General features: G+C 41.3%; 113 protein-coding genes, 2 pseudogenes and 1 other annotated feature (2 of these 116 cut by a window edge). Of the genes and pseudogenes, 92 read left to right on the top strand and 23 right to left on the bottom strand.

Annotated features, from left to right (window positions below; genetic code table 11):
• The 3 genes from FQ085_RS09285 to FQ085_RS09275 form a co-directional block, all read left to right on the top strand.
• Nucleotides 1-135, top strand: partial view of an ArsA family ATPase gene (locus FQ085_RS09285; protein ID WP_149456437.1) — the end only. The gene continues 798 nt to the left of window position 1, outside the view; only the last 135 of its 933 coding nucleotides appear in the window; its start codon lies off the left edge, out of view; its stop codon occupies nt 133-135.
• 5 nt (nt 136-140) lie between these two features.
• Nucleotides 141-1124, top strand: a complete 984-nt coding sequence (locus FQ085_RS09280; protein WP_149456436.1) for a zinc-binding dehydrogenase — start codon at nt 141-143, stop codon at nt 1122-1124.
• 68 nt (nt 1125-1192) lie between these two features.
• Nucleotides 1193-1501: a magnetosome magnetite crystal formation protein family gene (locus tag FQ085_RS09275; protein WP_058386523.1), complete on the top strand. Its 309-nt coding sequence runs from the start codon at nt 1193-1195 to the stop codon at nt 1499-1501.
• A gap of 27 nt (nt 1502-1528) precedes the next feature.
• Here FQ085_RS09275 and FQ085_RS09270 read toward each other — a convergent pair.
• Nucleotides 1529-2013 (bottom strand): annotated as a pseudogene (locus tag FQ085_RS09270) (YtoQ family protein).
• A 50-nt stretch (nt 2014-2063) separates the two neighbouring features.
• Nucleotides 2064-2285 (bottom strand): hypothetical protein, encoded by a 222-nt coding sequence (locus FQ085_RS09265; protein WP_058386521.1) that lies wholly within the window; start codon nt 2283-2285, stop codon nt 2064-2066.
• 130 nt (nt 2286-2415) lie between these two features.
• Between FQ085_RS09265 and FQ085_RS09260 the strand changes: the two genes are divergently transcribed.
• The 6 genes from FQ085_RS09260 (at nt 2416) to FQ085_RS09235 (ending at nt 10119) form a co-directional block, all read left to right on the top strand.
• A complete protein-coding gene (locus FQ085_RS09260) occupies nt 2416-3582 on the top strand; it encodes an exonuclease SbcCD subunit D (protein ID WP_149456435.1) in 1167 nt (388 codons plus the stop codon).
• Entirely contained in the window at nt 3579-6671 is a 3093-nt protein-coding gene (locus FQ085_RS09255) for an SbcC/MukB-like Walker B domain-containing protein (protein ID WP_149456434.1), read from the top strand. Before FQ085_RS09260 ends, FQ085_RS09255 begins: the two co-directional genes overlap by 4 nt.
• A gap of 102 nt (nt 6672-6773) precedes the next feature.
• Nucleotides 6774-6980: a hypothetical protein gene (locus tag FQ085_RS09250; protein ID WP_058386518.1), complete on the top strand. Its 207-nt coding sequence runs from the start codon at nt 6774-6776 to the stop codon at nt 6978-6980.
• Nucleotides 6981-7095: 115 nt separating this feature from the next.
• Nucleotides 7096-8364 (top strand): acetyl-CoA hydrolase/transferase family protein, encoded by a 1269-nt coding sequence (locus FQ085_RS09245; RefSeq protein WP_058386517.1) that lies wholly within the window; start codon nt 7096-7098, stop codon nt 8362-8364.
• 116 nt (nt 8365-8480) lie between these two features.
• A complete protein-coding gene (locus FQ085_RS09240) occupies nt 8481-8924 on the top strand; it encodes a MarR family winged helix-turn-helix transcriptional regulator (protein WP_237150188.1) in 444 nt (147 codons plus the stop codon).
• Complete coding sequence (locus FQ085_RS09235) at nt 8917-10119, top strand: MFS transporter (protein ID WP_058386515.1); 1203 nt, start codon at nt 8917-8919, stop codon at nt 10117-10119. Before FQ085_RS09240 ends, FQ085_RS09235 begins: the two co-directional genes overlap by 8 nt.
• A 65-nt stretch (nt 10120-10184) precedes the next feature.
• Here the strand turns inward: FQ085_RS09235 and trhA are convergent, their stop codons facing one another.
• Nucleotides 10185-10832 carry a PAQR family membrane homeostasis protein TrhA gene (gene trhA / locus FQ085_RS09230; protein ID WP_058386514.1) on the bottom strand — a complete coding sequence of 216 codons (648 nt, stop codon included), beginning with the start codon at nt 10830-10832 and terminating at the stop codon, nt 10185-10187.
• 139 nt (nt 10833-10971) lie between these two features.
• Between trhA and FQ085_RS09225 the strand changes: the two genes are divergently transcribed.
• The gene (locus FQ085_RS09225) at nt 10972-11544 is read left to right on the top strand and encodes a DUF1836 domain-containing protein (RefSeq protein ID WP_058386513.1); all 573 of its coding nucleotides are present in this window, start codon (nt 10972-10974) and stop codon (nt 11542-11544) included.
• Nucleotides 11544-12008, top strand: coding sequence for a YaiI/YqxD family protein (locus FQ085_RS09220; protein WP_058386512.1), 465 nt, complete (start codon nt 11544-11546; stop codon nt 12006-12008). Before FQ085_RS09225 ends, FQ085_RS09220 begins: the two co-directional genes overlap by 1 nt.
• A 34-nt stretch (nt 12009-12042) precedes the next feature.
• On the opposite strand, the gene FQ085_RS09215 is transcribed toward FQ085_RS09220, so the two are convergent.
• Nucleotides 12043-13146, bottom strand: a complete 1104-nt coding sequence (locus FQ085_RS09215) for an S-layer homology domain-containing protein (RefSeq protein WP_058386511.1) — start codon at nt 13144-13146, stop codon at nt 12043-12045.
• Between the two features lie 289 nt (nt 13147-13435).
• Here FQ085_RS09215 and FQ085_RS09210 point away from each other — a divergent pair, with 289 nt between their 5' ends.
• From FQ085_RS09210 to FQ085_RS09190, 5 genes are all read left to right on the top strand, one after another.
• Complete coding sequence (locus tag FQ085_RS09210; RefSeq protein ID WP_058386510.1) at nt 13436-13717, top strand: hypothetical protein; 282 nt, start codon at nt 13436-13438, stop codon at nt 13715-13717.
• A 90-nt stretch (nt 13718-13807) separates the two neighbouring features.
• Entirely contained in the window at nt 13808-14899 is a 1092-nt protein-coding gene (locus FQ085_RS09205; protein WP_058386509.1) for an AI-2E family transporter, read from the top strand.
• Nucleotides 14900-15012: 113 nt separating this feature from the next.
• The gene (locus FQ085_RS09200; protein WP_058386508.1) at nt 15013-15798 is read left to right on the top strand and encodes a transporter substrate-binding domain-containing protein; all 786 of its coding nucleotides are present in this window, start codon (nt 15013-15015) and stop codon (nt 15796-15798) included.
• 58 nt (nt 15799-15856) lie between these two features.
• Nucleotides 15857-16501 (top strand): amino acid ABC transporter permease, encoded by a 645-nt coding sequence (locus tag FQ085_RS09195; protein WP_058386507.1) that lies wholly within the window; start codon nt 15857-15859, stop codon nt 16499-16501.
• Entirely contained in the window at nt 16498-17226 is a 729-nt protein-coding gene (locus FQ085_RS09190) for an amino acid ABC transporter ATP-binding protein (protein WP_058386506.1), read from the top strand. Before FQ085_RS09195 ends, FQ085_RS09190 begins: the two co-directional genes overlap by 4 nt.
• 223 nt (nt 17227-17449) lie before the next feature.
• On the opposite strand, the gene FQ085_RS09185 is transcribed toward FQ085_RS09190, so the two are convergent.
• Nucleotides 17450-17890, bottom strand: a complete 441-nt coding sequence (locus FQ085_RS09185) for a peptidylprolyl isomerase (protein WP_058386505.1) — start codon at nt 17888-17890, stop codon at nt 17450-17452.
• Between the two features lie 342 nt (nt 17891-18232).
• On the opposite strand from FQ085_RS09185, the gene FQ085_RS09180 reads away from it, so the two are divergent.
• Nucleotides 18233-19219 carry an NAD(P)/FAD-dependent oxidoreductase gene (locus FQ085_RS09180; protein WP_058386504.1) on the top strand — a complete coding sequence of 329 codons (987 nt, stop codon included), beginning with the start codon at nt 18233-18235 and terminating at the stop codon, nt 19217-19219.
• Nucleotides 19220-19259: 40 nt separating this feature from the next.
• Here the strand turns inward: FQ085_RS09180 and FQ085_RS09175 are convergent, their stop codons facing one another.
• Nucleotides 19260-20759: a BCCT family transporter gene (locus tag FQ085_RS09175; protein WP_058386503.1), complete on the bottom strand. Its 1500-nt coding sequence runs from the start codon at nt 20757-20759 to the stop codon at nt 19260-19262.
• A 240-nt stretch (nt 20760-20999) separates the two neighbouring features.
• Here FQ085_RS09175 and FQ085_RS09170 point away from each other — a divergent pair, with 240 nt between their 5' ends.
• The 9 genes from FQ085_RS09170 to FQ085_RS09135 all read left to right on the top strand — a co-directional run bounded on the left by FQ085_RS09170 (nt 21000) and on the right by FQ085_RS09135 (nt 28474).
• Nucleotides 21000-21794 (top strand): LysM peptidoglycan-binding domain-containing protein, encoded by a 795-nt coding sequence (locus FQ085_RS09170; protein ID WP_058386502.1) that lies wholly within the window; start codon nt 21000-21002, stop codon nt 21792-21794.
• Nucleotides 21795-21955: 161 nt separating this feature from the next.
• Nucleotides 21956-22708, top strand: a complete 753-nt coding sequence (locus FQ085_RS09165) for a gluconate 2-dehydrogenase subunit 3 family protein (RefSeq protein ID WP_058386501.1) — start codon at nt 21956-21958, stop codon at nt 22706-22708.
• 19 nt (nt 22709-22727) lie between these two features.
• Nucleotides 22728-24440 (top strand): GMC family oxidoreductase, encoded by a 1713-nt coding sequence (locus tag FQ085_RS09160; RefSeq protein ID WP_149456433.1) that lies wholly within the window; start codon nt 22728-22730, stop codon nt 24438-24440.
• An 18-nt stretch (nt 24441-24458) separates the two neighbouring features.
• The gene (tatA, locus tag FQ085_RS09155; protein WP_058386499.1) at nt 24459-24683 is read left to right on the top strand and encodes a twin-arginine translocase TatA/TatE family subunit; all 225 of its coding nucleotides are present in this window, start codon (nt 24459-24461) and stop codon (nt 24681-24683) included.
• A gap of 10 nt (nt 24684-24693) precedes the next feature.
• Complete coding sequence (gene tatC / locus FQ085_RS09150) at nt 24694-25548, top strand: twin-arginine translocase subunit TatC (RefSeq protein WP_149456432.1); 855 nt, start codon at nt 24694-24696, stop codon at nt 25546-25548.
• Nucleotides 25549-26169: 621 nt separating this feature from the next.
• Nucleotides 26170-26643 (top strand): GNAT family N-acetyltransferase, encoded by a 474-nt coding sequence (locus FQ085_RS09145; RefSeq protein ID WP_058386496.1) that lies wholly within the window; start codon nt 26170-26172, stop codon nt 26641-26643.
• A gap of 174 nt (nt 26644-26817) precedes the next feature.
• On the top strand, nt 26818-27231 hold the full coding sequence (locus tag FQ085_RS09140; RefSeq protein ID WP_316833999.1) for an NUDIX hydrolase: 414 nt from the start codon (nt 26818-26820) through the stop codon (nt 27229-27231).
• A gap of 76 nt (nt 27232-27307) precedes the next feature.
• On the top strand, nt 27308-27475 hold the full coding sequence (locus FQ085_RS18045; protein WP_169793166.1) for a hypothetical protein: 168 nt from the start codon (nt 27308-27310) through the stop codon (nt 27473-27475).
• Between the two features lie 57 nt (nt 27476-27532).
• Nucleotides 27533-28474: a magnesium transporter CorA family protein gene (locus FQ085_RS09135; RefSeq protein WP_058386495.1), complete on the top strand. Its 942-nt coding sequence runs from the start codon at nt 27533-27535 to the stop codon at nt 28472-28474.
• Nucleotides 28475-28506: 32 nt separating this feature from the next.
• Here the strand turns inward: FQ085_RS09135 and FQ085_RS09130 are convergent, their stop codons facing one another.
• Entirely contained in the window at nt 28507-28818 is a 312-nt protein-coding gene (locus FQ085_RS09130) for a hypothetical protein (protein WP_058386494.1), read from the bottom strand.
• 171 nt (nt 28819-28989) lie between these two features.
• On the opposite strand from FQ085_RS09130, the gene FQ085_RS18040 reads away from it, so the two are divergent.
• Both FQ085_RS18040 and abc-f read left to right on the top strand, forming a co-directional pair.
• A complete protein-coding gene (locus tag FQ085_RS18040; RefSeq protein WP_156423932.1) occupies nt 28990-29127 on the top strand; it encodes a hypothetical protein in 138 nt (45 codons plus the stop codon).
• 92 nt (nt 29128-29219) lie between these two features.
• The gene (abc-f, locus tag FQ085_RS09125; protein WP_058386493.1) at nt 29220-30851 is read left to right on the top strand and encodes a ribosomal protection-like ABC-F family protein; all 1632 of its coding nucleotides are present in this window, start codon (nt 29220-29222) and stop codon (nt 30849-30851) included.
• A 54-nt stretch (nt 30852-30905) separates the two neighbouring features.
• Here the strand turns inward: abc-f and FQ085_RS09120 are convergent, their stop codons facing one another.
• A complete protein-coding gene (locus tag FQ085_RS09120) occupies nt 30906-31235 on the bottom strand; it encodes a winged helix-turn-helix transcriptional regulator (RefSeq protein WP_058386492.1) in 330 nt (109 codons plus the stop codon).
• 133 nt (nt 31236-31368) lie between these two features.
• On the opposite strand from FQ085_RS09120, the gene FQ085_RS09115 reads away from it, so the two are divergent.
• Nucleotides 31369-32217 carry a VOC family protein gene (locus FQ085_RS09115; protein WP_058386491.1) on the top strand — a complete coding sequence of 283 codons (849 nt, stop codon included), beginning with the start codon at nt 31369-31371 and terminating at the stop codon, nt 32215-32217.
• A 380-nt stretch (nt 32218-32597) separates the two neighbouring features.
• On the opposite strand, the gene FQ085_RS09110 is transcribed toward FQ085_RS09115, so the two are convergent.
• Nucleotides 32598-32858 (bottom strand): hypothetical protein, encoded by a 261-nt coding sequence (locus FQ085_RS09110; protein WP_058386490.1) that lies wholly within the window; start codon nt 32856-32858, stop codon nt 32598-32600.
• A 139-nt stretch (nt 32859-32997) separates the two neighbouring features.
• On the opposite strand from FQ085_RS09110, the gene FQ085_RS09105 reads away from it, so the two are divergent.
• From FQ085_RS09105 to FQ085_RS09095, 3 genes are all read left to right on the top strand, one after another.
• Nucleotides 32998-34080: an NAD(P)H-dependent flavin oxidoreductase gene (locus FQ085_RS09105; RefSeq protein WP_149456431.1), complete on the top strand. Its 1083-nt coding sequence runs from the start codon at nt 32998-33000 to the stop codon at nt 34078-34080.
• An 86-nt stretch (nt 34081-34166) separates the two neighbouring features.
• Nucleotides 34167-35000, top strand: a complete 834-nt coding sequence (locus FQ085_RS09100; protein ID WP_058386488.1) for a DUF368 domain-containing protein — start codon at nt 34167-34169, stop codon at nt 34998-35000.
• Between the two features lie 298 nt (nt 35001-35298).
• On the top strand, nt 35299-36426 hold the full coding sequence (locus tag FQ085_RS09095; RefSeq protein ID WP_149456430.1) for a CAP domain-containing protein: 1128 nt from the start codon (nt 35299-35301) through the stop codon (nt 36424-36426).
• 41 nt (nt 36427-36467) lie between these two features.
• On the opposite strand, the gene FQ085_RS09090 is transcribed toward FQ085_RS09095, so the two are convergent.
• Nucleotides 36468-37298: an undecaprenyl-diphosphate phosphatase gene (locus FQ085_RS09090; protein ID WP_149456429.1), complete on the bottom strand. Its 831-nt coding sequence runs from the start codon at nt 37296-37298 to the stop codon at nt 36468-36470.
• A 145-nt stretch (nt 37299-37443) separates the two neighbouring features.
• On the opposite strand from FQ085_RS09090, the gene FQ085_RS09085 reads away from it, so the two are divergent.
• The 7 genes and pseudogenes from FQ085_RS09085 to FQ085_RS18445 all read left to right on the top strand — a co-directional run bounded on the left by FQ085_RS09085 (nt 37444) and on the right by FQ085_RS18445 (nt 44603).
• A complete protein-coding gene (locus tag FQ085_RS09085) occupies nt 37444-38526 on the top strand; it encodes an AI-2E family transporter (protein ID WP_149456428.1) in 1083 nt (360 codons plus the stop codon).
• A 112-nt stretch (nt 38527-38638) separates the two neighbouring features.
• Nucleotides 38639-39082: a MarR family winged helix-turn-helix transcriptional regulator gene (locus FQ085_RS09080; protein ID WP_058386484.1), complete on the top strand. Its 444-nt coding sequence runs from the start codon at nt 38639-38641 to the stop codon at nt 39080-39082.
• 3 nt (nt 39083-39085) lie between these two features.
• Nucleotides 39086-41704, top strand: coding sequence for an MMPL family transporter (locus tag FQ085_RS09075; RefSeq protein ID WP_149456427.1), 2619 nt, complete (start codon nt 39086-39088; stop codon nt 41702-41704).
• 220 nt (nt 41705-41924) lie between these two features.
• Complete coding sequence (locus FQ085_RS09070) at nt 41925-42377, top strand: hypothetical protein (RefSeq protein WP_149456426.1); 453 nt, start codon at nt 41925-41927, stop codon at nt 42375-42377.
• A complete protein-coding gene (locus FQ085_RS09065; protein ID WP_149456425.1) occupies nt 42377-42835 on the top strand; it encodes a GNAT family N-acetyltransferase in 459 nt (152 codons plus the stop codon). The genes FQ085_RS09070 and FQ085_RS09065 overlap by 1 nt, the downstream gene beginning before the upstream one ends.
• Nucleotides 42836-42929: 94 nt before the next feature.
• Nucleotides 42930-43487 (top strand): annotated as a pseudogene (locus FQ085_RS18450) (serine hydrolase); the annotation flags it as partial.
• 135 nt (nt 43488-43622) lie between these two features.
• A complete protein-coding gene (locus FQ085_RS18445; RefSeq protein ID WP_410477396.1) occupies nt 43623-44603 on the top strand; it encodes a serine hydrolase domain-containing protein in 981 nt (326 codons plus the stop codon).
• A 298-nt stretch (nt 44604-44901) separates the two neighbouring features.
• On the opposite strand, the gene FQ085_RS09055 is transcribed toward FQ085_RS18445, so the two are convergent.
• On the bottom strand, nt 44902-45102 hold the full coding sequence (locus tag FQ085_RS09055; protein WP_006830093.1) for a cold-shock protein: 201 nt from the start codon (nt 45100-45102) through the stop codon (nt 44902-44904).
• A 235-nt stretch (nt 45103-45337) separates the two neighbouring features.
• Here FQ085_RS09055 and FQ085_RS09050 point away from each other — a divergent pair, with 235 nt between their 5' ends.
• From FQ085_RS09050 to fumC, 6 genes are all read left to right on the top strand, one after another.
• Nucleotides 45338-45877, top strand: coding sequence for a P-loop NTPase family protein (locus tag FQ085_RS09050; RefSeq protein ID WP_058386480.1), 540 nt, complete (start codon nt 45338-45340; stop codon nt 45875-45877).
• Nucleotides 45878-45976: 99 nt separating this feature from the next.
• Nucleotides 45977-46690 (top strand): hypothetical protein, encoded by a 714-nt coding sequence (locus tag FQ085_RS09045; protein ID WP_058386479.1) that lies wholly within the window; start codon nt 45977-45979, stop codon nt 46688-46690.
• 108 nt (nt 46691-46798) lie between these two features.
• On the top strand, nt 46799-47356 hold the full coding sequence (locus FQ085_RS09040; protein ID WP_149456423.1) for an NfeD family membrane protein: 558 nt from the start codon (nt 46799-46801) through the stop codon (nt 47354-47356).
• Nucleotide 47357: 1 nt separating this feature from the next.
• Nucleotides 47358-48887, top strand: coding sequence for a flotillin lipid rafts scaffold protein FloT (gene floT / locus FQ085_RS09035; RefSeq protein WP_058386477.1), 1530 nt, complete (start codon nt 47358-47360; stop codon nt 48885-48887).
• A gap of 195 nt (nt 48888-49082) precedes the next feature.
• Nucleotides 49083-50582 carry a UDP-N-acetylmuramoyl-L-alanyl-D-glutamate--2,6-diaminopimelate ligase gene (locus FQ085_RS09030; RefSeq protein ID WP_149456422.1) on the top strand — a complete coding sequence of 500 codons (1500 nt, stop codon included), beginning with the start codon at nt 49083-49085 and terminating at the stop codon, nt 50580-50582.
• An 82-nt stretch (nt 50583-50664) separates the two neighbouring features.
• Nucleotides 50665-52047 (top strand): class II fumarate hydratase, encoded by a 1383-nt coding sequence (gene fumC / locus FQ085_RS09025; RefSeq protein ID WP_058386475.1) that lies wholly within the window; start codon nt 50665-50667, stop codon nt 52045-52047.
• A 52-nt stretch (nt 52048-52099) separates the two neighbouring features.
• Here the strand turns inward: fumC and aldA are convergent, their stop codons facing one another.
• Entirely contained in the window at nt 52100-53548 is a 1449-nt protein-coding gene (gene aldA / locus FQ085_RS09020) for an aldehyde dehydrogenase (RefSeq protein ID WP_058386474.1), read from the bottom strand.
• 226 nt (nt 53549-53774) lie between these two features.
• Here aldA and FQ085_RS09015 point away from each other — a divergent pair, with 226 nt between their 5' ends.
• Both FQ085_RS09015 and FQ085_RS09010 read left to right on the top strand, forming a co-directional pair.
• Nucleotides 53775-54437, top strand: coding sequence for a Dph6-related ATP pyrophosphatase (locus FQ085_RS09015; RefSeq protein ID WP_058386473.1), 663 nt, complete (start codon nt 53775-53777; stop codon nt 54435-54437).
• Between the two features lie 6 nt (nt 54438-54443).
• Nucleotides 54444-55439 carry a GNAT family N-acetyltransferase gene (locus tag FQ085_RS09010; protein ID WP_058386472.1) on the top strand — a complete coding sequence of 332 codons (996 nt, stop codon included), beginning with the start codon at nt 54444-54446 and terminating at the stop codon, nt 55437-55439.
• Nucleotides 55440-55554: 115 nt separating this feature from the next.
• Here FQ085_RS09010 and FQ085_RS09005 read toward each other — a convergent pair whose 3' ends face one another.
• Entirely contained in the window at nt 55555-56109 is a 555-nt protein-coding gene (locus FQ085_RS09005) for a M15 family metallopeptidase (protein WP_149456421.1), read from the bottom strand.
• A 103-nt stretch (nt 56110-56212) separates the two neighbouring features.
• On the opposite strand from FQ085_RS09005, the gene FQ085_RS09000 reads away from it, so the two are divergent.
• From FQ085_RS09000 to FQ085_RS08990, 3 genes are read left to right on the top strand one after another with little or no spacing between them, the layout of a single operon-like run.
• Nucleotides 56213-56944, top strand: coding sequence for an NADPH-dependent oxidoreductase (locus tag FQ085_RS09000; protein ID WP_058386470.1), 732 nt, complete (start codon nt 56213-56215; stop codon nt 56942-56944).
• A 42-nt stretch (nt 56945-56986) separates the two neighbouring features.
• Entirely contained in the window at nt 56987-57601 is a 615-nt protein-coding gene (locus FQ085_RS08995; protein WP_058386469.1) for an NAD(P)-dependent oxidoreductase, read from the top strand.
• Between the two features lie 24 nt (nt 57602-57625).
• The gene (locus tag FQ085_RS08990) at nt 57626-58354 is read left to right on the top strand and encodes an alpha/beta hydrolase (RefSeq protein WP_058386468.1); all 729 of its coding nucleotides are present in this window, start codon (nt 57626-57628) and stop codon (nt 58352-58354) included.
• 47 nt (nt 58355-58401) lie between these two features.
• Here the strand turns inward: FQ085_RS08990 and FQ085_RS08985 are convergent, their stop codons facing one another.
• Complete coding sequence (locus FQ085_RS08985; RefSeq protein ID WP_058386467.1) at nt 58402-58656, bottom strand: hypothetical protein; 255 nt, start codon at nt 58654-58656, stop codon at nt 58402-58404.
• The gene (locus FQ085_RS08980; protein WP_058386466.1) at nt 58653-59810 is read right to left on the bottom strand and encodes a class I SAM-dependent methyltransferase; all 1158 of its coding nucleotides are present in this window, start codon (nt 59808-59810) and stop codon (nt 58653-58655) included. The genes FQ085_RS08985 and FQ085_RS08980 overlap by 4 nt, the downstream gene beginning before the upstream one ends.
• Nucleotides 59811-59972: 162 nt before the next feature.
• On the opposite strand from FQ085_RS08980, the gene FQ085_RS08975 reads away from it, so the two are divergent.
• The 4 genes from FQ085_RS08975 to cydC all read left to right on the top strand — a co-directional run bounded on the left by FQ085_RS08975 (nt 59973) and on the right by cydC (nt 65676).
• Nucleotides 59973-61616, top strand: coding sequence for an AMP-binding protein (locus tag FQ085_RS08975; RefSeq protein WP_149456420.1), 1644 nt, complete (start codon nt 59973-59975; stop codon nt 61614-61616).
• A gap of 285 nt (nt 61617-61901) precedes the next feature.
• Complete coding sequence (locus FQ085_RS18035) at nt 61902-62075, top strand: hypothetical protein (RefSeq protein WP_169793165.1); 174 nt, start codon at nt 61902-61904, stop codon at nt 62073-62075.
• 173 nt (nt 62076-62248) lie between these two features.
• Entirely contained in the window at nt 62249-63973 is a 1725-nt protein-coding gene (gene cydD, locus FQ085_RS08970) for a thiol reductant ABC exporter subunit CydD (RefSeq protein ID WP_058386464.1), read from the top strand.
• Entirely contained in the window at nt 63970-65676 is a 1707-nt protein-coding gene (gene cydC, locus FQ085_RS08965) for a thiol reductant ABC exporter subunit CydC (protein ID WP_058386463.1), read from the top strand. Before cydD ends, cydC begins: the two co-directional genes overlap by 4 nt.
• A gap of 619 nt (nt 65677-66295) precedes the next feature.
• On the opposite strand, the gene FQ085_RS08960 is transcribed toward cydC, so the two are convergent.
• Nucleotides 66296-66526 carry a hypothetical protein gene (locus tag FQ085_RS08960; protein WP_058386462.1) on the bottom strand — a complete coding sequence of 77 codons (231 nt, stop codon included), beginning with the start codon at nt 66524-66526 and terminating at the stop codon, nt 66296-66298.
• 207 nt (nt 66527-66733) lie between these two features.
• On the opposite strand from FQ085_RS08960, the gene desA reads away from it, so the two are divergent.
• From desA to FQ085_RS08945, 3 genes are all read left to right on the top strand, one after another.
• The gene (gene desA / locus FQ085_RS08955; protein ID WP_058386461.1) at nt 66734-67753 is read left to right on the top strand and encodes a Delta(5) desaturase DesA; all 1020 of its coding nucleotides are present in this window, start codon (nt 66734-66736) and stop codon (nt 67751-67753) included.
• Between the two features lie 98 nt (nt 67754-67851).
• Nucleotides 67852-68988, top strand: coding sequence for a sensor histidine kinase (locus tag FQ085_RS08950; RefSeq protein ID WP_058386460.1), 1137 nt, complete (start codon nt 67852-67854; stop codon nt 68986-68988).
• Nucleotides 68985-69584, top strand: a complete 600-nt coding sequence (locus FQ085_RS08945) for a response regulator transcription factor (protein ID WP_058386459.1) — start codon at nt 68985-68987, stop codon at nt 69582-69584. The genes FQ085_RS08950 and FQ085_RS08945 overlap by 4 nt, the downstream gene beginning before the upstream one ends.
• A 36-nt stretch (nt 69585-69620) precedes the next feature.
• Here FQ085_RS08945 and FQ085_RS08940 read toward each other — a convergent pair whose 3' ends face one another.
• Nucleotides 69621-69989 carry a DUF2188 domain-containing protein gene (locus tag FQ085_RS08940; protein WP_058386458.1) on the bottom strand — a complete coding sequence of 123 codons (369 nt, stop codon included), beginning with the start codon at nt 69987-69989 and terminating at the stop codon, nt 69621-69623.
• A 112-nt stretch (nt 69990-70101) separates the two neighbouring features.
• Here FQ085_RS08940 and putP point away from each other — a divergent pair, with 112 nt between their 5' ends.
• Nucleotides 70102-71622, top strand: coding sequence for a sodium/proline symporter PutP (putP, locus tag FQ085_RS08935; protein WP_058386457.1), 1521 nt, complete (start codon nt 70102-70104; stop codon nt 71620-71622).
• A 57-nt stretch (nt 71623-71679) separates the two neighbouring features.
• Here the strand turns inward: putP and FQ085_RS08930 are convergent, their stop codons facing one another.
• Complete coding sequence (locus FQ085_RS08930) at nt 71680-73230, bottom strand: BCCT family transporter (RefSeq protein ID WP_149456419.1); 1551 nt, start codon at nt 73228-73230, stop codon at nt 71680-71682.
• A gap of 286 nt (nt 73231-73516) precedes the next feature.
• Here FQ085_RS08930 and FQ085_RS08925 point away from each other — a divergent pair, with 286 nt between their 5' ends.
• Both FQ085_RS08925 and hflX read left to right on the top strand, forming a co-directional pair.
• Nucleotides 73517-74230, top strand: a complete 714-nt coding sequence (locus FQ085_RS08925) for a VOC family protein (RefSeq protein WP_149456418.1) — start codon at nt 73517-73519, stop codon at nt 74228-74230.
• 78 nt (nt 74231-74308) lie between these two features.
• Nucleotides 74309-75580 (top strand): GTPase HflX, encoded by a 1272-nt coding sequence (hflX, locus tag FQ085_RS08920; RefSeq protein WP_058386455.1) that lies wholly within the window; start codon nt 74309-74311, stop codon nt 75578-75580.
• Nucleotides 75581-75632: 52 nt separating this feature from the next.
• Here the strand turns inward: hflX and FQ085_RS08915 are convergent, their stop codons facing one another.
• Nucleotides 75633-77351, bottom strand: coding sequence for an ABC transporter ATP-binding protein (locus FQ085_RS08915; protein WP_058386454.1), 1719 nt, complete (start codon nt 77349-77351; stop codon nt 75633-75635).
• A 193-nt stretch (nt 77352-77544) separates the two neighbouring features.
• Between FQ085_RS08915 and FQ085_RS08910 the strand changes: the two genes are divergently transcribed.
• The 7 genes from FQ085_RS08910 (at nt 77545) to FQ085_RS08880 (ending at nt 84276) form a co-directional block, all read left to right on the top strand.
• Nucleotides 77545-78408 (top strand): DUF6612 family protein, encoded by an 864-nt coding sequence (locus FQ085_RS08910; protein ID WP_149456417.1) that lies wholly within the window; start codon nt 77545-77547, stop codon nt 78406-78408.
• A gap of 282 nt (nt 78409-78690) precedes the next feature.
• Nucleotides 78691-79641: an ABC transporter permease gene (locus FQ085_RS08905; protein WP_058386452.1), complete on the top strand. Its 951-nt coding sequence runs from the start codon at nt 78691-78693 to the stop codon at nt 79639-79641.
• Nucleotides 79634-80584 carry an iron chelate uptake ABC transporter family permease subunit gene (locus FQ085_RS08900; protein ID WP_058386451.1) on the top strand — a complete coding sequence of 317 codons (951 nt, stop codon included), beginning with the start codon at nt 79634-79636 and terminating at the stop codon, nt 80582-80584. Before FQ085_RS08905 ends, FQ085_RS08900 begins: the two co-directional genes overlap by 8 nt.
• On the top strand, nt 80581-81342 hold the full coding sequence (locus tag FQ085_RS08895) for an iron ABC transporter ATP-binding protein (protein ID WP_149456416.1): 762 nt from the start codon (nt 80581-80583) through the stop codon (nt 81340-81342). Before FQ085_RS08900 ends, FQ085_RS08895 begins: the two co-directional genes overlap by 4 nt.
• A gap of 21 nt (nt 81343-81363) precedes the next feature.
• On the top strand, nt 81364-82320 hold the full coding sequence (locus FQ085_RS08890; RefSeq protein WP_149456415.1) for a siderophore ABC transporter substrate-binding protein: 957 nt from the start codon (nt 81364-81366) through the stop codon (nt 82318-82320).
• Nucleotides 82321-82539: 219 nt separating this feature from the next.
• On the top strand, nt 82540-83604 hold the full coding sequence (locus FQ085_RS08885) for an ABC transporter permease (protein ID WP_058386448.1): 1065 nt from the start codon (nt 82540-82542) through the stop codon (nt 83602-83604).
• A gap of 3 nt (nt 83605-83607) precedes the next feature.
• The gene (locus FQ085_RS08880) at nt 83608-84276 is read left to right on the top strand and encodes an ABC transporter ATP-binding protein (RefSeq protein ID WP_058386447.1); all 669 of its coding nucleotides are present in this window, start codon (nt 83608-83610) and stop codon (nt 84274-84276) included.
• A gap of 134 nt (nt 84277-84410) precedes the next feature.
• Here the strand turns inward: FQ085_RS08880 and FQ085_RS08875 are convergent, their stop codons facing one another.
• On the bottom strand, nt 84411-85700 hold the full coding sequence (locus tag FQ085_RS08875) for an ammonium transporter (protein WP_058386446.1): 1290 nt from the start codon (nt 85698-85700) through the stop codon (nt 84411-84413).
• Between the two features lie 12 nt (nt 85701-85712).
• The gene (locus FQ085_RS08870; RefSeq protein WP_058386445.1) at nt 85713-86054 is read right to left on the bottom strand and encodes a P-II family nitrogen regulator; all 342 of its coding nucleotides are present in this window, start codon (nt 86052-86054) and stop codon (nt 85713-85715) included.
• A gap of 121 nt (nt 86055-86175) precedes the next feature.
• On the opposite strand from FQ085_RS08870, the gene FQ085_RS08865 reads away from it, so the two are divergent.
• The 19 genes from FQ085_RS08865 to FQ085_RS08775 all read left to right on the top strand — a co-directional run bounded on the left by FQ085_RS08865 (nt 86176) and on the right by FQ085_RS08775 (nt 106843).
• On the top strand, nt 86176-86820 hold the full coding sequence (locus FQ085_RS08865; protein ID WP_058386444.1) for a uracil-DNA glycosylase: 645 nt from the start codon (nt 86176-86178) through the stop codon (nt 86818-86820).
• A gap of 94 nt (nt 86821-86914) precedes the next feature.
• Complete coding sequence (zupT, locus tag FQ085_RS08860; protein ID WP_058386443.1) at nt 86915-87724, top strand: zinc transporter ZupT; 810 nt, start codon at nt 86915-86917, stop codon at nt 87722-87724.
• Nucleotides 87725-87779: 55 nt separating this feature from the next.
• The gene (locus tag FQ085_RS08855) at nt 87780-88727 is read left to right on the top strand and encodes a DUF4003 family protein (RefSeq protein WP_058386442.1); all 948 of its coding nucleotides are present in this window, start codon (nt 87780-87782) and stop codon (nt 88725-88727) included.
• 150 nt (nt 88728-88877) lie between these two features.
• Nucleotides 88878-90095 carry an MFS transporter gene (locus FQ085_RS08850; protein ID WP_149456414.1) on the top strand — a complete coding sequence of 406 codons (1218 nt, stop codon included), beginning with the start codon at nt 88878-88880 and terminating at the stop codon, nt 90093-90095.
• Nucleotides 90096-90234: 139 nt separating this feature from the next.
• On the top strand, nt 90235-91080 hold the full coding sequence (locus tag FQ085_RS08845) for a GNAT family N-acetyltransferase (protein ID WP_058386440.1): 846 nt from the start codon (nt 90235-90237) through the stop codon (nt 91078-91080).
• Between the two features lie 87 nt (nt 91081-91167).
• Complete coding sequence (locus tag FQ085_RS08840; protein ID WP_058386439.1) at nt 91168-92136, top strand: ABC transporter ATP-binding protein; 969 nt, start codon at nt 91168-91170, stop codon at nt 92134-92136.
• A complete protein-coding gene (locus FQ085_RS08835; RefSeq protein WP_058386438.1) occupies nt 92133-92771 on the top strand; it encodes an ABC transporter permease in 639 nt (212 codons plus the stop codon). The genes FQ085_RS08840 and FQ085_RS08835 overlap by 4 nt, the downstream gene beginning before the upstream one ends.
• A gap of 11 nt (nt 92772-92782) precedes the next feature.
• Nucleotides 92783-93685, top strand: coding sequence for a glycine betaine ABC transporter substrate-binding protein (locus tag FQ085_RS08830; protein WP_058386437.1), 903 nt, complete (start codon nt 92783-92785; stop codon nt 93683-93685).
• A gap of 211 nt (nt 93686-93896) precedes the next feature.
• Complete coding sequence (locus FQ085_RS08825; protein ID WP_058386436.1) at nt 93897-95045, top strand: thiolase family protein; 1149 nt, start codon at nt 93897-93899, stop codon at nt 95043-95045.
• A 27-nt stretch (nt 95046-95072) separates the two neighbouring features.
• A complete protein-coding gene (locus FQ085_RS08820; RefSeq protein ID WP_058386435.1) occupies nt 95073-95843 on the top strand; it encodes a 3-hydroxyacyl-CoA dehydrogenase in 771 nt (256 codons plus the stop codon).
• A gap of 14 nt (nt 95844-95857) precedes the next feature.
• Nucleotides 95858-97006, top strand: coding sequence for an acyl-CoA dehydrogenase family protein (locus FQ085_RS08815; protein ID WP_058386434.1), 1149 nt, complete (start codon nt 95858-95860; stop codon nt 97004-97006).
• 93 nt (nt 97007-97099) lie between these two features.
• Entirely contained in the window at nt 97100-98716 is a 1617-nt protein-coding gene (locus FQ085_RS08810) for a long-chain fatty acid--CoA ligase (protein ID WP_149456413.1), read from the top strand.
• Between the two features lie 477 nt (nt 98717-99193).
• Nucleotides 99194-99430: a binding site (T-box leader), on the top strand.
• 61 nt (nt 99431-99491) lie between these two features.
• On the top strand, nt 99492-100484 hold the full coding sequence (gene trpD / locus FQ085_RS08805; RefSeq protein WP_149456412.1) for an anthranilate phosphoribosyltransferase: 993 nt from the start codon (nt 99492-99494) through the stop codon (nt 100482-100484).
• Nucleotides 100481-101254, top strand: coding sequence for an indole-3-glycerol phosphate synthase TrpC (trpC, locus tag FQ085_RS08800; RefSeq protein ID WP_149456411.1), 774 nt, complete (start codon nt 100481-100483; stop codon nt 101252-101254). The genes trpD and trpC overlap by 4 nt, the downstream gene beginning before the upstream one ends.
• Nucleotides 101251-103047 (top strand): tryptophan synthase subunit beta, encoded by a 1797-nt coding sequence (trpB, locus tag FQ085_RS08795; protein ID WP_082707508.1) that lies wholly within the window; start codon nt 101251-101253, stop codon nt 103045-103047. The genes trpC and trpB overlap by 4 nt, the downstream gene beginning before the upstream one ends.
• Nucleotides 103044-103814 carry a tryptophan synthase subunit alpha gene (gene trpA / locus FQ085_RS08790; RefSeq protein ID WP_058386430.1) on the top strand — a complete coding sequence of 257 codons (771 nt, stop codon included), beginning with the start codon at nt 103044-103046 and terminating at the stop codon, nt 103812-103814. The genes trpB and trpA overlap by 4 nt, the downstream gene beginning before the upstream one ends.
• A 20-nt stretch (nt 103815-103834) precedes the next feature.
• On the top strand, nt 103835-104425 hold the full coding sequence (locus tag FQ085_RS08785) for a DNA-3-methyladenine glycosylase (RefSeq protein ID WP_149456410.1): 591 nt from the start codon (nt 103835-103837) through the stop codon (nt 104423-104425).
• 68 nt (nt 104426-104493) lie between these two features.
• Nucleotides 104494-105015 (top strand): type 1 glutamine amidotransferase domain-containing protein, encoded by a 522-nt coding sequence (locus tag FQ085_RS08780; protein WP_071153515.1) that lies wholly within the window; start codon nt 104494-104496, stop codon nt 105013-105015.
• A gap of 532 nt (nt 105016-105547) precedes the next feature.
• Nucleotides 105548-106843 carry an arsenic transporter gene (locus FQ085_RS08775; protein WP_071153516.1) on the top strand — a complete coding sequence of 432 codons (1296 nt, stop codon included), beginning with the start codon at nt 105548-105550 and terminating at the stop codon, nt 106841-106843.
• A 43-nt stretch (nt 106844-106886) separates the two neighbouring features.
• On the opposite strand, the gene FQ085_RS08770 is transcribed toward FQ085_RS08775, so the two are convergent.
• Nucleotides 106887-107693 (bottom strand): GNAT family N-acetyltransferase, encoded by an 807-nt coding sequence (locus tag FQ085_RS08770; protein ID WP_262499779.1) that lies wholly within the window; start codon nt 107691-107693, stop codon nt 106887-106889.
• Nucleotides 107694-107901: 208 nt separating this feature from the next.
• Between FQ085_RS08770 and FQ085_RS08765 the strand changes: the two genes are divergently transcribed.
• The 4 genes from FQ085_RS08765 (at nt 107902) to FQ085_RS08750 (ending at nt 112410) form a co-directional block, all read left to right on the top strand.
• Entirely contained in the window at nt 107902-108828 is a 927-nt protein-coding gene (locus tag FQ085_RS08765; RefSeq protein WP_071153517.1) for a manganese-dependent inorganic pyrophosphatase, read from the top strand.
• 335 nt (nt 108829-109163) lie between these two features.
• Nucleotides 109164-109871 (top strand): DsbA family oxidoreductase, encoded by a 708-nt coding sequence (locus tag FQ085_RS08760; RefSeq protein WP_058386425.1) that lies wholly within the window; start codon nt 109164-109166, stop codon nt 109869-109871.
• Nucleotides 109872-109982: 111 nt separating this feature from the next.
• Nucleotides 109983-110621, top strand: coding sequence for an FMN-dependent NADH-azoreductase (locus tag FQ085_RS08755; protein ID WP_058386424.1), 639 nt, complete (start codon nt 109983-109985; stop codon nt 110619-110621).
• Nucleotides 110622-110862: 241 nt separating this feature from the next.
• Complete coding sequence (locus FQ085_RS08750; RefSeq protein WP_149456409.1) at nt 110863-112410, top strand: FAD-dependent oxidoreductase; 1548 nt, start codon at nt 110863-110865, stop codon at nt 112408-112410.
• A 323-nt stretch (nt 112411-112733) separates the two neighbouring features.
• Here the strand turns inward: FQ085_RS08750 and FQ085_RS08745 are convergent, their stop codons facing one another.
• A complete protein-coding gene (locus FQ085_RS08745) occupies nt 112734-113255 on the bottom strand; it encodes a YceI family protein (protein ID WP_149456408.1) in 522 nt (173 codons plus the stop codon).
• Between the two features lie 201 nt (nt 113256-113456).
• On the opposite strand from FQ085_RS08745, the gene murB reads away from it, so the two are divergent.
• Nucleotides 113457-114374 (top strand): UDP-N-acetylmuramate dehydrogenase, encoded by a 918-nt coding sequence (gene murB, locus FQ085_RS08740; protein WP_058386421.1) that lies wholly within the window; start codon nt 113457-113459, stop codon nt 114372-114374.
• Between the two features lie 163 nt (nt 114375-114537).
• On the top strand, nt 114538-115343 hold the 5' end (the start) of the coding sequence (locus tag FQ085_RS08735; RefSeq protein ID WP_149456407.1) for a penicillin acylase family protein. The gene runs 1561 nt beyond the window's last position; only the first 806 of its 2367 coding nucleotides appear in the window; its start codon is at nt 114538-114540; the stop codon falls past the right edge of the window.

The following is a 115343-nucleotide window of genomic DNA, read 5'->3' as shown; positions in this document are numbered from 1 at the left end:
CACGAGAAAAAGTATTTACAGCAGATCGAAGAAACTTTTCCAAAACAAAAATTGGTGCAAGTGCCGCTTTTTTCACAAGATATTATTAGTAAGACACAGTTGGAGTTGTTTAGTGAGTATTTTCAGAAAGGATGAACAAAATGAAAGCATTTGTAATGGAATCTGGAGAATGGAAACTAAAAGATATGCCAGAACCGCTAGCGAAGTCAGAAGAAGTAGTCGTATCGCTAAAAGCAGCAGGCATCAATCGGAGAGACTTGGGCTTAATCAAGCGTTATGGTGACAATCCTGAGGCAATGATCGTCGGCTCTGATGGGGCAGGTATAGTAGAGTCAGTGGGCGAAGATGTCATCGACTTTGCTGCTGGAGACGAGGTCATCATTAATCCTGCACTGCGCTGGTATACCAATAGCGAAGGCCCACCCGTAGAGTTTGATATTTTAGGGATGCCTGATCACGGAACATTTGCAGAGAAAATTACTGTGTCAGCCGAACAGCTAGAGAAAAAACCTCATTACTTAAGCTGGGAAGAAGCAGGAAGTTTAGCTTTGCCGGCATTGACGGGCTACCGTGCGTTATTTACAAAAGGGCAAGTGAAAAAAGGCGAGACCTTATTTATTCCAGGTGCTGGGAGTGGCGTTGCAACGTTTTTAGTTCAATTCGCTAAAAATATTGGAGCTAGAGTAATCGTGACTTCCCGCAGTGAAGAAAAGCGTCAGCACGCCCAGAAAATTGGTGCCGATCGAACTATTGCGACTGACAGCGATTGGGTAGAAGAAATGGCAGATGAAACAATTGATTTGGTCATAGACAGCGTAGGAGGGGCTACTTTTAATCGGTCACTCGACATTTTGAAAAAAGGTGGACGCATTGTTATTTTCGGAGCCACTACAGAAGATACGGTCGATTTTAATCTTCGTCAGTTTTTTTATGGACAATATCAATTGTTTGGCTCGACGATGGGAAGTCGTGAAGAATTACGTGATATGCTCGATCATATGGAATCTTACAATATGCGACCAGTCGTTGATAAAACTTATTCGTTAGACCAAGCGCAAGAAGCATTTGATTATTTAGCGTCTGGCAATCAGTTTGGCAAAGTTGTTTTGAAAATAAGCGAATAAATAACGAAACTTTTTGATCAGTCAATCGTATACAAAGGATAAGAAAGATTTGACTGGAGGTTTACGCAATGGAGAACACAGGATTAAAAATACTTGTCCATGCTAGTGCGTTTTTTGCACCATTTCTCGTTCCTGTAATTGTTTTTCTCATTTCACAAGACAAAGAAGTGAAGAAGTTGTCCATTCAGGCACTGCTATTTCAACTCGTTTTAGGTGTACTGATTTCCATCTCGATTTTTTTGATTGTTTTCTTGATCGGCATTCCAATGCTAATTGTCTTTGGACTGATGGGCATCATCATTCCAATCATGGGAATTCTCAAAGCGCTCAACAACGAGTATTTCGACTACCCGATAGTCGGAAGTTGGTATCGATAAAAAAAGTCCCCTTTGAGGGGACTTTTTTTATTCAAGAATATACGTTAACGCCTTAATTGCCTGGTCACAGGTTTCAACCGTGGCATGTGCTTTTCGTGACAACTCTTTTAATGGATGGTGTAATTTTTCTGGACGAATGAGAATGACTGGCTTGCCCGAAGCAAGTGCTGTACTGGCATCCATTGCTGTATTCCATTGTTTGTACTGTTCACCGAAAAGTGCAATGACCAAATCGGCTTTGTGCATCAAGACACTCGTGCGCAAGTTATTAAAGCTAGAAGCAGCGTGGTCTTTGGCGACAGCGTTAGGCTGTTCGCCAAGAATAGCCTCGCCAAGAATAGCCTCGCCAAGAATAGCCTCGCCAAGAATAGCCTCGCCAATATTATCCGAACGTTCATGAAGTTCCATTGGACCTACAAAATCAATTGGCAAATCCAACGTAGCTGCCTTTTTTTGATTTCCTCGCGCCAAGCGCTATGAATTTCTCCAGCAAGATAAACAGTTATTCTCATCATGTCACCCTCCAAAAGATATTTCTTTCAGTGTATCATACTGGCAGAAATTATATAATTTGGCGTTCTCTATGGATAACAGGCATCACTGAAAGCACATTATCTATTTTGAAAGTGCGTTTTTTGTAGCGAAGAAAGCAATAGGCTTGAAACGAGTCGCCACTAATTTTTAAAATTTTGATACGGCGTTTGCTAATGGTGCCATCATTTGCCATGTACATCATATCGATCAGCTGCTGATAGTTAAAAGCTTTCAAAATTTGTGCTTTCATGAGTAACCCTCCTTATAATAAGAACGTTTGTTCTTATTATAAAACATCGGCACAGTTAAAACAAGTAGGTAGTATCGTGTATAATAGAACGAACATATATTCTTTTGTGAAACGAGAAAGGGGTAATTTGATGAAGTTTTTTCACACTGCCGATTGGCATTTAGGAAAGTTAGTGCAAGGAATTTACATGACAGAAGAACAGCAGTTTGTGCTGGAGCAATTCATAGATGCTATAAAAAAAGAGCAACCAGACGCTATTATTATTGCGGGAGATCTTTATGATCGTGCGGTTCCGCCAACTGATGCTGTTAATTTACTAGATGAACTACTGGCGGAAATTGTGTTGGAACTAAAGACACCGGTTTTGGCAGTAGGCGGCAACCATGACAGTCCAGGAAGATTGAATTTTGGTAGCCGATTGATGAAGATGAACGAAATTCATCTCGCTGGCCATGTCCACAAAAATCATCAAGCCACTGTCTTGAACGACCAGTTTGGAGAAGTTCATTTTCATTTAGTGCCTTATGCAGATCCCTCTATGGTCCGCTACGAGTTTGAAGATGACACCATCCGTACGCATAATGACGCGATGAAGGCTATTACAGAAAATATTAAAGCTACATACGATTCGCAAGCTCGGCATGTGTTTGTGGGGCATGCATTTGTGACGCCTCATGGTGAACAAGAAGAAAACACCAGTGACTCTGAACGGCCGCTATCAATTGGCGGGGCGGAGCATGTAGATGCAAGCCATTTTGAAGGATTCCATTACACAGCGCTTGGTCATCTTCATAAAGCACATTATGTGCTGAATGACACCATTCGTTATTCAGGATCCCCTTTAAAATATTCGATTTCAGAAGAGCATCATAAAAAAGGTTTCCATGTTGTTGAACTGGATGGACAAGGCGAAGTGTCAGTAGCTAAGCGGTTATTTAATCCAAGACGTGATATGCGTACGGTTGAAGGCACTATTGATGAAATTTTGCACCATGAAATGAGCGAGGATTTTGTTTTCGTGACTTTATTGGACGAAGCGCCTGTATTATTTCCGATGGAAAAAGTACGTTCCGTGTATCCGAATGCTATGCATGTGGAACGAAAGAATTTTTCTGGGAGTCTGTTACAAAGTGATACAGAATCGCGCCGAAAGATGGATTCATTGTCTTTGTTCCATAATTTTTACGAGGAAGTAAAAGGCGAAAAAGCGAAAGCTGAAACGATTGATATTTTTAAAGAGGTATTGCAAGAGTTTCTGCATGAAGAACCTGCCAAAATAGAAGAGGTGAAGTCATGAGACCTTTAAAGCTAAAAATGACGGCATTCGGTCCTTATAAAAATACAGAAGAAATTGATTTTGCTGATTTGCAGGGCAATCAGCTATTCGTCATTTCAGGTAGCACAGGTTCAGGCAAGACGACCATTTTTGATGGCATTTGTTTTGCTTTATACGGTTCTGCTAGTGGTTCGGACCGCAGCGAGTCACGCATATTAAGAAGTGATTTTGCAGATGACACGACCCACACTTGTATTGAAATGGAATTTGAAATACACGGCAAAATCTATCGTATTTTGCGTCAAATGGGTCACGTGAAAAAAGGCAATAAAAGCGCAACGGGCGAACGTTATGAATTCTTTGAACGCATTGACGGAGTTGAAAAGCCTTGTGTTGAGCGGCAAATTGTTTCGGAAATAAATCGACGTGTTGAGGAAATTATTGGACTGACACAAAATCAATTTAGTCAAATTGTTATGTTGCCACAAGGTGAATTTCGTAAATTACTAACTTCTGAAACAGATAATAAAGAAGAGATTTTACGTAAAATATTCAAGACAGAGCCATATAAATTGATCAGTGAACGGCTCAAACAAAAAAAAGATGCCGCTGTTAAAGTTTTCGAACGGGAGCAACATGACTTGAATATCCATCTCCAACGCATCACGTCGTCATTGCCAAAACGAGATTCTGAACTGTTCGACGTATTAAATCGAGAACACAAGAATGTTCATCAAGTGTTGTCAGGACTGGAGAAAGAAACTAGCTTTTATAAAGAAAAAATCAATGCGGATGAACAGCATTATCAAAGTGTCTATAAACAGCATGGTGACAAAATGAATGCTTACCACGAGGCAAAAATGTGGAATGATCGCTTTGAAGAACTGAATACGAAAAAAGTACAGCTTGAGCGGCTGCAACAGCAGCAAGCAGAATATACAGAAAAAGAAGCAACTTTACAATCGGCCGAACGTGCCAGTTATATTGCAGGCATTGAAAACTTGTTTCATGAATTAAGTGCTGATGAAACGAAGAAAAAAGTAGAGTTAGTAGATTCAATCAGCCAGCAAGAACAGGCACAACAAACAAAGCTTTCTGCTGAAAAGCAGTTTATTGCACAACAAGAACTTCAAGGTGAACGGGACAAGCTACGTGAGCAAATTAGTGATTTGGAAAAACTATGGCCGGCCATTCAAGAGCTAGAAAAGAAAAAAGGAAACCTAGTCAGCCTTGAGAAAGAATTACAGCAGTCAGAACTCCATTTAAAGCACGCTGAAAAAGAGTTCACTGTTCAGAAAAACGAAAAGCAAGACTTAGATGAAAAAATTACTAAATTAGAAGTTTCTCTGGAAACAGCTGATGAAACGCAGCAACAGCTAATGGCAGTCACGGAGAAGGCTAAGTTAACGGCTGAGTTCATTTTACTGAAACAGCAAAAAAAGCAGCAGCAAGTTGTTCAAGAAGCGAAAAAGACAGACTTTGAACAAGTAGAGCTTTCTTACCGCCAACTAGAATCGCGATGGTTTACCAATCAAGCGCATATTTTAGCTGCTCAATTGCATGACGGAGAGGCTTGTCCTGTTTGTGGAAGTTTAGACCATCCGGGTATGGACTTGAAAACAGAAGAACAACCTGTATCCAAAGAACAAGTGGAGAGGGCAAAATTCGATTTTGACTTAGTGGATACGGAATACCGCAATGGATCAGCAAAATTGTTTACTTTGCAAGAGCAACTGGAAAATAAACAGATAGAACTCACAAACGTAAATCTGAATGCCCAGCAGGCTGAAGAGCAGTCGCGTCAGCTAGAACAAACAAAGCGTCAGTTAACAGAGCAAATGACAGAGCAGCAGGCCGCCAAACTAGATGTGCGGAAGTGGAAAGAACAACTGGCTAATTGTTCCCGTAAAATAGAAGAACTGGAGCGGAATAACCGTGGATTGGTTGAAGAGGTGCAGAAAAAGCAATCTTCTTATTTTGCAGCTAAAGCTGTTTTTGAAAACGAACTGGCTGCGGTTCCAGAAAATTTACGAGAGCTCTCTGTTTTGAAACAGCAGTTGCAGCAAGTTTCTTCACGCAAGCAGCAGTTGGAACAAAGCTGGACTAGCGCTCAAGAGCAGTTCCAAAAGTCGAAAGAAAAGCTAGCTAGTACGTTGGTCTCCGTCAACCACGCTAAAGACGTAGCAGAAGAAATAGCGCAAAAAAGAGAGAAAGCGCAACAACAGTTTACGGAAGCTTTAACGAAATCATCCTTTGATTCGGAAGCAGCGTATCAGCAGGCAAAAATATCAGACACCGCATTTACAACATTGAAAAAAGAGATTCTTGAATTCAATCAAACCCGTCATACTTTATCGCAACAAGTGAACGAGCTTAACGAAAAGCTTGCGACTCAGAGTTTCAAAGATTTGAGTCAAGCGCAGGAAGAGTTGGTTGAACTGAAAGATGCGTACGAGCAAGCACTTGCAGAACGCAATCGATCACGCGATTTCGAAAAAATTGGGTCAGAGTTAATCGAGCGTATTCATGGGGTGATTGAAAGTGCACTTGTAGCCGAACAGAATTTGAATCGAATTGCTGATTTGCATGACATGATTCGCGGACAGAACGGCTTAAAGATTTCATTTGAACGTTATTTGCAAATCGAATATTTGGAGCAAATTATCTTGTCGGCCAACGAACGGCTGAAAAATTTATCCAATGGTCAATTTCATTTGATTCGCAGTGACCGTCAAGAATCCCGTGGCAAACAAAGTGGATTGGGTCTAGACGTTTACGATGCTTACACGGGACAGACGCGTGATGTGAAAACCATGTCGGGTGGGGAAAAATTCAACGCCTCATTATGTTTAGCACTCGGAATGGCGGACGTCATTCAAAGTTTCCAAGGCAATGTCTCAATTGACACAATGTTTATCGACGAAGGCTTTGGTTCACTCGATGAAGAATCGCTTAATAAATCAATTGAAACCTTGATTGACTTGCAAAAATCAGGACGAATGATTGGTGTTATCTCACATGTTCAAGAACTGAAAGCTGCGATTCCGGCTATACTGGAAGTCAAAAAATCAAAAGAAGGGCATAGCCGCACAAAATTTCTTATCAAATAAGATCGGTTACGAAGGATTCGAGCGTTTAGTACACTCCAAAAAAGTGAATGCTAGAGATAAGAGCGTAATGTGTAAAATAGTGAAACCAAAGGGGTTTACAATATGAAAAACTTTAGTTTTAAAGCGCGAATGGTTTATTTTGGAGCAATTACTTTAATCAGTCTGGCTTTCTTTGCATTGCAGTTATTTGCTGTGGTGCAAGGGTCTGATGGAATAGGGTCCATTACTCTGGTGATTTTGTGGGCATTAATGGCATTATTTGGCTTGGCTGGCATCGGTTTTGCCTTGAAAAACCGTCAGAAAAACTGACGGTTTTTTATGTGTGCAGCAAGTACACTGGTATAGAAATTTTGAAGAAAAATAGAGCCGTGATGACGTATAGTAAAGCTAGAGCGTTATGAGGGGAAGTACAGGGGGTTGCGTAATGGGAAAAAAATTAATGCCACAAGAAGTTATCGATTTAATCGATTCCAAAGCAGATTTGATCGTTCCAATTGCTAATGGAGAGCCAATTCGCTTACTAGATATATTAGAGGAAAATGCAGAGCAATTGGATGGGGTAAGAATCCATCAAATGTTGGCATTGCGTTCACGTTCGTACATCCAAGGTGACATCGAGCAATTGCGGCATGTTTCGTATTTTTTGAGTGGTGCTACACGAAAAGTCTACCAGCAGGCAAAAATGGAACTTGTTCCAAACAACTTCCATGAAGTGCCGCGTTTGCTTCGGAAAACCACTAAAATGTCGATGATTTTAACAGTTGCTTCACCAATGGATGAACACGGCTATTTTACATTAGGAACTCAGGCCGATTACATTGCTGAGTTTATTGGTAAAGTGCCGTTTATCTTAGAAGTGAACGATCAAATGCCGCGTACATTTGGTCGCAACCAAATTCACGTCAGCCAAATCGCAGGCTATGTAGAGCATCATGCAGCTCTTTCAGAAGAAAAAGTGATGGAAGTAAGCGATAAAGATTTGTTGATTGCATCTTCCATCATTCAAGATATTCAAGATGGGGATACTTTGCAAATCGGAATCGGGTCTGTTCCTAATGCTGTTATTAGTATGCTAAAAGATCATCGACACTTGGGAATTCACACAGAAATGCTACCAGATGGTGTAGCAAAGCTGGTAGCTGCGGGTGCGGTAGATGGAACACGGAAATTTACGAATTCAGGAAAAATTGTAGCTACTTTTGCTTTTGGTTCTAAAAATTTATATGATTTTATCGATAATAATCCAGCAGTTGAATTTTTGCCGGTAAGTGTTGTTAATGATCCTAGAGAAATTGCTAAAGAAAAAAATATTGTATCGATAAACTCGACAACAGAAGTGGATTTGTTCGGTCAGTGTGCGTCTGAAACGGTAGGCGGCAAGTATTACTCGTCAAGTGGTGGCCAAGTAGATTTTGCTCGCGGCGTTCGATTTGCTGAAAATGGTAAGGGGTATATTTGCATGCCATCGACTGCGAAAGACGATACATTATCACGTATTAAGCTACAACTTGCTCCCGGATCGGTTGTCACTACGGGAAAAAATGATGTAGATCATATTGTTACAGAGTATGGGGTAGCTCGTCTGCATGGTGTTTCCATCTCAGAGCGGGCAAGGCGCTTAGCGGCAATTGCTCATCCTAAGTTTCGAGAAGAATTATTGTTCGACGCGAAAAAACATGGATTTTTAATTTAATAGAAGCAAAAAGCCGTTTTCTTTTGAAGACGGCTTTTTTGTTCGTTTAGCGAAATGCTTTTTCTTTACTAATATATAGAAAGAGCATATACTTACCTAAGTAAGTAGTTTAGGGGATGAAAATGATGAGAAAATTACTGTTCCATGAAATTCATCAAAAAGCTCGTTTATCGGTTAAAGAAGTAAATGATACGTTGAGAGAATTTGAATTATATAGCTCGCAGTGGTCTATCTTGTTTTGCCTTAAACAGTTTGGTTCAATGACGCAAAAAGAAATTTGGCAATACTTAAATGTTGAAGCACCGACTGTTACGAGGACGATTGTACGTTTAGAAGAAAGTGGATGGATATTGAGGAGAGAAGGCAAAGACAAGCGCGAGCGAATTGTTCAACTTTCACCTTTTGCTGAACAAAAGATGTCAGAAATAGCAGAACGAATCGGGCAAACCGAGAAAACTTTAGTTTCGGGTCTTTCCGATAAAGAACAAGACCAGCTAATTCTTCTGTTGAAAAAAATAGGAACGAATAATTCTGGTGAAAAGGATGTAAACAATGAGTGAAAAACGACCAATTTGGACGAGAAGCTTTATTAACATTTCTGTAAGCACATTTTTTATATTTGTCGTTTTTTATGCACTACTCACCTATACACCGCTGTATGTATTAAATGATTTAGGGGGTACAGCAACAGACGGAGGACTAGCAGTAACTGTATTCTTACTATCTGCAATTGTCATGCGCTTTTTTGCGGGCATGATTTTAGAGAAATTCGGAAAAAAACGAATCTTGATGATTTCGCTTTTCTTTTTTGCTGTGAGTACGGTGCTGTATATATTTGTTGGTAGCTTTACTGTGCTTTTGTGGCTCCGCTTTTTTCATGGCATTTGGTTTAGCTTACTGACCACTGTAGCAGGGGCAATCGCTGCAGACATTATTCCGCCAGAGCGGCGTGGTGAAGGGTTAGGTTATTACGGTATCGCTATGAATCTTGCTGTTGTGGTTGGTCCTTTTATTGCGTTGACTTTACAGCAATATGCATCAGCACAAACAGTTTTCACCACGTTAGCAGTAATTATGGTTATCGGGTTCTTTTGTGCAGTAGTCGTTAAAGTGGATGAAACACCGTTCGCAAAACAAGAAAAATCTAAGCTATCGATAGATGATTTTTTAGAGAAAAAAACGGTACCCATTGCGACAGTTGGATTTTTAATTTCGTTTGCGTATGCGAGCATCATCACATTTATTTCGATTTATGCTGAATCACTTGGACTTCTCAAAGCTGCCAGTTTTTTCTTTGTTGTTTACGCAATTTCAATGTTAATTGTTCGTCCGATTTCCGGGCGGCTATTCGACACCAGTGGACCAAAAGTTGTCATTATCCCATCTATCATCATCTTCGGAATAGGACTCATTTCACTAAGTTTTACGGAGAGTTCTTGGATGTTGTTACTATCAGGGGCGCTCATCGGTCTTGGATACGGAACCTTGCTTCCAAGTTTCCAAAGTTTAGCCATCCAAGCTGCAGATAAACACCGTAGCGGATATGCAACAGGAACGTTCTTTGCTTTTTATGATAGCGGAATCGCAGTTGGATCTGTACTGCTCGGATTAATCGCAGGAATTGCAGGGTATTCAAATCTCTACTTAATGCTCGGTCTTTTTGTAATCGTCGTTGTTTTTTACTATATGTGGATTGAATCGAAACAACAAAAGCAGAAAACTAAAAAATCAGCTGTCTATAATACTTTAAAATAAAACAGATGGAGAAAAAGAGTCTTTTTTTCTCCATCTGTTTTTAGGTTGGTTTTAGTTGTTGCATTTTACAATACGTAAAAATAAACAGACAAGAAATGACAAAGGCTGCCGAAGAGAATAAAAAGATGGAAAATCTCGTGAAAACCTAAGTATTTAGACGATAGAAAATTGGGTTTTATTGCGTAAATAACACCACCGACTGTATAAGAAACACCACCGGCAACAAGCAAAAGCAATCCGGTTAAAGAAAGGCTGTCTGCCAAGGGAACGACAGCGAAAATGATGATCCAGCCCATGGCGATGTAAATCGCCGTGGAGAGCCATCTCGGAGAATGAAACCAAACCATTTTAAAGAAAATTCCGCTGAGCCCTAAAATAGTGACAAGTGAAAATAAGGTCCAGCCAAGTGTTCCGCCAAGAGCGATTAAACAAAAGGGTGCGTAGGAACCTGCAATTAAAGCAAAAATCATCGAGTGATCGAGTTTTCGCAAAAACGCAATAATATAAGGCTGTGATAGAGCTGAATGATAAATGGTAGAAGCTGTATACAACAAAATTAAGCTAATGCCGAAAATAGAAACAGCTACTACGTGCAAAACAGGTTCATTGGCATAAGCAGTTTTAATAACCATTGCCAAAAGTGCAACTAATGATAAAATAGCTCCTGCTAAATGGGATAAGGCGTTAAACGGTTCTCGGATATATACGGACATATGGAATAGCTCCTCGCTCTATGTAGTTATTGAAACTACTTATAACGATACTCGCATTATTAGGGGGAGTCAAGTTTGGAGAAACTCTAATAATAAGGTAAGATATCCAATATAAATACCTGTAGGGAGCGTGCGATGTATGAGAAAAACGACTGATGTCATCGGAGAGATGGTTTTCCATAATCAGATTTTGCCAGAAGATATCCCAAAGATTGACCTGTATATCGATCAGGTCATTCAATTGTTTGAATCGAGTTTTGTTGATTCTAAGCGCCGTTCCGATGAGAAAATCTTAACCAAAACGATGATTAACAATTATGCTAAAGGAAAATTATTTTATCCGGTTCACAACAAAAAATACAGCCGCGATCACATTATGTTGATTAGCTTGATTTATCAAATGAAAAGCGCTTTGTCGATCAATGACGTTAAGCAAGTGTTAACTGGAATTAATGAAAAGGCAGAACAAAAAGAATTAGATTTAGAGGCATTTTATCGCAGTTATTTAGCCCTTCAGCAAAGCAACACAGAGGTTTTTGCGGATGCCTTAAAACACCAAACACAAGAAGCTGCCGATCAAGTTGTAGAAGTTAAAGACTCCGAAGAATTGGAGCGCGTACTGCTAATTGCGTCACTCGTACACACCAGCAATCTTTACCGAAGAGCGGCTGAAAAACTGGTAGACGAGATGGTGGAAAGGGTGGAAAAATAATGGTCAACATTCTTATTGATGCAGACGGATGTCCGGTTGTTGGGCAGACCATCGATTTGGCTAAAAAATTTCGCTTGCCTGTTGTTTTGATTTGCGACACTTCCCATGAAATGCATCGAGAAGGAGCAGAGACAATTACCGTGTCAAAAGGAGCGGATGCTGTGGACTTTGTTCTCGTAAATCGTGTTAAAAAAGGGGATATTGTCGTCACTCAAGATTATGGACTTGCGGCAATGGTACTTGCCAAACGCGGAATTCCAATCGATCAAAATGGCCGTGTTTATTCAGATGAAAATATTGAACAGCTGCTCCACGGCCGTCATGTCGCCAAAAAAATTCGACAAAGTGGAGGCAGAATGAAAGGACCGAAAAAACGTCAGCCTGAAGATAATGAGAAATTTCAAGTGGCCCTAATCAAACTGCTAGAACAAGTCAGCGAAAATGAAAAAATGCTCGGGACATAAAGTCGCCGAGCATTTTTTTGCTTATTAGGTGCAATTAGATTGTCCAGCGATCGTTGACAATCGCTATTAACTGCCAATCACCACTACTGTTCTTTTCAAATACCATATTCAGGCTTTGCCAATCCATTTGTCCATACCGGTCTGTACCTGGGTAATAGTATTCGACAATCGTTGCTTGAGGATACAGCTGATGAATAAACTCGTGTGTAGTTGGTTGGATGGTCTGCCCATATCGCTCTTTAGCGGTGTAGGTCGCATTCATCAAGTACGCACTGTAATACTTAGCTGGTGTCAACTTGATTTCAAATCCGCTACCATCTTGATAACCCCATAGATAATTAGTGGAGTTTTTCATAAAGTTAGGTAACTGGGATTTGGTAAAAGTGACGCCACCACTATCGATGCAGCCACCGCTGTAAGGACAGAAAGTTAATCCGTCTGTTGAACTCACATAAGTTGCCACGTCACTAAATTTTTTGGCTTTCAGATCTGCCAAAATGTCGTTAGCTGTCATAAGCAATTCCTGTTTTTCAGGAATAAAAGACGGCTCGATCGCGCGTGCCAGAAATGCAGAAAATTGAGCGCGCGTTACTGGAACATCGGGGCGGAACGTATTATTCGAATAGCCACGTGCAACACCTTGGTGGGCAAGTCTTGATACGGCATCAAATGCAAAATGATTTGCACTCATGTCTTTAAACGTATTAGCCGGAGCTTCTGGGAAATAGAAGGCTCTGTCAAGCATTGCAACCGTTTGGGCACGAGTGACGGTCCAGTTTGGGCGGAAATAATTGTTCGGGAAACCGAAAACGATTCCCTCTTCAACGGCCGAAGCGATATAACCTGAGAACCGATTATTGGCAGATACATCTCTAAAGCCGGTCGAGCGGGAAGTGTCGTCTAAATTTAAGGCACGTCCAATCATCGCGACAGCGTGGGCCCGTGTAACAGGATCGTTTGGTCGGAAGGTGCCATCACGGTAACCGTTGATGATTCCTTCTTCGTACAAGTAAGCAATTTCAAAAGCGAACGGGTGGCTGGCATACACATCGTCAAACAAAACAATCGCTTTGGCGGGAGACAAAAACGAACTGAACATCAGGATGACAGCAGCAATTAAAGACAACAAAGTCTTCATATTGATCCCTCCCTATTTGATCTTATTTTACCACATCATAAAGATAAAAGTAACAAATAATTGTTATATAAAATAATAAATTAAGATTAATTTAACCAGCTACGCTTATGTAACTAAAGTGCTTGTGTTCAAAGATAAATACAAAAAACGAGGCGGTAGTTCTAGGCGGAATTCCGTTGTGAGAGAAAATTTACAGCGAGCTAAGTTCTGTTTAGTTAGTTTAGAAAGCAGATAACGGGTATATAAAAGGAAGTGAGAAAATATATGTATTTTTATGGGGGAATTATGGATGAAGAAATCGACAATAAACACACTTATTGGCAGCGCACTTGCAGCAGCCTCTGGAATTTTTGTCTACCGCGCATACCAAGAAAGAAATGCCGTGCGTGTAGAACCGGATATAGATATGTACAATAGTTCAGAAATTGACGAACGCGAAAGTGTAGATGCTCTAGATGACTCCGCTGAGAAGGGCTTGTCTCAGTTAGATTCAGCTTACCGGGATGAATGGCAAGCCAATGCATTTCCACAAACTCATAAAGAAATGCGAGAGCTTGAAGAAGACAACTAAAAAGATGACCACGAGCGAAAGCAAAAGTTCTTTTTGCTTTCGCTTTTCTGTGTCGGAAATTCTTTGGATAAAAGAGAGGTGGGGAAAATTTTGTGGATTAAAAAACCGTTTTTTGAATACACAACGGCAATCTTGCTCGTTGCCATTACTTTGTTCTTTTTAGGAAAGATCGATTATATTTTTGAGCCATTGCAAATCATCGTCGCAACTATTTTTGCTCCTATTTTAATCGGTGGACTTCTTTATTACCTACTGCGTCCATTTGTGAAGGGACTGATGCGTTATGTATCTAAAATTATAGGAATTGGAATCGTCTTTGCAATCATTATTTTAACTTTATCTACCTTGCTTTATTTCTTCGGTCCTGTCATCACCAATCAAGTCGAAAGTTTGGCGAACTTAGCGCCTTCAAAAGTTGAAGAAGTAACCGAGGAATCGAATGATTTACTGGCTGATTTTAAATTAGGTGGAGTTACAGGCCCGGAGATAAAAGCGGGAGCTTTGAACTTTTTGGAAAACCTTTCAGAAAGCTTATTAAATAATGTCATGACTATTTTAACGACAGTCATGAATGTTGCGATTGTGCTAATCGTTGTCCCTTTTGTTCTGTTCTTTCTATTAAAAGATGACGAAAAGTTTATTCCGCATTTGACAAAGTATTTGCCTGAGGAACATAAGCCGGAAGGCGAAAAACTATTGAAGGATGTTGATCGGACCCTTTCTGCATTTATTGTCGGTCAAGCGATTGTTGCTGCGGTTGTTGGGACTTTCATGTATATCGGCTATTTAATTATTGGATTGGATTATGCCCTTAGTTTAGCAATTTTTGCGATGTTCTTAATTATCGTTCCGTTTTTAGGTCCGCTGATTGGGATTATTCCTGCCCTGTTTGTCGCTTTAATGAGTGGCGATATATGGATGGCGGTAAAGGTGATTTTGGTTTTACTAGTCGTACAGCAGCTCGAAGGGAATTTGGTGACACCCAATATTATGAGCAACCGATTAAACATTCATCCGTTGACAATTATCTTGTTGCTAATGATTGCCGGCGCTTTGTATGGATTTATTGGCATTTTGATTGCTATTCCGACATATGCAGTAGTGAAAACGCTCGTTCATAACTTCCGACTATTTAACCGTTTGTGGAAAAAAAGGAAAGTTGTGAACAAAGAGGTCATTTAGTCCCTTTATTTTTGCTAAATGTTAGTTATTTTCTATCAAAGGTTCTGAAATTAAGAAAATTGTGATATATTAATGTTCAGAAGGATTGAAAATTGAAAAAAGGGGGATTTAAAATGAAGAAATGGAGTCTTTTAGTACTATTGCTAGCAATGATGTTCGTCATTGCTGCCTGTGGATCGGATGAAGCTGAAGAAGATGCGACAAGTGATGACGGGAGCAGTAAAGCAGAAAAATACACAGTAGGAATCGACACAACTTATCCGCCATTCGAATTTGAAGTGGACGGAGAATATACAGGAATCGATATCGATTTGATTACAGCAATTGCTGAAAACCAAGGTTTTGAAATTGAATTCAGCCCTATGGACTTTGGTGGGATTATTCCTGCATTGCAAGCAGATCAATTGGACGTGGCGATTGCTGGTATGAGTATTACAGATGAGCGTAAAGCAGTAGTCGATTTTTCGGACCCTTACTTTGATGCAGGATTGTCTCTTGTTGTCGCAGAAGGTAATAATGAAATTACATCGTTAGACGATTTAGAAGGCAAAACAGTTGCTGTTAAGAGTGGAACAACTGGTGCTCAGTTTGCTCGCGATAACGAAGCAAAATATGGCTACACAGTAGCACAGTTCGAAGATAGCCCATCTATGTTCCAAGAAGTTTCAAACGGCAATGCAGCAGTATTGCTAGAAGATTACCCAGTTATTGCTTATGCAATTGCTGAAAGTGGACTTGCTTTAGAAACAGTAGGAGATCGTTTAACTGGAGATCAGTACGGAATTGCTGTATTAAAAGGGGAAAATGCAGAAGTTCTTGAGCAAATCAATGCAGGTCTTCAAGAGTTGCGTGATAGCGGTAAATACGATGAAATTTTAGCGAAGTATATTGCAGAATAAAAAATAAATGTAGCGCGCATAAGCGCGCTGCATTTTTTTATTCAAAGGAGATGTGAAAATGGATACGATTGTTAATGCCTTTCCGTATTTAATGGAAGGTCTGAAAGTAACGTTATATATATTTGCGATTGCCATTGTCCTTGGATTTTTAATCGGTTTAATTGTTGCGTTGTTTAGACTGGCGCCGTTGAAAATTTTGAATTGGATTGCGAAAATTTTTGTTGATGCGATTCGCGGAACACCATTTATTGTCCAGTTATTCTTTATCTATTTCGGTTTGAACTCTTTAGCTTTTATTTCTTTGGATAATACGACTGCTGGTATTGTAACGGTAGCGATTAATGCAGGTGCTTACTTCTCAGAAATCATTCGTGCAGGTATTCAGTCGATTGATAAAGGACAGACAGAAGCTGCGCGGTCACTTGGATTGAATTCAACGCAAAATATGCGCTATATCATTTTGCCTCAAGCTTTCAGACGAATGCTGCCAACGATCACGAACCAAGCGATTATTTCATTGAAAGATACGTCTTTGCTATCGGTCATTGGGGTGGCAGATTTGACGCAAGAAGGACGTATTCAGGCCAGCGCCACATTTGATGCGTTTAATGTGTACTTAATCCTAGGAATTATATACTTCGTCATCATATACTTGCTCTCCATGCTGGCGAGCTATGTAGAAAGGAAGTTTGTTTTACGATGACTATGATACGAGTAGAAAACTTAAAAAAATCATTCGGCAAGCTGGAAGTTATAAAAGATATGAGTACAGTTGTAGAAGAAAAAGAAGTTATTTGTGTCATTGGTCCTTCTGGTTCGGGAAAAAGCACCTTTCTTCGCTGCTTAAACCGACTAGAGGAAATTACAGGTGGTCATGTTTATATCGAAGAAACGGATATTACAGATCCGAAAGTAGATATCAATAAAATTCGTCAAGACGTCGGAATGGTGTTTCAGCAATTTAATCTGTTTCCTCACAAATCGGTTTTGGAAAACGTCATTCTAGCACCGATGAAAGTAAAAAAAGGGGACAGAAAATCCGCTGAGAAAAAGGCCTATGAATTGTTAGACAAAGTTGGACTTCGTGAAAAAGCGAAGGCGTATCCAGGCGAACTTTCCGGCGGTCAAAAGCAGCGTGTGGCAATTGCTCGCGCACTGGCAATGGATCCGAAAATCATGTTGTTTGATGAACCAACTTCAGCACTCGACCCGGAGATGGTAGGCGATGTGCTAGATGTTATGAAGCAACTAGCGCGCGAAGGGATGACCATGGTCGTTGTGACACATGAAATGGGGTTCGCCGCTGAAATGGGTGACCGCGTGTTGTTTATTGACGGAGGTTATATTGTTGAAGAAAACGTACCGAAAGAATTGTTCGGCAATCCACAACATGAGCGGACAAAAGCGTTTTTGAGTAAAGTATTGTAGAGAAATGCGCCTCTGGGCGTATTTTTTTATGGATTTTAGCGTTTGGACAGTATTTGGTGCGAATTGGACAGTATTTGCTCAAATCGGACAGTATTTCATTCCATTCCGACAGTATTTACAACAAACTCGACAGTATTTGAAAAATATGGAATAAAACAATGTGAAATGCCCAAACAAAAACCGGTCTGGATTGGAATCCAGACCGGTTTGCGTTCAATCGCTTTTATTCTTCGTCAAAAACGTGAACTTTTGTCATTTTGTCGCCATTACTCATTGCTTTAGCCGTTTCAAGTCCTGAAGTCACTTGGCCGAAAACAGTGTGAACGCCGTCAAGATGCGGTTGTGGTGCGTGAACGATAAAGAATTGGCTTGAACCTGTGTCTTTACCAGCATGTGCCATTGAAAGGCTTCCTGCTTGGTGCTTACGTGGGTTGCCTTGAGTTTCACATTTGATTGTTTTGCCGCTGCCGCCAGCACCAGTACCAGTTGGGTCGCCGCCTTGGCTTACAAAGCCAGGAATTACGCGGTGGAATGTTACGTCATTGTAGAAACCTGAGTTTGCAAGGTCCTCAAAGTTTTTAACCGTGTTGGGTGCTTCGTTCGGGAAAAGTTCGAATTCGATGATTTCGCCGTTTTCCATGTGGATGTGTCCTTTTTTCGCCATGTGTAAACATCTCCTTTATAATTGGTTCATTTCCCAGTATATCGATTTTTTGGGTGGCTGTATAATCATTTGCCACATTATAAGGCTTTTAATGAACCGCCTTCTATGACAAGCAAATCCCAATGCTGTTGCTTTACCTAAACCTTTCATAACGACAACTACTTTTTGTTAAGTCCTAAGTCCGTTGCATTCATCCTTTTATCTGTATCTACCCTCCAGTTTATGGGTGGAATACAGAGTATTCAAACTTTTCTTTTTTTAATTTCCGTCATAAGTCCAATGGCGTGAAATGGGGGTAAATATGATAGGATATAGGTATTGAGTAGATTAGGAGTGTTATAAATGGAAGAACGCGAAGTTTTTGATATAACGATTATCGGCGGCGGGCCAACGGGCTTGTTTGCTTCCTTTTACGGCGGTATGCGCAAAATGAAAGTGAAAATCATCGACAGTTTGCCACAGCTTGGTGGTCAGCTGACTGAACTATATCCGGATAAATTCATTTACGATATTGGTGGATTTCCCAAAATATTAGCAAAAGATTTAGTGGATAATTTAGTTCAACAAGCAAAATACGGAGATCCTGAAATTTGTTTAGAGGAATCGGTAACAGCTGCTGAACGTCATGGTGATCATTTTGTGATTCAAACAGACAAAGGTCTCCATTACACAAAAGTAATTTTATTGACTGCTGGCGTTGGAGCATTCCAACCTCGCAAACTTGCAGTTGAAGGATGCGAAGCGTTCGAAGGGAAATCGCTGCATTACGGCGTAAAAGATTTAACGGTCTTCAGCGATAAAAAAGTAGTGGTTCTAGGCGGAGGCGATTCAGCAGTCGACTGGTCGATGATGCTTGAAAACGTCGCATCGCATGTAACGCTAAGCCACCGCAGAGAGAAAATGACTGCACACGAAGCAAACATTGATGTCTTAATGGCATCAAAAGTAGAGGTGAAAAAGCCATTTGGTGTCAAAGAGTTGGTCGGTGAAAATGGCCAGGTCCGTGAGCTTATACTGATTGATAAAGAGGGCAACGAAGAACGCCTTGAAGTCGATCATGTAATTTGTAACTACGGTAATATCACTTCTCTAGGTGCCATTAAAGAATGGGGTCTTGAGATGGATAAAAACTCCGTCATCGTTAATTCTAAGATGGAAACAAGTATTCCGGGTATTTATGCGGCAGGTGACATCGCCACGTACGATGGCAAAGTGAAATTAATCGCGGTAGGTTTCGGCGAAGCACCGACAGCCATCAACAACGCTAAGTCTTATTTGGATCCAAAATCGAAAGTTCAACCATTGCATAGTACGAGCGTTTTCAAATAAAAGAGAAAAGATCCGGTACCTTTTAAAGGTGCCGGATCTTTTATTGCCTTTTTTTGTTTTTTACGAGGGGGTCATATGAAGCAGCCTTTAAAAATGAAATGCCCATTAAAATAATAACGACTGAAAAAGGCAATGCCGCAATGATTAATGCGTTTTGAAGACCTTGTGTGCCGCCGGTATAAATAACGATTGCGGCAACTGCTGATTGAATTAAGCCCCACGTAATCTTCACCAAGTTTGGCGGATTCAACATGCCACCGGTCGTTTGCATGCCGAGAACAAATGTAGCTGAATCGGCAGAAGTGATAAAAAAGATGGCGATAACAACCAATGTAATAATGGATAGTAAAGTTCCAAGTGGATAATAGTGCAATACACCAAAAGTGGCTGTTTCTAAACTATACTCAGAAATTTTGGCAATATTGTTTTGTTCTAAATTCAATGCAGAAACGCCAAATACTGCGAAAAAGATGAAACAAACGAGTGAAGGTACTAGTAAAACACCTAGCATAAACTCCTTAACTGTGCGCCCACGCGAAATACGAGCGATAAAAATACCGACAAACGGTGCCCATGAAATCCACCAAGCCCAGTAAAATACGGTCCAGGCATTAACCCAAGTACGACGTTCCTCATTAACTGGCTCGAGATTAAAGCTCATGGAAAAGAAGTTTGTTAAATAACCGCCAATAGCATCAGAGAACGAATTGAAGATATAAAGTGTAGGTCCAACAATCAATAACAGAAGAAGCAGAACAAACGCCAAAATCATATTAATATTGCTCAAATATTTAATGCCACGCCCAATACCGGACCAAGCAGAAGCGATGAAAAGAACCGTAGCCACCGCAAGAATCAACACTTGGAATGTAAATGTATTGGGGGTACCAAAAAGAAACGAAATTCCTTCATTGATTTGAGCAGATCCGAATCCAAGTGTTGAAGCTACACCGATAACAGTTGCAAAGACGGCCAACACATCAATCATTTTACCAAGTGGTCCAGCCATTAGTTTTTCACCGAACAAAGGAATTAACGTCGCGCTGATCAACCCAGGTGCATCGTTATGGAATTTGAAATAAGCCAAAACCAATGCGACGATTCCGTAAATTGCCCATGCATGCAGACCCCAATGAAAAAATGAGAATTGCATTGCTTCTTGGATTGCTTCGTTAGATCCGAGCTCAGATTTTGGAGCGCTAATGAAGGCGTGCGAAATTGGCTCGGCTGTAGTCCAGAAAACTAACCCCATACCCATTCCTGCACTAAACAACATTGAAAACCAAGAAACGAGAGAGAATTCAGGTTTGTCTTCAGGTTTCCCCAACTTTAACGTTGAAAACTTAGAAAAAATTAAATAAATACAAAAAGCTAAAATTAGAAAAACCGTCAGAAGGTAGTACCAGCCGAATGTATTTGAAATCGCAACAGTCCATTCCCCTGTTTGTGACTTGAAACTGTCAGGTGAAGACAACCCCCAAACAACCAATCCTAAACAAATTAATAATGAAGTCCAAAAAACAACCGTAACATTTTTCAAGTAGCTCTCTCCTTTAAGTTTCGTTAAATAACTTTTTAAGTTTCCCTAATTTCAATGGAATAAACGCTGTAGAATTTTTTTGTTAATAAGTCTAAGAAATCCCTTAGTTTTATTACAGTTTGTAATAAAGTCTGGATCTGTGTCATGAAATTGTGATATTCTATCTGTCGTTCTGTCATGTTCTTGACATGTCGAGGTGTTATGATCATTCCTGTTAGTGAAAAGGAGGAATTTCAATTTATGAAAAAACATATCGTTACACTAACTGCTATTGCAGTGTTAAGTGTGGGAGCAGCTACTACAGCTAGCGCTTCATCGTCATATACAGTTCAATCAGGGGATACACTCTGGGGAATTTCACAAGATAAGAACGTATCGGTAGAAAGCTTAAAGGGATGGAATAATCTATCTTCAGATTTGATCTTGCCAAGTCAAGAACTTGAAATTGATGGGCAGGCAGCAACACCAAAAACAGATAGCTCGACATATACAGTAAAATCAGGCGATACATTATTCGAAATCGCGAGTGCACACGGAATTTCATTAGATAGCTTAACGAGCTGGAATGGTATTTCAGGCTATATGATTTACCCAGGTGATACGTTGACAGTTAAAGGCGGGACTGCCGTAGCTGAAAAAGCACCTGCTAAAACAGCATCTGCACCAGCAAAGTCTACTGCACCAGCACCAACGCCAGCAAGTGCACCTGCTGAAAAAGCACCAACACAAGCTTCAACGCAAGCTGGTAAAACAATGACAGTTTCTGCAACAGCTTATACAGCTTATTGCGCAGGATGCTCAGGTACGACTGCAACAGGAATTGATCTTCGTGCAAATCCAAACCAAAAAGTAATCGCAGTAGATCCTTCAGTTATTCCACTGGGCTCTAAAGTATGGGTAGAAGGATATGGAGAAGCGATCGCTGGAGATACTGGTGGCGCAATCAAAGGCAATAAAATTGATGTCTTTATCCCAACGCAAGGCGAAGCCCTAAACTGGGGACGTAAAAACATTACTATTAAAGTATTAAACTAAACATTACTATGCTACAAAGCCGAGGTGTCCACTCCCTTGGCTTCTTTTTTTGGTCTTTTTTATGTAAAAAAATTGATTTTTACTAGTCTGGTTGCAAAAAACGGTATTAAAGGAGTATAGTAATTGTATTCAGAATATTAAAATAAAAGGAGGTTTGTGAAATGGCGGAAAAAGATAAGAATTTTTCACGGCGAGATTTTCTAAAAACTTCAGGTATTGCAACAGGTGCTTTAATTGGCGGAGGGATTATTGGTGGATTAATTGGCGCGAATACAAACAAGCAAGATAATGCGACAGATTCTTCTAGCAGTTCAGGTGGAACGAAAGAAGCTTCTAGTAGCATTAGAGGGTTAACGTTTTTTAAAAGTATGGCAGATTTTGAAGTTTTGTCTCAAGCTACGGAGCGAATTTTTCCTGAAGATGATTTAGGACCGGGTGCAATTGGTTTAGCTGTGCCTTATTTTATTGATAATCAACTAGCAGGTAGCTACGGTGAAAATTCGAAAGAATACATGCAGGCGCCATTTGCGCAAGGGGAGCCTACACAAGGTTATCAAAGTCGATTAAAGCGAAATGAGATGTTTATGCAAGGCATTCAATTAATGCAAGAAGAAGCCGACAGTCGGTTTAAAACTAAATTTGTTGATTTAGAAGGCGAACAAATGGATGAAATTTTAACAGCTTTCCAAGAAAATGAAATTAAAATGAGGGGTGTTGAATCTCAGTTCTTTTTCCGGTTATTGAGACAAGCAACTTTAGAGGGAGCTTATGCTGATCCGATTTATGGTGGAAATGCCAATATGGATGGCTGGCAAATGAAAGGCTTTCCGGGACATCAGCTTGCTTATATTAAAGACATCGAAAGTGAAGATTTTGTAGAAATCAAACCGAAATCTCTTGGCATGAATCATTAACTGAAAAGGGGGAATCGATATGGTGACAACTTTAGAAGGCGTTGATGTAGTAACCGTAGGAGTCGGGTGGACAGGTGGTATTATTGCTGCTGAATGTTCAAAAGAAGGATTGAAAGTGGTGGGACTAGAACGTGGTCGTGAGCGTGGCACTGCGGATTTTAGTATGGTCCACGATGAATACCGTTACGCTGTCCGCTATGAGTTGATGCAGGATCTGTCGAAGGAGACACTGACGTTTCGAAATAATCGTAAGCAACGCGCATTGCCAATGCGCCAATTAGGATCATTTTTACTCGGTGAAGGATTAGGCGGGGCAGGAACGCATTGGAATGGTCAAACCTGGCGTTTTCTTCCGTATGATTTTGAAATAAAAACCATGACAGATAAAAAATACGGCGCGAATAAACTATCGGCTGATTACACCATTCAAGATTGGGGAATCACTTATGATGAGTTAGAGCCTTATTTTGACCGTTTTGAAAAAACAATTGGTCTTTCAGGAGAAGATAAAAACCCGTTTTGGGGCAAGCGATCAAGTGACTTTCCAACGCCACCCATGAAAAAAACACCCATTTTGCAACGTTTTGAAAAAGCGGCAACTAATTTAGGTTATTCACCGTTTATGATGCCTTCTGCTAACTTATCAGAAGCTTACGAAAATCCAGATGGGCAGAAAATCAACGCTTGTCAATATTGTGGATTTTGTGAGCGCTTTGGCTGTGAGTACGGGGCTAAAACTTCACCGGAGATAACCGTCGTGCCAACAGCTAAAGAAACGGGTAATTATGATGTCAGATTCAATTCAAACGTTGTCGAAGTGATGAAAGAAGGAGACAAGGTAACGGGCGTAAGATACTACGACACGGTCACGTTCGAAGAATTTATACAGCCTGCAAATGTTGTTGTTCTGACCAGTTACGTCATGAATAATGCCAAATTGTTAATGGTTTCAAACATCGGTCAGCAATACGATCCGGAAACAGGTCAAGGATCTTTAGGTAAAAATTATGCATATCAAATTCTTCCGGGTGCTACAGGATTTTTTGACGAACAAATGAATACATTTATGGGCGCAGGAGCTCTTGGCATGACGATAGATGATTTTAATGGCGACACCTTTGACCATGGAGATCTTGATTTTATTCACGGTGCGAGCTTGTCTTCAACTCAAACTGGATCTCGGCCAATTCTATCTAACCCGACACCTCCAGGAACCCCGTCGTGGGGCGCAGAATTTAAAAAAGCATCAATAGAGAACTTTACAAGAACCTTAAGTGTTGGTGGCCAAGGAGCTTCGATGCCACACAAAGAGAACTTCTTAGGACTTGATGATACGTATAAGGATATTTACGGCGTTCCATTATTGCAACTGACATATAACTTTACAGACCAAGACCGTGCACTTCACAGCTATATTACGGAAAAAGCAGCTGGAATTGTGAAAGAAATGGGTGCGAAAACAGTTGCTGCAAGTGGAGAGATTACAGATTATGACATCGTGCCGTATCAGACTACTCATAATACGGGTGGAACGATAATGGGCGCAGATCCTGCTACGAGTGTAGTCAATAACTTCTTGCAACACTGGGATGCAGAAAATTTATTTGTTATAGGAGCTGGGAATTTTGCTCATAATGGCGGCTACAATCCAACAGGAACTGTCGGAGCACTGGCTTACCGTTGTGCAGAAGGTATTATTCGTTATAGCCGCGAAGGCGGATCACTTGTCTAATAAAGGAGGAAGAACAACATGGGAGGATTAGCTTCAATTGGCGTGCCGGGCTTAATCATTATTTTAGTCATTGTTTTAATTATATTTGGACCAAAAAAATTGCCCGAAATCGGTGGAGCAGTCGGGAAAACATTTTCTGAATTCAAGCGTTCAACAAAAGGCTTAATGGATGACGATGACGAAGAAACCGTCAAAAAAGAAAAGGTCGAGGATAAAGACTTAAAAAAATCTGAGAAACTATGAAGGTGGTTAGATGGATCCGTATGGAGACAAAAAATTAACAAGTCCACTGCATAAAAAAGCAGAACAGTTAGAAAACCCTGCGGAGGAGACTTCGGAAAAGGTGACGGAATCTCCTGTTCAAAAGCCAGAAGAGCCCACGGAAGAACCGGAAATGCGAGTGGAGAATTTAGTTGACCATCTAGGAGAATTGAGAAAGCAACTTATTAAAAGTGTGATTGTTTTCTTGTTCTTCCTACTAGTTGTTTTCTCAACGTTAAATTTTTGGTTTCCTTATATTGTTAAGGGAAATAATTTGGTTATTTTAGGGCCTTTGGAAGTTATTAAATTTTACACGTCAATATCCGCAACATTAGCTTTAGGATTGTCTTTACCATTTCTAATTCATTTTATCTGGCAATTTGTTAAACCAGGACTTGAAGAAAAAGAGGCTCGTTTTCTAGGTCTTTACTCTCCAGTCATGTTTTTACTGTTTGTTTTGGGACTGGCATTTGGTTACTTTATCGTCAATCCGCTCAGTTTTCAATTTTTGATTGGTTTAGGGATGGCGAATTTCGATGTCATGATTTCAGCAAATGAATACATTCACTTTTTGATTATGACAACCGTTCCGTTAGGTTTACTGTTTGAGATGCCGATTATCGCTTTATTTTTATCATCCATTGGCATATTAACTTCCGTTTCAATGAAAAAGGTCCGAAAATGGTCTTATCTAGTATTGGCCATTGTTTCAGCTTTGATCACTCCACCGGATTTTTTGAGTCAGTTGCTAGTGTTGATTCCAATGGCAGGTCTTTATGAAGCGAGTATTTTCATCATCAAGAAAACAGAAGATAAAAAAGCGATACGAGAAGAAACCGTTCAATAAAAAGAGAACTGTCCCATAAGTTCCTAAAAACAGACGGAGAAAAAGCCTTTCTTTTCTTCGTCTTTTTTTGTAGTGAGCGCCCTGAAGGCAGTTGGTAAATGCCAGCTACTTTCAGGAGATTGTGGGTCCATGCCATAATCTTGACCTCCGCGTGTACTTTATCGAGGTCCCGGAGGAGGAATCGCCGGAACAACCGATTGCCTTTGATAGGACTGAACACACTTTCTCGGTCAATTTTGCGTTATCTGTTCAAAGAGGACGTCCATCAATACTTTTCCGTGCTGTCCTTTGGGGAAGTCATCTTCGAATTTCACATAAAATGGGCCTTTCTGTAAGGCGGGGATAGGAATTTTCATTTTACAGAAATGGACGGTTTTTGTCTCCTGATTTAGGTTTAAAATAGCTGATGGGAATGGACATTTGCCCTTTCTCATAAATGTACAAAGAGGCTGCCCCTTAAAAGTCACTTTTCATGGCTTTTGGGACAGTCCTTATTTTCGTTGAATGAAAATTCTGATATTTAATGGCAATTAAACTATATCTGCTATACACTGAAAGAGCAGGGAATCGTCAGAGAATTCGGAAGTGGAAAGTGAATATCCATAATGAGGAGGATGCGACATGACAGTAGAAATCAAAGAAATCCAAGACTTAAAAGCAATGGATGTCTCAAAACTAGTGGAAGAAAGTGAAGCAGAAGGCTATCGTTTTCTAAGAAGACTTGTCGATCAGTACGAAGATGGGAGCAATACATTCAATAAAACCGCCGAAGTGTTATATGGAGTATGGGATCACCAGGATCATTTGGTAGCTATCGGTGGATTAAACCGTGATCCTTATTCCAGTAAAGAAAGTGTAGGGAGACTGCGGAGGTTCTATATTTCTACGAATGCTCGCAGACAAGGGATTGGCACAAAACTATTACAGAAAATTATTGAAGATGCAAAAGGACATTTCCATGAGCTTGTTGTTCGGACAGATTCTTCTGCTGCAGATGCCTTTTACAGAGCAAATGGATTTTCTGGAGATTTGGGATTACCAGAGGCAACTCATGGAATCGTATTAGAGCAGGAACATCGAAAAAAGGCAGAGTAATATACCCAACAAAACGGCTTACTAGAGTAAGTCGTTTTGTTTTGTCTAAAATTATTTGCATAAGCTCGTCTAGCGCGCTGAAATATGTGGTACGGTAAAAACAACTGGCAGCATAGTACTTCTTTTAGAGGACAAGAAACTGCTCAAATCGAAATAGACTTTAGGAGAGATTACATGAAAATGTCAAATTGGAAAGGCGCAGCAGGTGTCTGTGTCAACGAAAAAAACGAAGTATTATTAGTATTACAAGGCATACCTGGTGAGGAAAAGAAATGGACGGTACCAGCAGGCGGTATTGAAGGCAAGGAAACGGCAGAACAATGCTGCATGCGTGAATTCTTTGAAGAAACCGGATTGACGGTTCAAATTATAGAGAAATTGGATGCTAGAACTGGTGAATACGAGGACTCGGCCGTATCGTTTGAAGTTACTTATTTTAAAGTGAAAGTAACGGGTGGCGAAATCGTACTTCACGCTGAAGATGAGTGGATTACAGATGTAGCTTGGAAATCTATAGCTGAACTACGAGAATTAGAGCTGGCTTATCCGGATGACGCAGCGCTGATCGAATCTTTAGCAGTGCATTGATCAATTGATTTTCTTGGATTATAAAAAATCAAAACGGGTAATTATGGTATAACAACAATCCAAGGAGGTGTTTTGGGTGAAGAACGACCAGGGAAAAAAAGAAGGCGAAAGACTGATTCCAGAAGTTGAGCCACTTCGAAATATGCCGCCTGAAAAGGAAATGGACCCGATGCCAAACAGAGATTTGGAATACGAAGAAAACTCAAATGAAAAATACAGAGATCATACACCGCAAAAAGAGTAAGCAAGCCATGTACTGGCTTGCTTTTTGCATCGTATTGAATAGGAAGGGGACATAGCAATGCCGCAATATACGTTTAAACATGCAATTTGGCATGAGGAAGACGGCGTTGAAGATTATAATTTCCGTAAATTTCTTCCTAAAAATAAAAAAATGCACAATTGGATCGACCAGTCGAAAAAGACGGCTGTTAATATACTTCATACTCACACGGTGGATCGTGGCCAAGAAGCACTATGGGGATCATTGATTTACCGACAAAGCGCAAAATCCAAGGATTCACGTGAAGTTTTTCACTTTTACTTATCAGAAGAGGTCTTCGTCACGAATAAAATTGATTTTGAACAAGATGCTGATTTGGAGAAAGATGAAATTTTGCGTCAAATGGAAAACGCCACTTCTACTATAGAAATAATGAATATTATTCTTGGAGAAATGGTTGCTTCCATCTTACATAAAATAGATAGTTTTGAGGAACGTTTGCATGATTTACTATGGGCAATCAAAGAAGAAAATAATAAGAAAACCTTAGGAGAAATTGAGAATATTCGGCATGAAATTTTATTGTGGAAACATTTAATTATGGGATTTCAAGAAATTAAAATGGCGATTAAAGAAACTTTCGGTAAAAAAGTTGCAGAAGAAGTCGAATACCAACGCACGGCTGATCGGATTGATCGCTGTGTTATGCTCGTTAACGCGTATGAAGATGAAGTGAATAACATGGTTGATATCGAAAATGTAGTAGCTAATTACCGAGGCAATGAAATTATGAAAACGTTAACGGTGCTAACTACTTTATTCACGCCGGTTATGGCATGGGGAGCTCTTTGGGGAATGAATTTTGAGAACATGCCGGAGTTAAAATGGCAGATAGGCTATATCATGTCGATAGTTGTGATTATTGGTACTACCTTTGTCCTTTATCTTTATCTAAAGCGAAAAGGGTGGATGGGAGATATTCTACAGTCTATTGGTCGAACTACATCCGGGAAAAAATAAAACCACAGCGAGGCAATAGCCCCGCTGTGGTTTTATTTTGCTTTATCTCTTTCTAGCTCTTGCAGCAACTCCGTATAAACGTAAAGGTCTTGGTTTCCATGTTTTTCTACGTAATCTGTAACCAATTCTACTAAGTCCCTTCGCTGACGTTCTACAGCAACAAGCTTTTCCTTCATGGATTGTCGTTTCCACAGTTCCGCATCTTGGACATCTTCCATCTTCTCGAGCATGTCAATTTCTGCAAGTAAAACCAAAGCTTCCGTTTTTTTGTCTTCGTACTTTTTTAAAGCTTTTTCTACTTTTCGGGTGTCATTATCAAAAGTTAATCTGGAATACATAGACATATTCTGACCACCTTTCTGAGAAACCGCTGTTAATTATCATTACCCCGTTTCTTAAGAGTTATCCCTACTTCTTTCAATGAATTCAGTTGAAGGAAGAATATTCTGACGAATTGTTGACGAATTGGATATGAAATTGTATGATGATAACAATACATTAAGGAGGTGGGTAAGATGAATCAAACTGGTAAGCGCATGACAGAATGTCAAGAATATCTCTACATTCTTCATGGCGTTACTTTCACTGGAGTAGCTGGACGGGAGAAATCTGTCTTTTTTCAGCCAACAAAATCGAGTGAATACTACCAGTAAGAGATATCTGCCTACAATCGGATTTTGACAAAGGCATGCCTCTTGGCGTGCCTTTTTGTGTGCATGTCTCTTCATTAGGAAGGAAGAGCATAATGATTATTAGCCAGTTTCAACAAGTAATGTGCCATTTTGCAACGCAAAAAATATTCAATCATATAAAAGGAGAAGTCTCAGAAGGTCAACGCATTGGACTTGTCGGAAGAAACGGAGAAGGAAAGTCAACGTTATTAAATGTACTCGCGGGAACCTTACAGCCAACTGAAGGAGTCGTGACGTGGAAAAAAGGCAGTAAGATCGGTCTGTTAGAACAATCCCCTGATGAGCAGCCAGAGCAAACGGTAGAACAATTATTAAAAGCTGTGTTTTTAGCGTTAAATGCTTTGCAGGAGCAGTTAACGAAGATGGAAAAGCAGATGGAAACTGTCGATCCCGATGAAGTGGAGCGTATTCTTCTTCGTTACGGAGCGATGCAAGATGATTTTATTCAACGCGGTGGTTACGACATCGACATGAGAATCGACCAAGTGTTAAACGGGTTAAAGATTAAGTCGTTAAAATTTGCACAATGGGGACAGTTAAGCGGCGGAGAAAAAACGAAAGTGGGGTTGGCAAAGTTACTTTTGCAAAAACCAGATTTGCTCTTGCTCGACGAGCCGACAAATCATTTAGATTTAGACGCGATTGAATGGCTCGGTTCATTTATTAGCCATTATAAAGGAACGATTGTCCTTGTATCTCACGACCGCTATTTTTTGGATGAAACGGTTACGCACATTTGGGAATTGGAACAAGGTGAGTTGATTCAATACACAGGAAATTATTCGAACTATGTAAAAGAACGGGAAGCTCGCTTATTAGTAGAGTTTCAGCAATATCAAGACCAGCAAAAGAAAATTCAAAAGATGAAAGAGGCAATCAAACGATTGAAAGAATGGGCCAATCGAGCAAATCCGCCTAATGCAGGTATGCATCGGCAAGCGAAAAGCATGGAAAAAGCGTTACACCGAATTGAAGTTCTCGACCGTCCTCTGTTATCGAAAAAACAGATGGCATTAAATTTGAAAATAGACGGACGTAGTGGCAAGGATGTTGTGCATCTGGATGGAGTGTGGAAAGAATTTGGAGAGCGTATGCTGTTTCAAGACATTGCAATGCATATCCGTTACGGAGAACGAGTAGCGATTGTTGGCTCAAATGGGACAGGAAAAACGACATTGCTAAACATGATGGTTGGGAAAGAGTCAGCTGATGCCGGAGATGTAAAGTTAGGAAGTAACCTATCAATCGGCTATTTATCTCAACACACATTAGAGATGGATAATGATAGAACCGTTATAGAAGAATTTCGTGAAGCAATTGCTGTTTCGGAATACGATGCACGTCCAATGCTCGCTCAATTTTTGTTTTTTGGCAATATGGTATTTCAACCGGTGCGACAGCTTAGCGGTGGAGAGCGAATGAGGTTGCGACTCGCACAGCTGATGCATCAACATCATAATCTACTAATTTTAGACGAACCGACAAATCATTTAGATCTAGAAGCAAAAGAAGTGATGGAAGAGTCGTTGAGTGATTTTTCAGGAACGATTATTGCAGTTTCACATGATCGTTATTTTTTAGATAAGCTATTTCCTGTTACTTACTGGCTCAAAAATGAAACAATTGAACGATTTGAGGGAGGCTATTCGACTACGAGAGAAAAAGTAGCAAGTTCTATCGAATAAAAAGAAGAGCTTATCCGATTTTCGGATAAGCTCTTTTGCTAATGATCCACAAAATTATTCGTTGCTTTTTTCAGTAGGATCTATCCATACTTGCGACCAATTTTGAATTTCATCCATAACGGGTTGTAACGACCGTCCTTTTTCGGTTAAAGCATATTCAATCCGTACAGGCGTCTCAGGATAAACTGTGCGTGTAATTAAGCCTTGTGCTTCCAAGCTTTTCAGTCGTTCAGATAACAGCCGTCCACTGATACCAATGATCTCGGTTAATTCGCTAAAACGTTGGGATCCAGAAAGTAGTTGGTAAATAATCAGCCCAGTCCAGCGTTGACTGAGCAGGGAAATAGCTGTCTCGAAACGAGGGCAGATGATGGAAGTATCCATGCTCATCACTCCTTTTCTAACATAGTAGCATAAATGCCAACTATTTTAAAAGAATTTAATTACTTGACGTAATTAAGTATTTAAAATATAGTTAGTTACATAAAGTAACTAATTGAAAAGAGAGGTAAAAGCAATGAATTTTCATAACAAGCCTGTTACACATGTAGGTGAAATCGGATTGAAAGTAGTCGATATAAAGAAAATGAAAGAGTTTTACACAGAGGTAATTGGATTTGAAGTGATTTCCGAAGAACCGCATTTAGTAGCACTGGGTGCTGGCGGTAATGTATTGGTTAGACTTGAAGTAATTGAAGGGATTACATCGAAACAAGGTCGTTACACTGGGCTGTATCATCTAGCTATTTTATTGCCGACTCGACAAGCACTAGGGAAAATTCTTGTGCACCTTCATCAACAAGGAATTGAATTAGGTTCGTCTGATCATTTAGTTAGTGAAGCGTTATATATATCAGACCCAGAAGGCAATGGCATCGAAATTTATAGAGACCGTACACCAGATCATTGGAATTGGAGTAATGAGGAAGTATCGATGGCGGTAGAACCAATTGATGCACAAGGTTTAATTGAGGAAGCTCAGAAATCTCCTATGCTTTGGTGTGGACTACCCGCTGAAACGGTTATGGGTCATATTCATTTACATGTTTCGAATTTAACAGAAGCTAAAAACTTCTATACAGAAGGATTAGGGCTTGAAGTCGTTTCGAGGTTAGGACGGCAAGCGTTATTTGTCGCAGATCAAAAATACCATCATCATATTGGGTTGAATATCTGGAATGGTGAAGGAATTCCAGCGTTACCTGAGAAAGAAGCCGGGTTGAATTACTATACATTAATAATGGAGAAGGAAAATCGTGATAAAGCAATCGAAAACTTATGCTCACGAGGAACAGAAATAATCAAACGGGATGAGTATTGGGAAGTTAAAGATCCATCAGGAAATAGTATTCGTTTAGTTGTTTGATTGCAGTAAAAAGGACTGTCCCATAAATCTCTAAAATAAGACAGGCGGAGAAAAAGAGTTCCTTTTTCTCCGCCTGCTTTTTGAATTGCCGTCGAGAATATAGAAAGTAGTTATGGGTGTCAGCTACTTTCAGAAGCTTGTGGGCCAATGCCACAAGCTTAAACTCGGTTTGTACTTTTTCGAGGTCACACAGGTGAAATTTACCGAACGATCAATTGCCCTCAATAAACGAACACGCTTTCCCCGTCAGTTTTGCGTTTGCCTGAAACTTGTATCATCAATTTATTTTCGCTTTAAGCTTTGCTGTCATGCTGTCACATGCAAAAGGGACTGCGCGTAAAAAATCATTGTTCATGATCTTTTGCGGCAGCCCCTTTTTACTAATCCTGAGAAACCATGATGCAACTATTGTCTAATGAGGTATAGGCTGTAGTAGTAAATGCTGCTTGCACAGGAATTTTTGATGTTAGTTGATTTTCTTCAGGTATCTCAGGAACACGATTCTCACGTGTTTCGGTATATGCGTACATACTTTCTTGGCTGATCGCTTTTTCTAAAGGATTGCCGTAAAAAGTTAAGAGAATTAATCCACATGCTCCAACAATTAAAGTGATGCCTAAAAATGAAAGGAATCCCTTCATAGTAAATCCCGCCTTTTGTGTTTGCTTACTATACCAAACGTTGCATCTCGTAAAAAAGTTCCTTGTTGCTGTATATTGCTGTTTACGAGATACTGAGAGCATTAGCAACATGCAATCAAATGAGAGGCGGGGACTATCTGTGATTTTATTGAAAACAGAAATTTGTCAATTGCTTAAAATCGATTACCCTCTTATTCAAGCCGGTATGGCGGGGGGAACGACAACTGTTGAACTTGTTGTTGGAGTTAGTAATGCAGGGGGACTCGGCACTTTAGGGGCTGCGTATATGGCCCCGAACGCAATGCGACAAGCTATCAAAGAAATTCAATCGAAAACTGACAAGTCGTTTGGTGTTAATATTTTTGCAGCCCCAGTAAAAGATGATTTTAGCCGGTTAGCAGAAGTGCAAAAAGTATTAAATCCTTTCTTTTCAGAACTAGCTATTGGCAACCTCCAGTCAACTTATTCGTCACCTAATTGGAGCGAAGAACAGTTTGCTATTTGTATTGAAGAAGGAGTACCCATTATCAGCACAGCTTTTGGTTGTTTATCTGCTGAACAGATGGCGGTGGCTAAAGCGCGAAGGGTCAAAATTATAGTGATGGTTACGACCGTAGAAGAAGCAAAACAGGCAGAGAGTTGTGGAGCAGACATTGTCGTAGCGCAAGGAAGTGAAGCGGGAGGTCACCGCGGTACGTTTTCTCTTGCTACTCATCCGTCAGGTGCACAGGTGGGTACGCTGTCTTTAGTTCCACAGGTTGCAGATGCGGTTGGAATTCCAGTCATTGCAGCAGGAGGTATTGTGGATGGACGTGGCCTTATCGCTTCACTAGTTCTCGGGGCTCAAGGAGTTCAAATCGGTACTCGTTTCGTTAGCGCTAAAGAATCTGGAGCACATCCAGCACATAAAAAAGCGATAGTTGAAAGTGACGAGGAAAGCACAATTATAACTAAAAGCTTTTCTGGGCGACCCGCACGCGCGATTAAAAATCGCTTTATACGAGAATTTGAACAAAGCGGTATAGAGCCATTGCCATTTCCTTCTCAAAACACATTCACAAAAGATATTCGTTCAGCGGCTGCAAAATCTAACAATCCAGAATTTATGTCATTATGGGCAGGACAATCTACTAGAGGCCTGCATAAGGAAATGGCCACCGTGGACATTGTTAGAGCTATTATAGAAGAAGCAGAAACAATTTTAAACGAATCAGGTTTGTAGAGTGAACTGGTCAAAGTGATACTCGAGTTTCCAATTCACCCATGCTATACTAATAAAAGTTATTTGAAGACGAGGAGATTAGACGAATGGAATGGAAGAATATATACCGCGGCATCTTAATGGGCATCAGTGATTTGATCCCAGGAGTCAGCGGAGGCACAATTGCGTTTATTTTAGGGATTTATGACCGATTACTAGAGTCAATCAGTGGATTTTTCAGCCGTGATTGGAAAAAATATTTAGGTTTTTTAGTGCCTCTTGGCATAGGAATTGTCATTACACTGCTAGTATTCAGTCGTGTTATTGAGTATGTATTAGAGCATTATTACGAAGCGACTCAGTTTTTCTTTATGGGGCTGATCATCGGCGTTATCCCGTATATCATGAAGCAAGCAGAAGTCAAAAAGAACTTTACTGCTAGACATTTGATTGTGTTGGGTGTAATCGGAACTGCCTTGGCAGTTACAGCTTTTATCCCGACAGAAGAAAATCTGGCACCTATTACGTCGCTGACTTTACCTGTTTTCTTTTTACTGTTTTTCTCAGGTTGGTTGGCGAGTATGGCTATGCTATTGCCAGGTATCAGTGGTTCGTTCATTCTGTTGCTACTTGGTGTCTATTCGACAGCTATCAATGCGCTCTCCACTTTGAATATTCCAATCGCTTTGGCTATTGGAGCCGGTGTGATTGTTGGCTTTATTGTCAGCAGTAAAGCCATTCAGTACTTGTTAGCGCATTTTACTTATGTGACTTACGCAGCAATTATTGGCCTGATCTTAGGTTCTTTGTTTGTTGTGTTTCCTGGGTTTTCGAGCGACTTGACTACATTAATCGCTAGCTTGGTGACGTTCGTGCTTGGACTGTCCTTTACGTTACTATTTAGTTCACCTAAAAAAACGGCAATAACAGAAGAAGTATAAGTATGTAAGAAGGTGTCATCACTTGTGATGGCACCTTCAGGCTGTCGAGAAACCTCGGCAGTTTTTTTTTTTTTTTCCAGCCGCGCGTTTTCTTATTTGTAGTCAATCCTTTTTCTGTTTTTTCAAAGAAATGAGCAGGGGGAAGGAACATAAGGGTGGCTGCTTTCCGTGCCCGCGGAAAGCGTCCGTCTTATGCCCGTCGAATCTACATGGGCGCTTGCGCTTTTCGGTGTCTAAAGGCTTTTTGCTTTGTTGCTAATAGGTTTGCCAGTAAAATGAAGAGTAAGAGGTGATGCATATGCGGAAACTGTTTTGGTTGATTGTTGTGTTGCTGGCGGTTTTTTTTGCACGCCCGATTTGGGAAGAACCTGTTGGGGAATATGTCGATTTGAGTTTTTTAGATTCTGTCGATCGTACAGTTGAAAATATTGTTGAACATCCAGAAGTATCACAGGCTTTTGAAGAAGCCAAAAATTTCACATCCCGCATGGGTACCGAGTTGCAGTCACTAATTGTTTCGAGTTCGGTTGAATTGCCGGAGGCTGTAGCAAAGCCTGAACTTGTTGAGACGGATTCTTTGATTGCTGTTCATAATGTCACACTTGGTATGGACAAAAAAGAAGCTCAAGAAAAGGTCGGGTTGCCGCTTCGCTTAATGCGCAATGAATACGGAACGGATTGGCACAGCTACCATCAGGATTATCAAAATTATGTGTTATTGTCTTATGACCAAAATGACAAAGTGAATGGCATGTTTACCAACCAAGATTTATTTTCCTCAAAGGAAGGCATTACGATGTCTTCTACTAAATCGGATGTCCGTTCTTTACTTGGCACGCCATTAAAAAGTCTTCAAAAAGGAAATGTTCAATATATACTGGATACCCGGGAAGAATACGATGTTTTTAAAACCGACAATACGTACACGACAATTTTTTACGATATCCATGAAGAAGATACCGTAACTGCTGTACAAGTCGTTCATGAGGAACTTGAGAAAAAACGTCCCGAAATTTATGCAGAGCCTAATGAAAAATTAAAAGAGGGCTATGAATACTTACTTTTTGAATTAACCAATTCAGCTCGTATTCAACGAAACTTACCGCTGCTGACATGGGATGAGCAGACAATGATAACGGCTCGGAAGCATAGCGATGATATGGCAGAAAACCAATATTTTAGCCACACAAATCTGGCAGGTCAATCGCCTTTTGATCGAATGAATGAAGACGGGATTGAGTTTTTTGTGGCCGGTGAAAATTTGGCATATGGTCAATACAGCGGTGTTTTTGCACATGAAGGATTAATGAATTCCATAGGTCACCGTGAAAACATTCTTAAACCGGAGTTTAGGTATTTAGGAGTAGGAACGGCATTTAACTCAGAAAATCAGCCTTATTATACAGCAAATTTTTTCGATCGATAAAGTAAAGGCAGGCTGTCAATGTTGACAGCCTGCCTGTTCTGTTAATTTAATAAAAACCAAGCGAAAACAACTAGTGGGCCGACGATAAAACAATAAATAGCAAAATACTTTAATTGACCTTTTGCCATAATGTTCATGAACCACTTTAGTGAAAAATACGAAGCAACTAGAGAACCCAGAAAAGCCATGATGTAAGGAATGGCCATAGCAGCTAAGTTGTCGTCTTTCATGATATCGGTAATGCTTAAAACAGCACCACCTAAACTAATCGGGATAAACAATAAGAAAGAAAAACGCAAAGCTGTTTCTTGATTGATGCCACGGGCCATCGCCGCGACAATTGTGGCGCCACTGCGGCTAATTCCCGGAATCAGTGCTACTGCTTGCGCGCCGCCAATAATAACTGCGTCTTTCATCGTCATATTGCCATCTTTTCGCTGACCACGCATATTGCGAATCCACCAAAGGCCAAAGCCCGTAACAACTAAGGTCAAGCCAACTGTCACGATGGTTGAAAGTTTGTCATCAATCGCATCTTGAAATAACAGGCCGATGATTGCAGCAGGGATGGTCGCGACCACCAAGTAAACAATAAACATGAAATCCCTTTTGGTGTCGGTATTTTTTACCGTAAAGTATTTTAAACCGTTAACAACGAGACGTTGAACGTCCTCACGGTAAATAATCAAGACGGCAATAAGTGATGCGCTATTGACTAGCAAAGCGAAAGTTGACACACTTCCTTCAATTTGAACATCTAAAAAATACTGTGCAATTAGTAAGTGTCCACTTGAGGAGATGGGAATCGGTTCCGTAAGACCTTGGAAAAGGCCGAGAAGCAGAAATTTGAGTGTAAGCCATAGTTGATCCATTGAAATAATTCCTCCATTGATTCGTGTGTTTATTTTATCTGTTGGTGGTGTTTTTAGAGCAACAATTTCAAAACAACATAAAAAATATAATACCATATTTTCATGGTAAACTGGGTATACTATTGAAAGAAAGGGAGTGGAATGCTTGACGAACAAGCTTTGGTTTCAAGTAGGTGTAGGAATTATCTTGACTTTAGTCATTATTCGATTATTTATTGAAGTACAAGGGATCTTCGAACCTTTATTCATTATAGCAGGGACGATTTTTGTGCCGTTATTGTTGGGAGGCGTCTTATTTTATCTGACAAGACCGGTTTTGCATTTTCTGATAAAGCGAAAATTTCCGAAATGGGCTGCAGTTCTTACCGTTCTGTTGTCGATTGTTTTAGTCTTTTATTTGTTTTATATCATGATTGGTCCAATTGTTACAGGTCAAATCAATGCACTGGTAGACAATGCACCTGAAATTATACAGAGCGTTGAAGAATCCAGCCAATATGTATTTGATCAGCGAGAACGTCTTCCGGATTCCATTGAAGAGCAGTTAACCGGGATGACGAGCCAAATCGGTGACCGTCTTGGTGATATTGGTGGATGGATTGTGTCCTTTATCGGTAGCTTCGTCTCAGGTGTCATCACTTTAGTCTTAGTGCCCTTTTTCTTAGTCTATCTCTTGGTCGACCATAAGAAATTTGTACCATTTATTTCGGGCTTTTTTTCTGGAGAGCGCAAAAGATGGGTTCGTAAAACTTTACAGGATATCGATGATACCTTACAAGCCTATATCCAAGGTCAATTGTTTGTCAGCTTCCTCGTTGGTCTCATGCTATTAATTGGTTATTTGATCATCGGTTTAGACTATGCACTGCTATTAGCTTTAATCGGTATGGCAACGAACGTCATTCCATTTTTAGGGCCTTACATTGCGGTTATTCCGGCAATACTCATTGCCCTTGTGCAAGAACCGATTATGGCCGTTTATGTAGCCATCATTATGCTCATTGCACAGCAAGTTGAAAGTAATTTCATCACACCGAACGTGATGGGTAAATCACTGGACGTTCATCCATTGACGGTCATTACATTAATCCTTGCAGCAGGAAACATTGCTGGTTTATGGGGAATCATTTTAGCGATCCCGGTATACGCGGTTATCAAAACCATTGCCAAAAATGTTTATGCAAGGCGCAATGAAATTCGTAACACTGCTACGCGTGATATTGAATAATGCGAACCTGTGAACTTTGTTCACAGGTTTTTTCTATAGAATAGAATATCTGCCTTGACGCTAAAAGGTTTACCCCCTAAACTATTAATAATGGTTGAGGGGGTAAACTATTTTGGATGGACGAATAAAAGAAGCGGTTGATCTTTTTCAGGAAGTGCTGGTTTATGGAACAGAGCGAGTGATTAAGTCGGTCGATCACCCTTTGTGGAAAGAATATTCACCTGAGCAAATCCAGATGTTAAAGCTGATTGGTACAGAACAGCAGATTACTTCATCGAGACTGGCTGTGCTGCAAGCTGTGCACAAAAGTGCAATATCCAGTCGTATTAAAAAGTTGTTGCAAAAAGAAGTAATTCAAGTTGTTCAAACTGCAGATAAACGCGAGAAGTTGTTGGAACTGACAGATAAGGGGCAAGCACTTATTTTGGAGTTGGATCAAGTGCTAACAGATTACATTGAGAAGTTGATGTCTGAGAACATTGCAGACGAAGAAATAGACCAGTTTCTGACGATTTTCCGAAAACTAAAAACAATTATAAAAATGGATGGGGTGTAATACGTGCACAATGTATTAAAATTTAAATGGCCAATTACGATAGGCTTAATTGTATTGACGGTGGTCTTGTTCTTATTGGCACCGAACTTAACAAAACAAGCAGAAGATGCAGGATCGTTTCAATTATCGGATGAAGCATCATCGCAACTTGCTTCAAAAATTTTGAGCGACGCGGATGCTGCGGAACAAACCATTTCGCTTGTTATTCCATTAGAAAATAAGATAACAGATGCCGCTCGACAAACACTGGAACAAATGGTGACGGACATCGAAGCATTAGGTGAGCCCATCACCAGTGTATTAAATCCTGTTGAAAGTAAAGAGTTGGAAGAACAATTGATTTCAGAAGATGGGCAAACGGTTTTAATGCCGATTATGGTTGATGGTACGAACGAAGAAGTAAACGCAGTTGCTGATACAATTAGAGAAACCATCATTCCTAAAGATTTGACTGCTTATATAACAGGCGAAGCAATCATTGGTAATGATGTCAATATTAGCGCACAAGAAGGCTTGAAGCGTACAGAAATCATTACGGTTGTTTTGATTTTTGGTTTATTGCTGGCAGTGTTCCGCTCGATTGTGACACCGTTCATTCCACTTGTGGCAGTCGGAATCTCGTATTTATTGAGTCAATCGATTGTGGCATTTTTCATCGACTGGTTCGGATTTCCGGTTTCTAACTATACACAAATATTCCTCGTAGCGATTTTATTCGGTATCGGAACAGATTACTGTATTTTGTTGTTGAGCCGCTACAAAGAGGAATTATCGGCTGGACACGGTGTGGAACAATCCATTATTAATACGTATAAAACAGCCGGAAGAACTTTGTTGATTAGTGGAATTGCTGTATTTATCGGATTTTTCGCCATTGGCTTTGCTGAATTTCCAATCTTCAAATCAGCAGTAGCGGTTGCGGTTGGTATATTTGTTCTATTACTTGTGCTGTACACGATTGTTCCGTTTTTCATGTCTTTACTGAAAGAAAAATTATTCTGGCCAGCGAAAAAATCTGCTTCTCATAGCGATAGTAAGCTCTGGATCACTATGAGTAAACTGTCGATTAACCGACCATTGCTGTCAATGCTAGTAGTGGCTTTGATCACAGTCCCGTTATTATTTACGTACGATAATTCTTTATCGTTTAACACGGTGGACGAAATCGGTTCGGAATATGAGTCGGTGAAAGGCTTGCGTGCAATTGAAGAAGGCTTTGGCAAAGGGGATTCATTGCCAGTTCAAGTCATTATCAAATCAGCTGATTCGTTAACAGAACGATCAACTGTTCCTTATTTTGAATCATTAAGTGCAGAGATTGAAAAAATTGATGGCGTTGAAACAGTACGATCGATTACTCGCCCTACCGGTGAGGTAATTGACGAACTTTACGTAGACGAGCAACTTGGCTTATTGGCTGATGGACTTGGTGAAGCGCGTGATGGACTTGGTGAAGTACAAACAGGGCTGACAGAAGTTCAAACCAATCTAACGGCTATTAGCGAACAAGCGGGAAATTCCGCAGGCTTGACTGAGGCAGCTGCAGGGCTTGGTCAGATCAATCAACAACTAGGTCAAGTGTCACAAGGACTTCAGTTAACAGGCAATATTCCTCAAACTGTCGGTGCGTTAACGCAAATCAGTGGAGGATTAACAGAGATTCAACAAGGCTTGGCTGGAGCAGCTGGTCAAACTGCCGAACTTAGTGCAGGATTAACACAGTTAGCAGAAGGTGTTGGCGCTTCAAACGCTGGACTTGCTGAAATTGAAACTGGTTTAACAGAAGCAGTCGACATGATGCAAGAAATGAGTGATAGTGAATCGGTGCGTGACACCGGCTTATTCATTCCAGAAGGAACACTCGAAGGCGAAGACTTTGAGCAAGTATTGGATCGCTATTCTTTTGCAGATGGCACAGGAATGATGATGGAAGTCATCTTATCAGAAGATCCTTACTCTCATGAAGCAATTGATATTACGGCTGAAATTAAAGAAACAGTAGCACGTACGGTGGCAGGAACGCCGCTTGAAGACGCGGAAATCGCATTTAGCGGAATTTCGAGCATCAATAGTGACTTAGAAGAAGTTTCATCTAGTGACTTTACGAATACAGTCATTATCATGTTAATCAGCTTGTTTGTTGTCCTAGCCATTTTGTTCCGTTCATTGATTATGCCGTTATATATGATCGGATCTTTATTGTTGACGTATTACACATCAATTTCCATTGCGGAATTGATCTTTGTCAATGGTCTCGGCTTTGACGGAATTAGCTGGGCAGTACCATTCTTTGGTTTTGTTATGTTAGTGGCGTTAGGAGTCGACTATTCAATTTTCTTACTCGACCGTTTCCGTGAAGAATCCTCGAATGGTGTTACGGTTCGCGACGCAATGCGTACATCAATGGCGAAGATGGGGACAGTCATTATTACAGCTGCCATCATCCTTGCAGGTACGTTCGGTGCCATGATGCCGTCTGGTGTTTTGAGTCTCGTACAAATCGCGACAATAGTTATTACAGGATTATTATTGTACGGACTGATTGTCTTGCCATTGTTAATACCCGCGATTTCAGTATCCTTTGACCGCGGAGTTTGGTGGCCGTTTGGCAAGAAAAAGTAATTAAGTAAGTCTTAGTGTTGCTAAAACAAAAGCTGCGTTCGCGCAGCTTTTTTCTATGGATGTAGGATTACGCTCAGCGTGTTATACTGAGTGGTAATTAAAAATGTATAGGTGTAACTATATATGTCTGCAGGCTTCATGAGAAGAAAGTGGATTTATGTCTTAGATCTTTCTAAGATTTTTGATGAGCAAAGTGAAACTAAGAAACGAGGTAATGAGATTGTTAACATTTGAACAAAAATTAGAAATCATTGAATCTTTTCCGGGACTAACAAGAAAAGACGTGTCGATGAAGCGCGTGAACTTTCATTATGAAGAAAGCCTATACGACAAGAAAATTGCTGTTTATCATTTGCATCCAACAGGCAATGGTTTTGTTTATGTCGGCAACTTGCCGCATTACGATGCTGACAAAAAAGGCTTTGTTAATGTTCGTGATTTTTCTGAAAAGGCACTGCGCAGCATATTAGCAGATTCCTTGGATTACCTTTCTTTAGAGCCGGAACCGCCATACGACAAGACGTGGATGAACCGCGATAATGAGAAACTAGACTTGGTTTACGAAGAGCCTTTCTGGAATATCTACACAGGTAAAAACTTAGAAGAAAGCTTCGGGACTTTTGATAATGCTGAAGACTACCTAATCGATCAAGGCTTTAAAGAAAAGAAATAATGGAATTCCGTCTACTGCAGGCTCATGAACCGCTGCCGATGGAGTTATTGCTAGAAGCGGATCCTTCAGAAAGATTGGTTCGTGCCTATTGTGCAGTTGGCTGGTGCATGATTGGAGAACAAGAAGGTTCCGTGATTGGCGTGTGCGTTCTGCTCGTTCTATCGGATAGCACCATTGAAATCAAGAATCTAGCAGTGGCGGAAAGTTTCCGCGGCCAAGGCTATGGGCGGAGGCTTTTGCAGCATGCTTTAGCAGAAGCGCTACACCGTGGTTTTCAGTTTGTGGAAATTGGAACGGGTAATTCAAGTATGGACCAGCTTGCATTTTATCAAAAATGTGGATTTCGCTTCCATGCCATCGATTCAGATTTTTTCAGACGGAATTATCCGGAACCTATTTTTGAAAATGGTATCGAATGTCGGGATATGATTAGGCTTCGTTATACGATAAACAACTAACCACGCTTTAGGTATTCAGTCAGCCGCAAAAAAGAAGAGCCTTGTGCTCTTCTTTTTTATGGCAAATTAGAGGTAAAAAATTAGGTTTTTCGGTATGCTAAAGAGAAGGGGTGAGAACATGTTCAAAAAAGTGACCTTATACACAAATCAGTTAGTGGATATGAAAGGATTCTATGAATATCAATTAGGCTTTCGAATTGTTGAAGAAAATGAAACGAGCTTTACTTTGTCAATTGGGGAATCTCAATTAGTTTTTCAGGAATCAGAAAGACCAGCTATCTATCACTTTGCACTGAACATACCAGGCAATCAGTATACGCTTGCTAAACACTGGGCCAGTGAACGGGTCACTTTAAATCGTCAAGAAGGCATGGACGAAGTGTTCTACGCTAATTTTGATGCAGATGCATTTTATTTTCAAGATCCTGCGGGTAACGTCGTCGAATTTATTGCGCGGCGTAGCGTTGATCGTATGGGTAATTTTACAGTAGACTCTCTGCTCGATATTAGCGAAGTAAGCATGACTACGCCGTATGTTGAAGAAGTTGGTGAGCTAATCGAGCAAATGGACATTCCGGTTCGTGGTAACAAAGGCATTGATGCGAAGTCGTTGAACTTTCTCGGAAGCGGGCATGCCTTTATCATTCTCGTAGCACCAAAACGCACTTGGTATTTCTCTAAACAAAAAAGTGAAACCCATCCGTTAGCAATCGAATTGCGTGATGGTCGTCAAATTAGCATGACAGAGGAAGGGCGATTCCAGCAAGAAAAGCCGGACAACCCGATTATGGGCAAGATGGAAGAAATCGATTTTTCAGGTGTCGTTTATCTACAAAAAGAGCAAATGTGGACAGCCGCAAGAGGCTTTGCCAATCGTGCTGATGAACGGTCAAATGCCGTGGATACAAGGTTCGGTATAGCTTCTGGCAGCAAACTGTTTACCGCTGTTGTGGTGTGTCAATTGGTGGGCGAAGGAAAGCTCGATTTCAGCAATACATTATCTGAATTGCTGCCGCACGATTTTCCGCAATTCGACGTCACCATTCATCAATTATTGACGCATACATCGGGTATGCCCGATTATTTTGATGAACAGATAGAAGGTGCTTTCGAGGACTTATGGAAGAAACAACCGATGTATTTGATGCAAACTGCTTCAGATTTTATTCCTTTATTTAAAAATTTGCCCGCGATGTTTGAGCCTGGTGAAAGGTTTCACTACAACAATGCGGGATTTATTGCACTTGGTTTGATTATTGAAAAAGTTACTGGCCAAGAATTTGCTGAAGTCGTAGAAGAACGGATTTTTGCTCCTGCACAGATGAAGCGTTCAGGTTACTTCTATTTGGACCGATTGCCCGCTCACACGGCTATTGGCTATGTAGAAGAAGCGGATTTTTGGCGTACCAATCAATACGCCCTACCAATCCGTGGAGGCGCTGACGGTGGAGCATACGTCACTGCAGGCGATATGGCGAATTTTTGGAAGTGTTTGATGGATGGAACCTTGTTGAGCAGAGAAATACTGAGCGCAATGCTTCAAGTTCATGCATCTGGAGAAAACGGGGATTATGGCTACGGAATCTGGATTCAAGGCCGTGCGAATAGTGTTTCAAAATACCATATTATGGGCTATGATCCTGGTGTCAGTTTTCATTCAGCATTTTACCCGGAAGAAGCGAGCGTGTTAACAGTCTTATCGAATAAAAACTCGGGAGCGCGCGACATCATCAAAACCATTGAAGAGTTGAAGATTGAAAAGGAGTGAAGAGATGACTGGAAAAAAGTTGGTGCTTGGAATCGTTTTCAGCACAGTTGGATTAAGCATTTTAATTTTTGGGATCTTTCAACTTTATTTTTGGTTGAATTAAAAAAAGAATATCCTGTAAGTCTTTCATATAAAACAGTCGAAGAAAAAGAGACTCTTTTCTTCGACTGTTTTTTTGGATTGTATGCAAAAGGGGCTGTCCCAAAACGTCATTGTTCATGACCTTGTGGGACAGCCCCTTTAAAAAATAATAATAAAAAATGAACTCTTCCGAAGAAGAGTTCATTGATAAGTTAAATTAAGCTTTTTGAACGTTAGTAGCTTGAAGACCGCGTTGGCCTTGCTCGATATCAAACGTTACTTCTTGACCTTCGTCAAGTGATTTAAAGCCTTCGCTTTGGATTGCAGAGAAATGTACGAATACATCGTCGCCGCCTTCGCGTTCGATGAAGCCAAATCCTTTTTCTGAGTTAAACCATTTTACTTTACCTTGTTCCATGTGTATTTCCTCCTCGTATGCGTGAGCATACATTGTATTACTATCCTTGCTCAAATCTTGCAGATGAACATCTGACACTTCGTAAAAAGTTATCCGAACAAAAATAATTCTTCCTTAGAATAACACGGGGTTACATATATTGCAAGTGATTATGAAATATTCTTTTTGCTACAGTCTAGATTCCTTGTGTATGATAATGAAAAGCCAAAGAAAAAAGTAGTGAGGAGGGTGCAGTATGGAGAGAATTATAGTGCTCGGTGTTTCATCTGGTGTTGGCAAATCAAGCTTTGCAAGAAGGTTGGCTGAACAATTAGCAATACCCGTCTATCACTTAGATACGTATTTTTGGAAGCCGGGGTGGGTGGAAAGCAGTCATGAAGAATTTAGTGAAAATCAAAAGAACTTAGTTGACCAGCAATGCTGGATTATTGAAGGCAACTACTCGACCACCTATGACATTCGTCGGAAACGAGCAGATACAATCATCTATTTGGAGCGTCCTCTTGCTGTTTGTCTGTATCGTGTAGTTAAGCGAAGAATCATGTACCACGGAAAAAATCGCCCGGATATGGCAAGTGGCTGTCCAGAAAAACTAGATAGAGGATTTTTTACGTTTATTATTTCTACGTATCGTGCGAGAAAAGTAAAAATGAGAAAACGGCTAGCACAGTTTATAGAAGAAAGTCCTCAGAACAGCGTCTTTTTTTTGCGCAATCAACAAGATATTGACGAATTTTTAAAAGAGAAAGCCACAACGTCTATTTCAGATTTCTAGAAAAATTTTCTGCTCAATGGGTTAATAAGAAAATGTGCAGACGTTAACAGGTGGAAGTGGTATTCTAAAGCTATCTAAATAGATGGAGGGGAATGGCTAATGAAGTTGCTGCATGAAGGCACAATAACAAACCAAGTGCTTCATAAAAAACTTCCTTTTTCAATGAAGCGCCTATACTTGGAAGATTTACCTGTGATCGAACAGGTTCAAGCAAAAGTAATGGAATCGCTTTCCGAAAAGGCTACGCTACAAGCTTTAACTACCGAAGAGTTCTTGTTTATCCTCAATCAGAAAGGTTTGCTGATAGGGGCATTTGTCGAGAATGAGTTGATTGGTTTTAGGGCATTACTAATTCCAGAAATTGACGAAGAGCATTTGGGATGGGATATTGGTCTATCACCAGAGGAGTTGCCGAAAGTGATTTACCAAGAAATCTCTGTGGTGCTGCCCGAATACCGCGGTAACCGCTTGCAGCAAAAATTGGCCGAAGTTATCATGAAAGAATTGCCTAATCTTGAAGATGAGTTTCGCTATATTTGCTGTACGGTTGCGCCAATGAATATTCCAAGTTTGAAAGACAAGTTTACACAGGTAATGTATATAGCTGCCTTAAAAGAAAAGTATGCAGGATTGGTTCGCTATATCCTGGTGAAAGATTTAGAAAACCCAGTCGCTCACTATACCAGCCATGTCACGGTAAAGTTAGATGATCTGAAAAAGCAACAACAATTGCTTGACGAAGGATACGTAGGCATTGATTTTCAGCTAGTGCACGGCTTCTATGAACTTCAGTTTGCAAAACCCGTTCTGTAAAAAGGACGGGTTTTTTTGTGTATTTCAAATGATTCTGAAACTTCTTCCTGTATTATTCGTACTACTAAGTAATGTGGAAATCATTTTACTTGAATGGGAGGTTTTGGAATGGAGGTTTTTGGTTTTCCGATGGAACAACTCTATATGTACATTCTGCTTGCAGCCGGTGCATTAACTGTTTTATGTGTCTTTTTTGGCGAAGTCGCCGAATTTGGAGAAGGATTTCCGGTGTTTAATCCAATTGTGATTCTTGCATTTGTGACGATGGGCTCCGCAATCGGCTTTTTGTTAGAAACGGCGACCACATTTGACGAATGGTCAGTATTAGGAATTGCTGTAGTAGCGGCAGTGTTATTAGATCTTTTACTTTATTTTTTTATTTTATTGCCATTGTCTTCTGCCGAATCATCTATTGCTTATTCAGAAGATTCGTTACTTGGTCAAGTGGCCAATGTCATCACTCCAATTCCTGTCGATGGTTACGGCGAAGTAGTCCTAGAAACCTACGCGGGAATGATTTCAAAGCGTGCAGCGGGCTATGACAATGAAGCCATTGGTCAAGACGAGAAAGTACTGATTGTTGAAGTAAATGACGGCACTTTATACGTTCGAGCTTACGTGCCAGTAAATTTTGGAAAGAAAACAAAAATGGCTAGGGGGATTTGAAATGGAGATGGGCTTGATCGCATTGGGAGTTGCTGGCTTTGTTTTATTGGCGATTGTCGGAGTTTATATTACTAAATACAAGACTGTAGGGCCGGATGAAGCGCTGATTGTGACAGGTAGTTATTTGGGGTCGAAGAATGTGCATACCGACGATTCAGGAAATCGAATCAAGATTATACGCGGAGGAGGTACGTTCCTGTTACCGGTATTCCAGCAAGCGGCTCCTTTGAGCTTATTGTCTAGCAAGTTGGAAGTAACAACACCTGAAGTTTACACAGAGCAAGGCGTGCCGGTTATGGCGGATGGAACTGCAATCATTAAAATCGGCGGCTCTATCTCAGAAATAGCAACAGCTGCTGAGCAATTCCTTGGAAAATCAAAAGAAGACCGAGAAAACGAAGCAAAAGAAGTGCTAGAAGGTCATTTACGTTCGATACTTGGTTCAATGACAGTTGAAGAGATTTATAAAAACCGCGATAAGTTTTCACAAGAAGTGCAGCGTGTCGCGTCGCATGACTTAGCAAAAATGGGCCTTATTATCGTTTCGTTTACAATCAAAGACGTTCGAGATAAAAACGGTTATTTGGATTCGTTGGGGAAAGCACGAATCGCCCAAGTAAAACGAGATGCCGATATTTCAACAGCAGAGTCTGAAATGCAGACGCGCATTAAACGTGCTGAAGCAGGGAAAGATGCTCAGCGTGCTGAAATTGAACGGGCGACAGAAATTGCCGAAGCAGAAAAAGAAAATTTGCTAAAAGTAGCTGAATATCGACGGGAGCAAGATATTGCAAAAGCTCGTGCCGATCAAGCGTACGAACTTGAAACGGCAAAAGCCAAGCAGGAAGTTGTCGAACAGGAGATGCAAATTCAAATTATCGAACGACAAAAACAGATTGAATTAGAAGAAAAAGAAATTCAGCGTCGTGAACGACAATACGATTCTGAAGTAAAGAAAAAAGCAGATGCGGACCGCTATTCGGTTGAACAAGCGGCAGAAGCAGAAAAGTCTAAGCAATTGGCAGATGCAGACGCCCAGAAATACCGCGTGGAAGCAATGGCAAAAGCCGATGCAGAGAAAATTCGCTTAGATGGCCAAGCGCGAGCAGATTCCCAGCGCGCGCAAGGAGAATCAGAAGCGGACATCATCCGTTTACGTGGGTTAGCAGAAGCTGAAGCGAAACGGAAAATTGCTGAAGCTTTTGAAATGTATGGCCAGGCAGCGACACTAGATATGATTGTCAAAATGTTACCGGAATATGCCCGAGAAATCGCTAGCCCACTCGCCAATATTGATAAGATTACGGTTGTGGATACGGGTAGCGGTGAAGGTGGCGGTGCCAATAAAGTAACTTCGTATGCAACCAACTTAATGTCCACATTGCAAGAAACGCTAAAAGAATCTTCCGGAATTGATGTGCGAGAAATGTTGGAGAACTTAACAGGGAAATCGGAGTATGCACAAACAATTGAACAGCTACGGTATGAACTGGCTGAAAAAGAGCAACCTGCAAAGAAAATAGAAGTGTAAAAAGTAGAAAAACCTTTACTCGAATTGTTTTGAGTAAAGGCTTTTTTGATTTCTGTGAAATAATAGAAAATAACTTCATTTCAGAAAAGTTAAATTAAAACTGTTTGCGATGCAAGACGGAAATGATAGAATAATGATACATATCCCTGTGAAACCATAGGTATTTGACTTGAATTTTCCTTGAGGAGCCTTTTAATGGATATACAACTTTGCACGATTCCTTCTTTTCCGATCCTTATGCAATTTGGACCTGAAAAATCAACAATCAGCTCGATTGAGTACAATTCCACATTAGTTACTCCAGGTTGTGCTTTCTTTTGCGTGCTTGGCGAACACACAGATGGACATTTATATATCAACGAGGCCATTGCTGGAGGAGCCACAACAATTATAGGATCCGATAAACTGTTACTAACTGAACATGCAAAAAAACAACCCAATCTATCTTTCGCGGTAGTTGCGGACGTTCGGCTGGCACTTGCCTATATGTCTGATTTTTTTTATCACTCGCCTCAAGAAGATTTAATCAAGGTTGCTGTTACGGGAACTAATGGTAAAACAACTACAGCTACTTATGTCTACGATTTGTTCAATCTTCTTGGCATTTCCAGTGGATTTATCGGGACGACCGGAATTTTAAGAACGGATGGCAAGATTCCTTTTTTTAAAAGCACTCCCACGACGCCAATTTCTTCTGATCTCCATAAAATTTTTGCGCGTTTTGTATTGGAAAAAGATCGTGCAGTAGCAATGGAAGTCACTTCTATTGCATTAGATCAAAAACGCGTCGAAGGGATTCATTTTGATGTAGCGATTCATACCAACATTTCGGAAGAGCATTTGGAATATCATAAGACATTTGATCATTACCTTCAATCCAAATTAATGTTGTTTAAACAATCTAAAGCGGCTGTAATCAACATGGATGACGAAGGCATGGCTAAAGAGATTTTGGAGGTTGTTCACTATCCTCATTTAACATACAGCAACCAAATGGATTCTAGTGCCGATTTGATTTGGGTGGCTTGTGAATCTTCAGACACGGGCTTGAAATTTGATTTATATTATGAAGAGGAGTGTTGGCCAATTCACGTACCTCTTTTCGGCGAATACAATGCGGCCAATTTAACGGCGGCGATTGGTGCGGCTCTTTTATCGGGCGTCCGTATAGAAGAGATTTTGGCGGTTTTGCCGAAGATGTCTCAAGTGGAAGGGCGCTTTCAAGTAATCCAAGGTCCTGAAAATCGGAAAATCATCTTGGATTATGCCCATACACCTGTCGCCTTGTCGGCCGTCTTGCAAGAAGTTAAGAAATTATCGCATAATCGACTGATTGCACTTATCGCAGGTATTGGTATACGGGATTTTTCGAAAATGCCGAAGATGGCCAAAGCAGCTGAAGGCAAAGCGGATGTTCTTGTGGTAACTGTGGATCATCCTGGTTCTCATGAGCCCAGCTTAGTAATTGATGCGGTGTTAAAAGGCTTTACAGTGCCTTACAAGCAACGCGTAGTGACAGCGGAGTCGAGGCGTGAGGCGGTTCTAGCAGCTCTTCAAGAAAGTGGACCGGATGATTTAGTACTGCTATCCAGTGGCTCAATCAACGGAGCGCAAATCGTGAAAGGAAAATATATTCCGCATTCTGATGAAGCAATTATAGAAGAATTTTTCAGTAGCAAAACCAGCGACTTTTAACTCGAAAGGTCGCTTTTTGGCGGCCAAATGTGGTTATAATAGAAGAGAAGAAGTCATAGACAACAGAATTGGAGTGAATGGAATGCAATATCGTACAGAAAAAGATACCATTGGTGAAATTCAAGTTGAAGCAGATAAAATGTGGGGCGCGCAAACGCAGCGCAGTGTACAAAACTTTGCAATCGGTACAGAGCGTATGCCGCATGAAGTGGTTATGGCTTTTGCCCAGTTGAAAAAAGCAACAGCTAAAGCAAACCATAAACTTGGGAAATTGTCAGAAGCTAAGATGAAAGCTGTTGAACTTGCTGCAAACGAAGTCATTGAAGGCAAGTGGAACGAGCATTTCCCATTAGTGGTATGGCAGACAGGCAGCGGTACGCAGTCGAATATGAACATGAACGAAGTTCTTGCTCGTCGCGGAAATGAAATTTTAGCAGAACAAAATTCAGCTGAAAAACTTCATCCCAATGATGATGTGAACATGTCTCAAAGCTCTAACGATACGTATCCAACGGCTATGCACGTTGCAGGCGTTTTAGCTGTAACAGAAAACCTTGTACCTGCTGTTCAAAAGCTGAAAGCAACATTGGATGAAAAGGCGAAGAAGTTTGACGAAGTGATCAAAATCGGGCGCACTCATTTACAGGATGCAACACCACTAACGCTTGGACAAGAAATCAGCGGTTGGAGACATATGCTTGAGAAAAGCGAACGCATGATTCGTGAAAGCGTTGAGTATATGCGCGAATTGGCAATCGGAGGAACTGCAGTAGGGACAGGCATTAACGCTGATCCAACATTTGGCCCTTCAGTTGCTGAATTCATTAGCGAAGCAGTAGGTACTAACTTTACTTCTGCAGAAAACAAATTCCATGCATTAACAAGCCATGACGAAATGGTTTACACGCACGGGGCGATTAAAGCATTAGCTGCAGACGCAATGAAAATTGCCAACGACGTACGTTGGTTGGCAAGCGGTCCACGTAGCGGAATCGGCGAAATCACGATTCCTGCAAACGAGCCGGGTAGCTCGATTATGCCAGGTAAAGTAAACCCAACACAAAGTGAAGCATTAACGATGGTTGCAGCTCAAGTCATGGGTAATGATGCAACCATCGGCTTTTCGGCAAGTCAAGGGAACTTTGAATTGAATGTTTTCAAGCCAGTTATCGCTTACAACTTCTTGCAGTCTGTGCGTCTTCTAACGGACAGCTTGATCAGCTTTAATGATCATTGTGCAGTAGGCATCGAAGCTAATTTGGATGTTATCCAAAACCACGTCAGCAATTCATTAATGTTGGTGACAGCATTGAACCCGCATATCGGTTATGAAAATGCAGCTGCCATTGCTAAACAAGCACATAAAGAAGGTACGACATTAAAAGAATCTGCCGTAAACAGTGGACATTTGACTGCTGATCAGTTTGACGAATGGGTAAAACCAGAGAACATGGTAGGAAAATAACAAGATGAAAAGCGGCTGGGAAAATCCCAGCCGCTTTTTTTGTTGCTTTTAGTTATTTACTATTTTTATACTGCATGTAAACGACTTGTGTGACTAGGAAATCTTCCATGCCATGTTTGCCGTCTGCTCCGCCAAGTCCAGATTTACGCATACCGGCGTGATAGCCTTGGATTGCTTCAAAATTTTCGCGGTTTACATAGGTTTCACCGAACTTCAGTTCATTGATAACTTGCATAGCTTCGTTTATATCGTCTGTGTAGATGGAAGAAGACAAGCCGAATTCTGTATCGTTGGCTTTTTCAATCGCTTCTTCTAAGGTGCTGTAAGTGGTGATTGGCAACACTGGACCAAAAATTTCATCTCGGATAATAGCTGAATCGTGTTCAACATTTGTCAAGATGGTAGGTTTGTAGAAAAAGCCAGAGCGGCTACTGTCACGTGCTCCGCCAATTGCCACAGTGGCGCCTTCTGTTACTGCTTGTTTGACCATGTCGTCTACGGTGTCGAGACGCTCCTGGCTGACAAGTGGTCCCATGTCAGCTTCTTTGTTCTGGCGCGGGTCCCCCATAACTTTCGATTCGAACACTGAAATAATTTTGTTTGTGAATTCATCTGCAACACTGTCATGCACATAAACACGTTCAGCGTTTGTGCAGGCTTGTCCATTATTGGCTAAACGAGAAGTGGCGATCGCTTCAGCTGCCAAGTCGAGATCTGCGTTTTGAGTGACGATTGCTGGTGCCTTACCGCCTAATTCCAAATTGACTTTTGTGATATTTTTGGCAGCTGCCTCCATTACTTTGGTGCCTGCTGGAACACTACCGGTTAAGGTAACCAGTTGCACTTTTTCGTGTGACGCCAAGGCGTTGCCGATTTCAGAGCCAGTTCCGGTTACAACATTGTAGACACCTGCTGGAACCTCATCCATCGCATGGATGATTTTTGTGAATTCCATGGCAGTGTTTGGTGTTTGTTGGCTGGGTTTGATAACAATTGTACAGCCGGTTACAAGCGCTGTTGCTACTTTTCTGGCAAGTATGAAGACTGGGAAATTCCAAGGAATAATGCCAGCTACAACACCAATTGGTTTTTTATAGATAAAAATGTTTTCATTTGGACGATCGCTTGGTAGAATCTCTCCTTCGATGCGTCGTGCCCATTCAGACATATAGTGGAAATAATCAATGGCGAGATCAACTTCGCCGCTGGCCAATTCATAGCTTTTTCCTTGTTCTTCCTGCAATAAATCGATAAATGTATCACGTTTTTCAGCAATTTTGTCGCCAAGCTTGCGAACGATTTTGCCGCGCTCGATGTTAGGCGTGAGTTCCCATGCTTTTTGTGCTTGAAAAGCGGCTTCTACTGCACGATCCACGTCTTCTTTAGTTCCTTTAGGGGTTTGCGAAATGATTTCTTCGGTCGAAGGATTAATGATATCGATCCACTCGGTTCCTGTAGATTCTTTGTACTCCCCATTTATATACATTTTATGCTGTTGCATGTGTATGCCTCCTTTGTCTCTGCTTAAAGTTTTCCCTGTGCTTTACTGTGCTAAACAGAAAGAGCGATGTCTAATGATAAATTGCCGAGATGAAGACGATCTTTTCCTTGCGTATTACTCATTTTTTTATTATTTTAGAACTTCAAAAGACTCTATGCGGAAGGGTTTTAACCAAACTGTGGCGAATTAGTTACACTAACAAAGAATTACAAAGAAGAGGTGCGTTATGCAAAAATCATTTATTATGTCATGGAGTGGCGGAAAAGATTCCGCACTTGCCTATTATCGCGCAGTGCTAGAGGGGCATATGCCCCTCGCATTATTTACTATGTTCGAAGAAGATGGTACCAAATCACGATCACATGGCCTGCCGATTGAAGTGATGGAAGCACAAGCTGAACGTATGGGCTTGCCGTTGGTCATTGGAAAAGCTAGTTGGTCTGGATATGAAAAAGAATTTATCGAACACTTAAAAAAGTTCAAAGCACAAGGTATCAATATGGGGGTCTATGGCGATATTGATTTGCAAGATCATTTAGAGTGGGTGCAAAAAGTTAGCACCGAAGCACAAATCGGTGTTCATCATCCACTATGGCAAGAGCCGCGAAAAAACCTGTTGAAAGAATTGGTGGATGAAGGGTTTCGGGCTGTTATTACAGTTGTAGATACGACACGGCTGGATGAACGCTTTTTAGGACGTGAATTTACACATGAGTTAATTGATGAACTAGAAGCTGCGGGGATTGATGCCTGCGGAGAAGAAGGAGAATTCCATACGATGATTGTGGATGGCCCAATCTTTGTAGAACCGATTCCTGTTCAGTTTGGTGATAAGGTGAAAGTTGGTAATTATGGGATACTAGAAGTGAAACTTCATTCAGAGGAGTGATTGTGGATGATTCAAATTACAGGGATGGAAGAAAAGCATATTCGCCAAATGTCTACGCTGTTGTCAAAACGGCATGAACAAGAACGTAAAATCTTTAATTTTCTACCTGAACGATTTGAAGAAATCGATGATGCAGAAACAGTCCTGCGAAAGCTATTAGAACGGCCATTTATCAATGGCATTGTTGCAGTGAGGGGAATTGACGTTATTGGCTACTTGCTTTATGAATTTAAAGAAGATGCTAAAAATGGACGTTTCGTCTGGATGGATTATGAATCTATCGCAATTAGTGGACATGAACATCCCCGGTTGTTGAGGCTATTATATGCAAACGCAGGAGCTGAATGGATAAAGAACGGTTATTTCCATCATATGTTGTTAGCGCCTCTTGGCAACGAGCTGGTCATTGATCAATGGCTAGACCAATCGTTTAGCTTTGATCAAAAATATGGAGTTCTGTCACTTGATGATTTCAAACCGAAAACTGGCTCTATTCCCAAGCTAGAGTTTCGAAAAGGGGATCGAGAAGACTCGCCGCTACTAAAGAAAATGGCTATGTGGAATAGCATTCACCAAGCAACTGCTCCTTCTTGGTTACCCATCACACGAGAAACATTGGAAGATGTTAAGGAAAACTATGAAGCTTTGACGGAAAATGAAGATGCCTATTTATGGATGGCCGAGCAAGGCAATCGAATCGCTGGATTCCATGTGTATTTCAGGAAAGAAGAGCCGATGAGTTTAGTGACACCTGAGAACTGTGCAGAACTTCCTGCTGCCTCGACAAATCCGGATCTTCGTGGACGAGGGGTCGGAAAAGCATTAGCCAATCATTGTTTCAGTGAAATGAAAAAGCAAGGATTTGACTATCTTGTTGCGGACTGGAACACCGCAAATCAACTGGCTTCTTATTTCTGGCCGCGAATGGGCTTTCAACCAATCGTGGTGAGGATGACGAGAAAGATTGATCCCCGTATTGCTTGGGCACACGGGGAGCTATAGAAAAAGAGTTAAAAAGCCGGTGACTCTCTATCTCGAGAGTCACCGGCTTTTTGATTTGTGTGTTTTTAAATTGATTTTTATTCATTGTTTACAGGGTTTTCTGAAGTTCCCTTGTTTACTCCATTTTATCTTCTGGCCGCCACCCTTGTTGCAATTCGCGAATCGACAAGCCGAAAGTCATTTCGAGGTGAGGGTAGTCTTTAAAGCGCTGCCAGTCGCCTCCCCAGTCAAAGCCTAGCTCTTTTCCGATAGCGGCAACTTCAAACCAATCACTTTCCCCGTTGCCATTGCCATCACGTGTCGTGTCCCACACAACTGAACCATCATCAAGGCGTAATGCGTAATCGATAGCTAATCCATAGTTGTGATAGGATTCTCCAGCTTGTGCATGGGTAACGACAGAACCAGGGGTATTGCGACCTTGACTGTGCAATCCATCCTGTTCTTCGGGCGAACGGTAACCGTCTGTAATTAAAATGTCAATCCCAATTTCAGCAGCTTGATTGACCAATAAATCCCGCTTTTCTTCGACGATAGGATGCAGTCCAGAAGGCAAAGAACGTTCTTTTAATTGTTCTCGAAAGGTTAATTCGTTTTCGAGCCATATAAATAAAAAACTACCAAGAATTAATAAGAAAAAAATCGAGAAAGCAGTTTTTGTGTGTTTCAAATCTTTCACCTCTATCCATTCTATTGTAGCAAAATCACGAAAACAGTAACACGACAAAGAATTTGGTACGATAAGAGAAACAGTTAGAGAGGGGAGCTAATTAATGGTTATCGAATTAATGAAAGCACATGCATCTGTTCGGGACTATAAAGAAAAGCAATTATCACGGGAGGAAGTTAGCGAACTGGTTGAAGCTGCACAATATGCAGCTACTTCCCATTTCGTCCAAGCTTACTCGATTGTTTGGGTAACAGATCCTGAGAAACGTAAAAAGCTAGGCGAGTTATCTAAAAATGCTAAGCAAATGGAAGGTGCAGGAGCTGTTTTCTTAATGTGTGCCGATTATAACCGCTTGCAACATGCCGGGAAATTGCATCAACAAGAAATCGTCTTTGATCGTGCTGAAAATATGATTGTGGCTGTAACCGATGTTGGGTTACTCGCGCAAAATCTTGTACTCGCAGCCGAGTCAAAAGGCTATGGTATTTGTTATATTGGTGGTGTCCGCAACAATATGGAAGCAATTAGCGAGTTGATCGGTTTACCAGAAGGCGTCTTCCCAGTTTACGGTTTGACGATTGGTGTTCCGAACGAAGCGAATGGTGTAAAGCCACGTTTGCCAGTTCATGCTATTTTGCATGAAAATAACTACGATGAAGCAAAATACGAAACCCTCCTGCCAGAATACGACAGCACAATTCAAGCCTATTACGCCAGCCGCGATTCAAATCAAAAGAGCGCGACGTGGACAAAGCAGATGGCTGATTTTCTAGGTAAGCCACATCGCCAAGATTTAAAAGAAGTATTGGCGAAAAAAGGCTATCATTTTAAATAAAAATTAGACTGATATTGAAGTTAACTACTAGGAGGAAAAGCTATGAAGCTAGCGATATTCGGAGCGACAGGCCGCGTTGGAGGCGAAATTCTCAAGCGAGCTCTCGCTGATGGTCATCACGTGAAAGCTTTGGTTCGTTCAGAAAAATTAGAAACCCATCCGAATCTGGAAATTATTCTAGGGGATATACGAAACGCAGAAGATATTGAAAAAACAATCGCAGAAACTACAGTAGTTTTCAGCGCTGTGGGTACAGATCGAACGACAACTTTGTCTGAAGCGGCACCTTTGATTGTAAAATCTATGGAAAGCCATCACATCAAACGAGTGATAACAATTGGTACAGCTGGAATTTTAGATAGCCGACTGAGCCCTGGACTGCTTCGTTACGAGGGCGGAGATTCTAAGCGCAAGCTGACTTTTGCTGCTGAAGAGCATGAAGCGGTTTATCGCTTATTCGAAAAGACTGAGCTTGAGTGGACGATTGTTTGTCCTACATACTTACCAGATGGTGAGGTACGCGGGAATTACCGGGCAGAAAAGGATCTGCTGCCCGAAGAAGGCAAAGAAATTACAGTTGGCGATACGGCAGAATTTGCTTATCATCAGCTTGAATCAACAGAATTTGTTCAGCGACGTGTAGGATTGGCTTATTAATAGACTCAGATAGAAGGTGTTCCGATGAAAAAGTGGTTGTTGCGTAGTGCAGTAGCAGTCTTTGTGCTATTGGTGATTGCAGTTGCAGGTTTTGTTGTTTACGCTCAGTTCGATTATGGACCTAGTGAAATCTTAACTGAAAAAGTAGATTTGTCTGCACTTGAAAGTGACGCAGAAGGACTAATTTTTCAGCCAGCAACGCCGAATGGTAAAGGCGTGATTCTCTATCAAGGGGCTAAAGTTGAAAAGGAAGCTTATGCCTATCTTGGCCAATCCTTAAGTGAACAAGGCTTTGTCGTGTCGATTCCTCAACTGCCCTTGAATTTTGGGATTCTTGGTTCTGGAACAGCACATGACATCATCGAAGAGCATTCGGAAGTCGAAGAATGGTTTCTTGGAGGACATTCTCTAGGTGGCGTAGCTGCTTCTTTTTATGCAGAAGACCCATCAGCGAAACTTTCCGGACTTTATTTTCTGGGTGCTTATCCAGCGGGTGATTTTTCGGACAGCAGTTTGCCGATGTTGTCGATTTATGCGGAACGCGATGGTTTATCTACGGTTACTGATATTGAAGAAAGTCGTAAGCTGTTCTCTGACGACAGTGTCTTTGTGGAAATCAAAGGTGGCAACCACGCACAATTTGGTTTATACGGAGAGCAAAAAGGTGACAATGCAGCCAAAATACCTGCGATTGAACAACAAGACCAAGTAGTAAAAGCGTTAACAGAGTGGATAAACAAAAATTCTCCTTAATCGACAAAAAAACGGTAGCTGCCATTCAGCTACCGTTTTTTTGCTTGTCATAGTTTAAAAATAAAGAACGCCAAGAAGATAGCGACAATCACCAGCGTATTAACAGTGAAGGCTGCACGTTTACTAACAGGTTGATCAAGCGATGGGAAGCGTTCAACAAATCGCATAGCACCGTAGATAAGAGCGACTAAGATGAGCAATGTCACAACCAAATTCATGTCATAAATCTGGACATCGATAAATCGGATCAATACGACCGAAAAAGCTAAAATGATGCCGTTTACCAAGTTTTTTTGTTTCATAGATACTCCTTTAATTCGTTTTCTAAAAATGGTTTAGCCGATAACAGGCTAGTGAATTGGCGGTAGCGATCAAATTGACCAGCAACGGGTTTTTTACCGGTTTTATAAGCACGAATCAAGATATTCTTAGGGGTATGCTCCATATCAATAAATTCCATTAATTGCGTTTCGTACCCAACAAGAGATAGCAATTCAGCTCGAATAGCATCTGTCGCCAAAGCACTGAAGCGCTCTTTAATCAAGCCGTGTTGCAGCATGATGCCGAGTTCAGGTGCACCGATTTGGCTATTTAATTCGTGTTGGCAACACGGAACACTTAAAATCACTTTGGCATCCCATTTAACAGCACGCGCTAAAGCCATGTCGGTTGCCACGTCACAAGCGTGTAACGTAACGACCATATCCACTGCCGTTTCATCATTGTAATCGTTAATGTCACCGACTAGAAACTCAAGTTGTTCATAGCGAAGATCTGCCGCAATTTGCTGACATTCTTCGATGACTTCTTTTTTCAAATCAAGTCCGGTAACGCGAAGGTCTAACCCTTTTTCAATACGCAAATAATGATATAACGCAAAGGTTAAATACGATTTTCCAGAACCAAAGTCGAGGATGCGAACAGTGCGGTCTTGTGGCAAGTAAGCGAGCGTATCATCAATAAATTCGATAAAGCGATTGATTTGCCGGAATTTATCGTATTTCTGCTTTTTAACTTTGCCATCTGGACTTTGCACACCCAGGCGTACGAGAAACGGATAGACAATGCCGTCTTCTAATAAATACTGCTTTTTGCGATTATGGGATAGCTCAGCTTTCTTTTCGCCGGTTTGTTGGGCTTTCCAGTTGACTTTGAACTTCTTAGAAAGCTGGATTTGTACTTGCTCATCTGTAAATTGGAACAGCGCCTGACGAAAGTCAGTAAAAAGAAAAGCCAATTTCTCAGCAGCTTTTTCTACTGGTAGATTTTCATGCTTTAAGACGTGTTCGTGCTGAAATTCAAATTGAATCAAGTATTCCTTTTTTATTTCAACGGGTTTTAGTTTAATGCGCTTAATATCGTTTGATTTTAGTCTAGGTTGGCTAATCGTTGCTGAAACCAGTTGTTGCTGTAACAGACGTTCAGTGAGTTGGTCTTGCATGGTTTGTAATTCCATAATGAGTCCCTTCCGTTGCATGTAATAGGTTTAGTTTATCATGCAGCGTATAAAAAGGGCGAACTGTCCGTTTTAGTTTAAGGCGCAGGCCCCTTCTGTTATTTCGGAATTTTGTGATAATATAGAGTAGACTGAAAACGTTTTCAATTAGGAGGATGGAAAATGGTTGTTTTACAAAAAACGATTGGTCAAATAGTTAAAGAACAAGCCGCACGAAATCCGGAAACTGAGGCGTATGTTTATCCAGAGCATGGAATCCGAAAAACTTACAAAGAGTTTGATGAAGAAACAGATCTTCTTGCAAAGGCATTTATCGGGATTGGCATTGAAAAAGGAGAGCACGTTGCCATTTGGTCAGACAATAAACGTGAATGGCTTTTAAGCCAATTTGCTACCGGCAAAATGGGCGGTGTTTTAGTGACGGTTAATACGAGCTATCAGTCGAGTGAGCTTGAATATTTATTAGAGCAGTCGGACGCAACAACTTTAATAGTGGGCGAAGAATTTAAAGGAACGAGTTATATAGATATATTAAACAAGATTTGCCCGGAGTTGAAAACAGCTGATAAAGGACACATCACAAACGCTAAGTTGCCTCATTTCAAACGAGTTATTGTCATGAGCAATAACAAGTATCCGGGAATTTACACGTGGCAAGAGTTTGAGGCTTTTGCTAAAAAAGTTAGCGACTCGGAACTTGAAGAGCGCTTCCACTCGATGGACCCTGATGACGTTATTAATATTCAATACACATCCGGCACGACCGGATTTCCGAAAGGAGTCATGCTGACACATCTCAATGTTGTCAATAATGGCAAGTTAGTGGGCGATACGATGAGTCTTACGGAAAACGATCGGCTATGTATTCCAGTGCCATTTTTCCACTGCTTTGGCTGTGTTCTTGGGACAATGGCGGCAGTGACCCATTCTACGACGATGGTCATTGCAGAGCAGTTTGATGCCAAACGCGTGCTGCAGATGGTGCAAGATGAGAAATGTACGGGGCTTCACGGAGTGCCCACGATGTTTATCGCAGAATTAAATCATCCTGAGTTCTCATCATTCGATACTTCTACACTGCGGACAGGTATTATGGCAGGATCCTCTTGTCCGATTGAAGTGATGAAGAAAGTGATCACGGATATGGGAGCGTCTGAAATTACCATTGCTTACGGACAAACAGAGTCATCTCCAGTAATTACGCAAACACGGGCGGATGATGATATTGAAAAAAGAGTATCAACAGTCGGTAAGCCACATACTGGAGTAGAAGTGAAAATTATTGATCCAGCGACTGGAGAAGGAGTCGTGACAGGCATGCCTGGAGAACTTTGTACGAGGGGCTATCATGTTATGAAAGGCTATTATAATAATGAAGAAGCAACAAAAGTGGCCATTGATCGAGAAGGCTGGCTTCACACCGGGGACATCGCGGTGGAAGATGAAGCTGGTTATATCGCCATCACAGGACGCATTAAAGACATGGTGATTCGTGGAGGTGAAAATATTTATCCGCGTGAAATTGAAGAATTTCTTTATCAGCATCCTGCTATTCAAGATGTTCAAGTGGTTGGTGTGCCAGATCCGAAATACGGAGAAGAATTGATGGCTTGGGTTATCTTGAAAGAAGATGAGCAATTGACTGTGGCAGAACTGAAAACGTACTGCAAGGACAAAATTTCTCATCATAAAATTCCGCGGTACATCGAGTTTACGAAAGAATACCCGATGACAGCTTCAGGAAAAATACAAAAATTTAAGCTGCGTGAATTATCCATTCTAAATAGCCAAAAAGCAGAAGTTTAAAGAGATAGAATCATGTAGATACAAGGCGTCTTTCGAGGCGCTTTTTTGCGTGGGCTACAGAAGAACTACTCATGAATTATCCAGTTAGTTTACACTTCTGCAACTAAGGGGACATAAGTAAAAAGAAGGATTATTTAAGTTAAAATAGTAGTCATAGCTGAGTGAGAGTTTGCTGCTCAGCGTTTGTACAGTAAAAGGAGGGGATGGATGATTTGCTTGAGAATAATGTTTTTATTGCATTGAACGAGCATAAGTTATCAAAGCCTTACCTAGAGGGTGTTTCCAGTGATTACAGCAGAAGAATTAGCCATTTTTAAGTCTGAACTGACCAAACTCACAAATGAATCCCGAAGATGCGTTGATCAATCCTTGAAACTAAAAATACAAGCAGACGTGGCTTGGTTAAAGATGGCCATCGTTGCTGAGGATCCTTGCACGCAAACAATTGAAAACGAGTAACTCGAAACCTGCAGGGAAGGTTGCCTGGAGGTTTTTATCTGCCCAAAAACACTAGATTTGTGAACAGCACTGTAACAAAGGTCTTCAGAAATCCAGTTATCATGGGCAACTGACGAGGGTTTCGGGTAAGGATGCCTTATAATAGAAGGAGATAAAGTAGAGGGGCGAATGGCATGAATGATTTAAAACGACTGGCATTTCAACGAAAAAATAAAATGGTTTTTCTGGTAGTGGCATCGCTTTTAAAAGGCATTGCTACAATTGGACAAGCTTTCTTTTTCGTTTTCATTGCAGATCGTGTTTTTCTTCAAAATGCTGCTTTTGAGAGCTTATTTCCATTGTTTGGTGGCTTGTTTGTAGCGATTTTATTGCGTGCAGGAGCGGGTTATGCAATTGGCAGGGCAGGAGTCGATCTCGCTGCTGATGTAAAAAGTGAATTTCGAAAAGATCTGATAAAGTCTTTTGCTGAAAATCCGTTATTGTCTGCGGCTCAAGGTCAGTCTGGTCAAAAAGTTAGCTTGCTAATGGACTCAGTAGACGAAGTAGATGGCTTTTTCAGTAAATACATTCCGCAACTCATGCAAACATATATCATTCCCCTACTGTTGTTAGGGGTTATTTTTACTCAAAACTGGACAACAGGTGTCATCATTTTAATTACGGCACCGTTTATTCCTGTATTCATGGCAATGGTCGGAAAAGGAACGAAGAAGAAAGCGGACGAAAAAATGGAACAGCTTAACCGGTTTTCTGGTACTTTTTTGGATATTCTGCAAGGTCTTTCGACGCTTAAGTTATTTGGTCAAGCTGAAACACAACAGCAAGAAATTCGAAAAAGTAGTCTGAGTTTCCGTGACTCCACGATGGACGTGTTGAAGTCTGCATTTCTTTCTTCTTTAATGCTGGAGTATATTTCGATGTTGAGTATTGGCATAATCGCATTAGAAATTGGCTTGCGTCTTGTTGTGTTTGACAGTATTAGCTTTTTCACAGCGTTCTTTATCTTAATTTTAGTGCCAGATTTTTTTAATTTGTTAAAGGATTTTGGTAGTGCTTTTCATACAGCACGTGGCAGTGTATCAGCAGCCAATCAATTAAGTGCTGAGCTTGAGAAAAAACATTCTGTATTGATATGGGGAGATGAAGTTCTGGCACAAGAACCGCCTCATTTGTCATTAGAGGGATTGTCTTTTCGATACGGAGAGGGCTTTGCTTTGAATCCACTGCGCGCAGAAATTCCGCCTTATAGCCAAGTTGCGATTGTCGGCAAGAGCGGTTCAGGAAAAACGACACTCATGCAGTTACTTGCTGGATTGTTGCCGCAAACCGAAGGCGAACTGATTGTTAACGGCATTCCAAGAGAGGCTATTAGCGAAAAATCATGGTTTGATCAATTAAGTTATATCTCGCAAAATCCGTATCTTTTTGCGGGGACAATCCGAGAGAACATGGAGATAGGAGCCAATCGGAAAGTCAGCGACGAAGAAGTACTTGCAGCAGCTAAAAAGGCTGGAATCGCAGAGATGATTTTCGCACTTGAGCAGGGCTTTGAAACGTTAATCGGAGAAGCAGGACGTGGCTTGTCGGGAGGAGAGAAACAGCGGATTGCGCTGGCTCGTGCCTTTCTAAAAAAACCGTCTCTTATTTTATTTGATGAGCCGACGACCGGTCTGGATTTGCGTACGGAACAAATTTTGCAAGAGTCGCTTCGCGAGTTGCAAAAGACGTCAACCGTTATTACAGTTGCGCACCGACTCCATACGATTAAACAAGCCGATCTGATTTTCTTCTTAGATAATGGAAATCTGGATGCTGCAGGAAGCCACGACGAACTGCTGCAAAACTATAGCCCTTACGAAGAGATGCTCGCAGCGCAGCAGGGAGGTAGCCAGCGATGAATGAATTAAAACATATTCTAAAACTAACATTTATCGAGAAGAAGGATGTCTCGATTGCGATTTCCTTCGGATTTTTAGCAGGAATTGCTAGCGTAGCATTGATGGGTTCAAGTGGGTATTTGATTTCGAAGGCGGCATTGACCTCGCAGATGACGACACTCGTTGTTATGGCAGCATGTCTGAAACTGTTCGGCTTTGCTTCAGCGTTGAGTCGTTATGGGGAGCGTTTGTATTCTCACCGAGCAACCTTTACCATGCTAAGCCACTTAAGAGTGTCATTTTTTGAACGTTTGTCGCCACTCGCTCCCGGAATATTTGGTAAGTACCGGAGTGGGGATTTGCTGTCCCGAATTGTTGGGGATGTTGAAAGCCTACAGAACTTTCTGCTGCGCGTTTTTTATCCGCCAGTCGTATTAGGTATCGTCTTTTTAAGCACCATTTTCTTTAGTGCGTTTTTCTCTATGGGAATTGCTAGTGTGATGGTGGTCGGAATGCTGCTAACAATTGTGGCAGTGCCAGCGCTTTTCTCTAGTAGAAAGCGTCGTACAGATGGACAAGTCAGAGTACAACGAGGAAATTTAGCCATCGAAGCTACGGAGTTTCTTTATGGGTTTCGTGATCTGAAAATCTATCAGCAGCTTGGTGTAAAAGAGCAACAGTTGAAAAGTGATGCGGCTCAATATAACGAAGGTCAGCGGAGAGAAGGCTTAGAGGAAAACCTAGCGCAGTCTAGTAATGCGCTTGTGGCATTACTAGTGTCGTTTTTTGTGTTAGCTGTTGGTGCGTATTTTGTAGCAGCAGGTGAATTAAATGGCTTGTACTTGGCCATGCTCGTGATGATTTCCATTGCCGCTTTTGAAAACGTAGCACCTATGGCCGCGTTTCCTACTTATTTTGAAGAAAGCCGAAAAGCTGCAGTAAGATTACAAGAAGTTGTTTCTGAGGACGCCGTGCTACAAGGAGCAGAGGGAATTCCGAGCGGACCGCTTGATATTAAACTTACGGGAGCTTCTTTTAGCTATCCTGGGGAAAAAAGCTTAGCGATTGATGATGTCTCACTCCATTTAAAGCCAGGCACGAAAACAGCGATTGTCGGGCCAAGTGGTTCAGGTAAGTCAACGCTTTTGCAATTACTACTGAATGTTTTTCCTGTTGAACAAGGTCAATTGTCAATCGGTGGAAAGCCAGTAGAGATGCTTGAACAAGAAACTGTTTGGCAGGAAATGAATATCGTATTGCAGGAAAATCATTTCTTTTACGGCACAATTCGTAGCAACTTATTGCTTGCCAATCCATTGGCAAGCGATGAGCAGATGAAAAAAGCATTGGCTAGAGTTCAGTTAGAATTGTTTCCTTTGACAACGACAGTAGAAGAAAAGGGGCAGAATTTGTCTGGTGGACAAAAGCAACGACTGGCTATTGCACGGGCAATCCTAAGAGGCAAATCACTGTGGCTTCTTGATGAACCAGTTTCTTCCGTCGATAACTTAACAGCTCACGCCATTTACCAAGAACTATTCCGACAAGGGGACAAAGATTTGTTCGTCATTATTAGTCATGACTTGGCGGGACTCGAACAAATGGATCAGATTATCGTTATGGAAAATGGGCGTATCCAGGAAAGTGGAACCTACCAAGAACTGATGGAAAGAAAAGCTTATTTCTATCAATTAAAACAAATAGAAAACAGCGTATTTGCATAGAAAAGCGCAAGCGCCCGTGTAGATTCGACAGGCATAAGACAGACCGGCAGTGTGGCGCTCTTTGCCACACAGCCGGGTAGGCTTATGACCCAAGAATCTGGGCGCTGGAGCCTGGACATAGAAAAGCGCAAGCGCCCGTGTAGATTCGACAGGCATAAGACAGACCGGCAGTGTGGCGCTCTTTGCCACACAGCCGGGTAGGCTTATGACCCGAGAATCTGGGTGTGGAGTTTTAATAGAGACGAACAAAAGAGGCTACACTCAACAGGTCATCAAAAAGACCTGTTGAGTGTAGCCTCTTTTGCATGTTAAAGAACAGGCTGATGTCCACCAAGACGAACGCTTTCTGCGAGCACAGCCTCAGCCGGTTGCACCACGTGCTATTTCCTTAGGAAGGGTCGTTTAGCCATTTTGAATCTGAAAAAATACAAAAAATCGTCCGTGGCTCTAAAATGAAAGCAAGATTAAAGCAGCTCTTTAAGATGAAAGGATGACGCAAATCCACGGCATATGCAAAATTAACGGAGAAAATGTGTTTGGTTCTATCGAGTGCAATCGAGCGTTCCGAAGATTGCATTTTTTAGAGGCTAATGAAAAAGCTTCGTCTTTTTCACGCTTGCTATTTTAATAACAGGTTATTATCTTTTTTGGTATCTTCTAACTTCATTTGTTCAAGCTCAAGCCGCATTTTCTGTGTTTCAATAACGAAGTTTTCATGCTTTAGTTTTTCTAACTCTAATTGCTCACTGATCATTTTCCCTTTAAGCTTCGTTTGTGTTTGAAGGTGAGAAGTAATAATACCTGCCAGTGGAATCGAAAAGACCATAATGACGGCGACTAGTCCAGTCATATGCTTCACTCCGTTCTGATTTTTCTGTCTATTTATAGTATACACATATCGCTTGTAATTTTAAAAGAGTAGATTTCTTAAAATACATGACAACTGTCATATAGAAATATAGACGTTTGTGTCTTATTCGCCCGAGGATTTCCAGTTAAGATAAGATTAATAAGTTATCCGGACCGAAAAAGTCCGTTTAAGGAGGAATTTGAAAACATGAGCAGAGAAAAAACAGCACAGTTACGCAAATTTGTTGCCCCTTTCGAAAAAGCAGATGTAAAATCGAGTGTTAGACAATTATTAAATACAATTCCACCTTTTATCTTGGCATGGTTCTTGGCTTACCAAGCACTTGATGTCTCAATTTGGCTAACAATTGCATTGTCAGCAGTAGCTGCAGCATTTGTCATCCGTACGTTTATCATTTTCCATGATTGCACACACGGATCGTTCTTCAAAAACAAAAAAGCAAATGCCGTTGTTGGTACGCTAACAGGGATCATGACGCTTTTCGCTTATGAAAAGTGGAAACGAGAACATTCGATTCACCATGCTTCAAGTGGTAATCTTGATAAGCGCGGAGTCGGCGACATTTGGGTTATGACGATTGAAGAATATGTAGAAGCTTCAAAATGGGAACGTTTTAAATACCGTATGTATCGTAATCCTTTGGTTATGTTCGGATTTGGACCATTATTCTTAGTCTTAATTTCAAGTCGTTTTAATCGTAAAGATGCACGCAAAAAAGAACGCAACAATACGTATTTGATCAACATTTCACTTGTGGTCATTTATACGTTGTTAATCTTAGCAATTGGTTGGCAGGCATTTGTAATCGTGCAAGGAACAACGATGTTCATTGCAGGAGCACTTGGAATTTGGTTATTCTATGTTCAACACACATTTGAGGATTCATACTTTGAAGACGAAAATGAGTGGGATTACGTTAAAGCAGCCATCGAAGGAAGCTCGTATTACCAACTTCCAAAAGTATTGCAGTGGGTAACTGGCAACATCGGCTTCCACCATGTGCATCACTTGAGCCCTCGAGTTCCAAACTATAACTTGGAAAAAGCACATGAATCGACACCGCCACTTCAACAGGCAACAACAATTGATATTAAATCTAGTCTTAAATCATTGAGCTACAAATTGTACGATGCACCAAATAAAACATTCGTTACATTTGGTGAAATCAAGCACTTGTTAGCTGATTCGAAAACGGCTGAACAATAAGAAAGTAACTAGAAAAAAACCATTCTTAGCGGAATGGTTTTTTCTTTTGCTTATTATTTGCTATGATGAAATCACATAGAAATGAACAGGAGGCCCTTATGCAAAGCTGGTATCAAATATTCCCTAAAAATCCTTGGCTGAGTCTCTATGCTTGGGTGATCTTTTGTATTTTGCCATTCTTCTTTATCTTTCGATCTTCCTCATTACCTGAAATTATTTTCGGTATTTTGCTCTTGTTGTTGTTTTTCCTTGCGTACCGGTTGTCTTTTAATTCAAGAACTGGCTTTGTGTATGTTTGGGTAAGTTTTGAAATGGCGATTAATATTGGAATGATTTTCTTGTTTGGGTATGTATATCTGTCTATTTTTGTGGCCTTTTTTATCGGTAATTTACGCAATAAAGTAGGATTTTTCATTATTTATGGCCTTCATATTGGCATGACAATTGCAGCTATTGTATTTGGCTTTTTTGACCATAGTGAATTGTATATCTCTCAGCTACCATTTATTGTGCTTAGTGTACTAGGTGTTATTTTATTGCCGTTTAATACGTATAACCGAAACAAACGAGAAAAATTAGAAGGTCAGCTAGAAGATGCGAACAAACGAATTTCTCAACTGGTGATTATCGAAGAACGTGAACGAATTGCTCGTGATTTGCATGATACGTTGGGGCAAAAATTATCTTTAATTGGCTTGAAAAGTGATTTAGCAGGTAAATTGATTTACCGGAATCCAGAGTCTGCTTTAAATGAAATAAACGATGTTCGACAAACAGCACGTACAGCTTTAAAAGAAGTGCGTGAGTTAGTGTCTAATATGCGAGGCACCAAACTGGATGAAGAAATTTTGCGGGTGCAGCAAATTTTAAAAGCTGCTGAAATTGATTTTGTGTTCTACGGTTCACCGCAGCTGACGAACACCCCCTTGTTAGTAGAAAATGTTCTAAGTATGTGCTTAAAAGAAGCAGTGACGAATGTCGTGAAGCATAGTGGTGCAGCGCGTTGCAGCGTATTGATCAAGCAAAATCCCGAAGAAATTCTGGTGCAAGTGCAAGATGACGGACAAGGATTTCCAGAAGGAAATACTTCTCTGCAAGGAAACGGATTGGCTGGTATGCGCGAACGATTGGAGTTTGTAAATGGTTCGGTAGGAATTAAAGTGATGGAAGGCACGACCTTGAACATCCGGGTGCCGAACGTAATTCTTTATAGTTCAAAGGAGGCAGTAAAATGATTCGAATCGTATTAGCTGAAGATCAGCGAATGATGCTCGGGGCTTTAGGGTCACTGTTGGATTTAGAAGAGGACATGGAAGTGGTCGGTAAAGCATCGAATGGAGAAGAGGCAATCGAGCTTGTGGAAAAACTGCAACCAGAAATTTGCATCATGGATATTGAAATGCCATTGAAAAGCGGATTGGATGCAGCGGAAATTTTAAAAGACAAGCCGTGTAAAATTATTATTTTGACTACATTTGCACGTTCAGGCTATTTTGAACGTGCTAGAAAAGCTGGAGTTAGCGGTTATTTGCTAAAAGATAGTCCAAGTGAAGACTTGGCCACATCCATTCGAACAATTATGGATGGCCGCAGAATTTATGCTCCTGAACTAGTGGACTTAGCTTATGCTGACGAAAACCCATTGACTGATCGGGAAAAACAGGTGATGGAATTGATTGCTGAAGGACGTAGTACAAAAGAAATTGCTAAAGAGCTGTTCATTACAACAGGTACTGTACGGAATTACATTTCAACAATATTGGACAAGTTAGAAGTAGGAAATCGAATTGAAGCCATTTCACGGCTTAAAGAGAAAGGCTGGTTCAAGTAAAAAGCTGCTGTCAGTCGACAGCGGCTTTTTACTGTTTTAGGATGATTCGTACAGAGTTTCAGACAGTGATCCGTCTGCTGCATAGATGTGAAGTTCTCCGTGATTTTTTGTAACATAGCGCTTTGCTTCTCCCATTAGACTATCTTTCGTTTCTTCAATCAGAATCGCTCTTTTACTGTCTTTTTTCTTTAATTGCCAACCATCTTCATGTTTTTTGATTTCGTAGACAGGTCGTTCTTCAGCGCCCATTTCAGTTTTTTTGGCTTGGTCTAAGGCAATTGGAATCGCGCGACCTTCTGTGTAACCATCGCGAAGCAGTGCATTGGCAATTTCTATTGCTTTATGACGAACAGCACTATCAAGATTTTTAAATGATTCTGGATAATTATCTTCGTTCCACGGCATTAAAATCGCCTCCTTGTCCTTGTGATTCCCCCTTGAATTTGCTGCAAAACCGAAAAAGAGGACTTTTAATAAGTGACAATAATGTTACACTGTTAAATAAGGAGGGGATAAAATGACAGATGCAACTTATCAAATCATTGCTTTATCTGTTTATCTAGGTGCCATGCTATACATTGGCTGGTATGCTTACCGAAAAACTGCCAACTTATCCGACTACATGCTTGGTGGCAGGGGTCTTGGACCAGCAGTAGCCGCACTTAGTGCCGGTGCATCGGATATGTCTGGATGGCTGTTACTTGGCTTACCGGGTGCCATTTATGTAGGTGGATTAGTTGAGGTATGGATTGCTATTGGACTAACGGTAGGTGCCTTTTTAAACTGGTACTTTGTAGCGCCACGTCTCAGAATTTACTCATTTGTTACTAGTGACTCGATTACGATCCCAAGCTTTTTGGAGAATCGTCTGAAAGATAAATCACGGTTGTTACGAATTGCTTCGGGTATTATTATTTTGATCTTTTTCACATTTTACGTTTCGTCTGGTATGGTAGCTTCAGGCTTATTTTTCCAGAGTTCATTCGGAATGGACTATCATTTAGGGCTTGTCTTAGGTTCGATTGTTGTTGTCGCCTATACCTTGTTTGGCGGATTTCTGGCGGTCAGCTACACAGATTTTGTACAAGGAATTATGATGGTTCTGGCGCTAATTGCCGTACCAGTAGTAGGTATTTTTGCTACAGGTGGATTTGGTGAAACCGCTGCAAGTATTCGCGAGGTAGATCCGAATATGTTGAGCTTGGTTTCTGGCGCTTCGACAATCGGCGTTATTTCTGCAGTTGCTTGGGGCCTTGGTTACTTCGGTCAACCCCATATCATTGTTCGTTTTATGGCGATTAAAACATTGAAGGAAGTTCGTGTAGCGCGCCGCATTGGGATGAGCTGGATGATTTTCAGTCTTCTCGGAGCAACTGCAACAGCGCTTATCGGGATTGCTTATTTCCAGCAAAATCCTTCAGCGACGTTAGTAGATCCTGAATCTGTGTTTCTTGACTTGAGCCAAATTTTGTTTCATCCATTAGTGGCAGGTTTTGTACTAGCTGCAGTTTTGGCCGCTGTTATGAGTACGATTTCTTCTCAGCTTATCGTAAGTTCTTCAGCGCTTATTGAAGATTTATACAAAATTTTCTTTAAAAAAGAAGCATCAGCTAAAGGATATGTATCACTTGGCAGAATTGCTGTTGCAGCGATTGCCATCATTGCAGCCGCTCTAGCATGGAAACAAAATAATACTATTTTAGATCTAGTTGCTTACGCATGGGCAGGGTTTGGTGCTGCTTTTGGACCAATCATTTTGTTGTCACTATTCTGGCGCAAGCTAACTTCAAAAGGTGCATTGGCAGGAATGATTGTCGGCGCTGTAACAGTTATCGTTTGGAAATTAGTTGGTACAAAACCAGAAGATCCTGGAGCTACTGAAATGACGAATTTCATAGGCAGTGTTTATGAAATCATTCCTGGTTTCTTCTTGTGCTTACTCGTGACATGGCTTGTGAGTCTCGTTACTTACAAACCAGATGCAGAGATTGAGAAAGAGTTTGATGAAACGGTTCGATTAATCAACGAAGACAAGTAAGAAAAATCAAAAGGCGTACAGCATTTCCTTACGGGAAAAGCTGTACGCTTTTTTTGTTTATTTATTGTGTTGCTTTTTAGTTTCTTGTTCCATCCGTTTGAATCGTTGCAATTCAGATTCTTGAATCGGTGGTGATTCTGAACGAATGATTTTGGTGAAAGACCAAAGCATTAACACGAGTAACACGGTAAATGGCAAGGCCGATATAAGAGACGCTGTTTGAAGAGCTTGTAGTCCGCCCGCATACAAAAGCACTGCAGCAATGGCAGACATTAACACACCCCAGACAATCTTGAACGCTGTTGGTGGGTTCAAGCTACCGAAACTTGTCATTGAAGCCAAAATATAAGTTGCCGAGTCAGCAGAAGTCACGAGGAACGTGAAAATCAGCAAAATTGCTAGAACTGACATAATGGTCGTCAGCGGCAAGACATCAAAAGTTTGGAACAAGGCCGACGTTAAGTCGTTATTCACCGCTTCGGCGATCCCTGTACCTTGGTTTAAATCATACCAAAGTGCAGTACCACCAAAAACTGCGATCCACAAGCAGGCAATAGCAGGCGGAATGACGAGTACGCCTAATATAAATTCGCGGATGGTCCGTCCTCTAGAAACACGTGCTACGAATGCACCGACAAACGGGGACCACGCAATTGCCCATGCCCAGTAAAAAATGGTCCAGCCTTGTACCCAGTCACCGTCTGCGTAAGGTTCTGGTCGCAAGCTATAAGTGACAAAATTTGTAATGTAGTCACCTAGCGCTAGCGTGAAAGTTTCCATAATGAAGACAGTCGGTCCAGCGATAAAAACAAATGTCATTAGAACGAGTGCAAGTCCAAGGTTTAAATTACTTAAGTAAGCGATCCCTTTTTTAAGTCCCGTAGAAGAAGATAAGGTATAAGCCGCGAACATGACAGCAATAATGCCGAGTTGTATAGGAAAAGCATGATCAATACCAAACACAGCACTCAATCCACCGTTCATTTGAAGGACACCGAGGCCAAGAGATGTAGCGATTCCCATGACAGTGGCAATAACTGCAAGAGAATCAATCGAGTTCTTAATTAAAGGCTTACTGCCGAGAACAGGTTCAAGAGCAGTAGAAACTAAACCTGGTTTTTTTTTACGGAATTGTAAAAAGCCGATAACAAGTCCAACGATAGCAAATACTGACCACTGGCTAATTCCCCAGTGAAAAAAAGAATAGCCCATCGCAATTCTTGCGGCTTCGGGAGTTTGTGCTTGATTTCCAAATGGTGTAGTGAAAAAATGACTCATTGGTTCGGCAACTCCCCAAAATACGAGTCCGGCACCAAAACCGGCAGAAAATAGCATGCCAATCCAAGTGAAAAAAGGGAATTCGGGTCGGTCGCTATCAGCGCCAAGGCGAATGCGGCCATATTTAGATAATGCGATCGCTACAAGGAAAAGTGTGATAAAAAAGACAGCCAGCAAATAAAACCAACCAAAATTTAAGGTAGTGAAACTAAATAAAGTTCCAGCGACTTCTTCAAATTTCACAGGAGTAACTGCACCTAAAATAACAAGTGCGATGATCACTGCGGTGGATATTAAAAATACGGGATTTGTTACTAACTTTTTATTCATCGAAACCTCCTCAATTTTTTCTATACCTCAGCCTATCGAAAACGCACTGTAAAAATTCTTGTTTTAATAAAATTGATTGAAATTTAACTATGTAAGCTGGTGTGATGTTCTAAAGTGATCGGATTTTTACAGTGTTTGCAATTGTGCGCTTTTAGGGAAAGGGCAGGTAAAGAGCATTCTATGATTCTATATACCTTTCCCTCAGCTACTCTCTTTAAACGTTTAAAGGAGACTAAGTATGCTTTGGCGAACGGTATATAGATCGACAGAAAAAGTGAGGTGCTTTATGAAGTTAGATCATATTGTTCATTTTGTTCGTGAAAATCCACAAGAAACCGTAACCTATTGGCAGGAAAAAGGAATTCATGCAGCAAAAGGTGGGCGACATTTAAACTGGGGAACGGAAAATGTCCTCTTGTATTTGAAAGATTGTTACATTGAGTGGCTGTCAATCGAAAAAGAAGAAGTGGCTCTGCAAGCGGATCATCCGCTTACGCACCAACTGCTCTATGACCAAGTTGGTTTTGGAACAATTTGTTTGCGCACGGATAATATTCAGGTTTTAAATGACGATTTGAGAAAACAGGGAATGGATACTTCTGGAGTGTTGGCAGCCGAACGTCAAACTGAAAGTGGAGAGCTGATCAAATGGAAAATGCTATTCATCAAAGAACAAGTCTCGGATAAATTGCCTGCTCCATTTTTTATCGAATGGCAAAAAACAGACGCTCAGCGCTATCAAAAGCTAAGAGATAACAGATCTATAAAAGCGTTAAACGAAACCTTGACGATCGAACGTTGTGTATTTGGGGTTTGGGATACAGAAAAAGCGACCACTGCATGGAAGACGATTCTAGGTGGCAGCTTACAATTGGAGAATTGTTTGATTGAATTCAGAAAAACAAATCATCCAAAAGAACGTCTGGAAAAAGTTTGTTTTAAAGAGGGTGTAAATAAGTTTGAATTTGAACAAGGGCAGTACAGGCTACCTCGCTTGTAAGAGGATAGCAAAGAAACTGTGGTAAAATAGAGATATCGAATGGGAATTTTCCTTTCCTGAAATAGGAGGACAATATAAATGGATGAGTTACAAGAAAAAGCAGTCATCGTTGGTGTGCAACTTCAAAAAGATCTTCATTTCGTTTACGGAATGGACGAGCTTCATAATTTAGCAGAAGCTTGCAATGTGGAAGTGGTCGGGGAAATCACACAAAACTTAGATCGTATCAACCCTTCTCACTATGTCGGAAGCGGAAAGGTAGAGGAAATTAAAGCTTTTTATGAAGAGGCAGATGCCAATTTGGTCATCTTCAATGACGAGCTATCACCATCGCAAATCCGAAATCTAGAAGAGGATTTGGAATGCAAAGTGATTGATCGTACTATGCTGATTTTGGATATCTTTTCACGACGTGCAAAAACACGTGAAGCACAGGTTCAAGTAGAACTTGCGCAACTTCAGTACATGCTACCGCGCTTAGTAGGACTGCGTGCGTCGCTTGGTCGACAAGGTGGCGGTAGTAGTGGTGGCGTAGCTAACCGCGGAGCTGGAGAAACCAAACTTGAACTGGATCGCCGGAAAATTGAAGAGCAAATTTCAAAGCTTCATAAAGAACTCGAGCATATTAGAGACCAACGCGTGACACAACGCAAGCAGCGCACCAAAAAAGGTGTGCCTGTCGTCTCATTAGTCGGTTATACGAACGCTGGAAAATCAACAGTGATGAATGGACTGCTAGCAAAAACGGGACAAAACGAAGAAAAGCAAGTGTTTGAAAAAGACATGCTTTTCGCTACGTTGGAGACGTCTGTTCGGCAAATTCGCTTGGAAGACAACAAAAGCTTCTTACTGACAGATACAGTTGGTTTTGTCAGCAAATTGCCACATCATCTGGTAAAAGCGTTCCGTTCTACATTGGAGGAAGCCCGTAATGCAGACTTGTTGCTGCACGTAGTCGATGTTTCTAACGAAGAACACCGTTATATGATGGAAGTAACGAATTTAACTTTGCAAGCTGTTGGGGTAGAAAATGTGCCTACGCTTTATATTTACAACAAAGCAGATTTAGCAGGAGTTCATTACCCTAATGCAAACGGCGACGGTTTATGGATTTCAGCAAAAGAAGGCAAAGGTCTAGATGAGTTGCTAGAAGTTATTAAAAAACTAATTTTTGCAGATTATGTTACTTGTCGAATGGTTATTCCGTTCGACCGCGGTGACATAGTCGCATATCTTAATGAGCATGCCAATATTCACGAAACCGAATACGAAGAAGAAGGCACGTTACTTAAAGTGGAGTTAAGTCATGCAGACTATGACCGCTACCAGCAGTTTGTTGTCGGAAACTAAAAAAAGAGCGTCTCCAAAAGTCAGCAAACGACTTTTTGGTGACGCCCTTTTTTTATTGTTGAAACTGAATGCGGTGAAGGTTCGCGAAGATGCCCTCAGCTTGGAGCAATTCGTCGTATTCACCTTGTTCCGCGATACCGTCTTCCGTTACGACAATGACCCGATCAGCGTCACGTATTGTCGCGAGGCGATGGGCGATAATCAACGTTGTGCGGTTTTCTGCTAGTTCAGTCAAGGCCTCTTGAATAACGCGCTCTGTTTGTGTATCAAGTGCAGAGGTAGCTTCATCCAAAATGAGGATAGGTGGATTTTTCAGGAACATTCGAGCAATGGCTAAACGTTGTTTTTGCCCACCTGATAATTTGAGTCCGCGTTCTCCGATTTGTGTATCGTAGCCCTGAGGTAATTTTCGAACAAAGTCTTCTAAATGCGCTTTTTTTGCAGCGATTAAAATTTCTTCTTCACTGGCATGACGTTTGCCGTAAGCGATGTTCTCGCGAATCGTTCCAGTAAACAGGAAGACATCTTGTTGAACAATCCCAATTTGTGAACGCAATGAATGCTTGGTCATGTCGCGAATATCGAGACCATCAATCGAAATCGACCCATGTTGGATATCATAGAAACGAGGGATTAACGAACAAATCGTCGTTTTTCCAGCACCTGATGGACCGACGAATGCGATCGTTTCACCTGCACGTAAGTTCAAATCGATTCCTGACAAGACCAATTTATGATCGTCATAGCCAAAAGAGACATTTTCGAATCGGATATCTCCAGTTAATTTTTTGACAGCTACGGCGTCTTTCCGGTCGTTGATGTCAGGTGCTTGTTCAATTAAATCTCGGAAACGGCTAAAGCCAGCCATACCTTTCGGATAAAGTTCTAACAATGCGCTAATTTTATCAATAGGTTTAATCAAAACGTTCAAGAACAACACGAAACTGACAAGTTCTCCGTACGATAATTCACCTTGGAAGTTGAGCCATGCCCCGTAAACCAGTACGACTAAAGTTAATAAACGAGTCATCATATATATACTGGAATGTGTTGCCGCCATGACTTTATAAGCAACCATTTTTGCTAGACGGAAACGGTCGTTATCCGTTTTAAAGCGTTCGATTTCAAACTCTTCATTCGTAAAAGATTGAACGACGCGTGCTCCTGAAACGCTGTCTTCTACACGTCCATTAACATCCGCGATTTTGCCATACATACTGCCCCAAGCTTGGTTCATTTTGATGTTACAAAACGTGATAAGCCAGACTAGAAACGGAATCACAATGAGTGTAACTAGCGCTAGTTTTGGGTTAATCCAAAACATAATACCAAATGCTCCGAAAAACGTCATGATGGCAATAAAGAAGTCTTCAGGTCCATGATGGGCAAGTTCACCAATGTCGAACAAATCATTCGTGACACGGCTCATAATATGACCAGTTTTGGTATTGTCAAAAAAGCGGAAGGATTGCCGCTGGACATGAGTGAACAGCTCTTCTCTCATATCTGTTTCGATATTGATTCCTAATTTGTGACCGAGATAGCTAACGATATACTGTAAGAACGTACTTAACAAAAAGATCGCAAGTAGCAAGAAGCTAACTGTAGTGATGGTTCCCCAATTACCACTCGGCAGCAAGTCATCGATAAACCACTGAACAGCCACTGGAAATGCGAGTTCTAAAATAGCAACAAAAACAGCGCTAGAAAAATCAATGATAAACAGCCGCTTATGAGGTCTATAATATGTGAAAAATTGTTTTAATCTCAAAAAATCCCACCTCTTCTTTTTCTCATAATGAAAAGTATAGTCGAAGTCGAAGAAATAAACGACTGGAAATTGGATAAACAAGAAATATGAAACTATTTTTAGTTTAATTCGTAAATACAAACAGATACAATCTAGCGAAGTTTGTCAGTGAAGCGAAGAGAAGCTTACGATAATTTGAGAGGGGAAGATTATTTTGAAAAAATGGATCTTATTTATGACTACAGCTACTTTAGCTATCGGTCTTTCTGCATGTAGCGAAACTGCAGAACCGGCATCTGGTGATGAAACGACAAAAGGAGAAGACAGCAAGTTAACCGTACAAGAGGTCTATGAGAAGTCAGTAGAGGCATCTGAAGACATTACGAGTGTACATGCAGATATTGTAACCGATCAAACAATCGCGATGCAGGGCGATGGCATGGAAATGGATATGACAGTGAGTTCTTCTATGGATATGACCATTGATCCGGTAGCGTTCTACCAAAAAGCAGAAACTTCCGTGGTGTCTGAGGACATCGACAACAGCAATCCGATGAGCATGGAAATGTACTTCACCGAGCAAGGCATGTACATGTACGAAGAAACGATGGCGACTTGGTTAAAGATGCCGGATGCAAGCATTGAAGATTTAAAAGCACTCGCTGATCAGCAAACGGCCAATCCTTCTCAACAGCTTGAAGAACTAGCGGAGTTTAAAGATGATTTCACATTTAAACAAACTGAAGGTGAGTACATTTTAACGCTTGATGCCTCCGGCGAGAAGTTTAACGAATTAATGAATCAACAACTAGAGAAAACGTTAGGGCAAATGGAACTTGAAGCACAAATGGCACTAGAAGACATGACAATTCATGCTGTTAATTATGTGATCTATGTAGATAAAGAATCCTTTTTAACGACAGGCATGGATATGAAAATGGATATGGACATGAATATTGAAGATGAAATGATGAACATCAAATCTGATATGCAAGCTGACTACAGTAGATTCAATGAAATTCAATCCATTACTGTACCAGCTGAAGTAGTAGAGCAAGCGCAGGAAATCGCAGGTTAATCGAATAAGATCAAAAATTTCAAGTTACTAGAGAAGAACACAGTCTGTCAATAAGATTTTCTATAAGAACAGAAGAGCATGCCGAAGTGGCATGCTCTTTTTATATTTGCCCGAATTACAATTTTTTATAATTCGATACTGTGTTATGTAAATGAAAATTATTCTCAATTAACTATTGACTCGTCTTTCTAGCATGCTATACTAAAATACGTAAGTCAGTGATAATGATTATCACTACCGAATAATCAATAATTAGTTATTGAATACAGATGAGGGACAGTCGTGAAGAAGCGTTACTTAATACCAACATTAATCATACTGTCGATCATTTCCTTGTTTGTCGGAGTGAGCAGTATCAGTGTAGCTGATTTGCTTGATTTCCAATCGGAAGAGACACAGATATTCTTGATCAGCCGACTGCCAAGGTTGGTCGCGATTTTGCTGGCAGGTGCAGGGATGAGTATGGCAGGACTCATCATGCAGCAGTTAAGCCGCAATAAGTTCGTGTCTCCGACAACGGCAGGTACATTAGACGCCACACGGCTTGGGATTCTAGTATCGATGCTATTATTTGCAAATGCAACGATGCTAGAAAAAATGACAGTGGCTTTTGCTTTTGCGCTTGCCGGTACGTTTCTTTTTATGCAAATACTAAATCGCATCAAATTTAAAGATGCGATATTCATACCGTTAGTCGGTTTAATGTTCGGCAACATCCTGTCTTCGATTACAACGTTTTTCGCTTACCGAGCGGATGTAATTCAAAACATGTCCGCTTGGTTACAAGGTGACTTTTCGATGGTCATGAAAGGAAGTTATGAACTTCTCTACATCAGTGTTCCGGTTTTTATCATCGCTTATTTGTACGCTAACCGCTTTACAGTGGCAGGTATGGGTGAGGATTTCTCTAAAAACTTAGGGATGAAATACCGGAGTGTTGTCAACATCGGATTGACACTCGTAGCCTTAATTACAGCGACGGTTGTCTTGACGGTAGGGGTTATCCCATTTCTTGGGTTGATCATTCCGAACATTGTATCGATCTTCAAAGGAGATCATCTACAAAAAACATTGCCACATACGGCAATGCTTGGCGCAATTTTCTTGCTGGTGTGCGATATCTTGGGAAGAGTCTTAATTTATCCATACGAGATTTCCATCAGCTTGATGGTTGGCGTGATTGGAAGCTTTATTTTCCTCTTCTTGTTGTTTAGGAGGAAAACGTATGCGTGATCTACATAAAATGCTTATACTTGTCGGCTTGGCTTTAGCCGCTTGTAGTTTATATTTATTTCAAGACTTGAATGGCAGTTTCGATTATGCGCTGCCAAGACGTGGTGTTAAAGTGTTTGCCATGGTCTTAACAGGAGTCGCGATTGCTTATGCAACAGTTGTCTTTCAGACCATTACCCATAACCGGATATTGACACCGAGTATTATGGGCTTGGATTCACTGTATATGTTGCTTCAGACGGTGCTGATCTTTTTCCTTGGTTCAGATCATGTCACAATCGTCAATAAGCAAGTGAACTTCTTGTTGTCGATTGCCGTCATGGTCATCTTCGCCTTGTTGTTCTACCGCTTGCTTTTTAAGAAGAATGATCGACCGATTTACTTTCTCCTGTTGGTCGGGATCATTTGTGGAACCTTTTTCAGCAGTATTACCACATTCTTGCAAGTCTTAATTGATCCGAACGAATTTTCAATCATCCAAGACCGAATGTTTGCGAGCTTTAATAACGTCAATTCAGATTTGGTGTGGACCTCCCTCGTCATCATCACGCTGTTGATTGCCTTTGCTTGGAAACAAAATTCGTCTTTAGATGTTCTAACTTTAGGGCGTGATACAGCCATCAATCTGGGTGTGAATTACGATGCATTAGTAAAGCAAATGCTCGTGTTGTCTGCTGTTTTGATTGCGGTTGCTACAGCGCTTGTTGGACCGATTACCTTTTTTGGTTTAATTGTCGCAAATTTATCGTATCAATTCTTTACGTCCTATAAACATTCGGTCTTGTTAACCGGATCCATTGTCATCAGTGTAGTGGCGTTGGTTAGTGGCCAGTGGGTAGTGGAACGAATTTTCACTTTTAATACAACATTGAGCGTTATTATCAATTTTATCGGTGGAATTTATTTCATCTATCTACTATTAAAGGAGAGTCGATCTAAATGATCCAAGTTCGCGAATTGACAAAGTTATACGGGAAAAAAACGGTCATAGAAAACGTTACTGTTGATATCCAACGCGGTCAGATTACGTCCTTTATCGGACCGAACGGCGCGGGTAAGTCCACGTTATTGTCAATGGTCAGTCGCCTGTTGGATGCAGATACCGGTGAGGTGCTTATTGATTCAACCAATACCAAAAAGTTGAAATCCAATGACTTTTCAAAACGTGTATCAATCTTAAAGCAATCTAACTTTATGAATGTCCGTTTGACCATTCGCGAGCTTGTTTCTTTTGGGCGCTTTCCTTACTCAAAAGGTCGCCTCAACGATGAGGATGAAAAAATGGTTGATCAATCTATTGATTACATGGATTTGAAAGAAATGGAAAACTCTTATCTAGACGAATTGTCAGGTGGTCAGCGTCAGCGTGCATTTATTGCGATGGTGATTGCGCAAGACACTGACTATGTCTTATTGGACGAACCGTTAAATAACTTGGATATGAAACATTCTGTTCAAATTATGAAAATCTTGCGTCGCTTAGTCGATGATCTTGGCAAAACAGTGGTCATTGTGTTGCATGATATTAACTTTGCTTCTGTGTATTCAGATCGCATCGTGGCACTGAAAAACGGTCGTGTCGTAAAAGACGGAACGACCGAAGAAATTATCCAAAGTGCTGCATTAAAAGAAATCTACGATATGGATATTCCGATTCAGCAGATGAATGATTGCCGGATTTGTGTGTACTTTAATTCTTAAAAAAGAGGAGTTCGAAATAGAATGAAAAAATGGATAGTAGCAGCATTAACATTAATGATGGTCGCGTTTTTAGCCGCGTGTGGGTCAACTGAAAAAACGACGGAATCTGACACAGCGACTGCAGAATCAGAAGAAATGACAGTGACTCATGAACTTGGTGAAACGACTTTTAACAAAAATCCTGAAAAAGTAGTAGTATTCGATTTTGGTGTTCTAGATTCAATGGACAAACTAGGTATTGAAGCTGTTGCAGGTGTTCCACAAGCTAATATTCCGGCGTACCTTGAGAAGTATGAGGATGCCGAAAAATACGAAAATGTGGGCACTTTAAAAGAAGCGGATTTTGAAGCGATTAACGCAATGAAGCCAGACTTAATCATTATTTCAGGTCGTCAAGCAGATATGTACGATGAATTTTCTGAAATCGCGCCAACAATTCATATGGCTGTAGATACAGAAGATTATATGGGATCATTTAAAGAAAACATGACGACTCTTGGAGAAATCTTTGGAAAAGAAGATCAAATCACTGAAGAACTTGCAGCGATTGATACAAAAATAGAAGAAGTAAAAGAAACGGTAAGTGGTTCTGCTGAAAAAGCATTAATCATTCTTGCCAATGAAGGCAAAGTAAGTGCATATGGCGCAGCTTCACGTTTTGGTTTGATCCATGACGTATTCGGTGTTAAACAAGCAGATGAAGGCATTGAAGCTTCGACTCACGGACAAAGTATTTCTTACGAATATATTTTAGAAACAAATCCGGATATGATGTTCGTTGTTGACCGTAATGCAGTTGTTGGAAATGGAACCAATGCAGCAGATTCTCTTGAAAACGAATTGGTTCAAAAAACGAATGCTTATCAAAATGATAAAATCATCTACTTGGATCCAGATTTCTGGTACTTGTCAGGTGGGGGATTACAGTCTGTTACTCAAATGGTAGCTGACGTGCAGTCTGCATTTGAACAAAACTAACTGAAGAAACGAAATCATTAGTAGAGTCTCTGCAAAATACCTATTATATTGTTGCGGTAAGAAAAAGGTGGGCCTGTCACGGGTTCGCCTTTTTTTGTTGAATAAGTAAGAGTAAAAATTAGATCATAGTATATGATGTTTGTATAGGTTTTGTATAGTTGATATAGTAAGATAGTCAGGTTAGTGACGAATACATATTGAAGAGATGGAAGTGATCGCATGTTTCTAGCATGGAACGAAATTATCAAAAACAAATTGCGCTTTACACTGATTATCGGTGTCTTGATGCTGGTTGCATACTTGGTATTTTTCTTATCAGGATTGGCGAATGGCTTAGCAAGTTTGAATAGGGAAGCTGTCGATAAGTGGGATGCGGATGCTATCGTGCTGACTGAGGAATCGGATCAAAGTTTGACACAATCGTCTCTTTCGATTGATGCAGTTGACGAAATTCAGGCGGATGAGACAGCTGTTTTAGGTCAACTTAATGCCATTGCACAAACCGGAGATTTAAAAGCAGGCGTCTCTATTTTTGGGATCAACAGCGACGAATTTATTATGCCGGAAGTGATAGAAGGCGAAGAATTTACTGATGCTAATGAAGTAATTGCAGGAGATGCACTGAAAGATGAAGGCTTTAAATTGGGTGACACGCTCAGTTTATCTTCAACAAAAGAAACTTTGAAGATAGTCGGTTTTACAGACCAGGCGCGTTTTAACGCGGCGCCAGTTCTTTATACCACCCTAGAAACACTTCAGCTTGTAAAGTTCGGTGAAACAGCAGAAAACGACAGTCAAATTAGTGCGATTGTTGTACGGACAGAAGATATTTCCGCCACTACGGATGAGAACGGCTTGGCAACAATCGAAACAGAAACTTTTATTGAAAGTCTTCCTGGATATACTGAACAAAGTCTAACGTTGAATTTTATGATTTACTTCTTATTTGTCATTTCGTCAGTAATCGTCGCGATATTCCTTTATGTCTTGACGGTTCAAAAAATTAGTATGTTCGGTGTTATGAAAGCGCAAGGAATTCCGAGTGGCTATCTGGCGCGTTCAGTTATTGCGCAAACAGCGATTTTGGCAGCGATTGGTGTCGCGGTAGGACTTGGTTTGACGCTCTTCACTGGAGCTTTTCTACCAAGTGCCGTTCCAGTAGCATTTGATATTCCGACGATGCTGATTTACGGAGTGGTACTCATTGCGGTCGCTATTTTAGGAGCTGTATTCTCTGTGTTGACGATAGTGAAAATTGATCCATTAAAAGCGATTGGAGGTTGAGTCATGGCAGTATTAGAATTGAATCGAGTAAAAAAATCATTTGGTACAGGTCATAAGAAAGTGGATGCGTTAAAAGAAACGAATTTTCAAGCAGAACAAGGAGAACTGATTGCGGTAATTGGGCCTTCGGGTTCCGGAAAAAGTACGTTTCTGACGATTGCTGGTGGTCTTTTATCTCCAACAGGAGGAGATATTCTAATCAACGATACGAATATCTCCTCGTTAAATGAAAAACAGCTTTCCAAAATTCGTTTAAAGGAAATAGGTTTTATTTTGCAAGCTTCAAACTTGGTGCCGTTTCTAACAGTGGAAAAACAATTAAAGCTATTAGACAAAGTTAAAAAAGACAATATGAACAAAGAACAACTTGAGCAGCTTTACAAAGATTTGGGAATTGGTGACCTTCGTAGTAAGTATCCTTCAGATTTGTCGGGAGGAGAACGTCAACGAGTGGCCATTGCAAAAGCCTTATACAGTAATCCGTCCATCATTTTGGCGGATGAGCCGACAGCTTCTCTAGACTCTGATCGTGCTTATGAAGTGATGGAGTTATTGAAGGCGGAAACAAAAAATAAGAAAACCACAACCATTGTAGTGACCCATGATATTCGACTCGTTGATTATTGCGATAAGGTGTATAAAATGGTCGATGGTGTGCTAGAGCTGCAGTAAACTAAACGATGTTCGAACTGCACGTGCATCAGTAATTCGACGTAATCATTTGTTTTGACTGTCAAGAAAAAATGCCACATGAAAAGAAGAGGAATCCCTAGAATATCGAGGGATTCCTCTTCTTTTCGGTTAAATCAGGAAATGGTTTTTTGCGGAGAGGGTGCCTCGCCTAGTTGGTTTAGTCGCTGTGCAAATGAATCATTGTGACCTACCGGCGAACCGTGAAGGACGTCTTGCATTGAGTAAGCTTGTGAGCCATGCTCTGAAAAGTCTAGGCCAGCTTCTTCGTCTTCAGCGGTAACTCGGAGTGGCACGATCCTGCCGATAGCGAATAAGACGATACCAGTTGATAGAGAAGCCCATGCAATTACCGCTAGCACGCCGACAGCCTGGAGGCCAAGAATTTCTGTTCCACCTCCGTAAAACAAACCATTAGTAGTGTCAAACAAACCGACTGCGAGCGTCCCCCAAATGCCTGCAATTCCGTGGACGGAAATCGCACCAACGGGATCGTCAACCCGAATTTTTGAATCCAGTAAGCGAATAGCTTCAGTCATAATAACCCCGGCCAGTAACCCGATCATCATAGCGCCAAAAAATGATACGTTTGCTGCACCTGCAGTAATGCCGACAAGACCGGCAAGAGCACCGTTCATTGTTAAAGAAGCGTCAATGCGTCCGTAGCGAAAGCGGGTGTATCCAGCAGTCGCAATAATCCCAGCGGAAGCTGCTAGTAATGTATTGGCAATTACTGGCGGCACGAGAGTCGGGTCCGCTGCCAAAGTACTGCCCCCGTTAAAGCCGAACCACCCAAGCCATAGGATAAAAACACCTAATGCACCTAGTGGTAAACTATGCCCTGGAATCGTGTTAACTGATTTTCCGCTATACTTGCCGATGCGAGGACCTATTTTCCAAGCGGCGATAAATGCAGCTACTGCCCCAGTTAAGTGAACGACCGTTGAGCCTGCAAAATCAATAAAGCCGATTTGTGACAACCAACCGCCGCCCCATACCCAGTGCCCTACAACCGGATAAATGACTGCAGTCATGGCGATAGTCAATAGAATATAGGCAGATAAGTTCATTCGTTCTGCTACAGCTCCAGAAATGATTGTTGCGCAAGTTGCGGCAAAAACAGCTTGGAATACAAAGAATCCGATATCTTCAACGCCAGTTAATGCAAATCCTTGTGTGCCGATCAAGCCGAAAGATGAAGGGCCAAACATAAGGGCGTATCCAACGATAAAGTAAAGAATGGAGCCGAGTGAAACAGTGATCATGTTCTTCATTAAAATATTCAAGGTGTTTTTAGATCGTGTAAAACCGGATTCCACCATAGCGAATCCTGCGTGCATAAAAAATACCAACATTGCTCCGAGCATGACCCATATCATATCTACTGAACTTTGAACTGCTTCCATCCAATCTCCTCCTTATCCAATTGCGACTGTGCCGCGTTCTTTGGTTCTGATTCGTATCGCTTCTTCGACAGAGAAAATGAAAATTTTACCATCCCCGACTTGGCCGGTTGAAGCGTATGCTAGTAAAGCTTGAATAATATCTTCAACTTTGTCGTCAGCTACTACCATCTCGAGTTTCAGTTTTGGAGAAAATTCCATTGTGTAAGTATTCCCGCGAAATAAGCCCACTCGTCCTTCTTGCTTTCCGATTCCAGCAATTTCAGTTACACTCAAACCGTCTATTCCTTCAAGTGCTAAAGCCTGTCGCACATCTGCAAAAACGGAAGGTCGAATAATCGTTTCAATTTTTTTCATCAATTTCTCCTCCTTTATGTTAGGTTTGTTAACATAATAGTTTATATTTTCTGATAATGCAAGAGGTTTTTTTATTTGATGTTAGTTTTAGTTACATGAGAATAAATGGGAGTGGATTCGTATGTATAGAATTTCGGAAAAACTGGCTGAACTAGGAATGCAAAGGATAGAGGGGTTTCCGGTTGAAGGTTTTGTATGGGGAAGTGGACCTGGAAATCCAGTGATTATGCTGGTGGGAGAAGCACCTGGAGAGAACGAGTTAGAAACGGGAATACCGTTTACGGGAAGAGCAGGAAAAGAATTGATGGCTTCTCTTGAGAGTGTAGGTTTAGCTAGAGAAGATGTTTATATTACGAGTGCGGTTCGAAGTAGACCTTATAAATGGGGAACTAAAAAGAAACGTAACGGAGAAACAATCGCCAGAAAATACAACCGGGCACCGACAAAAAAAGAAATCATTGCGCATGCGCCGATATTGGATACGGAGATTCAAGCTGTTCAGCCGCCGATAATTGTGACATTGGGAAATGTCGGATTGCAACGGTTGGTCGGTTCGAAGGCGAAGGTCACGGAACTTCACGGTGTGCTAATGGAAACACCGATTCTCTATTGGAACGAAGAAGAGAGTTGCTTTAAAGAAACAACAGAGGTCTATCATATTTTCCCTACATTTCATCCAGCCAGTGTTTTTTATAATCCGTCAGTTCGTATGTTGAAAGATGCAGATTGGCAGAAGTTAAAAGAACTTCTCGGGGGAGCGAAATGAAAGATGGATTTTACTTGGTTGAAAAACTCCTCGTTTTGAGCGTTTTTAACGTATAATAACTTTATTCACTGGAATTTAGAAGCGAGGCATGGTTATGGATAATACAGTTTTATTTGCGCTTGGATTGACTCTTTTTGCTGGACTGGCCACAGGGATTGGCAGTTTGATCGCATTTTTTGCATCCCGTACGAATACAAAATTTCTATCAATTTCATTAGGGTTTTCAGCAGGAGTGATGATTTACGTTTCGATGATTGAAATCTTTTTTAAAGCAAAAGATGCTTTAACGAACGCACAGGGAGAGGTTACTGGCTACTGGCTGACACTCGCTGGCTTTTTCGGCGGAATGGTTTTTATGGCACTAGTAGATCGTATTCTTCCGCAATTGGGGAATCCACATGAAGTCAAAACGGTAGAGGACATGGACGATGGACCGACCAACGACGAATATGCTCGGCTACGGAAAATGGGTATTTTTACAGCATTAGCAATCGGCATTCATAATTTTCCGGAGGGGATTGCCACGTTTATGTCGGCAATACAAGATCCGGCTCTTGGAATCGCTATCGCAATTGCAGTAGCCATTCATAATATTCCGGAGGGGATTGCCGTCTCAGTACCAATTTACTATGCAACTGGAAGTCGGAAAAAAGCACTTAAATACAGCTTTTTATCGGGTATTTCAGAACCTGTTGGAGCGATTGCAGCGTGGCTCTTCTTAATGCCATTTCTCAGCGACACGTTGTTTGGCATTATATTTGCGGGTGTAGCGGGTATTATGGTCTTTATCTCGCTTGACGAGTTATTGCCTGCTGCAAAACGCTATGACGAAGCCCATCTATCCATCTACGGGTTAGTAGCTGGCATGGCCGTTATGGCTGTCAGTCTGGTATTGATCGTCTGATTTTGAAACTTTCTGCCTCCTCTTCTCGTAGTAAAGAGAAAAGGAGGCTTTTTCTATGGATATTAAACGCATTGAACAAACTTTCTCGGACGTGTCAAAAACAACAGGGTGGGCTGTAGACAAGCGGATTGCGTTAGCTGTCACTAACATATATTTGTCTCAGGACCAGGCTTTTGATGCAGAAAAGCATGAAGCGGCTGTCGAAGTGATTAAAAAGAATGAGGGGTGGACTTCGCCTTTGCGCTCGCATCTGCTTCATGTAGCAGCAGCTTTTATGGTTATGAAAGAAGAGGCTGTAGAAAGTTCATTGAAGCTAGCCAATCAAAATCAAAAAGCACTTAACGATGCAGGTTTTTGGAAAACTTCCTATACCTATTTAGCTGCATTGCTAATGAAAAAACCGGAGGAAGCAGAACAGGCAAGAGCGTTGTACAAAGAAATGAAAAAGCATCATAAATTTCTAACGTCGAATGAAGATATTCCATATGCCGCTTTATTGGGTAGCCGGGAAGGGTCGCTTGAAGAACGAGCGGCAACGATGAATAGGTATTACCGTGACCTCCGCGAACAAGGCTTCACTATGGGGAATAATCTTCAATGGCTGTCTCAAATTATGACCTTTGATTCATCTGTTTACGACGCGAAAATAGTCGGTAAGGTTTTGGCGATTCACCAATTTTTCAAAGAAGAAAAAATCAACATCAGCCTAGCGCAATATCCTATTCTTGGATTTTTAGCGGTGACAGAAATTGACGGTAAAGCTTTAGAGGGAGTTGTAGAAAATACGCGTGAATTAGAAAAAAATAAAATCTTTCGTTGGTACAAAGATATGGCTTTTTCAACAGCTGTCCAACAGGCAATGGCTGACAATATAGAAGTACGAGATGTCGCGACTATGACTTTTGCTACTTCATTGGAAACTTTAATGCAAGCACAACAGGCAGCGATGATGGTCAGTATTAATGCGGCCATTATCTCGTCATCAAACACTTCTTCTAGTTGAAAGTGGAGATAACGTATTGACTGAAGAGAATTTATAAAAGTGTAATTATCTGAAAAGAGAGACTTTTTTATTGTACTTGTTACTAATCTGTCTAAAGCGTATAGTTGTGTAAAGATGTTACTATGCATGTGTAAAGACAGGAGAATGACGATGGCAACGATAGCTGAGAAAAAAACAGGTCCTATTTCAAGAAATAGATTGTTAGGAATTGCGGGACTGGGGTGGCTTTTTGACGCAATGGACGTCGGTATTTTGGCTTTCGTTATTGCGGCATTGCACGAAGATTGGGGATTGACGTCCAGTCAGATGGGGTGGATTGGTAGCGTCAACTCAATTGGAATGGCGGTTGGTGCATTTGTTTTCGGGATTTATGCAGATCGTGTAGGCCGAAAGAAAATATTCATTATTACCTTGCTGTTGTTTTCAATTGCTAGCGGAATTTCTGCTTTTACAACAACACTCGCGGCATTTATGATTTTACGGTTTTTTGTGGGAATGGGATTAGGTGGTGAGCTACCGGTAGCTTCTACTCTGGTGTCTGAAAGTGTACCAGCAAAAGAGCGGGGACGTGTAATCGTTCTATTAGAAAGTTTTTGGGCCGCAGGTTGGCTAGTCGCTGCTGTTATTTCGTATTTCATCATTCCATCTTTTGGTTGGCGGGTTGCGCTGTTATTGACTGCGTTGCCAGCATTTTATGCCTTATATTTGCGTATCAATCTACCAGATTCACCACAGTTTTCTGCGAAAAAAGATGTGTTGCGATCAATTTCGACGAATATTAAAGACGTTTGGTCAGAGAAATACAGACGTCCAACTTTAATGCTATGGATTGTCTGGTTCACAGTAGTATTTTCATATTACGGCATGTTCTTGTGGCTTCCAAGTGTCATGGTGTTAAAAGGATTTACGTTAATCAAAAGCTTCCAATATGTATTAATTATGACCTTGGCCCAATTGCCAGGCTACTTTTCAGCTGCTTGGCTTATCGAACGGGCAGGTCGGAAATTTGTGTTGGTCACTTACTTAATCGGTACAGCAATTAGTGCGTTGGCTTTTGGTAATGCGGACACCATTACGTTGTTAATCGTTTCGGGTGCTTTCTTATCGTTCTTTAACTTGGGTGCTTGGGGTGCGTTATATGCCTATTCCCCAGAGCAATACCCAACAGTTATTCGCGGTACAGGTACAGGAATGGCGGCTGCTTTTGGTCGCATAGGTGGAGTTCTTGGGCCGCTTCTAGTCGGTACGTTGTTAACAGCTGGTGCGAATCTCAATCTAATCTTCGGGATTTTCTGTGTCTCCATCCTTATTGGAGCGCTGGCTGTAGCATTTCTCGGCAAGGAAACAAAACAATTGGAGTTGGAATAGTGTAACTCAATGAAAAACGTATCCTGACTCTTCAGGATGCGTTTTTTAGCAACCTGAAGGATAAATAAAGGGTTTTTTCCATAATATAGCCAATACTGTAGTAATAGAAAAAAGTTAAGACGGGAGTGGAAGTGAAGAAATGGAAATGATTATTTATTCGGACTCAGCCGTGTTCTTAGAAAAAGTATCACCTCTACTGTATAAAAACGAGGACATTCATAGTTTATTCCTAGGTGTTCTCGGACAAATACATGCGAATCAATACGAAGACTATTTTTTAGCGCTCGTCGAAACTGATGATGAAATTGTAGCAGCTTGTTTAATGACACCGCCACATGCTTTGCAATTGATAGTTTTTCAAACTTTTCCTCAAATTGAACGAGAGATTGTTGGACATCTGCAAAATTTAGGAATTGAGGTGAGTGGAATAGTCGGTGAGCAAACCACTTCGCGCTTGTTTGCGGAGGCTTGGACAGAGCGGACGGGAGAACAAGTAAATATACTAATGGATCAAGGTCTTTACCGAATTGAAGCAGTCAATAAAGGCTTACGAAAGAGCCGGGGTTCTTGGCGGATTGCTAGTAAGAAAGATGCAATAATATTGGAAGAATGGTATCGGCTTTTTGAAGAAGAAATAGGAATTGGCCGCTCTACTCAAACACAAATTTCGCATAAAATCGCTGGATTTCTAGAAAGAAAAGAAGTTTACGTCTGGGAAGTAGATGAGCGAGTGGTCTCTTGTATGCAAAAAAAACGCCCTTCAAAAAACGGAATTACCGTATCTTTTGTCTTTACGCCAAATGCTCAGCGAAGAAATGGATATGCTCAAACACTGGTAGCAGAAGTCACGAACGAATTACTGCTGGAGTATGATTTTGTTATGCTTTATACAGACCTTACAAATCCGACTTCAAACAAAATTTATAGAGAAATTGGCTATGAGCAAATCGCCAATCCGGTTCACTTAATTTTTGTGGAAAAATAATTTTTAGCTAAACAGGCTGTAGGAGTAAAGAGCAACTCTAGAGGGTATAAAAAGGTAGGTTGAAAGAAGCAGCGGGGAGGAAAGTCTATGATTCGATTTGAAAATGTTACAAAACGCTTTCCAGATGGAACGGAAGCATTAAAAGACATTTCACTCGTTCTACCGACAAATGAATTGACTGCCATCATCGGTCCTAGTGGCTGTGGTAAAACGACATTAATGAAAATGATTAATAAACTAGAAAAACCAACTGAAGGAAGTATTTTCATTGATGAAAAACCCATCAATGGAATGGATGAAGTCCAATTAAGACGTTCAATTGGTTATGTGATTCAACGTATTGGACTATTTCCTCATATGACCATTTCAGATAATGTGGCGCTTGTACCTAAATTGCTGGACTGGACAAAAGACAAAAAAGAACAACGTGTACGTGAATTGCTTCAGCTTGTTGGTTTAGATCCTGAAGTTTATATGGAGCGTTACCCACTCGAGTTGAGTGGGGGACAGCAGCAGCGTGTAGGAGTGGTTCGGGCGTTAGCGGGAGATCCAAATATTGTTTTAATGGACGAACCCTTTTCAGCACTTGATCCTATTAGCCGAGAACAGCTGCAAGACGAACTTCGAAACCTTCAACAAACCATCAATAAAACCATCGTTTTTGTTACCCATGATATGGATGAGGCGTTGAAAATTGCTGATTCTGTTATTCTTATGCGCGATGGGCAAGTTGAACAAGTAGGCACCCCCCAGCAACTTATTGATAACCCTGCAAACGAATTTGTTCGCAGCTTTATTGGTATAGAGCGCATCAATCAAAAACGCACATTTGGAGACAGAAAATTGCTCGAATTTCTGGATCTTTTTACAGAAGAATGGGCTGGGGATACCGAGGAAATTTCTGCTGAACAAACGATCGAGAACGCTTTTTTGCAACTGGATAAAAGCGCAAAAAATTACTTGGCAATCGTTCAAGGGGCGCAGGTCGTGGCTTATGCTAATGACCGAGACTTATTGAAAGCGGCACTTGCTAAAGAAACGGGGGCAACGGCATGAAAAACTTCCTAGACACCCTCGTTAGCCGTCAGGATATGATTATTGGTGCGCTTTTAGAACATATGTATTTATCATTTGTAGCCGTCGCAATTGGTATCGCAATTGCGCTGCCACTAGGAATTCTCATTACACGCTATCGGCGCTACGCTGAATCAATTATTGGGGTAACGGCTGTTTTTCAAACGATTCCAAGTCTAGCGCTATTCGGCTTTTTGGTACCTATTTTAGGAATTGGTTCACCTACTGCATTAATTGCACTTATTATCTATGCTTTGTTACCGATTTTGCGAAATACGTATGCAGGAATTGTAGGAGTTGATAGTTCCACGATCGAAGCAGGACGTGGCATGGGAATGACGCGGACGCAGATTTTACGACAAATTGAATTGCCGCTAGCGTTACCGTTTATCATGGCGGGTATACGTACGGCTACCGTACTAACTGTAGGTATCGCCACACTTGCGACATTTGTTGGAGCTGGTGGTTTGGGTGATATCATCTACCGAGGATTGCAGTCTTATAACAATTCATTAGTCTTGGCTGGTGCCTTACCAGTTGCTCTACTGGCAATTGGTTTTGATCAAATTTTAAAATGGATTGAAAAAAGAGCGACACCAAAAGGTTTGAAAACATAGGGGGGAACAAGATGAAAAAAACGACATTAGGAGTTTTTTTGGCTGCAACTACAGTCATTGCAGGATGCGGGTCAGGTGGAGATGAGTTAGATCCAATCGTCATTGGCGGTAAGCCATGGACAGAACAATATATCCTGCCACATATTCTCGGTCAGTATATCGAAGCCAATTCGGACTATACTGTGGAATACGAAGAGGGATTAGGAGAAGTGTCGATTTTAACTCCTGCTTTAGAAAAAGGCGATATTGATATGTACGTTGAGTATACCGGTACCGGCATGAAGGACGTATTGAAGAAAGAGTCTGTTCCGGGTCAATCTTCGGAAGAGGTATTAGATATTGTAAGAACAGGTTACGAAGATACATTGGGTGCGACTTGGCTAGAACCACTTGGCTTTGAGAATGGTTATACGTTAGCGTATTCAAAAGATAGCGGCTATGATGCAAAAACCTATTCAGATTTAGCGGAAATTTCGCAATCAGAAGAAATGCGTTTCGGAGCACCACATCCTTTCTATGAACGCAAAGGAGATGGCTACGAGGATTTGATCGCCACGTATCCATTTAAGTTTTCAGCAACTGAAAGTTTTGACCCAGCAATTATGTATGAAGCTGTTAAGAGTGGAGAAGTAGAAGTTATTCCAGCGTTCACTACAGATAGCCGCATTGAATTATTTGATCTTGAAACGACAGAAGACGATCTGTCGTTTTTCCCGAAATACGACGCAGCTCCTGTTGTGCGGATGGAAACACTCGAAGAGTACCCGGAACTTGAAGAAGTACTGAGCGGGCTGGCTGGACAAATCAGCGAGGAAGAAATGTTAGCAATGAATTCTCGCATTGATGTTGACCAAGAAATTGCAGCTGATGTCGCTCGCGAATTCCTAATCGACAAAGGATTAATTGAAGAATAAAAATGATTCCGCGGTCTCGACTGCGGAATCATTTTTATTTTAGTCAGAGAATCTGGCGCTTTTCTAGCTGTCTAACTCGCCTATGAATATACGCTTTTCTGGTAGCATTTGAGTAGGTATTCTTGTACAATGTAAATAATGAGTGAATAGTCATTCAATTCAGTTAAGTAAGAACGTTTTCATAAAAATAATACACGGTGGGGTGAAGGGCATGAGAGAAGTTGTCATTATAGAAGGTGTACGGTCAGCTGTTGGGAGAAGAAAAGGGCAGTTTGCAGATCAGCGTCCGGATGAATTAGCAGCTTTAGTATTAGAAGAGTTAGTCTCGCGTGCAGGTGTAGACAAAAGTGAAGTAGAAGATATTATTTTAGGTTGTGTTTCACAGGCTGGAGAACAAGGCGGCAATATTGCGCGTACAGCATCGTTAATTGCAGGTTTTCCAGATTATGTACCGGGTGTCACAATTGATCGCCAATGCGGTTCGAGTCAGCAGGCTGTGCACTTCGGTGCTCAAGCAATTCTGGCCGGAGATATGGATATTGTCATTGCGGGTGGTGTGGAAAGCATGACACGCGTACCGATGTTTTCCAATATGCAAGGTGCAGCGCTGAGCGAAAAACTGACAGATCAATACGAAATTATCAATCAAGGGTTATCGGCAGAGCGTATCGCAAAGAAATGGGGATTTACGCGGCAACAGCTTGACGCGTTTGCGGTACAAAGTCATGAACGCGCACAACATGCTATTGGGGCAGGCCATTATAAACGTGAAATTGTTCCGATTCGCACACAAGGTCCAGACGGCGAAACGCGAATGATTGATGAAGACGAAGGACCGCGTCCGGGTACAACGGAAGAAGTGCTAGCTGGATTAAAAACAGCTTTTGATGAAAATGGTGTGATTACTGCAGGCAATGCGAGTCAAATGAGTGATGGTGCTTCTGCTGTTCTCTTAATGTCTAGTGACAAGGCGAAAGAGCTTGGATTGAAACCGAAAGCGCGCATAGTGGCACGTGTAGTAGTCGGTTCGGATCCGACATTGATGCTGACTGGGCCAATCGCAGCAACTAAAAAAGTTCTCGCCAAAGCAGGACTTGAAATCAATGAGATGGACCGTTACGAAGTCAATGAAGCATTTGCGCCAGTCCCGCTAGCTTGGTTACATGATATTGGTGGAGATCCTGAAAAACTGAATGTTAACGGAGGCGCAATTGCGCTTGGTCATCCGCTTGGTGCGACAGGTACTAAATTATTAGTGTCGTTACTACATGAATTAGAGCGAACAGATGGCCGTTACGGATTGTTAGCCATTTGTGAAGGAATGGGAATGGCCAACGCCACTATTATTGAAAAGCTATAGCAGGATTGAAAAATAAGGGGGAAGAAGATGGAATTTTCACAAGTAAAAGCAGTGGTCACGGGTGGAGCTTCTGGGCTTGGTGAAGCGACAGTACGCCGTATAGCAAAAAGTGGCGGGAAAGCAGCTATTTTTGATTTGAATGCAGAACGTGCAAAAGTGCTTATTGAAGAATTGGGTGAAGGCTCGGTCATTTATAAAGAGACGGATGTTACTAACGCATCACAAGTTGAACAAAATATAAACGACACGCTTGAACAGTTCGGGGGTATTAATTTAGTAGTCAATTGTGCGGGGATTGGTACTCCAGGGAAAGTAGTATCCAAAGGCGAACCAATTGCGCTAGACCAATTTGAAAAAGTCATCAAAGTAAATTTGGTCGGTAGCTTTAATGTTATTCGTGTTGCAGCAGCAGCTATGCAAAAAAACGAACCAACTGAAGATGGTGAGCGAGGGGTGATTATTTCAACAGCATCGGTCGCGGCTTATGAAGGGCAAATTGGACAAGCAGCTTACAGCGCATCTAAAGGCGGAGTTGTCGCGATGACGTTGCCAATTGCTAGAGAATTAGCGAGAGATGGAATTCGAGTTATGGCAATTGCGCCGGGATTAATGGAAACACCAATGGTAGAAGGATTGCCAGATGCTGCAATTGCTTCATTATCTGCAGCCGTACCATTTCCAGCACGTCTTGGAAAACCCACTGAATTTGCACACCTAGTAGAAAGCATTACGACAAATTCGATGTTAAATGGGGAGACGATACGACTCGACGGAGCAATCCGCATGCAACCGAAATAAGGGAGATGGAAAAGATGGGGAGATACCGTTTCGAAGAAGATGAACACGTGATGTTCCGGAAGTCCTTGCGGAAGTTTTTAGAAAAAGAAGCGGTTCCAAACTATGATCAATGGGAAAAAGATCGCCTTATTCCGAAATCTTTTTGGAAAAAGCTCGGAGATATGGGTTTTCTGAGTCCTCAAATAGAAGAACAATACGGGGGGCTTGGTCTAGATTTTCGTTATGCGGTTGTTATCGGAGAAGAAATGGAACGCGTAGGAGCCAGTTTGACGGGGGTAGGCCTACATAATGACATTACGGTTCCTTACATCGAAGCGTATGGAAATGAAGAACAAAAACAGCGTTGGCTACCGGGTTGTATTTCGGGAGATCATATTACAGCGATTGCGATGACAGAGCCTGGAGCAGGATCAGATCTTGCGAATATATCAACTACAGCAGTTCGAGACGGCGACAATTATATTGTTAATGGGCAGAAAACTTTTATTACGAATGGCATTAACTCGACATTGGTGTTAGTTGTTGTAAAAACCGATCCGAAAGCACAACCGAAGCATCGTGGGATTTCGCTATTAATGGTAGAAGAGGGGACACCAGGTTTTCAGAAAGGGCGTAAGCTCGACAAGGTAGGTCTCCATGCTCAAGATACATCCGAACTGTATTTTGAGGATTGCATCGTCCCTGCAACGAACTTAATTGGCGAAGAAAATAAAGGCTTTACTTATCTGATGGAAAAACTGCAGCAAGAGCGACTAGTCGTCGCAATGGCAGCGCAAGTAGCTTCAGAAGATATGTTAGAAATGACGTTGGAATACGTGAAATCAAGAAAAGCCTTTGGCAAGCCGATCGGTTCGTTCCAAAATTCTCAGTTTAAACTAGTGGAGATGGCGACAGAAATTGAACTGGGTCATTCGTTTTTAGAATCGCTCATTGAAGATCATATGGCTGGAAAAGACATTGTTTCCAAAGTATCGATGGCGAAATTTTGGCTGACAGATACCGCCAAGAAAATATCCGGTGAGTGCATGCAATTACACGGTGGATATGGCTATATGGAAGAATACAAAATTGCACGTCGCTACAGGGATATTCCAGTGGCGGCGATATATGCCGGTTCCAACGAAATCATGAAAACCATCGTTGCTAAACGAATGGGACTGTAAGTGAAAGGCGAGCGGAAAAGAAGGCGAATCTTGCCTGATAGGGACACCCATTCATAATAATAAAATTAGAGTGAAAAAGGAGTCGGATGTGACATGATGGATTCGCCATTATTATTATCATCTTTCGTAAAAAGAGCGGAGCGCTATTTTCCGGAAAAACTGATCATTTCACGTACCGGAGAAAATATGATTCACCGGATTCCTTATAAAGAATTTGCGGTACGGTCGCGCAAACTAGCGGCTGCTTTAACTGGACTTGGTATGAAGCGTGGCACAAAGGTGGGAAGTTTCGCCTGGAACCATCACCGTCACTTGGAGTTGTATTTTGGTGTGCCGGGTGCTGGTGCTATTTTACATATGATTAATATTCGCTTGTCACATGAGCACATCGCCTATGTCATCAACCATGCCGAAGATGAAATTTTGGTAGTCGATCACGATCTATTTCCATTGATTGAAAAACTAGCACCTATGCTAAAATCCGTTAAGCATTTTATCATCATGAAAGATGGAGTGGATTTACCAGAAACGACACTTGGCAATGTTTATTCTTATGAACAATTACTCGCTGCTGAAGATGACAGTTTCGAATTTCCTGAAGATCTGGACGAAAATACACCAGCGGGCATGTGTTACACTTCCGCAACAACGGGCAATCCTAAAGGCGTTGTCTATACGCACAGAGGACTTGTGCTCCATAGTTACGCGCTCGGCATGTCGGATGCAATGGGCTTGTCAGAACAAGATATTGCCTTATCGATTGTGCCAATGTTTCATGCCAATGCTTGGGGGCTGCCATTTGCTGGAGTTTTGTTTGGGACTACACAAGTGTTGCCGGGACCCGATTTTGCTCCTGGCATGTTGTTAGATTTAATTGAATCAGAAAAAGTTACGTTAACTGCAGGTGTCCCGACAATTTGGATGGGTGTGTTGAAAGAATTAGAAGCAAATCCACGCAATATCGACACACTGCGGATGATTATTTGCGGGGGATCAGCATCACCAAAAGGATTAATCCGCGCATTTGAAGAGAAATACAATGTGCCATTTGTGACAGGGTATGGCATGACGGAAACTGCGCCGCTTGTCAGTTTGGCTATTACTACTTCTGCAATGACCGATATGACGATGGATGAGCGCATCGAACGCCGTTCAATGGCAGGTTTACCGATGCCGGGCCTCGAAGTACGAATCGTCAATGAAAACGGCGAAGCACCGTGGGATGGGGAAACGATGGGTGAGCTGAACGTTAAAGGTGCCTGGATCGCTGATGAATACTATAAAGACGAGCGTACGGAAGAAGCGTTTAAAGAGGGTTGGCTTTATACAGGAGATATTGCTGTAATCGAGCCCGATGGCTATATCAAACTGATGGACCGGACGAAAGATTTAATTAAAAGCGGTGGCGAATGGATTTCGTCTGTTGATCTGGAAAATGCATTGATGACGCATGAAGCTGTGTTCGAAGCGGCGGTTGTCGCCATTCCACATGAGAAATGGATGGAGCGTCCACTTGCTTGTGTCGTGTTAAAAGAAGGTCATGCGGAAGACGACGCCACGAAAGCGAAATTACTGACGTACTTGGAGAGCCAATTTGCCAAGTGGTGGGTTCCAGACGACGTGGTATTTTTGAAAGAAGTGCCAAAAACGTCGGTTGGTAAATTCCTTAAAGCTGCTTTAAGAAAAGAGTTAGATGGCTATTATCAGTAAGTCTTATTTTCGGGTGTAAGTGTCTAGGGCTCTATAGGCACTTGCGCTTTTTTTTGAGTAGAGAGCGCCGCTTCGCCAGAGCATCTTATGCCCGTCGAATCTACACGGGCGCCTGCGCTTTTCTGTGTCCAGACTCCGGCAGCCAGATTCTAGGGTCATAAGTCACTCTGGCTGTGCGGCTGAAAACACGCCGCTTCGCCAGAGCATCTTATGCCCGTCGAATCTACACGGGCGCCTGCGCTTTTCTGTGTCCAGACTCCGGCAGCCAGATTCTAGGGTCATAAGTCACTCTGGCTGTGCGGCTGAAAACACGCCGCTTCACCAGAGCATCTTATGCCCGTCGAATCTACATGGCTGCCTGCGCTTTTCCTTTTACTTGACAGAATAAACAAAACCTTTTAGTATAGGGAACAACTTGTTGTACGGAAGCAAGTCTGTTTGAGAGAAGAGCCTAGAGAAGACGAGAATAGAAGAGTGTATAAATCGAGGATTGAGACGAGTAGGCAGGGAAATCTATTTAGAGAGTCAGCGGCTGGTGAGAGCTGATTAGGTGATCTGCGCGAATGGACTTAGGAGAGCTTGCCTGAAAGCGGAAGCGAGTAAGGGAGACGTAAGCCCTGCGTTAAAGGGAAAGGCGAAGAGCCTGTTTAAGTGAGCGCAGAAATTTAATGCGCTAATGCGTGGTGGTACCGCGGTTTTTAACCCGTCCCCGCAATCAGATAACAATCTGATTGCGGGGATTTTTGTATTTAAAACGAGACGAGGAGAGATTAGTATGAGCAGAGTAGAGAATTTGAGTGAACAAGGAATGTACGAAAAATCATTAGCAATGTTGAACGGCGATATAAATGAACAACAAATCAAGAAATTTTTGTCCGATTTACATGAAAAAGGAGAGACGGCAGACGAGTTAGTAGGACTAGTCAAAGCGATGCGTGAAAAAGCAGTAGCGCTTCCAACAGTCGAAGGACAACTTGTTGATGTTTGTGGAACCGGTGGTGACCGTTCTTACAGTTTTAACATTAGTACGTTGACGGCTTTTGTGTTAGCAGGATGCGGTATGACAGTTGCCAAGCATGGCAATCGCAGTGTTTCTAGCAAAACAGGCAGTTCCGATGTGCTAGAGGCACTTGGTATTTCAACGGAAACGAATATTGCCTCGATTCCTATGATGCTTGACCAGACGGGGATTGCGTTATTGTTTGCACCAGCTATCCATCCAGCACTCGGTGGCTTACGCCAAATTCGTAAAGACATCGGAACTCCAACTATTTTTAACTTAGTAGGACCTTTAGCGAATCCATTGCCAATTACGATTCAAATGACCGGTGTTTACCGTCGTGACATGCTAGAACCAATGGTGGATGCGTTAATTCGATTGGGTCGAAAAAAAGGAGCGCTTGTTCACGGAGCAGGTGGCTTGGATGAACTGTCACTTGCAGGCGTTAATGAATTAATCATCTTCAATGAGCAAGGTAAGCGAAAAATGACCATTCACCCAAATGAAGTTGGTTTAGAAGTGGCATCAATTGAAGCGATCCGCGGAGGCAATCCAAAGCGCAACGCTGAAATTTTTATGGATGTCTTATCCGGAACAGATAGCCCTTATTTAGATACAGTCGCATTAAATGCAGGAGTAGTACTGTATGTCAGTGGTAAAGCTGAAAACGTGACAGAAGGCGTAAAGCAGGCGAAAGCCTCAATCAAATCAGGCGAAACCGCGCGTGTCTTTGACTTGCATCGGTTAGCGGCGGGGGTATTTGTATGACAATATTGGATGACATCATTGCGACTAAATACGAAGAGATAAAAATGTATAAACCAGTTGGGTCAAATACAATTAATTTTCCAGAAAAAACAACGTTACTGGGGCATCTACAAGAACGAAATGGCGTCATCTCAGAGATTAAACGCGCTTCTCCATCAAAAGGCGACATCAAAGTGGAAGTAGATATTGTTGCACAAGCTAAAAAATACGAAGAAGCTGGAGCGGCTGCAATTTCGGTACTCACGGATGAAGTGTATTTTAAAGGGTCAATTGATGACTTGTGTGAAGTAGCGAAAGTCGTATCGATTCCCGTCTTGTGCAAAGATTTTATGGTTAGTGAGATTCAAATTGATCGTGCTCAACATGCAGGAGCTACCATTATTCTATTGATCGTAGCTGCACTGGAAAAGCAACAGCTGAAACGTCTTAACGACTATGCGCTCTCAAAAGGACTTGAAGTTTTAATCGAAGTTCATGATGAACAGGAACTGCAAATAGCACTAGAGCTAGATGCAAAACTAATTGGTATCAATAATCGTAATTTAAAAACTTTTGAAGTATCAATTGAACGCACAGCACAATTAGCTAAAAACTTCCCATTTGACGAAGGGCGCGTATTAATTAGCGAAAGTGGCATGCAGACAAAAGAAGATGCGCAATTTGCTTACGCAAATGGAGCTTCTGGAATTTTAGTGGGAGAAGCGTTAATGCGATCTGAAAATCCAGGAAATTGGATTCGTCAGGCGACTAGCGAGGAGGCAGTAAAATGACAAAAGTGAAAATTTGCGGCTTGCAAGAACAGCGACATGTTGACGCAGCAAGTCGTGCGGATGCTATCGGCTTCGTATTTGCTCCGAGCAGACGTCAAGTGACAATTGCGCAAGCTGCTGAACTGGCTAAACACATTCCAGCAGATACCGATAAAATCGGTGTTTTTGTTAATGCTTCATTAGAGGAAATTGAAGACGCTGTTGCAGGTGTTCCGCTAACGATGGTTCAGCTTCACGGCGATGAACCCGATGAGTTGGTGAAAGCTATTCGTGTCCCTGTTATCCAAGCCTTCTCGATTCGCACAAAAGAAGATGTAGAGCAGTTGAAAAATTCTTTAGCTAATTATATTTTAGTGGACGCTCCGGGTACGGAATACCGCGGAGGTAGCGGTAATGTGTTTGATTGGTCGTTACTAGACGGAGCCGGCATCGATCCATCTCGCCTAATTGTGGCGGGTGGGTTAACACCGGAAAATGTCCGTGCGGCAATCGAACAAACAACACCTTACATGGTAGACGTCTCTAGCGGAGTTGAAACAGAGCGCCAGAAAGATGTAGCGAAAATACAAAAATTTATTAAACAGGTAAAGGATGATTCGATGGAACAGACGATAGAAAAAGTAGGTTTTTTCGGTAAATACGGGGGGCAATTTGTGCCAGAAACATTAATGAAAGCCGTTAAGGAATTAGAAGATGCTTATAATGAAGTAAAAGAAGATCCGGAATTTCATAAAGAATACCATCATTATTTATCGGAGTATGTGGGTCGTGAACAGCCATTGACCTTCGCAAAACGCATGACTGAAGCATATGGTGGACCAAAAATCTACTTAAAACGAGAAGACTTGAATCATACCGGTGCGCACAAAGTAAACAACGCGATTGGTCAGGCGCTACTTGCGATGCGAATGGGAAAACGTAAAATTGTAGCAGAAACAGGAGCAGGTCAGCACGGTGTGGCGACTGCGACAATTTGTGCACTGTTCGATTTGGATTGTGTTATTTTCATGGGTGAAGAAGACATTAAGCGTCAGCAATTGAACGTTTTCCGTATGAAGCTTTTAGGGGCACGTGTGGAAAGTGTCACAAAAGGCAGTGCGACCTTAAAAGATGCGGTCAATGAAGCTTTGCGTTACTGGGTTGCCAATGTAGAAGATACGCATTACTTAATCGGTTCGGCTCTCGGTCCACATCCGTTTCCAACGATGGTCCGTGATTTTCAAAGTGTGATTGGCGTAGAAACAAGACGTCAAATTCTTGAAAAAGAAGGGCGTTTGCCTGACGCTATTTTGGCGTGTGTAGGTGGTGGCAGCAATGCGATTGGTATGTTTTATCCGTTTATTCAAGATAAAGAAGTCAAGTTGATTGGCGTTGAAGCGGCTGGTCAAGGTGTGGATACAGATAAACACGCTGCAACCTTAACAAAAGGAACAGAAGGTGTGCTCCACGGCGCCTTAATGAAGTTATTGCAGGATGATGCAGGCCAAGTGCAGGAAGCGCATTCGATTTCTGCGGGGCTTGATTATCCAGGCATTGGACCAGAGCATGCTTATTTAGCAGATATTGGTCGTGTTGAATACCGGTCAATTACCGATGATGAAGCACTGGCTGCAGTTATTGGCATGTCTCGTCTTGAAGGAATTATTCCAGCACTTGAAACGGCGCATGCTATTGCAGAAGCAGAAAAACAAGCAAAGTCTATGACCAAAGACCAGATACTGATTATTTGTGTGTCCGGTCGTGGAGATAAAGATATGGCGACATACGCAGAGAACCTGGAGGGGCTATCATGAATCGATTAGAGCAACTAAAAAAAACGGGAAACAAAGCCTTTGTCGCTTATATTATGGCAGGAGATGGCGGTCTTGACCGTCTGAAAAATCAAGTACAGTATTTGCAAGGGGCAGGAGTAACTGCTATCGAAATCGGCATTCCTTTTTCAGATCCGGTCGCAGATGGTCCGACGATTGAAGCGGCTGGAAATCGTGCTTTAAAGCATGGTGTTACATTGCAAAAAGTATTGGAAGAACTAAAAAGTTGGACCTTTGAGGTTACAATTCCTTTGCTCGTAATGACTTATTTAAATCCCGTGATGAGGTTTGGTGTAGAACGCTTTGCTACTGAATGCAGCAAAGCTGGAATTTCAGGCGTCATCATTCCAGACCTGCCATATGAACACAAACAATTAGTGCAACCTTATGTCGATAAAGAAGGCATTAAGTTGATTCAACTGGTGACACTGACGACAACGGACGTTCGCTTGGATGGTATTCTTCGGGAGGCACAAGGTTTTGTTTACGCGGTTACGGTTAAAGGAATAACGGGATCTCGTGATGAGATGTCAGAGGATGTAAAAGCATTTATGCGCAAAGTTCGTGAGAAAAGCCCGGTTCCGGTTTATGCTGGATTCGGAATTTCGAAGAGTAGCCATGTCGATATGTTGCGTGACGATGTGGATGGATTTATTGTGGGAAGTGCCATTGTGGATGCCTTTAACGAAGATCGAATTCAGGAAATCGAACCGCTTATCCATGCAGTGACGGCCACCCACTCAGTATAATATGGGTAGGAGGAGATGTTATGTTTACGCCAGTGGCTGAAGATTTTTTTGACGTGCCGACATTGGAACTTACGCGTAGTTTGATTGGTCAAATTTTGGTCCATGAATTGCCAGAAGGCATTGTTGCTGGACGGATTATTGAAACTGAAGCTTATATGGGAGCAGAAGATCGCGCTGCACATAGCTTCGGGAATCGTCGGACTAAACGTACGGAAATCATGTTTGGTAAACCTGGCCTTGTCTATACGTATCAAATGCATACTCACACATTGATCAATGTCGTCGCGGGACCGGAAGACACACCGCGAGCCATTTTGATTCGTGCAGTCGAACCGGTCGAAGGCATCGAACTGATGGCAGAACTGCGCGGCAGACACATGCCGATCAAACAGTGGACTAGTGGACCGGGAAAATTGACTAAAGCAATGGCGATTACAATGGATTATTATGGTCATCATTTTTCGGAAAAGCCACTTTACATCGCTCAAGGAGAACCGGTTCAAGAAATATCGGTTGGACCTCGTGTAGGTATCGGCAATTCACTAGAAGCGGTCGACTATCCTTATCGCTTTTGGGAAACAGGAAACCCTTTCGTCTCGAAATTTCGCTAATTGTTGTTTAACTTCATCTTTTGGTGGAATACTGAAAGAGAATGAATAGACAGAAGGAGTGAAAGATAGTGGCGAAAATTGCAACTTTACTAACAGATATGTTTGAAGATGTGGAATATACAGATCCATCAAAAGCGTTTAATGATGCAGGTCATGAAGTTTTCACAATCGAAAAAGAAGTGGGGAAAAAAGTAACTGGCAAACAAGGCGAGGCTGTTGTCACCATTGATAAAAGCATTGATGATGTTAGCCCGGATGACTTTGATGCCTTGTTCTTGCCTGGCGGATTTTCACCGGACCTGTTACGTGAAGATAGCCGGTTTGTGGAGTTTGCAAAAACTTTCATGGATGCGAAAAAACCGGTCTTCGCAATTTGTCATGGACCTCAATTATTAATTACGGCCAAAGCGTTAGAAGGTCGTAAAGCTACAGGTTATAAGTCGATTCAAGTCGATATGGAATACGCAGGTGCGACAGTCCTTGATGAAGAAGTAGTCGTGTGCCAAGATCAATTGGTCACTAGTCGTCAACCTGATGACATTCCGGCATTCAACCGAGAATCATTACGTGTACTGGAGCAATTAGCTTAAAAAGCTGTCAATGCCCCTCTAACATAAAACAGACGGAGAAAAAGAAACTCTTTTTCTCCGTCTGTTTTTTTAAAATTGCAGCTCACAATCCCAAACTTGACATGCACTTTTTCGAGGTTTGGAGGTGAAATTTCTAAAACGCACGATTGCTCTTGATAGGACGGAAGACACTTGCTAGGTCAATTGTGTACCGGTCCTAGATTTGCGCTATGGATTCATCTGTAAACACTGCTTTGGCTTTTCTTTAGCGGGCAAAAGCGGCTGTCTCACAAAGTCATTGTTCATGACCTTGTGAGACAGCCGCTTTTTATGTAGGGAAAATCTAACATACAGATTACATAAACCAAATTAGCTTTTAAGATTGTCTCTTGAATACATAAGTAAATGCTTATATAATGAGGGAGTGCTGTAGCGATAAATAGAGCAAGTGCAGTGTGAATATAATGATGACTCGATTAGTTAGAGTTTGCGCCAGTGGTTTATTGATTGTAGAAGAAAGAGTAGCAAATTGTGAATAAGGAGTTGTGTGAAAGTGGATGTTTGGTTAGCAAGTTTTATATTTATCGTTACATTGATTTTTGTGATTTGGCAGCCAAAAGGCTTGTCAATCGGCTGGTCTGCTATTGCTGGGGCAATTGTTGCCTTGCTGTTTGGCGTAGTTGATTTTGGGGATGTCTGGGACGTAACGGGAATTGTTTGGAATGCGACCTTAACGTTTGTTGCATTGATTATCATTTCGTTGATTCTTGATGAAATTGGTTTTTTCGAATGGGCAGCTTTACATATGGCACGTTTTGCCAAAGGCAGTGGCTTGCGGATGTTTTTCTTAGTTACCATGCTAGGGGCGGTTGTCGCAGCGTTGTTTGCGAATGACGGAGCAGCGCTAATTTTGACACCTATCGTGTTGGCAATGGTTCGTGCATTGAAATTCAAAGATGCAATGATCTTGCCATTTATTATGGCGAGTGGCTTTATCGCTGATACTGCCTCTTTGCCATTTGTTGTCAGCAACTTAGTCAACATCGTATCGGCTGATTTTTTTAATATTGGCTTTACCGAATATGCAATCCGGATGCTTGTACCGAACTTATTCAGCATAGCTGCAAGTATGTTGGTCTTGTATTTATATTTCCGAAAAGATATTCCAAAACATTTTGATGACAGTGCATTAAAAACACCAGCTTCAGCAATAAAAGATTTGAGAATTTTCCGTTTATCTTGGGTAGTGCTAGCAATTTTACTAATTGGCTATTTCAGTAGCGAGGCTTTAAATATTCCGGTATCCTTTATTGCAGGAGCGATTGCTATTATTTTTCTAGCCATTGCGAGGAAGAGTAAATCAGTTGAAACGATGAAAGTCTTAAAAGGGGCTCCTTGGGCGGTTGTCTTTTTCTCAATCGGTATGTATGTCGTCGTGTACGGCTTGAAAAATGTGGGTCTCACATCGGTGTTGGCTACCGCAATCGAGTGGACAGCGAGTCACGGTCTGTATGCAGCGACAATTGGCATGGGCTTTATCGCTGCTATTTTGTCATCGGTTATGAATAATATGCCGACTGTTATGATTGATGCATTGGCAATTGCTGAAACAGAGACAACTGGAGTTGTTAGAGAAGCTTTAATCTATGCGAATGTGATTGGATCAGATTTAGGACCAAAAATTACACCGATTGGTTCACTGGCAACATTATTATGGCTTCATGTATTAAAAACAAAAGGGGTAGAGATTAGTTGGGGTTATTATTTTAAAATCGGCATCATTTTGACGGTTCCGACTTTGTTTATCACATTGACTGGCTTGTACTTATGGTTGACGATTTTAAATTAAGTTTATAGAAAAAAGGAGCATGCCAATGGCTTGCTCCTTTTTTCTAGTCTAAAAACTTAGCTAAATAAATTTCGTTATGGGGTTTGTTGTTTATTATCATGGATTTTTGTCGAATGCCTTCAGATTTAAAACCAGCTTTTTCATATAAGTAACGGGCCGATTCATTTTCTTCGACGACCGTCACTTCTAGCCGGCTAATGCCTTTTTCTTTAGACCATTCTTCAGCTTTTTTAAGCAAGGATTTAGCGATTCCTTTCCCTTGTGCATCTTTTTGTAGACCGAGATCGATGAAGGCGCGGTGTGCAGCACGTTTTGCGTCATTGCCCACAATCATCAAATAGCCCACATGCTGTCCATTGAGAATGGCAATGATAATAGTCGAATAGCCACTTTGTTTCCACTCGATAATTTGTTTGCGAACTTTTTGTGTGGATTGTGTACGTTCGTCTTTAGCGTAGAGCATGAAATCAGATTCAGATTCTACAACTTTTTGTAGAGCGGCAAGAGACCGCGCATCCCCATGCTCTGCTGTTCGAATCAATAGAATATCCTGATCTTCATCATCGTCTGTGCCTGTTCCATTTGTAGAGTCGATTCTTTCAAAGACGACAAAGCGATCTGGCTCGACGTCGCTAACAAAATAACCAGCATCTGCCCATGCATGAAAATGTTTAGCTGGTGCTTTTACTTTTTTCCACCAGCTTTTATTCAAGTAGGCGGCATTAGGTAAATTCTGTCCCATAATTTGCTCGATTTCAGAAAATGTTAATCGTATTGAAGAATTTGTCACTCCGGAAAAATAATTAGCCAGAGGAATGTATTTCTTTTCCAGTAAAATAGTCACAGGCATCTCTTCCTTCCACCTAACTTTAGATTAGTTAGTCATATTATACCATTGGCATATGCTAAAGTACATAATGAATTTTAAAAATACTGATAATTCTATAAACTTAATGGTTTGTTAGTTGTATTTACTATTTATAAAGTCTAATTTTTTCAATTGCTGTTAATATGATAGAATAAAAACAGAAACTAAGTATTTCAGGAGGCTACTATTCATGTCAAACGTTTTAGTATTAGGTCATAAAAATCCGGACACAGATTCAATTTGTTCGGCTATTTCATATGCGTATTTAAAAAATGAAATGGGCATGCTTGCTGAACCAGTTCGTTTAGGTGAAGTAAACAACGAAACTTTATTTGCTTTAAACACTTTTAAGTTTGATGAGCCAAGGTTGGTGACACAAGTTGCGAAGGAAGCTACACAAGTAATTTTAGTGGATCACAACGAACGTCAGCAAAGTGCTGATGATATCGGAGATGTTCAAGTGATAGAAGTGGTGGACCATCACCGCATCGCCAATTTTGAAACGATGGATCCTCTTTATTTCCGTGCAGAGCCAGTTGGTTGTACAACTACCATCATCTTAAAACTATTTAAAGAAAATAATGTGGAAGTCCCTTCTAATATAGCAGGTTTGATGCTATCCGCCATTATTTCGGACTCGCTTCTTTTTAAATCGCCGACTTGTACTGAGCAAGATGTCAAGGCTGCTGCAGAACTCGCAGAAATTGCTGGCGTCGATGCACAAAGCTATGGTCTGGATTTATTGAAAGCTGGAGCTGATTTGAGCAATAAAACGTTAGAAGACTTAATCTCATTGGATTCAAAAGAATTCGAAGCAGGCGACCACCGTTTTGAAGTTGCTCAAGTTAACGCAATTGATGTAGAAGAAGTTATGGTTCGCCAAAAAGAACTAGAAGTATTAATGACAAATGCTATTCTAACAAAAAAATTAAATTTATTCATGTTTGTTGTCACGGATATCCTTAATAATAATTCAGTGGCTATCGTGCTTGGTAAAAGAGCAGACATCATCGAAAGTGCATTTAAGTCAAGTGTGGTTGATCACCGTGTCTTATTACCGGGCGTTGTGTCACGCAAAAAGCAAATTGTTCCTGTAATTACAGAGGCGTTAAGCTGATTCCCTTATGGGGATCAGTTTTTTAGTTGAGCTAGAATTGAGAATCTCTTCAGCTACTTACCTTGTTCTCTATGTGGCTGAAAAGATGCCACTTCGCCACCGCGCCTTATACCCGTCAGGTTTAGTACGATCGCTTGCGCTTTTCTTTGTCTAGCTCCAGCGATCAAACCTTCGGGTCATAAGTCACGTTGGCTGTGTGGCTGAAAAGATGCCACTTCGCCACCGCGCCTTATGCCCGTCAGGTTTAGTACGATCGCTTGCGCTTTTCTTTGTCACAGGCAAAAAAATTGAGTGCTGTTGTTTTCGTTGCTATAGTTAGTGTCGAGGTGAACGATATGAAAATTGAAGTTTGGTCAGATTATGTGTGCCCATTCTGTTATATAGGCAAGAGGACTTTAGAGAAAGCGTTGGTTCAATCGGGTTTTGAAAGTCAGGCGGAAGTTACGTTTAAGGCTTATCAATTGAATCCAGATGCGCCAATCAATTCCACTACTCCAACTTATGAAAGTTTAGCGAAAAAATATGGACAGACTATAGAACAAGCGAAAGAAATGACTGAAGGCGTGGCGCAGCATGCCCGCTCTGTTGGTTTGGAATACAATTTTGATAATATGGTAGAAGCGAACACGTTAGCTGCTCATCGTTTAGTGAAATGGGCTGAAACACAAGGGAAAGATGCAGAGCTGACTGAACAGCTAATGCATCATTATTTTGTGGAAGCAAAAAATGTCAGCAATTATGAGGTTTTATTGACACTCGCAGAAACGATTGGTTTGCCGCGTGAAGAAGCAGAAAAAGTGCTGGAATCGGACCAGTTTATGGGACAGGTCCAGTTGGACATTGCAGAAGCTGGTCAAATCGGCGTGCAAGGTGTACCATTTTTTGTGGTCAATCGTAAGTATGCAATTTCCGGAGCCCAGCCAGTAGAAGCTTTTGTGGAAGCGTTAGAGCAAATTGCTGAAGAAGAAGGAATTCGTCCTAAATTAAAACCGCTTGGTAAGAAAACCAGCTATTGCACAGGAGATTCGTGTGATGGCTTATAAAATACCTGAGCAGAGTAATTGACTTTCACTCTGTTTTTTTATTAAAGTTAATGAGTGTTTTTAAATCGATAGTACTAGTTTTTATATGATGACAAGAGGAGTTTTAAACTAATGACAAACGTTTTAGTAGTAAAAGCAAATAATCGCCCATCATCTGAAGGGGTATCGAGCAAAATGTATGAAGTGTTTATGGATTCGATTGGCACAGATACAGAACTTGATATCAATACGTTCGACGTTTTCAAAGAAGACATGCCGTATTTCGGCCAGGACTTTTTTGATGCAATGCAAAAATCAGCAAAGGCCGAAGAAATGACTGAGCTAGAACAGCGCATTTTGACAGCGGCTAACAAAGCAATGGATGCATTTATGGAAGCTGATGTGGTTGTTTTTGCATTCCCATTATGGAATAAAACAATTCCTGCGCCATTGCAGACGTTCATCGACTACGTTTACCGTGCAGGTGTGACATTCAAATATACGGCTGAAGGCCCAGTCGGTCTTGTGCCTGATAAGAAAGTCATCATCTTGAACGCACGTGGCGGAGTTTATTCAACACCTGAAATGGCTCCAGCTGAAATGAGTGTCAACTACATTCGGTTGATTATGGACTTCTTCGGAATCACTGACATTGAAGAAGTGATCATTGAGGGACACAATATGTACCCTGATCGCGCGGAAGAAATCAAAGCTGAGGGAATGCAGCGTGTAGAACAAGTTGCCAATTCATTAGTTAAAGTAAATGCATAATATAAAGTGATAAAGACGACCTTAACGGGTCGTCTTTTTTAATTTAGACAGTAAATCCAGCGAATTGGACAGTAAAGGAGCTGAAATGGACAGTATTTCTGAAATTTGGACAGTATTCGAGCTCTTTCCGACAGTATATCCAAATAATTGGAGAATGATGCTTTTCGAATAGCTAAGCTGATTAAGAATTTATAATAGGGGTAGACATCTATAAAAAGCTTTCTAAGGAGGAATGGCGCAAGTGCAGAGTAATGGCGAGAGTCGAGTTCCGGAAGAGCAAAAGTCTTATTGGAGAGAATACAAAGATATTCCAAACTACCCCGCTTTGCAAGAAAATGAGTCTACAGATATAGCGGTTGTAGGGGGAGGAATGGTGGGGATCATTAGTGCTTATTTGCTGGCAAAAGCCGGTAGAAAAGTGACATTGATTGAAGCTGGGAAATTAGTCGATGGCGTAACAGGGCGTACGACGGCAAAAATAACAGCGCAGCATGGCCTATATTATGATTCGTTGATTAATATAGTCGGACAAGAACAAGCAAAACTCTATTATCAGGCGAATATGGAAGGGTTGAAATTTATAGAAGGAACTGCCCATGAACTTGATATCGATTGTGATTTTTCCCATCATAATGCGTTTGTCTATGCGCATACAGCTGCAGGTGCAAAACTGATTGAAAAAGAAGCGGAAGCTTATCGGCAACTAGGCATTGACGGCGAATTGGCAAAAGAAGAGGCAGAGTTGCCGTTTCCTATTACAGAAGCGGTAGTCATGCGCAATCAAGCACAGTTTCATCCAGTAAAATTTTTGGCAGGCTTGGTGAAAGAAATTGAGCGACTAGGCGGCAAAATTTACGAACAGACACGTGCGATGAAAATTTTGAGCAAAAACGATCCGGTCATTCAAACTGAAAATCTTTCACATTTATCATGCAATAAAGTGATTGTTGCTAGCCATTACCCATTTAATGATTTTGACGGTTTGTATTTTTCGCGTTTATCCGTCAATCGTTCGTATGCCATTGCAGCTAAAGTAAGCGGCAATGTTCCAAATGATATGTACATTAGCGGAGATTTGCCTTCGCGCTCTCTGCGTTATGCAATAGATGAAAATGGCGAAAAACTATTACTAATTGGTGGCGATGGCCATACGACAGGTAAAAGCTCAAGTCAGACGATGGAGCATTATCATAACCTTGAGAAGTTTGGAGACGAGCATTTCGGAATTCAAGAGATTCCGTATCGCTGGTCGTCTCAAGATATGACGACGCTCGACAAAATCCCTTACATCGGAACAATTACTGCGGGCTATGACAATATTCTAGTAGCGACTGGTTTTCATAAGTGGGGCATGTCGAACGGCGCATTAGCAGGTATGATGCTGTCAGATCGAGTGCTTGGTATCGAAAATCGGTATGCTGCTTTGTTTAGTCCAACCCGCACAAAAGTCAAAATAGAAGACGCCAAGAATTTTGCGAAAGATAACGCATCCGTTGCTAAGGCATTGGTTACAGGTAAGCTGAAAAGACCATCAAGAAAAGTTGAAGACTTAGGCAAAGACGAAGGGGCATTAGTGAAAGTCGGCAAGAAAAAAGCAGGCGGTTACCGGGACGAATTCGGTCAAGTCCATCTCGTCGATACCGCATGTACCCACATGGGATGTGATGTTGCTTGGAATGACGCCGAGCGTTCTTGGGACTGCCCATGTCACGGTTCGCGGTTCTCCTATACCGGAGACGTACTAAACGGACCCGCGGTTAAACCATTGAAAAAGATCGAAGAAGTATAGAAAAGCGCAAGCGCCCGTGTAGCACCGACAGGCATAAGACAGACCGGCAGAGCGGCGCATTTTGCCGTACAGCCGGGATGACTTATGACCCGAGGTGTTGGGCGCAGGAGCCTGGACAAAGAAAAGCACAAGCGCCCGTGTAGCACCGACAGGCATAAGACAGACTGGCAGAGCGGCGCATTTTGCCGCACAGCCAGGATGACTTATGACCCGAGGTGTTGGGCGCTGGAGTCTGGACAAAGAAAAGCGCAAGCGCCCTTGCAGCACCGACACGTAAAAAGCAGTGAGAGGAAAAATCCTCTCACTGCTTTTTACTGGGCTTTTTAAGCAGGAGTGCCTTGTAATTCCAGTGTGATTTTGATGTCTTCACCGACCATCACGCCACCTGCTTCAAGCGCCTGGTTCCACGTTAGACCGAAGTCTTGACGATTTATTTTTCCGGCTACGGTAAATGCTACTATTTCGTTGCCCCATAAGTTGGTACCTTTGCCGCCGTACGCTACTTTGAAAGTAGTTGGTCGTGTGATGTTTTTCATGGTGAAGTCACCAGTTAATTCATAATCGTTGTCTTTTTTTACAATGTCATTAGCGGTAAATGTGATGTATGGAAATTGCTCAGCGTTAAAAAAATCAGCGGAAAGAAGATGTTGGTCGCGGTCTGAGTTATTGGTGTTGATGCTGGCGACATCGATTTTAAAGTCGATTGATGCACCCTGCAAATTTTCTTCATTGGCTTCAACGTTTGCTTCATAAGAAGTGAAAGAACCTTTTATATTCGAGATCATCATATGTTTTACAGAAAAGCTAATTTCTGAATGTGTTGCGTCGATCGTCCACTTTTTCAAATCAACTACCTCCTGGTCCGACTTACAACCCTAAATATAGCCTCATCAAATTTCAAAGTCAATCGTTTTTGATGAACAAGTCTCAGATTCGAGAGAATGTTTAATTGGACTTTTGACCTGAACTTTGTTATATTGCTTGTCAAATCAGGCTGAAAATTAGATACTAGTAGAAGCTATAAGTTTAGAAGGGATTTGCTTTAGATGACGAAAGAACAATGGTTGGTAGATTTGCGTGTTTTTTTAGCAGATGATCACGTTAAAATGGATGAACCGCTACACCTTCATACATTAACTAAAATGGGTGGGCCAGCTGATATCTTTGTGGCACCAACGACTGAAGATGAAACTGCATTTACAGTGAAATACGCATATACAAATAATATTCCTTTATTACTTCTTGGAAATGGATCAAATATGGTCGTTCGAGATGGAGGGTTTCGTGGCATCGTTCTAACTTTAAAGAGTTTACAAACGATCCATATAGAAGGTACGAAAGTTTATGCTCAAGGTGGAGCAAATATTAAACAGGTATCAAAAACCGCTGCAGCAAAACAACTGACAGGATTTGAATTTGCTTGTGGAATCCCAGGTTCTATCGGTGGAGCCATGGCGATGAATGCCGGTGCTTATGGCGGAGAAATTAAAGATATTATCGTTCAAGCAACAGTTCTTTCGAAAGAAGGAGAAAAACGGGTGTTGTCTAAGGACGATTTAGGTCTTGGTTATCGAAAGAGCATTATTACAAAAGAAGGATTTTACGTGTTGTCTGCTGAGTTTGAATTAGAGGTGGGTAAACAAACGGTTATTGATGCCAAAATGAGTGAATTGACGTATCAGCGTGAAACGAAACAACCGTTGGAATTTCCTTCCGCAGGCAGTGTCTTTAAACGACCGCCTGGTAATTTTGCAGGAAAGTTAATTCAAGATAGCGGCTTGCAAGGACGAGGGTTTGGCGGTGCGGAAGTTTCTACTAAACATGCAGGGTTTATTGTTAATAAAGACAATGCCTCAGCCAACGATTATATCCAGACAATTGAGATGGTTAAAACAACTGTTATGGAAAAATTCGGTATTGATTTAGAACTTGAAGTGAAGATTGTAGGAGAAGATCGAACTTGATTTGTCGGATGTCCCTTAAAAGGGGCATTTTTTTTAGGTGTAAAATACAAGAAAGACTTCGCAGCCTCTTTAGAGCGGGTAACTGAGCGCAGGATTTTTTAGAAAAAAGGTATTTTTCCTTCGCTAGTCGAATGAAGTACGATAAGAAAGAGGAGGAAAGTTAATGGAGAAAAAAGTGAAAAAAAAGACGTGGCTTAAATGGCTTTTAGGTGTTCTGGGTGTTCTTGTCACAGTGGCGGTAGCAGCACTCATATTTGTAAACGTTTACATAACCAAGTCTAAGCCTGTTATTGAAGGACAAGTGGCAGTAGCTATATTGGATACCGATGCAACAGTTACACGCGATGAAATTGGAGTTCCTCATATACAGGCAGACACAGACGCAGATCTTTACCGGGCGCAAGGGTATGTGCAGGCGCAGGACCGGATGTTCCAAATGGATTTATCGCGCAGACAAGCGAGTGGGCAATTGGCAGAAGTAATCGGAGCAGATGCAGTCGATACTGATAAGTTTTTCCGAACTTTTAGTTTGCGAGATGCTGCTGAAAAATCTTGGGAAGGCTATGATGCAGAAGCTAAGCAAGTACTAGAATGGTATACAGAAGGCGTCAATGCTTATATGGAAGAGGCAAAAGAAAATGGTGATTTGAGTTTTGAATTTGCGCTTCTCGGTTATGAACCTACCGAGTGGACAACAGTAGATTCGCTGACAATCGGCAAATTCATGGCTTATGATCTTGGAGGACATTGGAACACACTTGCTGTTCGCCACTGGGCATTGAACGAATTTCCAGAAGACAAAGCGCGCGAGTTATTTATCCAATACCCTGAAAACGCACCGGCAATTTTGGCGTCAAATAAACAACAGTCAGTCAAAGTAGCAGGTGAATTTGACACTTCTGTGATTCCACCTGAATTTAACGGCAGCAACAACTGGGTGGTGTCAGGTGACAAAACAGCGAGTGGTAA

This window comes from Planococcus sp. ANT_H30, assembly GCF_008369335.1.
In the GTDB taxonomy this organism is placed as follows: domain Bacteria; phylum Bacillota; class Bacilli; order Bacillales_A; family Planococcaceae; genus Planococcus; species Planococcus kocurii.
Note: the sequence above shows the minus strand (reverse complement) of the source record. Positions and strands in the feature narration are given on the sequence as shown.

What these genes read in the sequence shown, in the direction of transcription:
- FQ085_RS09280 (WP_149456436.1), top strand. Translation starts at nt 141, where the DNA reads ATGAAAGCATTTGTAATGGAATCTGGAGAATGGAAACTAAAAGATATG.
- FQ085_RS09275 (WP_058386523.1), top strand. Translation starts at nt 1,193, where the DNA reads ATGGAGAACACAGGATTAAAAATACTTGTCCATGCTAGTGCGTTTTTT.
- FQ085_RS09265 (WP_058386521.1), bottom strand. Translation starts at nt 2,285, where the DNA reads ATGAAAGCACAAATTTTGAAAGCTTTTAACTATCAGCAGCTGATCGAT.
- FQ085_RS09260 (WP_149456435.1), top strand. Translation starts at nt 2,416, where the DNA reads ATGAAGTTTTTTCACACTGCCGATTGGCATTTAGGAAAGTTAGTGCAA.
- FQ085_RS09255 (WP_149456434.1), top strand. Translation starts at nt 3,579, where the DNA reads ATGAGACCTTTAAAGCTAAAAATGACGGCATTCGGTCCTTATAAAAAT.
- FQ085_RS09250 (WP_058386518.1), top strand. Translation starts at nt 6,774, where the DNA reads ATGAAAAACTTTAGTTTTAAAGCGCGAATGGTTTATTTTGGAGCAATT.
- FQ085_RS09245 (WP_058386517.1), top strand. Translation starts at nt 7,096, where the DNA reads ATGGGAAAAAAATTAATGCCACAAGAAGTTATCGATTTAATCGATTCC.
- FQ085_RS09240 (WP_237150188.1), top strand. Translation starts at nt 8,481, where the DNA reads ATGAAAATGATGAGAAAATTACTGTTCCATGAAATTCATCAAAAAGCT.
- FQ085_RS09235 (WP_058386515.1), top strand. Translation starts at nt 8,917, where the DNA reads ATGAGTGAAAAACGACCAATTTGGACGAGAAGCTTTATTAACATTTCT.
- trhA (WP_058386514.1), bottom strand. Translation starts at nt 10,832, where the DNA reads ATGTCCGTATATATCCGAGAACCGTTTAACGCCTTATCCCATTTAGCA.
- FQ085_RS09225 (WP_058386513.1), top strand. Translation starts at nt 10,972, where the DNA reads ATGAGAAAAACGACTGATGTCATCGGAGAGATGGTTTTCCATAATCAG.
- FQ085_RS09220 (WP_058386512.1), top strand. Translation starts at nt 11,544, where the DNA reads ATGGTCAACATTCTTATTGATGCAGACGGATGTCCGGTTGTTGGGCAG.
- FQ085_RS09215 (WP_058386511.1), bottom strand. Translation starts at nt 13,146, where the DNA reads ATGAAGACTTTGTTGTCTTTAATTGCTGCTGTCATCCTGATGTTCAGT.
- FQ085_RS09210 (WP_058386510.1), top strand. Translation starts at nt 13,436, where the DNA reads ATGAAGAAATCGACAATAAACACACTTATTGGCAGCGCACTTGCAGCA.
- FQ085_RS09200 (WP_058386508.1), top strand. Translation starts at nt 15,013, where the DNA reads ATGAAGAAATGGAGTCTTTTAGTACTATTGCTAGCAATGATGTTCGTC.
- FQ085_RS09195 (WP_058386507.1), top strand. Translation starts at nt 15,857, where the DNA reads ATGGATACGATTGTTAATGCCTTTCCGTATTTAATGGAAGGTCTGAAA.
- FQ085_RS09190 (WP_058386506.1), top strand. Translation starts at nt 16,498, where the DNA reads ATGACTATGATACGAGTAGAAAACTTAAAAAAATCATTCGGCAAGCTG.
- FQ085_RS09185 (WP_058386505.1), bottom strand. Translation starts at nt 17,890, where the DNA reads ATGGCGAAAAAAGGACACATCCACATGGAAAACGGCGAAATCATCGAA.
- FQ085_RS09180 (WP_058386504.1), top strand. Translation starts at nt 18,233, where the DNA reads ATGGAAGAACGCGAAGTTTTTGATATAACGATTATCGGCGGCGGGCCA.
- FQ085_RS09170 (WP_058386502.1), top strand. Translation starts at nt 21,000, where the DNA reads ATGAAAAAACATATCGTTACACTAACTGCTATTGCAGTGTTAAGTGTG.
- FQ085_RS09165 (WP_058386501.1), top strand. Translation starts at nt 21,956, where the DNA reads ATGGCGGAAAAAGATAAGAATTTTTCACGGCGAGATTTTCTAAAAACT.
- FQ085_RS09160 (WP_149456433.1), top strand. Translation starts at nt 22,728, where the DNA reads ATGGTGACAACTTTAGAAGGCGTTGATGTAGTAACCGTAGGAGTCGGG.
- tatA (WP_058386499.1), top strand. Translation starts at nt 24,459, where the DNA reads ATGGGAGGATTAGCTTCAATTGGCGTGCCGGGCTTAATCATTATTTTA.
- tatC (WP_149456432.1), top strand. Translation starts at nt 24,694, where the DNA reads ATGGATCCGTATGGAGACAAAAAATTAACAAGTCCACTGCATAAAAAA.
- FQ085_RS09145 (WP_058386496.1), top strand. Translation starts at nt 26,170, where the DNA reads ATGACAGTAGAAATCAAAGAAATCCAAGACTTAAAAGCAATGGATGTC.
- FQ085_RS09140 (WP_316833999.1), top strand. Translation starts at nt 26,818, where the DNA reads ATGAAAATGTCAAATTGGAAAGGCGCAGCAGGTGTCTGTGTCAACGAA.
- FQ085_RS09135 (WP_058386495.1), top strand. Translation starts at nt 27,533, where the DNA reads ATGCCGCAATATACGTTTAAACATGCAATTTGGCATGAGGAAGACGGC.
- FQ085_RS09130 (WP_058386494.1), bottom strand. Translation starts at nt 28,818, where the DNA reads ATGTCTATGTATTCCAGATTAACTTTTGATAATGACACCCGAAAAGTA.
- FQ085_RS18040 (WP_156423932.1), top strand. Translation starts at nt 28,990, where the DNA reads ATGAATCAAACTGGTAAGCGCATGACAGAATGTCAAGAATATCTCTAC.
- abc-f (WP_058386493.1), top strand. Translation starts at nt 29,220, where the DNA reads ATGATTATTAGCCAGTTTCAACAAGTAATGTGCCATTTTGCAACGCAA.
- FQ085_RS09120 (WP_058386492.1), bottom strand. Translation starts at nt 31,235, where the DNA reads ATGGATACTTCCATCATCTGCCCTCGTTTCGAGACAGCTATTTCCCTG.
- FQ085_RS09115 (WP_058386491.1), top strand. Translation starts at nt 31,369, where the DNA reads ATGAATTTTCATAACAAGCCTGTTACACATGTAGGTGAAATCGGATTG.
- FQ085_RS09110 (WP_058386490.1), bottom strand. Translation starts at nt 32,858, where the DNA reads ATGAAGGGATTCCTTTCATTTTTAGGCATCACTTTAATTGTTGGAGCA.
- FQ085_RS09100 (WP_058386488.1), top strand. Translation starts at nt 34,167, where the DNA reads ATGGAATGGAAGAATATATACCGCGGCATCTTAATGGGCATCAGTGAT.
- FQ085_RS09095 (WP_149456430.1), top strand. Translation starts at nt 35,299, where the DNA reads ATGCGGAAACTGTTTTGGTTGATTGTTGTGTTGCTGGCGGTTTTTTTT.
- FQ085_RS09090 (WP_149456429.1), bottom strand. Translation starts at nt 37,298, where the DNA reads ATGGATCAACTATGGCTTACACTCAAATTTCTGCTTCTCGGCCTTTTC.
- FQ085_RS09065 (WP_149456425.1), top strand. Translation starts at nt 42,377, where the DNA reads ATGGAATTCCGTCTACTGCAGGCTCATGAACCGCTGCCGATGGAGTTA.
- FQ085_RS18445 (WP_410477396.1), top strand. Translation starts at nt 43,623, where the DNA reads ATGGGCAAGATGGAAGAAATCGATTTTTCAGGTGTCGTTTATCTACAA.
- FQ085_RS09055 (WP_006830093.1), bottom strand. Translation starts at nt 45,102, where the DNA reads ATGGAACAAGGTAAAGTAAAATGGTTTAACTCAGAAAAAGGATTTGGC.
- FQ085_RS09050 (WP_058386480.1), top strand. Translation starts at nt 45,338, where the DNA reads ATGGAGAGAATTATAGTGCTCGGTGTTTCATCTGGTGTTGGCAAATCA.
- FQ085_RS09045 (WP_058386479.1), top strand. Translation starts at nt 45,977, where the DNA reads ATGAAGTTGCTGCATGAAGGCACAATAACAAACCAAGTGCTTCATAAA.
- FQ085_RS09040 (WP_149456423.1), top strand. Translation starts at nt 46,799, where the DNA reads ATGGAGGTTTTTGGTTTTCCGATGGAACAACTCTATATGTACATTCTG.
- floT (WP_058386477.1), top strand. Translation starts at nt 47,358, where the DNA reads ATGGAGATGGGCTTGATCGCATTGGGAGTTGCTGGCTTTGTTTTATTG.
- FQ085_RS09030 (WP_149456422.1), top strand. Translation starts at nt 49,083, where the DNA reads ATGGATATACAACTTTGCACGATTCCTTCTTTTCCGATCCTTATGCAA.
- fumC (WP_058386475.1), top strand. Translation starts at nt 50,665, where the DNA reads ATGCAATATCGTACAGAAAAAGATACCATTGGTGAAATTCAAGTTGAA.
- aldA (WP_058386474.1), bottom strand. Translation starts at nt 53,548, where the DNA reads ATGCAACAGCATAAAATGTATATAAATGGGGAGTACAAAGAATCTACA.
- FQ085_RS09015 (WP_058386473.1), top strand. Translation starts at nt 53,775, where the DNA reads ATGCAAAAATCATTTATTATGTCATGGAGTGGCGGAAAAGATTCCGCA.
- FQ085_RS09010 (WP_058386472.1), top strand. Translation starts at nt 54,444, where the DNA reads ATGATTCAAATTACAGGGATGGAAGAAAAGCATATTCGCCAAATGTCT.
- FQ085_RS09000 (WP_058386470.1), top strand. Translation starts at nt 56,213, where the DNA reads ATGGTTATCGAATTAATGAAAGCACATGCATCTGTTCGGGACTATAAA.
- FQ085_RS08995 (WP_058386469.1), top strand. Translation starts at nt 56,987, where the DNA reads ATGAAGCTAGCGATATTCGGAGCGACAGGCCGCGTTGGAGGCGAAATT.
- FQ085_RS08990 (WP_058386468.1), top strand. Translation starts at nt 57,626, where the DNA reads ATGAAAAAGTGGTTGTTGCGTAGTGCAGTAGCAGTCTTTGTGCTATTG.
- FQ085_RS08985 (WP_058386467.1), bottom strand. Translation starts at nt 58,656, where the DNA reads ATGAAACAAAAAAACTTGGTAAACGGCATCATTTTAGCTTTTTCGGTC.
- FQ085_RS08980 (WP_058386466.1), bottom strand. Translation starts at nt 59,810, where the DNA reads ATGGAATTACAAACCATGCAAGACCAACTCACTGAACGTCTGTTACAG.
- FQ085_RS08975 (WP_149456420.1), top strand. Translation starts at nt 59,973, where the DNA reads ATGGTTGTTTTACAAAAAACGATTGGTCAAATAGTTAAAGAACAAGCC.
- cydD (WP_058386464.1), top strand. Translation starts at nt 62,249, where the DNA reads ATGAATGATTTAAAACGACTGGCATTTCAACGAAAAAATAAAATGGTT.
- cydC (WP_058386463.1), top strand. Translation starts at nt 63,970, where the DNA reads ATGAATGAATTAAAACATATTCTAAAACTAACATTTATCGAGAAGAAG.
- FQ085_RS08960 (WP_058386462.1), bottom strand. Translation starts at nt 66,526, where the DNA reads ATGACTGGACTAGTCGCCGTCATTATGGTCTTTTCGATTCCACTGGCA.
- desA (WP_058386461.1), top strand. Translation starts at nt 66,734, where the DNA reads ATGAGCAGAGAAAAAACAGCACAGTTACGCAAATTTGTTGCCCCTTTC.
- FQ085_RS08950 (WP_058386460.1), top strand. Translation starts at nt 67,852, where the DNA reads ATGCAAAGCTGGTATCAAATATTCCCTAAAAATCCTTGGCTGAGTCTC.
- FQ085_RS08945 (WP_058386459.1), top strand. Translation starts at nt 68,985, where the DNA reads ATGATTCGAATCGTATTAGCTGAAGATCAGCGAATGATGCTCGGGGCT.
- FQ085_RS08940 (WP_058386458.1), bottom strand. Translation starts at nt 69,989, where the DNA reads ATGCCGTGGAACGAAGATAATTATCCAGAATCATTTAAAAATCTTGAT.
- putP (WP_058386457.1), top strand. Translation starts at nt 70,102, where the DNA reads ATGACAGATGCAACTTATCAAATCATTGCTTTATCTGTTTATCTAGGT.
- FQ085_RS08930 (WP_149456419.1), bottom strand. Translation starts at nt 73,230, where the DNA reads ATGAATAAAAAGTTAGTAACAAATCCCGTATTTTTAATATCCACCGCA.
- FQ085_RS08925 (WP_149456418.1), top strand. Translation starts at nt 73,517, where the DNA reads ATGAAGTTAGATCATATTGTTCATTTTGTTCGTGAAAATCCACAAGAA.
- hflX (WP_058386455.1), top strand. Translation starts at nt 74,309, where the DNA reads ATGGATGAGTTACAAGAAAAAGCAGTCATCGTTGGTGTGCAACTTCAA.
- FQ085_RS08900 (WP_058386451.1), top strand. Translation starts at nt 79,634, where the DNA reads ATGCGTGATCTACATAAAATGCTTATACTTGTCGGCTTGGCTTTAGCC.
- FQ085_RS08895 (WP_149456416.1), top strand. Translation starts at nt 80,581, where the DNA reads ATGATCCAAGTTCGCGAATTGACAAAGTTATACGGGAAAAAAACGGTC.
- FQ085_RS08890 (WP_149456415.1), top strand. Translation starts at nt 81,364, where the DNA reads ATGAAAAAATGGATAGTAGCAGCATTAACATTAATGATGGTCGCGTTT.
- FQ085_RS08885 (WP_058386448.1), top strand. Translation starts at nt 82,540, where the DNA reads ATGTTTCTAGCATGGAACGAAATTATCAAAAACAAATTGCGCTTTACA.
- FQ085_RS08880 (WP_058386447.1), top strand. Translation starts at nt 83,608, where the DNA reads ATGGCAGTATTAGAATTGAATCGAGTAAAAAAATCATTTGGTACAGGT.
- FQ085_RS08875 (WP_058386446.1), bottom strand. Translation starts at nt 85,700, where the DNA reads ATGGAAGCAGTTCAAAGTTCAGTAGATATGATATGGGTCATGCTCGGA.
- FQ085_RS08870 (WP_058386445.1), bottom strand. Translation starts at nt 86,054, where the DNA reads ATGAAAAAAATTGAAACGATTATTCGACCTTCCGTTTTTGCAGATGTG.
- FQ085_RS08865 (WP_058386444.1), top strand. Translation starts at nt 86,176, where the DNA reads ATGTATAGAATTTCGGAAAAACTGGCTGAACTAGGAATGCAAAGGATA.
- zupT (WP_058386443.1), top strand. Translation starts at nt 86,915, where the DNA reads ATGGATAATACAGTTTTATTTGCGCTTGGATTGACTCTTTTTGCTGGA.
- FQ085_RS08855 (WP_058386442.1), top strand. Translation starts at nt 87,780, where the DNA reads ATGGATATTAAACGCATTGAACAAACTTTCTCGGACGTGTCAAAAACA.
- FQ085_RS08850 (WP_149456414.1), top strand. Translation starts at nt 88,878, where the DNA reads ATGGCAACGATAGCTGAGAAAAAAACAGGTCCTATTTCAAGAAATAGA.
- FQ085_RS08845 (WP_058386440.1), top strand. Translation starts at nt 90,235, where the DNA reads ATGGAAATGATTATTTATTCGGACTCAGCCGTGTTCTTAGAAAAAGTA.
- FQ085_RS08840 (WP_058386439.1), top strand. Translation starts at nt 91,168, where the DNA reads ATGATTCGATTTGAAAATGTTACAAAACGCTTTCCAGATGGAACGGAA.
- FQ085_RS08835 (WP_058386438.1), top strand. Translation starts at nt 92,133, where the DNA reads ATGAAAAACTTCCTAGACACCCTCGTTAGCCGTCAGGATATGATTATT.
- FQ085_RS08830 (WP_058386437.1), top strand. Translation starts at nt 92,783, where the DNA reads ATGAAAAAAACGACATTAGGAGTTTTTTTGGCTGCAACTACAGTCATT.
- FQ085_RS08825 (WP_058386436.1), top strand. Translation starts at nt 93,897, where the DNA reads ATGAGAGAAGTTGTCATTATAGAAGGTGTACGGTCAGCTGTTGGGAGA.
- FQ085_RS08820 (WP_058386435.1), top strand. Translation starts at nt 95,073, where the DNA reads ATGGAATTTTCACAAGTAAAAGCAGTGGTCACGGGTGGAGCTTCTGGG.
- FQ085_RS08815 (WP_058386434.1), top strand. Translation starts at nt 95,858, where the DNA reads ATGGGGAGATACCGTTTCGAAGAAGATGAACACGTGATGTTCCGGAAG.
- FQ085_RS08810 (WP_149456413.1), top strand. Translation starts at nt 97,100, where the DNA reads ATGATGGATTCGCCATTATTATTATCATCTTTCGTAAAAAGAGCGGAG.
- trpD (WP_149456412.1), top strand. Translation starts at nt 99,492, where the DNA reads ATGAGCAGAGTAGAGAATTTGAGTGAACAAGGAATGTACGAAAAATCA.
- trpC (WP_149456411.1), top strand. Translation starts at nt 100,481, where the DNA reads ATGACAATATTGGATGACATCATTGCGACTAAATACGAAGAGATAAAA.
- trpB (WP_082707508.1), top strand. Translation starts at nt 101,251, where the DNA reads ATGACAAAAGTGAAAATTTGCGGCTTGCAAGAACAGCGACATGTTGAC.
- trpA (WP_058386430.1), top strand. Translation starts at nt 103,044, where the DNA reads ATGAATCGATTAGAGCAACTAAAAAAAACGGGAAACAAAGCCTTTGTC.
- FQ085_RS08785 (WP_149456410.1), top strand. Translation starts at nt 103,835, where the DNA reads ATGTTTACGCCAGTGGCTGAAGATTTTTTTGACGTGCCGACATTGGAA.
- FQ085_RS08770 (WP_262499779.1), bottom strand. Translation starts at nt 107,693, where the DNA reads ATGCCTGTGACTATTTTACTGGAAAAGAAATACATTCCTCTGGCTAAT.
- FQ085_RS08765 (WP_071153517.1), top strand. Translation starts at nt 107,902, where the DNA reads ATGTCAAACGTTTTAGTATTAGGTCATAAAAATCCGGACACAGATTCA.
- FQ085_RS08760 (WP_058386425.1), top strand. Translation starts at nt 109,164, where the DNA reads ATGAAAATTGAAGTTTGGTCAGATTATGTGTGCCCATTCTGTTATATA.
- FQ085_RS08755 (WP_058386424.1), top strand. Translation starts at nt 109,983, where the DNA reads ATGACAAACGTTTTAGTAGTAAAAGCAAATAATCGCCCATCATCTGAA.
- murB (WP_058386421.1), top strand. Translation starts at nt 113,457, where the DNA reads ATGACGAAAGAACAATGGTTGGTAGATTTGCGTGTTTTTTTAGCAGAT.